The organism is Haladaptatus litoreus, from assembly GCF_900156425.1.
In the GTDB taxonomy this organism is placed as follows: Archaea; Halobacteriota; Halobacteria; order Halobacteriales; family Haladaptataceae; genus Haladaptatus; species Haladaptatus litoreus.
Map to the genome: position 1 here is coordinate 173,015 of NZ_FTNO01000004.1, position 115,343 is coordinate 288,357.

Here is a 115,343-nt window from a genome sequence, read left to right on the forward strand (position 1 = left end):
CTTGCCGAGGATTGATCCACTTGAAATGCCCATCGTGCGTGAGGCTTCGACATAGGATTCCTTGCGTATTGTGAGCACCTGCGAGCGGAGTGCTCTCGCGAGACCTGGCCAATTATCGATAGCTAGGAGGATTCCGACGAGATACGGACTCTTCGGCGGGAAGATTGCTGCGATAACGATGATGAGGGGCAATCCTGGAAGGGTTAAGACGATGTCTGTGATGAACATTAAGAACGCATCAACCTTGCCGCCTTTGTACCCGGCTGTGACGCCGATGATCGTCGCAAGACCTATCGAGACGATAGCCCCCGCGAAAATCATCTTGATCATCGATGGTGTCGCGTGAATGAGCTGTTTTCCGATAGGTTGTCCGATATTACTCGTTCCCAAGGGATTGACGAAGTCGGCGGCACTCAGTCCGAGACCAGGGATGAATGATTCTCCCTCGAATGGTTTGAAGTTGGCAAACGGTGGCTGGTAGACAGGTGCATCGTTCGCATTCGGCTTATCGACGAGTTTTACACCGATGGTTCCGACGAAAAGGAACAGGATGATGATAGTGGATCCGATGCGTGCACGCCAGTCGTGCCACGCGACTCGTCCTGGAGCGAAAACATACCCGTCGAGTATTCGATGGAGTCGGTCACTCCGCGAGAGTGACTGTGACGTTACATCACCACTCAATTTGCCGAATAGCTCCTCGTCAGCGGATTGTCCACCGTCAGTTGCTGTGTCTTGATTAGAACGCTTCATCTTGATCACCAGTGCTTGCTCGTGGGTCAACGATTCCGTATGTGAAGTCTGCGATGAGGATGCCGATAATAGTGATAGTAGTGAAAAAGAGGAACGAACCCATCAGTAGGGGGTAATCCCTCGCTTTTAGAGCGCCGAAAGTAAACCATCCTACGCCAGGATATGTGAATATATACTCTAAAATCACGCTACTACTAAATATTGCTGAGATACCGATCATCAGGTTTGTGTACATCGGAAGAATTGCGTTGCGCGCAACGTATCGCGTCGCGATCCTAGTCGAACTGATCCCTCGAAGGCGTGCAACCCGAAGGTAATCCTCACCGAGGATCCGAACGCTATTCCCACGCATTGAGAGTGCTCGTCCGCCGAAACCAACGATGAAACCCGAGAGGATTGGCAATGCTGCATGTCGGAGGATGCTTATCATAAAAAACACGTTAAATCCTGGATCGAGATCGGTATTATATCGACCACCCGTTGGGAACCATTCCAGATCGTATGCAAAGATGGCCAATAGCACGATCGCTCCAACGTAGTACGGAATAGAGTTGAGGAAAATCGAACCAACGGTCGAGATCTGGTCAAATCGAGATCCTTCCTTGTAAGCCATTACAGCACCGAGCAATATATTCGCGGTATATCCCAGTGCGAGACCGTAAACACTGATGAACACCGACCATGGCATCGCCTCGAACAGAATATCGAACACGGGTTGGCTATACCGGATGGATTCACCGAAATCCTGGTAGAGGATAATGTCCCGAAGGTAGTTTATATATTGAATATAGATTGGTTGATCTGGCATGATACCAGTATATAATTCTACCATCTCATTGATTCGATCGATATTCACTGCTGTACCGGTTGCAGCAGCCTGGCGTATCAATCGATTCTTCATCGCCTGGATCGGCCCACCGGGCATTAGTCGGAAGAGCACAAAGGTGATGCTCACGACGATTATTAATGTCAGGATTGCCTGTGCTGTCCTTCGTAAATAGTATCCCATTGTGTACAATGTTATTTAGTCTCAATAACTCTTATAACTTTTGCCGAGAAGAATCCGAGTTGAATTTCTGTTAGCGCTTACTCAAAAGATTGACCGATACGAATGATATGAATGCAACTTAGTAATCGAAATACGTGACACTTACCGGCACTTGAACACAACAAACCCACTAAACAGGGACAAAACTGAAAGTCCAACGATATTGAATACCGTTACGATGTACGTAGCTGTCCCTGGTTCCAGTTTCAATAGCGAGAAAAGTGAGAACATCAAGACTGCGAAACTGAAGTAAAATACGGTTTTCAACTGTGCCTCATAGTCGCAGATATACTCAAAAAGACTCTTTGAAAATTGCTTGCTCATTATCGTATAATACTACTCAAACAAAATATAATTTTTGGTCAGATTAATCACAGAGTTGTTCTTTATTTAACTGGACTTTGTATTTTTGCATCACCAACCGCGATCTTCATTCGTATTCCTTTGAAATCCTTGGCGGAGCCACCTTCCTTATCAACTACTTTGTAGACCCCTTCGGAGAAAAATTGGTGATGGGTTAGTTGACCTGGCTCGATTTTAACTTCAAAATTCCAATTGGAAGAAGCACTCATTATCACGTGAGTTTTCTCACCACGATTTTCCCACGTTACTGATGATTTCATATCCACCTTAACATTTCTTGGACTGAAGCCATCCTCGGTAATCTTTATACTATTCGTTTCCTTTACTGGGCTACTCCCGAGACATCCAGAAAGACTCGTGATGAATCCTACAGCCGCACCTGTAACTGTGCGAACGAACTCTCGACGGTTTGCTGGCATTAGTATTACTCTCAAACTCACCACTAATGAATCTTCCTTCTAGTTAAAAAAACTCAATATTGGTTCGATTAAACAAAACCACGAGCAACAATATACGAGCTAGTTAAGAAAATACGGAGAATCACTCGGGGTATTCTGTGTCTTCGAGTGGTTCAGAATTCCAATATTCGTGCATCTCATCCTCCCGGAAGCAGGCCGACATGGAGTTAGTATCAGATTGCCTTAATTCCGGAGAGGAGTTCTTACAGGCTTCTCGGGCCTCTGGACACCGAGTATGGAATCGACATCCACTTGGAGGATTTAGCGGATCTGGGACGTCGATTTCACGGACTGGCGGCTCTTGCTTGGCTTCCTCCGCAGCAACGTCGGGGTCCATAGCCGGAGTCGCCCATTTGAGAACTTTCGTATACGGGTGGGATGGATTTCGAAGCACCTCATCAGCAGGTCCGATCTCTACGAGCTCCCCCAAGTACATGATGCCGATACGTCCATTTGACTTCTCTGCGAGATATCGTGCATTTGAGAAGTCATGGGAAATGAATAGATAAGATGTGTCGAAGACGTTTTGCAACTCAAGCATGAGATCCATCATTTCGACTCGAAGCGAGACGTCCAATGCACTTACCGCCTCGTCAGCCAAGATGAGGTCTGGACTCATCAGTAGTGCTCGCAACAACGCAACTCGTTGTTGTTCACCACCGCTGAGTTGGTGCGGGAATCGCGTTGCGTAGTCAGAAGCAGGTTTCATCCCGACTCGCTCGAGGAGATTGTAGATATGTGCTTCTCGTTCTTCGGCATTGATTTCTGGCTTCCACTTCTTCAGTGGCGCCGCAAGGCTCGCAAGTACAGTTCTAGTCGGATTCAACGAGCTGCCGGGATCTTGATGGATTATCTGCAGTGATCGGCGAATTTCTTCATACGAAATATCGACATCGTCACCCCCTTTTTTAGCGTCATTGATATCCTGTCCACGGAACAGTACGCTACCTTCGGTAGGTTGCTGCAGACCGATAGCAGTCTTCCCAAGCGTCGTCTTCCCGCAACCGCTTTCTCCGACTAATGCAACCACTTCGTTCTCTTGGATGTCGAGTGAGACACCGTTTACTGCTTGGACTGTGGTAACATCGTCTGAGAACAGTCGATCTAACAGCCCCGAATCGTCGAATTCGACGCTAACATCATTTAGGGAGGCAACCGTTTCCGACGAAGTGACTCCTGTATCGACCGCCGTTCGGTCCGGGAGCAAGCCATCGCCTTCTTGGGTTAGCGAGTAGGTAACAGCATTATCGGACTCTTCCCAATAGAAACAGGCGGACTGATGACCAGTATCGACAGTTCGATACTCCGGATCGACGTTCGTACATTGCGTGTCGGCAAGTGGACACCGGGGAGCGTACGAACATCCATCCAAATCACTTACCGGATCCGGACTTTCACCTTCGATGGCATGAAGTTCCTCTAATGGGGCATCGATGCTCGGAACGGATTTCAACAGCGCTCGGGTGTATGGATGACTCGCATTTCTGAGAATCTCTTCGCTGGGGCCGTATTCAACGAAATCGAATGCGTACATCACAGCGAGTCGGTTCGAAAGTCCGGCAACCAGCGGTAGGTCGTGAGTGATGAAAACGATGGTTAGATTATAGCGTTCTTGAAGTTTAGCGAGAAGGCGAATGATGGAACGTTGCATCAACAGATCGAGTGCTGCCGTCGGTTCGTCCATAACGAGAACCTCTGGTTCGAGGACGAGGCTCAGCGCGATGAGTACTCGTTGTTGCATTCCGCCACTTAGCTCGTGTGGATACGAGTCGAGTACCCGTTCGGCATCGAGATGCAGATCGGATAGAATCTGCTGTGCGTGTGCCATCCGCTCCTCAAAGTCCGCGTTGTGGGCTTTGATGGTTTCATCGAAGTGATCCTGTATCTTCATCGTTGGGTTGAACGAGCTCATCGCCCCTTGGAAGACCATCGCAACCTCCTCCCATCGGAATTTCTCAAGTTCACCCTCGTTCATCGACAGGATATCAACGGGTTCTCCATTCTCCGGGTAGTAGATGATTTCACCGGTCGTTTTCCCCGGTTCGACGACGGCGTTGAGTAGCGCGGAGGCAAACATCGATTTTCCACTCCCGCTTTCACCGATGACGCCCAGGGTCTCGTCGCGGTAAATCTCCATACTGACTCCGTTGAGAACCTGTGACGTACCACGATCCATATCGAACGACACTTTGACATTACGGAGGTCAAAAACCACATCATTGGATACTGTCCGTTTCTGACTGAATTCGGATTCACTAATCGTCATTGATACTCACTTTAATTCCCGGAGCGTCTCTATTTCGAAACGTGTCCTGGTAGCTCCCAAGAGTCGTTTTGCTCTTGCCATGATTTACTAGACTGAACAAATAGTAATAATCTTTGTCCTTGCTATGAAATTTCAGACATAGTCCCCATTCATCGGTAATTCGAACAAAAAGTGACCATTATAGCGAATCAAGGATTGTGGTCAAAATTTATAAGGTTTGGCGATAAATAGAGCTGTATTCATGGCAGCTATCAAAGAGCCGATATCCCAGAATATGCCACCGAGCGTCGTAACGCTACTCAAAACACTCCGAGGCTCATTCTTACTTTTCGTGGCCGCAATCGGCATCTGCTGCATCCTTTTTGGACTCTTCCTCGAATTCGTACTTGGAGAAGGGGTTCTCGCTGGCATGTTCGGAGTGTGGGGCTTTTCCGCAATGTTAGCTGCCGGGGCTGCTTACGCCGTCCTCTTATATTTGCAATAGCCGATTTGTCCACGGGTAGTTCGACAGGCTGAGCGATATCCAATGAGAAAATTCTACCCAAATCGGTGGAAGAGCGGAGTACTGCGATTGCTCGTCGCTATAGCTGGTGCATAGCGACGAGTAATTGAAAGATTCTCACGCAAGTTTTCTTCGTTCAAACCCGAATAACGCAACCTTCTGGACCGACATTGGGCTTTGTCCAGTGTAAAGGCAAAGCTTGGTGAGACACGTATCCAATTCGAATGGTTATTTTTTCTTCTTGGCTTTGATATTACCACGTTTGACGTTGAAATAGCAAGCACGATACGCTTTCCAATCCTTCGAACCCGTATTCTCGAATTTGAAGTTCTTCGTGTCGCCCCAACTTCCGCTCGCACTCTGATAGAGATCAATCTGTGGAAGGTGGAAATTCCAATACCAAGATAGTTTCTTTGCAATTCGTTGATTCTCCTCGTCGGTTTGAACGCTTTTCCAATTCTGGAACAGTTTGAAGAGGTTAATCCTCTCAGTGGCACCCGAGAGATCTTCCGCACCGACTTTCTTCGGAACCTCTGGCTTCAGCTTCCGACCGATGAACTCCGATCGAGCCTTCCCCTGTTCGAGCCATCGCTTGACTGCACCGGTTTCGCCAAGCTCGTTGCCAAACTGATGGTCGGTTCGGAAGTAATAGTACGGATGGCCTTGTAACGCTCCATGACTGTCGATCGTCATATCGTAGGTTGGTGTCTCGTTATATTTCGACGAGAAGTTGTTCGATGACAAGGTCATGAAGTTGACATTGAATCCAAATTGCTGTAATTGATCCTTCAGAGTCTTCCCGTGCGTTGCATAGCGTGTCTCAACGGCGAATTCGATAGTAGCCTTATCACCATCAGAATCCGTCCAAGTGCCGCTATTTTTGCTATAACCAGCATCACGCATTAGCTTGGAAGCACGACTTTGGTCGTCTTTCGCGGGATACTTGATGTACTTGTTTAGCTGATCTTCACCAACCCATTTCTTTGCCACAGCGGGCGTCAACCCACTCTGCGTGTCGAGAGTGTAGTTTTTCCCTCCGATATTTGTGACGAGATTTTCAGTGTTTATTGCACACGCAATTGCTTGACGAACACGTCGCTTTCGCACGTGCTTTGCGCCGTCTCCTATCAACCCGAAGTTGATCTTTTTCATGAACGTGTCTCGGAACACACCCACGTTCTTGATGTGTTCCGGCCCGATCCCCTTTTCAACCCATTCTGATCTCAGACCGAATCCTAAGTCGAGCTTATCGTCTTTGATTCGCTGAGCGAGCGACTGCTCTTTGGCAACGTTGAGTTGTAGTTTCGAGATGTTGATCTCATCAGCATATGGGTGTTTGTCGAACTTTTCGAGAACCATTTTCTGGCTATCGGCCTTTGTCAATTCGAACGGACCGGTTCCCAGACCTTTTTCTATCACGTCCTTCGTGGGGATTTTGACATCCCTTGCGAGATCCTCTTTGAGTTTTTCCCGCTCGGACTGCTTGGAGACATCTTGGAACTTTTCGACCCACGGCTTGTACGTCTCACGGAACCCACGAACGTTAGTGCCAAGATACCCGCCGAGGTTATATTTCAGGATTTGAGGATTTTGTGGATCCTTATGATACCGTTTGAGCGTATACTCATCTGGCATCTCTAGTTTCTTCAAGTCGCTCCCTTCTGGATCCATGAGGCGGGCCAACTCCTCGAAGTAGTATTTGTCCGCTGCTTTCACCGGTTTTCCGTTCCACCAATGCCAGTTCTTCTGGAATTTGATCGTGGTTACCTGATTGTTGGCATCGTACGACCAGTCGTCAAGCATCGAAGTCTTCACACTACCATCGGCAAAGAAGCGAACGACCGGTTCACAGACAATCCAGGCCGTCGTCCAAGGGTAGTTCGTTGCCCATGGGTTCCAGGTCATTCGGGTTGGCAACCGTGAAATCCATGTGTCGATACCGGATTCCATGACCGCACCGCCGTCTTTATTGTCATTATCACTGCCAGAACAACCAGCCAGTCCACCTGCTGCAGCTGCTGAACTAACCGCCAACAGCTGTCGTCGCGACAGATTTTCGGCGATATTCGTAGCGCTATGTGGTTTGCTACTCTTTGCCATTACAGTTGTTCATTAATCTCTATGTCTTATATAATTTGCTACTAGAACACATTTCTTTGATGAGTAGAATCCATGGAACATATACAGTAGTAATATCCCTCGTTATGCTACTTCGATTCTCGAGTTAGTTGAGTCGCCAATTAGAGTCACGTAAAATGTGGTCCTTTCTATTCCAACAGTTTCTTGACTCCACACCTATCCATCTCCGCAGTCATTTCATTTACTGTTGGTAGTCATACCGGCGAACGCGACCGGTGGGCAGGGAAATAAGCGCCGGTGTGTATTGTACTACCTGTTCAGCCGTCTCTGTACAGCCAGTAGTTAAGTGGCATCGACTCAAGCTGATCGAGTCACTCGAGCATGGTTGTTATTTTCACTATTTATTACGACGTTTAAAATATACGACTAATTAACATGGTTTGCTACCCCAGTATTTATTAAAGCTTACGTCAAATTTCTCATATACGAAAATGATCGAATACTGCTTGAGCAACATCGACGAGGAAGTTCGGTGTCAGCTAAACCACGCAGATGTAGAGACGACCGAATACACTTGCTTAGAACACTGTGGAATCTGTTACGCACGTCCGTTTCTGCTGGCCGATGGGCGAATTAAGGAAGGTCAGAATCACGAGGAGATATTCAACAATCTCGAGAAAGTCGAGGTGGAATAGATGAACGTACTGTTCATCTCAATCGATAGCCTTCGACGTGATTTTCTTAATACATATCGTGAGACTCCTGCTGTCGTTGACTACGACATTAATACCGAAAATCTCGACCGATTTGCTCAAAAGGCGACCGTATTCGATACCCACTACGCCGGTAGCTTACCCTGTATGCCTGCTCGTCGAGAATGGCAGACAGGGATACAAGAGTTTCTTTGGCGACCCTGGGGGCCGATCGAACCGTTCGATACGCCGCTCCCCCAGGCTCTCAGGGAGAACGGAACGCTAACTCAATTGATCACCGACCACTATCACTATTTTCAGCATGGGAGCAACGGCTACTACGAGGATTACAATGGATTCTCATTCATCCGTGGTCACGAAATCGATGCATGGCAGACAGCACCACGTGAGCCAGATGAGCAGTTGAGTGAACAGCTCTCTGATGCGGGAACCGACCATCCTGATTCGCTTCGATTCATCAATCGTATTCAGTACGCACGGAACGTAGCTTCGTTTGACTCCGAAGCGGACTTCTTTGCTCCAAAGGTGTTCTCGAAAGTTTCCAACTGGCTTGAACGTAACCGCGACTGGGATTCGTGGTATCTCAACGTCGATAGCTTCGATGTTCATGAGCCGTTCCACTGTCCAGAACCATACGCATCGATGTACACGGATGAAGATCCACAAGATAGTGACATACCGGTTTGGCCTCACTACGGCCGAGTTGACGAAGGCCAGAGCGCGCTCACAGACCGTGAGCTCGACTTTGTACGCTCTCAATTCGCCGGCAAGGTGACGATGGCTGACCGATGGTTTGGAAGAGTGCTCGACACACTTGATGAACAAAACCTGTGGGATGAGACGATGGTGGTTGTCACCTCTGATCACGGATTCCTCCTCGGCGATCATGGTTGGGTTGGGAAAAATGACTCGCCACTGTACGATGTGCTTGCAAGGACACCACTCATGATTTGGCACCCTGATAGTCCACGGATGGGTGACCGGATTTCAGCACTCACTTCAGCCGTCGATCTTTACGCGACAGTTCTCGACGCCTTTGACGTTGACATTCCGGTACAAACCCACAGTAGGAATCTACTGCCATTACTGATGGACGAAACGGATCACCATCGTGACTGGGCACTGTACGGATATTGGGGTGCGTCTGTAAACGTTACTGATGGCACGTATACCTATCACCATCCGTGTAATGCCGACATTCCCACGGACTGCTACTCAACATCGATGATGAACTCACGCTCATGGTTTACACCAGTCACACCGAAACGAGACGCAGATGTCGGCTCATACCTCCCATACACCGAGTCACCAGTATGGCGGTATGCCGGAAAATCGTACGAACAGCATACTCGACCGTTGCTATACAATGTACAGAACGATTCGCGGCAACAGACGAATCTCGCTGGTGATTCGATTCAAGTAGAAACTGAAATGCGTGAGTTGTTGCACAAGGCAATGGCTGAACTTGGGGCTCCAAAATCACAGTACCACCGGCTGGGAATCACGTCGGATTGATTGTATGGCGTATTTCTGAATGAGAGGAACTCACACTTGCTCAGTTTTCCAGATGAAGAACTCCAGAGGCATCACCGCTGCTAAAAACGGGTACCGATCTTTGAGTTCTCGCTGTCGATCGTGAAACCCAAACAGAAGTGCAACCATATCTTGGCGGGTTAGTTGGAGTTCGGGTTCATCGGTAACTGCGTTGGTCTCGACGTGGTTCTGCGAATATGAAATTCGAACAGCATCATCTGTATCCTGGATACCGAGTGTGAGCGTCCCGTCTCCTTCAACATCAAACGTTTTCCATCGACGCTCCATTTGCCCGCTAAAGCGGTCTAGCGTTGCCTCTAAATCACAGATTTTCACGTTCCGATGATTGTTTAGGCTCCACACACGGCTGTGCCGACGGAAGGTTGTATTCAGGGGATGTCGGGGTGGAGTAACTACTTTGAGGTTGTTGATGTCATAGGATCCAAAGATGTATGCCAGCAGGGTTTCGATACCCCGCTCGGAACCACCAAACTCGGAAATCGTCCGCGAACGACTTTCACGAGAGAGACTCACGTATGCAGCGTCGTCATCATGCATGTACAGGAGCGTTTCAAGACCACGTTGCCCGAACACGGTGCAACTTTCTTCGAGACTCCGCTTCACTCGATATATTTCTTCGCTGTGAAGTCCGCGAAGGAACGTGAGTTGTTCGTCGCTGCCGGTATAGGTCGCGATACGGTCAGGATCGAGGTCAGTCCCGGAAAAGGAGCGGTCGTGAATCTTGTATTGGAACTCCCGACCAGCCGCTTCCCAGCCGAAGTGACTGTATCGTTGTCTATTCCCACTCAACTCAGCAAGTGGAACTCCCTGTTCTTCCATTCTGTCGAACCAAAACTCGAGTAGCTGACTCATATATCCGTTCCCTCGATGTCGGCGATGGGTTGCGACACCTCCGAAACCCCAACATTCGATCTTCTCGTCTCCAATCACCAGCGTCTGTGGGAAAGCGCCTACATGGCTGATGATTTGCCCATCGACTCGGATAATTGCATGATTGTCTATCCGAGAGCAGTCATAGCTATACGGGAGCCGGGCAGCCATGCCGCCTTGTTCGTAACTGAAATATCGGTCGAGAAGTTCCATCATTTCAGGAAATTCTTCCGTAGTTGCGAATCGAGGGCCATCAATGTCAGTCATTGTTCGTTGGTCGTAAATAGTGATTTTAGTACAAAAGCTTTGTTAACAATGCTCTCGCACCGTCATTAAATACATTTGTCACGACAGTCATCGAAACGTCCTTTCGGCGACGGCGGTAAATTTAATTCGCCTCGTTACGAGGAACTACCACAATGGACGTTGCATGTATTGGTGCCGGAGTAATGGCATCACGTCTCCTCGAAGCAGTAGACGACATCGACGACTGTACCCTCGTTGCAGTCTGTGACATCGATGAAAACAAAGCAAAAGAAGAAGCAGAGCCCCGAAATGCATTGGTTTATACCGATCATGAGTCGATGTTCGCGGGACTGGAGTTGGATGCACTAATCATTGCGATACCATCATTCGCTCACACCGACCAAGCAATCAAAGCCGCACAACAAGACATCGATTTGTTCGTCGAAAAACCCGTTGCACGGAGAAAGGAGAAGGCCCAGGAGATACGAGACGCCATCGAAACGACCGGAGTCCTTTCTCAGACTGGATATCTCTTCAGATATGCGGATATCACAGAGCGTGCGAAAGAACTCATTGGTAACCGGACGATTGGACTGATGGAAGGACGATACTGGGGCACAATTCCTGGTCGTCCATGGGGACAGAAGAAGGAGAACTCCGGCGGGGGGAACGTCCAACTTTCGACGCATCTATTCGACATCATGCGCTATTTTGGTGGAGAGGTACGCTCCATAGCCACATACGGGAACCAGCGGGTACGAGACGAAATAGATTTTGAGGATGTGAACTCCTCCAGTATGGAACACGTGAATGGAACCATTAGCCATGTCTCGACCAGCTGCATTACACCCGTCCGAACTGACGTCAATCTGATTGGTGACGGGTTCAGGCTCCAACTCGACTACAGCGCGGGGATGCTGTCGGGAGAAGTTGACGGTGAGCCGATTCAGTACGATGGAGAGAATACGAATCATGCTATTACCAAAGAAGTTCGGACATTCGTGGACGCGGTCAAAGAAGATGATCCAAGCTACATTCGGACCGACTATGCAGACGGTACGAAAACGCTCGAACTTACACTCGCAGCGAATGAGTCTCTGGAGACCGGCAACCCCGTAGTTCTCCATGACCGTCTTCCCTGAAGATTTGACCGCAATTCTCCCCTGGGAGAAGCTGAAGGCAATAAACCCCCACCAGTGTTGTAAATCAGTAGTATGGTTCGTACTCCGCGAGAAATGCATCTCCATCCCGGCATATCTCGGTGAGTACATCGCTATCAGGAGTGACTTTTTGACCAGTTTCGATAGCTGCTTCGGTACCTAAGAGTAATGTCGCCGAATCGATGAGCCGCTGGGTGTCATCGCGTTCGCCCGTCACGACTGCGTGAAACGAGTCGATGAATGGGGCGTACATTTTTTCAAGCGAATCTTCGCTGCTCTCAATTTCGATGACACGTGTCTGTTTGCCAATATCCAACAGTCCAAACGTTGCGTCTGCTGGACATCCGTCGAATTGAAGAGTCGCATGCGTGGCGTTCTCAAAACCAATATCGACCAGTGTCCCACCTGAATCGGATGGCTGTATTTCAGTCCAGTTCGAGCTGGCAAAGAGGCGAACGGTGTCAATTAGATGAACTCGATAATAGAAATAGTCGTTGTAGCCCGCTCCAAAGAGTGTTCGACCCATCTCTCCGTGTGGAAGGGAAGCAATCGTCGGGTGAAACGGGACAGCAGAACCACCGAATAATGGGGCTTGCTGAGCCGCAGATTCGATTGCCGTAATATCCTCATACTGTCCAGCCAGTGGCTTGTCAATAAACGTTGGGATACCTGCTTCGAGAAATCGAGTTGCAAGTGGACGGTGAGTCTCCCAATTGACTGTGAGTACCATCGCTGCATCGATGTGTGGAACCATCTCATCCAGATTATGAAAATGGAGCGCATCGTATTTCGAAGCAAATGTTTCCGTGTATGCTCGATCGCGAACCGAATTGGTATCCCAGACCCCGTTTATCGTCATTTTGTGGCTTTCGTCAATGACTTGCGCAAATGCCTCTGCGTGGCTCGTGTCGAGCCCAATAATACCGATGTCTAGCATGTCTGTAGTCTTATCTCACAAGATGAGGATATAAAACTCACCTTTGACAAAATAATATGTCACACTAATTATAAGAAGATTGAAATATCTATACAAAAATCAATGAGTACCAATGACCCACACAAGGGTAGCATTTATCGGTACTGGCCCAGACCCTGAGAATCCGGATTGGGGAACAAGCGCGGCGATGGCATATCTCCATGCAGATGCCTATGACGCACTCGATAACTGTTCGCTCATCGCATGCGCGGATCTTGTTCGGAGTCACGCAGAAACGTTTGCTGATCGATTTGACATTCATGAGCAGCACGTCTATGAAGATTACATGGCCATGCTCCGCGACGTAGAACCGGACATTGTCAGCGTGTGCACACCAGTACCGACGCATGCGGATATCGTCGTCAACTGTGCCGAGAGTGAAACACTGCGTGCGATCCATTGTGAAAAACCGATGGCAGACACGTTCGGCGATTGCAGGCGAATGGTAGACGTATGTGAGGACCACGGTATCCAGTTGACATTTAATCACCAGCGACGATTTAGTGCCGCATATACCGAGGCAAAGCGACGCATAGAGGAAGGCGAAATCGGAACCGTCGAGCGGTTTGAAATCGGAGGGAAGAACCTCTTTGATTTCGGTAGTCATCTGATCGACGTTTGTACTGGCTTGAACAGCGAACAAAAACCAGAATGGGCACTGTGTCAAGTCGACTACAGCGTTGAAAACATCCGATACGGATCACATAACGAAAATCAGGCGCTCGCGATGTGGGAATACGATAATGGAGTTCACGCTCTTCTCTCAACGGGATCCGGAGCGGAGATGATCGATTGTTTCGTCCGCATCCACGGATCCGAAGGTACCCTCGAACTCTGGCCATCGGGTAAGCACGACATACGTATAAAACGGGATGGCGACGCAGAACCTGAGGAAATCGACTGCGAAGACGAAACGCGCCCGATTTTCGGTGCAATCGAAGATGTAATTTCGAGCCTTGACGTGGATACGCCACCAGACCTCCACGCTAAAAGCGTACTGATAGCGAACGAAATCATCTTCGCGTGCTGGGAATCCGTTCGGCGTCGTGGTCGAGTCGAATTTCCGCTCAATATCGAAGATAATCCACTCCATGCGATGGTCGAGTCCGGCGATCTTGATCCGAAGCCGGCCGAGGAATAAGTCCCTTCATGCATATCGCGGAAAGGTTCAAGGTAATTGATCAACCAATAATGATTGACTGGATAAAATGAAGACGACTATCTTCACCAAAGTATTCGGAGAACGGCGTTTAGACGACATCATTGATATCGCCGCAGACTGCAACTACGATGCAGTTGAGTTAATGGGTCGAGAGCCACATTTCGGCGTTGAGACCAGCGACGAACGAGCACGAGATCTCAAGACACAACTCGATGAAAACGACCTCGAGGTATCGTGCTTGGCAACCTATACGGGGAAGTATATCGGGAAAAGCGAGGAGGACTGTGAAAAAACGCTACGCAAACTGACCCGTTTCCTTGAATTGGCGGAGATCATGGGGTGCCCGCGGATACGCCACGGGCCGGGGGGACCGCCATCTCGCAAGGCTACCGACGAAGAGTATCAAGTCGGTGCAAAGTGGATGCGCCGTGCAGCAGATGTCGCTGCTGAGTACAATACAACGCTTCTTATCGAAATTCACTCGAATAGGATTGTCGAATCAGCAACGGATGCAGAACGGATGTTGTCGCTGATCGACCGTGATAACGTTGGAATCATCCACGATGCTGGGAACATGTATATCTCGGACGTTGAATATGGACGCAAGTCTGTTGCCCAGCTCGGAGACGCACTTCAGCACGTTCATGTCAAAGACGAGCTTCGTCGTGCTGATTCGATTTATCCGGGTTGTTTTGAGCTAGAAACAAAGCGCGGTGACGAACTGTTCGAGCCCCGCCTCCTCGGAACGGGCGAGGTTGACCATGGCCCCCTTTTTGAAGCGCTCGCTGAACGTGGCTACGATGGGTACGTTACAGCAGAGTGTCACCGACCGGCCGATGATGAGATGGACGCAGTAGCGATTGCACGACACGAGCGCGCCGAAATAGAACGGTTGTGGGAACAAGCACAAACCGGGTGATTTCTTTCACATCGGTATCACATTGCCAACTATTCCGTGAAACCTCGTACCCCATTCGATTGCACTCTTGATACTGTCTGCGTGTTCAATGGCACTCGTCTCGGTTTGAAACGTGATGAAGGCTTCACCGTCCCTCTACCGAATCCATACCTCTCTCCCAATATATTCGTTCTGAAGGATTTTATATAGAAATATTGGGGTAAAAAATCAGGTTCCTTCGTTCTCCGCTCCTATTGGGTGGGTCTAGATGGTGGGGCAATTACGCTGAATTCGTAATACTGCGCGAAAGCAAGTTTCGACAGGGGTTTCTCTCGTCTAGGGCAAGCCAACATTGAGATGTATAGTCACACAATGAAGTTGAGAGACTTAATTACGATGGGAGAAGCGAAGAATTTGGTAAAGGCAGTACAGACAGGACTGAAAATTATCGAAGCACTCCAGGAAAATCGGTGTATGGGCGTTACAGAACTTGCAGACCAACTGAACGTGACCAAAGGTACGATCAGCGGAGGTGAGAGAAGCGCTCATCGAAGCGCTGGAATTTACGAAACACACAGAACATACGATCTCTAATCGAGACCAACTGCGAGAGGAGCTCATACAAGTGCGAGACCAAGGGATGGCGTTTAACAGGGAGGAAACCACCGCTGGCCTTGCTGGGACTGGAGCACCTGTTCGTACACAAAAAGAATGTGTGTACGGTGCGGTCAGTATAATAGGCCCAACGAGCCAAATGACTGGCGACCGTCTTGATGAAGTTTCGGAGATGATCCATCACACCGTCAACGTGATCGAAATAAACGCGACCTCGATCTGAAGAACGGTCCTGTTTGGCAATACTAAACGGGCGTTCTCTCTTCAGGACATTTTTAGACATGTGAATCAGTCGTCCGGCTAAGAATTACAGATGAGGATGTGTAATGCTTAGTCATTATCGAAATGATTATCGTTTGAGTGTACCAAACAAATTCATGACCATCTTTGCCATGATAGAGGGCATCATTTACAAATTGCCGCGTTTCATCCGCACTCATGCCTTGAGAACCGACGAATTCTCCTTACCATCGAGTTGGTTGTCTGGCCGTCAAGTAGTCCAGCCGTTAACGAACTGTTTGCAATCGATAAACACCGTAGTGGTAACATAATGACTCGAAAATGCGTGTCAATTTCGATGGTAATCCATGTTTAGCAAGACTTTACAACCACCACCGACCTCGGGAAATATTAGCATCCTCTGGATGAATTTCCCGAATTAACCCTTTTCTTTCTCATTATTTCTAACTAGGATTCACGGGTTGCCGAAACCAAAACTTCGTTATGCTTCCCAACAAACGCTATGCTGGCTATGCGAACAGTACGATTTCGTGACGAGACGGGTATCGCCAGAACCGGAGAATTAGCCGATGAAACCATCAAATCGGGTACTAAAACATATGATTTCAAAGCCATCGATATCTTGCCCCCCTGTGAACCCACGAAGGTCATCTGCCAAGCCGGGGGCTACATGGACCACCGAGAAGAATCCGGATTTGAGGATCTGCCAGAACGTCCAGAGCTCTTTTTGAAGGGGCCAAACTCCGTTTCTGGCCATGGTGACGCTATCGAATTGCCACCCGGGAAAGATCTCGTCGAATTCGAAGCTGAATTTGGTATCATCATTGGTCGACAATGTCGTGAAGTTGCTGCGGATGAAGCGATGGACTACGTCGATGGATTCACTTGCGTGAACGATATCTCTAATCGAGATGACCAAGAACTAGAGCGGAATTGGGTTCGCGGCAAAGCCTTTGATGGCTCACTCCCAATGGGACCAGTCATTGCAACGCCGGATGAAGTTCCCTCAGATGCAACCTTGACACTTCGTCATAACGGCGAGGTGAAACAAGAGACATCCCGAGAGATGATGATATTCTCGGTTGCAGAGTTGGTTTCCGATGTATCGCGGCTCATTACTCTAGAGCCAGGTGATATAATTGCATCGGGAACACCATATGGCCCCGATGCTCTCGCCGCCGGAGATGTGGTCGAAGTCGAATTCGAAGGCGTTGGAACCCTTCGGAATCATGTGATAGAACGGTAGTAATACACCCCACGATAGTTATGTTTTGAAGAAGATATTAATAATATCAATAACAACAACGAGGTATGCCATCAACTGCATCGATTTCCGGACGATTGCGAGCGATTGGACCGGCACTCGTTCTCGCGGCGGTCGTGGTCGGACCTGGAAGTATCACCTTGAGTACAATCGCTGGCGGAACCTACGGGTATCAGTTACTGTGGATACCTATCGCTGCCACTGCATTCATGATTACGTATACGTGGATGGCCGCACGGATCGGCGTCGTTACAGGTGAAACTCTGTTTCAAGCGACACGAAACAAATACGGTGAGAGAACTGCCCAGATTGGCGGATTATTTGGGTTTCTCACAATTTTAGCGTTTCAGGCAGGGAACAATGCTGGGATTGGCTTTGCGTCAGCTGCACTATTTGGCGGTGAGCCTCAACTGTGGGCAGGGGTCTTTACGGTCGCCGCAGCAGGGTTTCTATGGCTCCCTGATCTATACGAAAAAATCGAAACACTCGTGAAAATCGTGGTTGGTGTTATGTTGGTCTCGTTTGTCGGGTCGCTCGCACTCGTCGGTGTCGATTTCGGCCAAGCAGTCAGCGGATTGGTGCCTGCCTTCCCAAATCGATCGGCTATTTTTCTCGGACTTGGTTTAGCCGCTACGAACTTCTCCATTGCGGCAGCCGTCTACCAGACCCATCTGATGGCAGAGAAAGACTGGGATGTCGACCAGTTGACCGAAGAAGGGTTTGATAGTATTATTGGAATAGCGATACTTGGGCTTATCGTGATGGTCATTCTACTCACGAGCGCGGCCGTCATTTACGGCACGTCCAAATCCGCGTTCTCGGCACAGGGGATGGCCACTCAACTCCGTCCAGTAGCTGGATCCGGTGCCTTCTATCTCTTCTTGACGGGATTTTTCTTTGCGAGTCTCTCTTCGTTAGTGGTCAATGCGCTCATCGGTGCGACACTGTTAGTTGACGGCTTCGGATATGGATCGTCAATGGAGTCACGTCCGGTCAAGCTTTGGACGATGGTCGCAATGGGGATCGGATTAGCCGTCGTCCTGATCGCTGGCGAATCACCCGTTGAACTACTCCGGGCGGCCCAAGCACTTGCAATCGTAGCGTTTCCCTTGCTTGGATTCCTCGTGCTCTCGATTGCCCGCGACGAAGCTCTGATGGGCGAGTATGCTAACAGCCTCACCGTCGATATAATCGGATTCCTTGGCTATCTGGCCATTATCGGCATTGTACTCAACTATCTCCGAGAGGTCGCGTCGTTTCTCTGATTGAACTCTTGCTCCGTATTCTCGTTGTGAACACAGCAATTTCGGTACGGATGGAAACGTAACGGCTTACAACAAGTGTTAGATTCCGACTGAGCGAAGATATTCGAGATCTTCTTTGATTGCTGTCGTGTATTCAGTATCCGATCGGACGAATTCGACATTCACATACCCATCGAACCCGGCTGCCTGAAATATCTCGAGACATCCTTCAATATCGAAGAACGCGTCTTCTAATGCACATCGAGTATTTCGTCCGGACGACGACACTGCTTGAGTATGGATATTGTTACTCATGGAAGCAAGCTCTCGTGCTTCCATGAGAATTGTATCAGCCTCCATTCCGAACAGTGGCTGCCAATTGAGGCCACAGTTCGGTTCATCGACTGTCTTAATCAGTCGTTGAGCACCTTCGGTGGCGTTCGTTAGCGTTCCTTCGTGTTTCTCGACAGTAACGCCGATATTTCGATCCGATGCAGCGGTCGCCAGTTCTTGAAGATCGGTGACCACCTGATTCCAATGCGCTGAATCGTGGTTGCCATATTCCTGATCACCTGCCCAGACACGGATAAGGTCGGCATTGAGGTCGGCAGCGATTGCCAGTTCGTTCGCATACGCATCGTCGAATTCTGATGTTCCTGGCCGTAAGTATGAGCCATAAACAGGGATTTCAAGGCCGAGTTTCTCAGTTTCTTGCCGAACTGTTTGTGGTGATTTGCCCGATCTATCAACGTGGCCGTTTCCCCAAATTTCGACCCCGTCGTAGCCAGCGGACGATGCCCGTGACAGGACGGTTTCGACACTCGTTTCTTTGTCGGATATCGTGCAAAGACCGATGTGCATACAGAGTGATTTCGAGTCAACTATAAAAATATTTGTTCAGAAATTATTCCGTCACGCTATTTAGACAAGCAGGGGATGATTTATTATTTTTTAGTCTAATTCTATTAGTATGGCAATCGCAATCACGGAGACTGAGCTGTACGTCCTCAATCTACGCCGTCGGATGACGTTTCACTTCGGTAACGTTCATGTGACCGAAGGACCACAAATTCTCGTCGCACTATCTGTCGATGTTGATGGGAGCGAAACACAGGGATTGAGCATGGGTGCCCTCGCCCCGATGTGGTTTCACAAAAATCCCGAGATGACGCTCGATGATGGTATTGAAGGAATGTTGGAAGTATTCGAAGCCACCTGCGAACAGGCAAACGGCATGGCTTCTCAGCCGACCGTATTCTCCCTCTGGAACGCACTGTTCGAACGAGTCGGCAGTTGGGCTGAGACTACCGATCATCCAGCATTACTTTGGAGTTATGGGGTTAGTCTTGTTGAACAGGCACTGATTGATGCATTTTGTCGGGCGAAAGGAACGACATTTCCTCATGTCGTTCATAAAAACACCCTTGGTATCGAGTTGGGGTCGATTTACGAGGAATTGGAGGGGTACGAACCGACCGACCTCCTGCCAGAAACGCCTCGGCAAAATATTGCAATCCGGCACACAGTCGGATTGAGTGACCCGCTAACAAGTGAGGATATTTCGGCTGAAAGTCGACTCGATGATGGTCTTCCGCAGTCGCTTTCCGAGTACGTGGAACAGCAGGGTGTGAATCATTTCAAAATCAAACTCGCTGCAACATCGAGTGACTCGGGCCGGTTGCAACGAATTCACACACTTCTTGAAGAAAGTTCACTTGATGAGTATGCCTTTTCACTCGACGCAAACGAACAATACGAGAGTGTCGCGGAGTTCCGTCAACAGTGGGAAAAAATGCAGGCAGACCCGAATCTCACAACGTTCTTGGAGAATCTATTGTATGTCGAACAACCACTGCCACGTGACCAGGCGTTCAGCGACGAAACTCGCTCTGCGTTCGACGCGTGGGCGGAGTGCCCGCCCGTCATCATCGACGAATCAGACGACCACCTTACGAGTCTGCTGACGGCGCTCGACTGTGGATACGCCGGAACGAGTCATAAAAATTGTAAGGGCGTGATCAAAGGCCTTGTAAACCGATGTCTCGTTGAACGTCGCCGTCAGACCACCGACGGTACGTATCTGATGAGTGGTGAAGACCTCACGACGCTCGGCCCCGTTGAATTACAGGAAGATCTCGCCGTGATGGCCACTTTCGGCATGGAACACGTGGAACGAAATGGTCACCACTACTATCGTGGTCTCGATATGTTCCCGGATGACGTTCAAAACCAGATTCTCATGAACCATGGTGATCTGTATCACCCCCATTCAAACGGATTCGCCGCACTTGATATTCAAAACGGACAGGTGCGCTTGGACTCGGTTCTCGAAGCACCGTTCGGGTATGATATCGATCTTGACCTCTCACAGTTTACGACCCTAGATGAGTGGGAAATTGACTCGATATACGAATAGTCGGTCGTCATACAAAACCATGTGAGAATTTTGTTTAATTGTTGAACTGTTCTATCACGGGCCCCAGTAGCATTGAGAGGATATCAATCTCTCTCGATGGTCACCCAGCCATCGGTCGACGCAGACTCGTACACTGCGTCCAATACGTACAGCACTTCAAGTGCATCGTCGAGAGTAGCAGGCATCGAAGCTTCTCCGCGCCTGGCTTGCAACATTTGATTGAAAAACTCGATCCCCCAACGACCGCCGTATCCGGCTGCAGACTGATATTCATGCGTGATTTGACGATGGGGACTACTTGCCCAATCCTCACAGGATGAACTGAGTTTCAACGTGGTTTCGTCATCGAAGCCAAACGTCTTGCCCATCGGATCCCAGTTACACTGTCCCTCTTCACCATACACCTGAATGCTCGTATCGTAACGACCCTCACGGAGATAGTAGCCACAAGTATGAGTGCCAATGGCACCTGATTTCGTCTCTAATTGGAGTGTCGCCCCGTCTTCGACGTCGATTTCCGAAGAACCGGTAGTTAGTTGCGCATTCACTCGGACAATCGGATCGTCTAGGATCCACGGAAGTAAATCAAGCCAATGCACACCGAGCCATTGGACGATTCCCCCCCGACTGGCTGCTTCATCGAAGAGGTAATGATCGGTGTTGCGAGTGTCCAGAGCGGAGGCAACAAAGCGAAGATCGAATCCTCGTACGTTTCCGAAAAAGCCAGAGCGTTGTAGTTCACGCAATTTTTTTGAGATAGGATGACCACGCCATGTATAGGAAACGCCGACTGTGACATCAGCTTCACGGGCGGCCGCCGCGATCGGTTCTAAGTCAGCCGCCGTCCGTGCAGCTGGTTTCTCGGTAAATACATCAATACCTCGTTCAATGGCTGCCTCAATGACTGCCGGCTTCTTTCGATTTGAGAGTGTGATCCAGACAAGGTCAACGTCAGCCTCGTCCAGTAAGCGCTCGGGCGTTTCGTAGTGTGGTGCGTCAGTCAGCGTATCAATACCAAGTGCCTCTGGCGTGTAATGCTCATCAGCGGTTGCCATCACCCTGATATCAAGTTGCTCTATACTCTCGAGATACGGCCGACAATGATGATGATTGAGACCGATATATCCAACCTTTGTCGTCATTTGAATGCAGGAATAACTTCTTTACCGAATCGTTCGAGACACTCAACAGCCGAATCCTGCGGTTGCCCAGGAAACTGACATCGGATGAGAACATGGTCGACACCGAGATCTTCATAAATTTGCAATTGCTCGATACATTCCTCAGGCGTCCCGATGACGAATTTTTCATCGAGTTCATCATAATCGATTTCGACTTCGTGTTCGTCCATGTACGTCTGTCCCCAGCGAGCATACAGCTGATAGAGATTGAGGAGATACGGTTCGATTTCCTCGCGTGCCTCTGTAACGGAATCCGCGACATAGCAGTCACGCATCAGGATGACATCGTTTTCGTCGCGGTTCATTCCGAACTCGTCAAGGGCGTCTTCGTAAACGCTGATTTGCTCTTCGAGATCCTCCGTCGTCGACGAAGCACTTGCAATCCAGGCATCGCCGCGGTACGCGGCCCGCTTGATTGCAATGTCGGCATGTCCACCAATCCAAACCGGAATCTCATCCGGTCTTGGGCTCACGAATACGTCCTCGAACGACCAGTGGTCGCCATCGTGAGTGACGTTTTCTTCGGACCAAAGTCGCTTGAGGATCGAAATCGATTCGAGGAATTTCCCAACCCGTTCGTCCATATCCACACCGAATGGTGCGAGTTCACGTTCTCGATAACCAAGGGCTGCCCCAAATGCTGCTCGTCCACCTGAAATCTCGTCAATCATCGCAATCTGCTCGGCAAGATGAAGTGGATTATAAAGGGCAGGTAGCATGGCTGCCGTACCGAGTTCGAGCCGTTTGGTTCGAGCTGCAATCGCTGCGAGAGCCGTTACTGGTTCGACGAATCCTTCCTCATGGATATGGCGTTCACCGAGAGTTGCGGAATCAAATCCGACCTCTTCCATCACCTCAGCTTGTTCGTAAATATCCTGAACCTCGAACGCTCCCTCTTCCGTATAATATTGGTTAAGGAACACTCCGAATTTCATGCGAAGACTCTCTCATGATTTGGATTCCATCTTGTTGGATTTTCAAATTCAACTCTGTGCATGGTATTGATATATATGTCTGGTCTAATATAGTTTATGTTTATCAGAGCTGGTTATCGGTAACGGAGCTAAAGTCAACAATCCCGCCACATATGGCGGGCTTCTTGCCCCACTCTGCCTATAGAACTCGATGTCTTTTACCAATATGAAACAGTCATTGAGGTCGTAAAGATGATAAATATCATCAACACTAATACTAACCGTCTATCCGCTGGTGGTTTATTGATATTTGCCCGCCATAAATGACAAAAATGAGTAACTAAAAATTCGTAATCTGTTTGGCTATTCCAAACGTTTATGTGGTTGTTCACTATGACATCTATAACGATGAAAAAAGCACGAAACCCGGTAAAAGCAACCCAAACGGCGCTCGATATCGTTAACGCACTCCGAGAACACGAGAATCTAGGTGTGACCAAACTTGCAGAAACTCTTGATATCTCAAAGAGTGCCGCCCACTGCCACCTATCGACACTTCGTGAGTACGGCTACGTTGTGAAAGAAGCCGACAAATATCGCCTTGGGCTCCAGTTTATCGACGTTGCCCACCACGTTCGCAACAAATTCGAAATTTACGACCTCGTGCGTGACGAGATCGACAAGTTAGCAGAAGAAAGTAGAGAACTTGTTTTGTTTACTGTTGAAGAACAGAACCAAGGAATTTGTCTCCACAAAGCCGAGGGAGAACACGCCGTTCAAACTGAGCTATACGTTGGATACAGGAATGACCTCTACCATACTGCGGTTGGCAAAGCAATTCTCGCAAATAAAACAGAAGAAAAATTGCTTGAGTACCTTGACGAGGTGGAATTAGAAGCACGAACCAAGTTCACTATTACCAGCGAAGAACAACTTCGTGAGGAGTTGGCAGAAATCCGTGAAAGTGGTTTTGCATACAATCGAGAAGAAACGATACATGGATTAAAAGGTGTTGGCGTACCCATTAAAAGACAGAATGGTGGTGTTTACGGAGCTATTAGTGTGATTGGGCCTACCAGCCGGATGGACGAAGAACGACTCGAACAACTCTCGCAGATGGTGTATCGAACTGTAAATGTTATCGAAATTAATGCGACATCACTGTAGCCCTTTTATCACTTACACTCTGGTATAAAATATATAGCTATTATTTGAAATTTATTTGACTCCGATCACCCAATCTCACGATCAATATGCAACTCGATATAAGAATTCTGCCATGTGTCGTCGAGGTTACTCACATCAGAATTAACCAACGTAACTCACCCCCGGTTGGACAACGGAAGAATCTTGGACTCAAAAGGTATAGGTAAATAATTATAGATTGTGAAAGTCAGCACAATGCTCATTGAGAACCAGTACATTTAAATGCATTACAAAACTACTGCTGTAATAGACGCCGCACAACAAAAGAGGCTGAATATACTATGTCAGGCAATAATTCGCAGAAGAAGACCAGCAAAGTCGAGCGAGTGATTCGAGAGTATGAATTAGGCGATATGGGGGAGACACTCGAAGTCTATTGGACTGGTGAGAGTGAAGAGCAATACAGTCTTCGTGATCTCGCTGATATTTTCAATCAAGCAGTGCTAAGGGCCGAGTTAGATCGAAACAATGCCTCCCAACTGGAAGGGGAAGTTGAAAATACCTATCGACTACTCACTGATACGTCAGTTAGTAGTGGGATCCAGACGGAGACTGAAAATGCGCTTGCTCGTGATGGAATTGACGTAGAGCAACTCAAGAAGGATTTCGTGTCTCACCAGGCGATCTATACCTACCTCACTAAGTATCGGGAAGTATCCCACAAATCAAAAGTGGGTGATACCAAGACACAGATCGAAAAAGGAGCAGATACTATCCGACGTCTCCAAAACCGGATGGTTGCAGTTTCTGAAACAACGCTCACGAATCTTCGTAATACGGATCGAATCGAACTGGCGGACTTTGAGGTGATCAACGACGTTCGAGTCGTCTGTAACGAATGTGGTCGGTCCTATCCAATAGTTGAGCTTCTCGATATGGGGGGCTGTAATTGCATGATGTGACACCATGCGTGAAACTATAAAAATTATATATCAAGGAACTCATACTGATCGACCATTTGATTCTGATGGGAGTATCTCTCGTTTATTGTAATACTCGAAATACGATTGGATACAGTATAGAAATTTATAATCTCGCAATCACGCGAAATGAAATGGACTCAACGCAACGGAATCGAACTCCTAGCGACTTTTGATATAGTTACATCTGATTTACAGCTACTTGATCCACTCTATGACAACTACGACCCTTCTCTCGGTGTTTTACGCTGGAAGAGGTGGTTTACCATGCGGGATCTGGTGAAGGACAGAACACGAATTAGACATTACAGCCATAGCTGTGTAATGATATCTCTCGATAAGGGCATTCTCTACCTATTGGCGTTTACAACTCAATTTCCCGACGAACTGACCACAATTTGTTCTCTATGATAGAATACGATCTCGAGTGGAAATGGAAGACGAGTGTTCGGTCAAAAGGGAGTACGCATAGAAAGAGGCGGTCCTCGTCGCCAAACCGAATGAAAATCGATTCGTGGAATTTTGAGAGAATCCGTCTCGTTGCTTGGAAGCAGAAGGCCTTCATTACTGTGATGCTCGGTACTCCACGGATATTCAAACGTCGTGAATTTCCGCGACAAATACGTTGGTGATTCTCTATACAAGAACGTGATTCTCCTCGCTATAAGTAACAACTGCAAAGGAGCGCCCACTGGCTACGTTTTGTAGATCCGAGCAATGTCGAGAATGGACTCTAATAGGACTTTCGCGCCACAAGACAGACTCGGCACCTCGAGGACTATTCATCCGGACAACCCCCGATTACGGTCACCGTCGTTCCAGACGGCCCATCGTCTTCTCCTATCTTCGTTCTCTAAAATAGAATCCCCTGCAAAATTTGGCGTCGGGTGTTTATGATGACGTCGAGAGCGACGTCTCGCTACGCGACTGATTAGTAGCTGTCGTAGACCGTCTTTTCAATCGTATAGAAGTCTAGCCCCGAATCACCTTGCTCGCGCCACGTCTCACTGGAAGAGCGCTTGAACCCGCCGAACGGGACGTGAAGCTCCAGACCAGTCGTTTTGTCGTTGACCTTCACAACCCCGGCTTCCACCTCGTCAATAAACCGATTCGCTTCCGTATGATCGTTGGTAACGATGCTCGCTGACAGGCCATATGGTACGTCGTTCGCAACCGCGACACTCTCATCGAAATCGCTGACCTCGATGACCGCAATGACGGGGCCGAAAACCTCCTCTTGTGCGATACGCATGTCGGAGTCGATATCGGTGAACACGGTTGGTTCGACGAAGTAGCCCGACTCGACTTCTGAACCTTCGGGAACGCCCCCACCTGCCGCGAGCGTTGCACCCTCTTCTTCGGCGATCTCGATGTACTCAAGCGTCGATTCGAGTTCGTCAGCACTAACCTGGGGTCCCATCTCATGCTCCGAACCGGGACCGATGTCGATCGATTCTGCCCGGTCAACGAGTTCCGCGACGAACTCATCATAAACATCCTTGTGAACGATCGCACGGGAGCAAGCCGTACACGACTGACCGGTCGTTCCGAACCCACCATTCGCAACGATATCAGCTGCCTCTGCTACGTTCGCCGAGTTCGAGACGACCGTTGGATTCTTTCCACCGAGTTCCGTCTGAACACGCTTTCCGCTATCCGTCGCCTGATCGTATACCATCCGACCGACTTCGCTACTGCCGGTGAACGAGACGGCATCTACCGCATCGTGTCCGATGAATTCACTGCCGACAGTGCTTCCCGACCCCGTAACAACGTTCAGTGCTCCATCCGGGAGGCCGGCTTCGTCGAGTGCTCGTGCGAGTTCGATCGCGACACCGGGTGCAGCCGACGCCGGTTTGAGAACGACCGCGTTACCTGCGGCGAGTGCCGGTGCGAGTTTCCACGCCGGAATGGCGATCGGGTAATTCCACGGCGTAATGAGGGAAGCGACGCCGACAGGTTCTTGGACGGTGTAGAGGTTCTGATCGGTTGCGCTTGGACCTTTCACCGTTCCGCCGAGGTCGGCAGCTTTACCGGAGAAGTAATGGAAAATGTCGATTGCACGCTGTACCTCGCCGTTTGCTTCGGCGTACGCTTTGCCCTCCTCCGCGACGAGGAGATCAGTCAGCTCTTCTTTCCGTTCGGCAAGCAGAGTGCCGGCTTCGCGGAGAATTCGACCGCGCTCTGGACCCGGGGTCGCTGCCCAGTCATCTGCCACAGCAGCGGCGGCTTCGACGGCAGCGGTTGCATCCTCCGTACTGGAACGCTGGTACTTTGCGACGACTTCATCAGGATTTGCAGGGTTTTCGACTTCGATGACCTCGTCGGTCGCCGATTGAACCCAGTCACCATTCACGTAGTTCTGGTTTATTTCCGACATCGTACGTTCGTTCTCAGTTCACCCATACGACTCTTACGGTACGTGGAGAGATTGATATTTCTCAGATGGTCGTGAACAGTCTCCGGCCCGCGTCCCGAAGCACGTGCTCCGTCTCTCGGTAGAGACGAACCTTGATAGGGGACGGACCTGGTTTTTCTTGGTCCTACGTGATTTTGCTGCGAGACCACGGTCGCTGGAACACGAATTCACTGGAGTCAACGAACGTAGAGCCGGTGTGAATTGGTTGAACTATAAAACCCGTAACGTTTACTATAGCACATCCGAATCGTGTGGACGCAATGGTTGATTATGCGAAGCTCCGCGACCCGAACGCGGAGTATACGATGCGCGACCTCTCGGCCGAAACGATGGGCGTCTCCAACCGCCGTGGCGGTGTGCGCGATGCGGAAATCACCGACGTTCAGACGACGATGGTCGACGGAAACTACCCGTGGATACTCGTTCGCGTGTACACCGATGCCGGTGTCGTAGGAACTGGTGAAGCGTATTGGGGCGGCGGCGACACAGCAATCATCGAACGGATGAAACCCTTCTTAGTCGGTGAAAATCCACTCGACATTGACCGACTGTACGAACATCTCGTCCAGAAGATGTCCGGTGAGGGCTCTATTTCCGGAAAAACCATATCTGCAATCTCCGGCATCGAAATCGCACTTCACGACGTTGCCGGCAAGCTCCTCGAAATCCCGGCCTATCAGCTCGTCGGTGGGAAATATCGTGACGAGGTTCGTATCTACTGTGACTGTCATGCTGGCGATGAATCCGAACCCGAATCAAATGCGGCGGAAGCCGAGCGCGTGGTCTCCGAACTCGGCTACGACGCCATCAAGTTCGACCTTGACGTTCCGTCGGGACACGAAAAGGATCGCGCGAACCGCTACCTCCGAGGTCCCGAAATCGATCACAAGGTCGAAATCGTCAAACAAGTTTGTGAGACGGTCGGTGACCGCGCGGACGTGGCCTTCGATTGTCACTGGTCGTTCACTGGCGGCAGTGCAAAGCGTCTCGCGGCCGCGCTCGAAGAATATGACGTGTGGTGGCTTGAAGACCCAGTTCCCCCCGAGAATCACGATGTTCAGGAAGAGATCACTAAATCCACGACGACACCGATCGGTGTCGGCGAGAACGTGTACCGAAAGTACGGTCAGCGAACGTTGCTCGAACCACAAGCAGTAGACATTATCGCGCCGGACCTACCTCGTGTCGGTGGTATGCGAGAAACGCGAAAAGTTGCCGATCTCGCGGATCTGTACTATATTCCGGTCGCGATGCACAACGTTTCCTCGCCGATCGGCACGATGGCTTCTGCTCAGGTCGCAGCTGCGATACCGAACAGCCTGGCCGTCGAGTTCCACTCCTATCAACTCGGCTGGTGGGAGGACCTCGTTGAAGAGGATGATCTCATTCAGGAGGGTCGGATGGAAATCCCGGAGAAACCTGGTCTCGGCCTCACACTCGATCTCGACGCTGTCGAGCAGCACATGGTCGAAGGTGAGACGCTCTTTGACTAGTAAATTATTGTATATTCTATCGAAATTTTACTAATTTATCGTGGCGATACATTTTTAACGACATCCACGAACTATTGTGTCATGCGCTATTACCGACTCCCCGGTGGAGAGCGTTCAGCGACGGATACCCTCGTTGTCGAAGACGAGGACGGAACAGCATACGATCTGACTTCTGCATCACCTGACTTAGGATCGTTCAAAGCACTTGCTCGAGCGGCAAATGCAAATGACGAGTCGATCGATACCGTTGCACGCAAACGTCTCGACGACGCTGATCGGTTCGATCTCGATACGGCTACTGGAGACCTTCTTCAACCGGTCGTCGCCGACGAAGTCTGGGCGGCCGGTGTTACGTATCAAATCAGCGAAGAAGCACGCAAAGCGGAGAGTGGAAAGCCCGAAGTGTACATCGACGTTTATGATAACGAACGTCCCGAAATATTCCTCAAGGCGACACCGTCGCGGACGGTCGGTCCATCGGAGGATATCGGTGTGCGTGGTGATTCGGATTGGGATGTCCCGGAGCCGGAACTCGGAATTGTTCTTCATCGAGGCAAAACCGTCGGTTACACCATCGGTAACGATGTATCCAGTAGGGATATCGAAGGTGAAAATCCGCTGTATCTCCCACAGGCAAAAGTGTACGACCGCTGTTGTTCGATCGGTCCATGTGTCGTCTCGGAGGAGACGATCGAGGATCCACACGACCTTGAAATGTCGTTGACCATCGAACGTGATGGTAAGATCGTGTACGAGGAATCAACGTCGACGAACGAGATGGTGACCACGTGTGACGAACTCGTATCCTATCTAGATCGACATAACGTCCTTCCCGAAACGCTCGTCCTCCTCACCGGAACGGCTCTGGTACCCCCAGAGTCGTTTACCCTCACCGAGGGCGACCAAGTGACGATCGACATCGGCGATATCGGTCGGCTCGTGAACGGTACTGTCACCGTATAAACCGACGACACGTTCTTGACATCCTCTCCGCCGTAAACGGCGAGGATTCCCCCCGAGTTGGGATATTACGGTTCGCGGTTAACGACTTGTTCTCGCGGGGCGAACCGACCCTCGCTACAATCGAACAAGCGCACCGCTGGCTGTGCCAACCAGCCGTTATCCCTATCCTCATTTGGTGGATTCGGGAGTACTTTTCGTCTGATGTTCTCCGCACCATTACTGTCCGCGTTCGCAACCAACCCACACTCACACACGTACAAGCCTCGCTGGACACGCTGACGGTCGTCTGACTGACCGCACGCTGAACACGTTTTCGACGTATTGCGCTCGGACTTCGTGACAACAGAGATGCCACGTTCTTCCGCCTTGTACGCAAGCATCGAAGTGAAGCGGTCGAACGCCCACCCGTGCAAGTCGAGATTGCCGTGCTTACCCCAATTGCGGGCGTCACCGTTCTCGTCCTCGCGGATGCCGCCGAGGTCACCAACAACAATCGTTCCGACACCCCTTTTAGAACATTCGGATACGATGTCCTTCGAGAGCGTGTGCAAGAAGTGTGTCCGGCGGTCGGTACGCTTTGTGTCGAGACGACGGGCTTCGTGTGACGCCGAATCGTCCGTCTCGGCGCGCTTCTTGGCGAAGTAGTATTCGTCTTCTTTAAGCGCCCCACCGGGGTACAACACTGATTCGTCGCCGTACGAGACGGTAGCGAGGTTGCAGATGCCAAGGTCGATGCCTGCCACGCCGTCACCGGGTGATTCCGCTTCGTTAATCGTGACGCGACAGACGAAATGCAACCGCCAGATGTCGTGTTCGTACACTGCACGAACCTGCTGAACGTTCTCGATAGTCCTTTCGGACGGGCCGATGGCATCGTACTCGCACAGAACGAAGTCCGACCAATTCTCTTTGAGGTTCTTGCCTTTCGAGAGACGAACTCGGTTGTTGTGCGTGTCATGCTTGAAGCCAGCCGCCTTGAACGTGATTGTTGAACGCGGGTGGTTGTCGTTGTGTTTGCGGTAGCCGGGCGGATTCGCGTTCGTGTCCCCGTTTCGGCGTTTGCCGTACCAACTGGTGAACGCCTCTTCGAGTTCTTGGAGAACTCATTGACTCGACTGAGAATGGAGGTCGGCGTAGCGTTCGTGGTTCTTGAGGTACGCCATAAGCGCGTTAGCGCCGGGGATGTGGCCGCAAGCATCCCAGACTCGTTGGACCGTCCATCGGCCAACGTTCCAGAGCTTGCTGGCAGCGAATCCGAGCGAATCGAGGTCGTTGCGCACCTGCGAGTAGTTGCAGATACGGGCGCGGTAGGTTCGCGTAACGACCTGTTTCGCCATACGTAACCTATGTCACCACAAATACTTATACCTGCGTAGAGCGGGGTGAAAGTGAAACAATCCGTGGAATATCCGGCCCTGGTACCGGCGGTGGTTGCCGAATACTTTGTCGGATTCATCCCCGCCCTAAAGGACGGGGCTTTCTCCTCGTATCTACGTAAATACTAGCGAACCGTTGCGTGGTCAAGCCTCGAAGTACATAGGTAGCTTCGTCTATATTATTTGTAATAATCTTATTAGAAATATTTATGAGACTCGGATGATATTTGTGAATATGTCCGAAAAATCGTTTCGGGATAGGCTGCTCGATGGCGAAACGGCCGTCGGTACGTTTCAATTACTAGACTCAGCAATGGTTTCGGAGATGATCGGCGTTGCGGGAATGGATTTTGTAATCTATGATCAAGAACACGGTCCGTTGACCGCTGAAACAACGCTTAACCTGACTTCTTCCGCACAGAATAAGGACCTCGCACCGATCGTTCGTGTTCGCGAGAACCGGGAAGCTGAAATCCAACGTGCGCTCGACTTAGGCGCGGCAGGCGTACAGGTTCCACAGATTGAAACGCGATCGGACGCCGAGGCAGCTGTCAAAGCGGCCCGTTTCGATCCGCTCGGAAGTCGGGGACTCTCGCAGTACGTTCGTGCCGGCGAGTATACCGGAAGCGAGACCTACACGGAAGAACAAAACGAAGAGCGGCTTCTAGTAATACAGGTCGAAGGAGAGCGTGGAGTCGAAAACATTGAAGAGATCCTCGATGTCGAAGGCATCGACGTCGTATTTCTTGGCCCGTATGACCTTTCCCAGTCTCTCGGAATCCCTGGAGAGGTTACCCACGAACGTGTCGAAGAACTCATGCAGCGTGTCTGTGAGAGTGCTGCCGAAACGGAGACGGTCGTGGGTGCGTTCGCGGACAATACCCAAATCGCGAACAGATGGATTGATGCTGGTGTCCAGTATCTGACGATCGGTGTCGAGGCTGCTCTGTTCACCGAACACCTCGAAAGTCTCGTCGACGATATCGATATCCCTCCAACTATTAGGTGAGCACCCGACGCGACCTACTCGACAGCGCTAAAGTTCGCATCGGTAGCCGTCACTTCGAGCCGAGAAATCACAGCCACCGTGTTTCAAAAAAGGTGCGTCGATGAAAATCGCTCAGTCGACCAATGAACGGGTTTCCCAGTCTTTCTCGAAGAGGTTTATCGTGTGTACCTCGTCCTTGCCATCGGAGTACGCGTGTTCTTCGACGACGCCCATGTCGAGTTCGACTCCGAGACCGGGACGCTGTGGGATTTCAATATACCCGTCTTCGACCACAATCGGGTCCACCAGCAGGTCATTGACCCATTCTACGTCGTACGTCTGGAAAACCTCCTGAATCATGAAGTTCGGCACCGCAGCGTCCACGTGGGCTGAAATCGCTGTCGCAACCGGGCCCTGAGGGTTATGTGGAGCGAAACTGACGTGTTCGGCTTCGGCTTGTGCGGCAATTTTCTTTGCTTCGGTTATCCCACCGGTGTTCATGATGTCGGGTTGGATGATGTCGACGTCCGTGTTCGCCAGAAGGTCGCGGAACTCGTACTTCGAAACCAGTCGCTCACCGGTTGCGATGGGAATCGGCGATTTGTCCGCGACTTTTCCGAGACTGTTAATCGAGTCCGGCGGGCAGGGCTCCTCGAACCACGTCGGATGGAACTCGGAGAACGCATTCGCGACTTCGAGGGCTTGACCGGCGGTAAATCGACCATGTCCCTCGATGAGAAGATCGACATCGGGACCCACAGCTTCTCGCACTGCACGAACGATATCGACCGAGTGATTGAATTTCTCGCGATCCATTCGTTGCCACGATTTCCCGAACGGATCGAACTTCATCGCGTCGTAACCATCGTTGACGACCTGCTTTGCCGCTTTCTGCCACGTTGCGGGATCGTCGGTCGTTTCCGTGTACCATCCGTTGGCATACGCGCGTATCGTGTCGTCATGGACGTTCCCTCCGATCAGTTCATACACCGGTCGGTCGAGCATCTTTCCCTTGATGTCCCAACACGCCATGTCGATGGCTGAGATGACCGTCGTGTTGACGACGTTCTTCGAGAACCACTCGTCGCGGTACATTTCTAACCATAGACGCTCGGTTGCGAATGGATCTTCCCCGATGAAGAAATCACTCATCTCCTCGATGGCGGCTGCAACGGTCTCCGGTTTGCTATGCGTCGTCGCCTCGGCGAGTCCGTGAATACCCTTGTTCGTGTCCAAGCGGACGAACACCCAGGGTTTCCATGGATTGGCGACGATATACGTCTCTACGTCGGTAATGCGCAAGTCCGACATAATCATTCATTTCGTTACAGATGTAATAATACTTTTTATCGGGTCAAATGGTGTTTCGAACACTGTTCAGCGTATATCAGGCGCCACATTGGTGCCGTTTACGTAGATTCGAGGAGAAAGCCTCGCCCTTTAGAGCGGGGATGAATCCGACAAAGTACCCAGCAACTGCCGCCGATAGCAAGGCCAGATATTCCACGAACGGTACTATTAAGCGTTCTCTTGTCCCACCTATACTACCGATATTCCCTCGTTGACGAACACGGTCTTTGACCGTACCGATGCTTTGCATCGACTCGTCGCGTGGTAAGAAAGTCGATGCCCACTCCACCACGTCCGGGCCAACTGGTCGTCTGACGCTGATGGTGGTACCCAGCAGGCTGAATACCCTGTCGCGGAGGGATGGACGGTATTCCGTCCCGGTGAAACGCCCATTGCAGATGGGTGGAAAGGCCGCTTTGATACGGCTATACGCACTGCAACGCACACCCTCGGTCATAATTGGGTGGCAACCGGTGAGGGAAGACGCGAAAGCGTCCTTCGTTCCCAAGGAAACGTGCAACCGTAATATCCTCTTCGAGGAATCCCCGCCGTTTATGATGGGGAGATGTCAAGACGACGCCCATATCGGCGAGGGTTTGGAGTGGAAGGTGATTATATCCCGCTGCGACGCCCGCAAACAATTGGAGGTTTTCTGCGTACTCTAACAAATTTTCGTCGATACGCACGCTGGATACGATTTTTGCATCGCTTATGAATTCGCGCTCTTGCGATGGTGTTTGTGCGCATCGAACGCATAGGTTTGGGAGCTGGTTGTCGAGAATGGCGGCATACTCGGCCGCCGGCAGTCCATGTGTATCGCTGCGTAGGACGAGGACATCAGTTCTATCGTCGTTCATTTTTCATCCCGCCACTGGGTGAGAGTGTACTCATCCCGTGACTACATTTATGAATTCGAGAAAACCATATTAGTTTTCCCAATTTATTAGCGTATTGAAATGTGCACCATGGGAGAAAGGACGGTGAAATACTAACTGTGTTCATCGGTGGGATAGAATCCGGTGATGATATTTGCTCCAAATTTCTGAATTCAGTCGAACCGAACCACCGAATTAATCAAGTACATGGAGAGAGGTTTGAGCATATGGTTTACAGGGCAGGAATTATCGGAACCGGTGGAATTGCTGGGCTGGGAATTCTCGGAATGCACGACGAAGCGGATATTGGTCAAAAAAAGTTCAAAGCCAGTCACGCGGGTGGCTACGAGGAGACCGAGGGAATCGAACTCGTCGCCATTGCGGATGTAGACGAATCAAAACTCGAGCGATTCGGTGACGCGTGGGAGATTCCAGAGGATCGACGTTACGTGGGCCACGAGGCGATGCTTGAATCGGAAAATTTAGACGTCGTCTCGGTTTGCACCCCATCGTATCTCCATCGTGAGCACGTCGTATCGACTGCGCGTTCGGCGTCCGACCCCGCTGTCATTTGGTGTGAGAAACCGATCGCAGCGAGCGTCGGAGAGGCCGAAGAGATGAGCAACGTTTGTGCCGACACGGATACTGAACTCGTCGTCAATCACTCGTTCCGGTTCACCGAGAAAGTAGAACAGCTTCGGCGTGCAGTTGCCGACGGTATCATCGGGGAGCCGAAATCGATCTCTGCTGATTTCCGGCGGGAGTTGATGCGTAACTCGACACATCTGCTCGACCTTCTGGTGTACTTACTCGACGCCAACGCCACGCGGGTTAGTGGCTATATCAACGAGGAGAACGACGCCGTCGATGCACTCGGCGGAACACGGGAAGTAACTGATTCCGGTGGTGGTGGGCATGTTCTCCTCAACGATGGCACATTCGCTACTATCGACTGCACCGTCGCTCGTGATATCTCTTCCATGTGTCTCCAATTCATCGGCACTGATGGAAAATTGTATCTCAACAATGACGACGGCGAATGGCGATACTGGACGCTCGAAGACGGTGTCCACATCGAAGAACCAGTTCCAGGTGTGTCGGGTGCCTGGTCATGGGATGTCGATTATCGCCAGGCGTTTCCGAACGCTGCGAGCCATATCGTCAACCTGTTGAACGGTGTCGCGGAAAACCGTTCTCCAGGGATTGAGGCGACCCGGTCGCTCGAAATCATCGTCAGCTTCTATATCTCTCATTATACCGGTAGCCACGTCGACCTGCCACTCGAAACGCCACTCAAGGATGTCCGGATAACCTCGTGGTGACGACAAAACGTCTAGCTCTCCCATTCTGACCGCCGGTATTCGCGAATTATAGTGCGCAACCCTGCCGCTACGGCAACAGTTTTTAGCACCGCTCAGAATACTGGTTACATGTCACACGTACGATTTCGTGATCCGGCAGGCTATACTCGCGACGGTCTGTGGACAGACGACGGCATCGCCTTTGCCGACGACACTTACGATCCTACCGAGGTAGACATTCTCCCGCCAACGGATCCAACGAAGATCGTCTGCGTCGGACTCAATTATGCAGACCACGCGGAAGAATCAGGGATGGAAATCCCGGATCGCCCATTGTTGTTTCTGAAACCGCCCAACTCGGTGGCCGGACACGGTGATACGATTACGCTCCCTGCTGGCAAAGAACGAGTCGAGTACGAAGCTGAACTCGGCGTTGTTATCGGACAACAGTGTCGAAACGTGGCTGCTGAGAACGCCGAAGCAGTCATCGACGGGTATACCTGTGTCAACGATATCTCGAACCGCGACGACCAGATGGTCGAACAGAACTGGATTCGAGGGAAAGCGTTCGACGGGTCCGCGCCCATCGGACCGGTCGTTGCCCCACCCGAGGCGGTACCGGACGATGCGACGGTCGAACTCCGACTAAATGGAGAAATCAAGCAGCGATCGTCCCGTTCGGAATTCATATTCTCTGTTCCGGAGATCATCGAGGAGATCACGGCATACCTCACGCTCGAACCGGGTGACGTTATTATCACGGGAACGCCCGCAGGTGTCGGTCCACTCTCCGACGGAGATCAGGTCGAAGTCGAGATCGAAGGCATCGGAACCCTCAAACACGACGTCACTACGGAATAGACCCCTCGACATCGGTGTGCGTTCGATCTACGCATCCGATACGACCAGCTCCCATGATACTGCGAAGTACACTATCTCCGGACGCTATCAGCGTTCCCGAGTTCTATTCGGACAATTCAGTATGGTCCGTCGAAAGAGTGGTCGCCCCGTCCGCTCGCGGCGAGAGTTAGTGGCCCCAGAGAGTATCGTCCTCACGATATCGAACGTCCATGATTCGATTCCACTGTTCTTCGGATAAATCGACGTCGCACGCACTGACGTTCTCGTCCAACTGCTCAGTAGTTCGCGCACCGATGATCGGAACGCACGTGAAGTCGTCGTGATCCATCAGCCATCGGAGCGACACTTGAGCGGGTGTCGCATCCACCTCGTCGGCCACGTCGCGTATCGCATCGAGGACCTTCCACCCTCGCTCCGATGCTTGACATCCTCCCGCCCTAAAGGGCGAGGATTCCTCGAAGAGGATATTGAGGTTGCGCGTTTCCTCGGTTCTCAAGTACGCTTTCGCGTGGAACGTCAACGGTAGCCACCGAATTATGACCGACGGTGTGCGTTACAGCGCGTGGAGCCGTGTCAAAGCGGCCTTCCTCCCCATCAACTATGGGCGTCAAAGACGGCTGGCTGTTCAACCAGCAAGGGAGCACGGTTCGCCTCACCCGAAGTGTTAGGCCGTGCATGGTTCCCCCTCTCGTTTACCGATGTTCGCCGCCGCGTTCAAATCCACATGGCGTTCGTAGCCACACGACGAACAGCTGAAATGGTCGTGGTTCCGTGAGCCGCGTTCACCACACGAAGAACAGTTCTGGCTGGTGTAGGCCGGGTCAACCGTTTCTACGCGGATACCTGCCTGTTCAGCCTTGTAGGTGATGAACGTCTGAAGCTGGTGGAAGTGCCATGAATGGACACCCGACCATCCGGTACGGTCGCGGATACCTTCGAGCGTTTCAATTCGAATCACAGGATTCTCGAATTGGTCGGCAAAGTCGATGAGCCGACGTGAGAGGGTGTGATTGAGGTCGCGGATACGGCGGTGTTCTTTGTTACCTAAATTGAGGCGCTAAGGCCCCTTCCTCAACGAACGAGCGAAGCGAGTGAGTAGGGAGGGGATACAGCGCCGCATGGTTCTCAAACACGTTCGACGCTCGGCCCACAGCCCCACCGCCACCTTCATGTTGAAACGATATGTAAACACAATTGATGGATAGACACGAAATCGAAGGCCACGAAGTCCTCGACGGGACGGCCAAAGCCACCGGCAACGGCGCTCACGTTCTCGTCCCGAAACGGTGGCGTGGAGCGGACGTGAAAGTCGTCCGAACCACCGAACCCAACGAATAGCACCATCCGATGAACTACAACTACAGGTATCGACTCCGACCGTCCGACGCTCTCGAAGAACAATTAGTGTGGACTGTCGATACCTGTAGACAGGTCTACAACCACTTCCTCCACCGGCTCAATCGGAACGACGATACGTCGGCGTACTCCGAGCAGAAACTCCTACCGAGTCTCAAGAAGTGGTGGTCTGACCTGAAAGACGTTCACTCGAAAGTGCTTCAGAAAGTCGTTCAGCGGTTGTACGACAACCTCTCGACGCTTCGCGGACGGAAAGAGAACGGCTACCACGTCGGGACGCTCAAGTGGAAGGCACCGGACGAGTACCGCAGTTTCACCTATAGTCAATCCGGCTTCAAGCTCAAGAACACGAGTGGCCGAGCGCGACTGTGGCTCTCGAAACTCGGAGAAATCCCCATCACCTTCCACCGCGACCTCCCCAACGACGCCGACATCAAGACCGTCTCGATTAAGCAAGAACCAACCGGGAAGTGGTACGCCATCCTCGGTGTCGAAACGCCCGACGACCCACCGGAGAAATCGGAGAATCCCGAGCGGTGCGTCGGAATCGACGTAGGGATTCTCAAGTATGCCCACGACACCGATGGAGCGGCGGTCGAATCGCTCGACCTGTCCGACGAACGCAACCGGTTGGAACGCGCACAGCGTGACCTCTCGCGGAAGGAACACGGCTCTGCGAATTGGGAGAAACAGCGCCGTGTCGTTGCCGAACGCCACGCCGAATTGAAGAACAAGCGCCGGGACTTCCTTCACAAGCTCTCGAACTACTACGCCCGAGAATACGACTTCTTGGCGGTGGAGGACTTGGACACGAAAGGGTTAGTCGAGCTACCGGGCAGCTCGCGCAACCGGGCGGGTGCGGCGTGGGGGACGTTCCTCCGGATGCTCGAATACAAATGCGAACGGGAGGGAACGCACTTTGTCGCCGTGAATCCGCGCGGAACGACCAAAGAGTGTGCATCCTGTGGCGTTTCGACCAATAAACCGCTGTGGGTGCGTGAACACTCGTGTCCGTCGTGCGGGTTCGAAGCGGATAGAGATGCGAACGCGGTGTGGAACATTCTTTCTCGCGGTATCAAGCGGTGAGGAGCGGGACGCTCCGAATCAACGCCTGTGGAGACTGCACTCCCTGTGGATACGTCCGTATCTGCAAAGCGCGTCGTAGAAACAGGAAGCCCCACCCTCAAGCGCGAGCCGTTAGGCGAGCGGTAGGGTGGGGTAGTTCACGAATGCGGTCGACCGAATCGTTCAGTCAGCGAGAAACGCCGACATCTCCGTCGGAACGCTCGCAATCAGCGAATCAGACCGAAAAACTCGACTAAATTGGGGTATCGACTTTCTGGTTGCGGGGGTCGATTCGATTCATCTGTTGAACGATTCAAAGGAGGCACTACGACATTGCCGTCGAGTATCAAGGCCCGAGGAGTGATCGATTCGTTCAGCCTGTGATCACGCTTTTCACACCGTCTCAGGGGAATCAGTTCGAATATTTCATTTGTTCGATCAAAACACTAATTTGGTGTTCGGTGTGTGTATGTGTGTATGTCTCATGCAAAATCGGATGGACGTAATTCTGAACTGCTCTGGGGATCGCTCGCTGTCGGCTCATTCTCGATCACCATCCTCGTGTATCTTCGGCTTGGTTTCGTCGAGAGTTTCCTGCCACTACTCGTCGGTATTTTCTTCATGCGGCGTTCTATGGCACAGCGCGTGGCTGGTGGACGGAAAAATCAGCAGCCAAGGGATCGATTGGTGGAAAAGTATGGCATACCAGACGATCGAGCAATCACACGGAGAGAGCGAATAGAGATCCTTAGCGAAATTCGCTCTTCGTTTCGGAAAAAACGAGCCCTCTGGGGCGTGCTCGGTATCGTTTCGGTTGTCCTCGCATGTGTGTTCATACCGATTACGGTCCTCGTGACGCTCACGAGTATGGTTGTCGCGATGTACTGTTTCTCCAGATTCTATCGGACACACGAAACACTTCGGTATATCGATCGAGCGATCTCCAAGCTGTCCACATAACGGTTCACAAAAACGGACGTAGGTTGCTTAGAACGACGCGAGGCCGAGATATTCGACGATGGAAATAATGCCTGCACCGGTCAGGAACGCCCCAGCAATAATGAGTCCGACGGTGAGCATCCAACCACTACGGAGTTCTTCAGGGAGTGCCGTTCGTTCGGCCCAGAGCATCGCCCAACACCAGAGCCCGCATCCAAACACACCACCCAGTATGGATGCCGGGGTGACGATCGCGACGGCTGATAGATCGGACCACATCAGCACGAGTCCGAGTCCACCAGCATATACAATAGTTATCAAACGCGCCGTTCCCATTCGTTGGCGTTCCAGGCTACGCGCAGCTTTCGAGAAGGGTTTGACCGTTTCCAGCCACGTCCACGTGTATCCTTCCCACGTCGCGTAGAGCGTTCCGAATAGCGCAAAGAACACCCCGATCTTCCAAAGGATCGTTAGCCCTGGGTGAATGGCGGCGAACCACTGCGCCTGAAACGTGTAGAGGTCGAGGTCGGAGGGGATCAGCTGTGCCTCATGAAGGCTCTGAGCGCCCAGCACCATCGCGGCGGCCGTAAAGAAGGTGATCGCCGTGAACGAAATCAGTACGTCAATCTGTGGAGCTTTCAACCACGATTTTGCTCGTTGCAGGTTGCTTTCGCTCACGTCAAGTGGCACTTCCTTTCCTGGGGCAAGCTCGCGGACGACGTCGGAGACTTCTTCGGAATCGGAGCGCCGAAGGATGCCCCAGCGACGTTTTTTCGAATAGCCGACGTAGCCGATGTAGTCGTATATACCGCCGCCAACCGCACCCATATACGTGACAACTTCAATCCAGACGGATCGCTCCGCTACAGTTGGATATTTGTTATAAACGAACGGGGCGTAATCGGAAGGCATGGATGGAACCAAGCCCCCGAGGACACCGAACAGAGATGGCTGAGCGGCGATGGCGAGAACGGCGATGGTCGCCGAGAGGAAGGCGACAATGACGATTTGTGCGCGTTCGACGTATTCGTAGCCACCCACGAAGACCAATCCAGCGGTTGTGACCATCAGGATGGTTCCGACCGACGCAAACATGGTATCGTTCATCGGGAGTCCAAGAGCCCAAGCCGTGATCTGGCCAAGCATCTTGGCCAGCCCGCCAACCCACGATGGGAAGGCGACGATGGCAATCCCACCCATTAAGAGGGTGAACCATCCTCGAGGTCCCGGTAACTTCGCCCAGCGGGACATCACGTGCTCACCTGTAAGGGTATAATATCGAACACCGGAATACGTCATTATTCCTTTCACGAGTCCCGCCCAGACTAGTGCCCAAATAATCGACAATCCGAAAATAGCACCTCCACGGGGAGCGAACAGCGTTTCACCTGATCCCAGCGTGACGGAGGCAACGATCGCACCAGGGCCGAAATATGCGAGTAATTTTTTCCAGTTCCGAGACCCTGATTTGAGTTCCGTCGGTGGCTCTGGAAATGAAATCCCGTCTTCGCTCGGTAAGACAGTTTCTTCGATCGTGCTGTGCTCTGTTTGTGGTGGTTCATGTTCTACCTTCGCACACATACTGTAACCTCTACTACCTTGTCAGATAAAGTCATACATGGTTAATAAACATTTCTATTGTATGCATGAAGTAAATATTTCTGTCAATGTGTTTTATAGCGTATATATTATTTAACTTCTAAACTTCTGTTATCTCCCCGTCGAAGCCGCTCCGAAACGATTGCGGCGATAATGGCGAGTATCGCGAGTAAACCGAAGAGCCACGAAAAGCTCGCTCGTGTAAGGACGTATCCAGCGATAGTCGCACCCAAAGCACCAACGCCAAAGACACCGGCGTACGTATATCCGTAACTCAATCCACGAGTGTCGGAAGACGAATAATCCGCGACGGTAGCTTGCATGAGCGGCTGCTCACCGAAGAGGAACACGCCAAGAAGAATACTCAGAGGAACAAGGTTCCACACACTCGGTTGCGTGATCGCTGCAAACATGGCGGAGACACCCGCCAATCCGATAAAAACGAAAACGAGTCCGCGGACAGGATTCACTCGATCGACGAGCCATCCACCAACGTACTGGCCGAAGACACCGACGAGCAGCAAACCACTGTATAGGTACTGAGACGTCCCACGAAACAAGTCCGCTGTGATGGCGGACTCTGACGTGATTACCGTGTCGAAGACGTCAGGGAGGAAGGTCAGAATACCTCGGTAGAACAACCCTTCTAAAACCACCAACAGGAATATCACGGCGAACCCACGAGCGAAGAGTCGTTTCGATGATGCACCGAACTCGGCCATCGAGAACCCGCCCTGTGGATCGACAGCCATTCCTCCATTGCTTACGCGAGCAGGTTTCTCGATAGGAACAAGAAGCGTAACAATACCGACGAGGAGAGCCGGGGCGACGAGCAGCGAAGCCACGTATCGCCACGACAACTCCAGGAGTAGCACTGAAACGAGGAGTGGGCCAACTGCAGTACCCACGTTACCTGCCACGCCATGGAACGCTAGTCCGCGCCCACGTTCCGAGACGGTGCGGCTGATCAGTGAGAGCCCGGTAGGATGATACATACTCGCGGACCCACCCCAGACTATCAAGCCGATGGTAAGGATGAAAATGCTCGGTGCGAGACTTATGATGACGAATCCGACACCCATTCCCAGCACACTGATCGCGATGAGTTTGCGTGTATCATAGCTATCGGCAAGAATACCGCTCGGAAGCGCTCCGAGGCCGAACAGGACGTATCCGACGGTGACGACGAATCCGATCATCGCTGTATCGACGGTGTACGTCGTCATCCAGATCGGAATGAGGAGCGGAATGGTGAGTTCATACGTATGTACCAGCCCATGTGCGAACGATGCGACAGCGACTGTTCGTCGATCGTTACTATTCATTGCAGACACCGCTGGTGATAGCCCCACGGGTACGACGCATTGAGCCTTGATTCGGGACCGTCATCGAGGATTGAGGGTACACAAATAACATATAATCACATCGATGGTCCGACACGTGTGATCGCGAATTCCGTCAGGCCGTGTTTGTCTGCCGCACAGGGATTCCCGTTGCCAACATTTCGAATCCGCGTCAGTAGGTCGTTTTTGGTGGCCGCTGTTGCGTCGATATCGATGTCTTCGGCAAGCGCCGTAACTGTGGAACGTTCTCCGGAGACCTTGATAACGGGGGCTATCGGATGACCGGCGGGTATCCCGTCCGCCGTGAGATGGACGAGAAGGTTCGCGCCCGCTGCGATCAGTCCAGTTGCTGCTTCTTCGAACCGTGATGGTGAATCGACAATTCCAACGCCGGAATCGTGAGATGCAGCGGACCCATACTCCAGCACTTCTTCAATGTCACCCGACCCCCATTCGCGAGTTATTTCGTCGAAATTACCCGCTGCAGCACGCATTCCGACATGCGTCGCCCGGGGTGGCTTGTCTCGGTGCCGGGAAAGCAACGCCTCGAGATCGGATTGAGCGTCTGGAACGGTAAGTGTGCGCGCGGCTTCCGGATGTACGACCAGGGGTTCGTTTCCTGCAGCGACGATTCGAATATCCATCTCGGTTAGTTCACTGATTACGTCGCCGACGAGGGGTGCTGCGACCTCACGCGTGCTCTCGCGGAGATCACTTGCGATAACACCGACGGTCAACCTCCGCAGTGAGACGGATTTCTTGCGGATGTCCGCTTGCGTCCATAGCTCTTGAGCAAGTTCGACACCTTGCTCGACGCACGCTTCAGTGCTTCCAACATTCTGAATCGAGACCTCTCTAACGGGTACACCTCGTTCGGAGAGTGAGCTAGCCACTTCTGTACTCTGTACTTCCTCACAACCGAGTCCGACTACAACGACACCTGCGACGTTCGGGTTGGTTCCGATGCCGACGAGTGTTCGCGCCGTTTGTTCATTATCCGCGCCGAGCTGAGCGCACCCGTGATCGTGTGGGGTCGCTCGAGCGTATGGAAGTCGTGCCGCGATTCGGTCGGCAACGTGATGGGAACAGATCACCGATGGAACGATGAGAACGTGGTTGCGTATCCCGACTTCCCCGTTCGAACGTTCGTATCCCTGGAGTGACTGTTTCATTATTTGGTTTCCTCCTGGTCACCTCGACCACGAGTGCTCTCACAATTGTGTGTATGTACCCAAGTTCCTGAGGGGACGTCTGCCGTTGCACGGCCGATAACGGCACCGTATTTGTAAATATCTTCCCCGCGCTCTATCGGGCCAAGTGCAAATTTATGCCCGAATGGAACCCGGTCGGCGAGTACGATTTTCCCGCTGTCAAAATTCAATACGCGTCCGGACTCGAGGTCTTCGAGTGCGGTCGCAACTGAGTCCTGTTGGTCCATGAGCAGTGCTGCATCTTCGATCACATCGCCTTTCATACTGCGCTCTCCAATTCTCGTGGTTGAATCTCGTTGATCGCGAACTCCTGAAGCTGTCGGCGTTCAGCCTCGGTTCGTTGTCCATCTGCGACCGCTTTGATGGTCTCGTAGACTCGTTCACCGACTGCCTCGATATCCTCTCCGTTGACAATCGTCGACACGTTTACGTCCATATTATTTCGCATCTTTTTCCAGGTACTCGGATTACCTGTGACCTTGATGACTGGCGCTATCGGGTTTCCTGTCGTCGACCCTCGACCTGTTGTAAACGCGATTATCTGTGCGCCGCCGGCGACCTTTGCGACGACGCTCTCGACATCGTACCCGGGTGTATCCATAAGGACGAGCCCATTGCCGGACGGTAATTTTTCCCCGTAATCGACGATGCCACGTATCGGGGTCGTTCCACCCTTCGCGATCGCTCCGAGGCTCTTTTCTTCGATTGTCGTCAACCCTCCTTCCTGATTGCCGGGTGTAGGTTGTGCTCCGCGGAGGTCGACTCCCATCAGTTTCGCCTGTCCCTCGCGCGCTTCGACGCGTTCGAGAAGTCGCTCACGAGTTTTCTCGTCAGCACATCGTTCGGCGAGGATGTGTTCTGCACCGATGAATTCTGGCGTCTCGCTGAAACAAGCCGTCCCACCCGCAGCAATAAGTCGGTCTGCTGCATTCCCCACTGCGGGATTGGCCGCGATACCGCTCGTTGCGTCACTTCCTCCACATTCCGCGCCAAAAATCAGTTCCGACATATCTGCCTCTTCGCGTCGTGCATTCGATACACTCTCGTACAAGCTTTCGATGAGCTTTTGCCCCGCATCGAGTGTTCGTTTTGTCCCTCCACAGTCTTGGATCGAGAGCGTCTCAACCGGCTTGCCACTCGTCGCAATTCGATCCGCGAGCGATTCGGCATCGATGTCTTCGGTACCGAGTTCGAGTACGACGGCGGTACCAACGTTCGGATTTCGACCGACGCCAGCCAAGACGCGTTCTGTTTGCCTCCGCGCCGGTGTGGGTTGTGCCGTCCCCATTTGATGAGGTGTGGCACGTGCCCATGTGCCGGATTCGGTCGCGATTTGCCGGGCAACCGGACTGGCCGCCACCGACGTCGGAATGATGGCGACGTGATTTCGGACGCCGATCTGGCCATCGCTTCGGCGATACCCGCGAAATGTTGCACACATACGCCTTCTTCATTCTCAGGGCTGTGCTATAGGTTTTACTTCGTGAGAAGAGAAAGTACCGACAACACTCCCAACCGTTTGAGCATTATCGCCAGTCCAATGTTCGATTCAATGTTATTGCCCTTCTCCGATAGTTCACCCCCACCTCAAATGAGAAATACTGTGAAAAGGCGTCAGCGCTCGTCGGGTACAAGTAATTCGATCGGATGTTTCACATCGCTAGCCAGGAGATCAGCGAGTTGCTCGGTACACGAGGTTCCGGAGGCGACGATCGTCCGGTCAGTTTTATCGGCGAACTGTTCGCCAAGGGTCGAACCCAGGTCCATACTCAGTTCGTAATACTCCGATTTGTACCCAAAGCTGCCGGCCATGCCACAACATTCGACGTCGGAGGTGATGACATCGTACCCGAGCCGATCGAAGACCGCTTCGGTATATGCATCGAGTCCTAACGTCCGTTGCTGGCAATGACTGTGGTAGGCGAGTCTCGAGTGCTGACTCGAGAGTGAGTCTGCATCAGCACCATTTTCCAATAGACCAAAGACGTACTCGAGAACCTCGTAGCTGTTTTCCGAGAGCATCTCGAACGCGCTAGCAGGGAGTAGCTTTTCGTAATCACGACGGAACATGGCTATATCGCTCGGTTCGATGACGACGATGTCAGCTCCCGCGTCGATATCGCTTCGAAGCCGGTCAGAGACTTGTCTGGCCTTCGATTCGGCGGTGTCGATCATCCCCTGTGAGAGCGGTGCTCGCCCACTTCCGGGGATGTCCGGAATACGAACCTCGACTCCCAGTGATTCGAGAACGTTGACGGCAGCTTTCCCGCGCTCTACGAGGACATAGTTCGTGTAAACATCCGGGTAGAGCACGGCAGTTCGGTCGGCATTACGAACCTTGCTTCCACCCCGAGCCTCGAACCAGTCGACGAGTGATTCGCGCCTGAACGATGGGAGTTCGCGTCGCTGGTCGATTCCCATGAATCGGTCCATAATATTCCTGACGGGAGACGAAGCGAGCACCCAGTTCGATACAGGAGCCGTTTTACTCCCCACCTTTGCCATCGTTTCGAAGGTACCAAACGCTCGTTTCTGGAGGTCCAGCCTCGCTGGTTCCTCGTCGGGAGTCAATCCTTCGACGAGAAAATCGAACTTGGAACGGTCATGGTCGTGATTAAGCCGGTCGCGAACGACCGTGTTGATCCACGGAATATCGATTTTCACCGGACAAGCGGTCACACAGCGCGAACACCCTGTACATAGATCGTTGAACTCGGCCGCGCTTTCGATGCCGTGGACCCCCGTCTCCCAACCGGTGGCGATACCGCCGGTGTATGTTTCTCCGCCGAAGGCATGGCCGCCAACGTGCTGGAAGTTTGCGCAGGAGTTTGCGCAGGCACCACACCGAATGCAGTACAACGTCTCCCGCAGCTCCTCGTCCTCCCTCATCGCCAATCGACCGTTATCAATTAGGACGAGGTGGAACGAACGGTCCTCATCCGTTCCAAACGCCGACGATTCGGGGTTCTCGAAATCCAACGTGGGAGAAGCGGTTGGGGGGCTGAACAGTGATACGTACTGCGAAATGTCCTGTCCAGTGGCCGACCGTGCGATGAGTTCGATAAACGGTCCAAGGTCCGAAAGTGACGGGAGTATCTTCTCGACACCGGTGACTGCAATATGAGTATCAGGGGTTACAGCACACTTTCGTGCATTCCCTTCGTTGGTAACGAGCGTAATCGTTCCCGAGTCCGCGAGTACGAAGTTTGCGCCAGTCATCCCGACATCGGCAGCTCGAATCCGATCCCCGAGATAATCTCGCGCAAACTCGGTAAGCTGTTCCGCCGTCTCGAACGGCTCGTCGGGGTCGAAATATCGGTTGAAGAGGTCGGCGACATCGTCGGTCGTCCGATGTAGGGATGGCCCGACGAGATGGGAGGGGGCTTCGTCTGCAACCTGCAGAACGAACTCGCCGAGATCCGTCTCCCAGACATCGACATCGTCCGCTTCCAATGCCTCGTTCACTTCGATTTCCTCCGTTGTCATCGACTTACTCTTCACGACGGTGTCTCCACTGGCTTCACCGACGACCTCTCGGATATAGGCGTTGGCATCCGCGGCGTCGTCAGCGATGTAGAGATCACCACCGTTTTCTTCGATGGAATCACGGAGCCTTTCTACGAGTTCGGGAAGCCGCTCGATGGCATTCTCCTTGATGGAACGAGCCTCGGCACGAACCGCTTCGTAGTCGTCGAACCCTTCGACGGCATCGTATCGCTCTTCGTTGAAGTGAGTCGTGTTCTCTCGAACGCTCTCGCCCTCAGTCTCCAGCAGATGGCGGATTTTTGCAGCCTTCCGACGTCGGGTATCGCTGCTCATCTATCGATCCTCCACGATGATAACACAGACGTCTGCTGGCCCGTGAACCCCCTCGACGAGCGCACCCATATCACCGGTTGCGCTGACGCCAGTCGCAAAGACGGCGGATCGCCGACCGTCGGTGAACTCGCCATCCAACCATTCGAGCGCGTCGCGAACATCCGGAACAATGTCGTCTTCACGAACCACAGCGACGTGACGAGGTGGATAGAGGCTGATCGGTTCAGTACCATTGGGGGAGGATTGTAACAGCAGACTCCCGTGTGCTGCAACACCAAGCGCGGCGGGAGTAATGCCGGTTTTCGCCTCTACGAGTTGCCGCGATGACGGGGAAAGATTCGCATCCGTTTCTTCGAGCGAGATGCCGTCGATGTCTAACGGAACGCCCACGGCAGGCAGTTCTATCTGCGCAGCGAGTGCTTCGGTAAACCCATCCGGGGTCGTACTTATACACGGAATATCGAGGGTCCCTAACGACGACTCGAATGCCGCGACCACGTTTGTTGCCATAGTTTCACACACTGAACGGACCGTGATAATCATTTCTCGTTGTGTCGAGAGATGTTCACATCTTTTATATCATCAAATTTACCGTTTGTGAAGGAAATGGACACGGGTTCTTGGACTACGCGTAAGTCGTCGCGAGTACGGGTGGCTTCGACGAGCGGCTCGGAGACCAAGAGATAGCGAAGGTGGCTCGTGTCTTCCGCTCGAATCACACGCGCTTGCTCAGGAGGGGTGACACCGATCGTCGAGAGGCAGGCGAGTAGCCCCGCGGCGTCGTTTTCGACGGTCGGGGGAATCCGCATCGAGCGTGGAGAGGTCGCGGTGAGAACGTTGACAAACGTTTTTCGGGAATCAATGGCTGCCAAGAGATCGGCGTGGATGAAATCGGCGGATCCGACACCGACAGCGTTACCGTGTGAAGCTTCGGTCAACTCACGAACAAAAATCCGCTTAATTTCCGGCGTTTCCGGCTCCGGTTCGTTAAGACCGTACACGAGCCGGCCAATGACGTTCGTATCCATTCCTGCCCCCGAGATGTCCTTGCCCATGCGATCCAAAATTAATACGTCGAGATCGTCGAACGGCAACGTCGGCAATAGCTCGTACGAACGCTCCAGTAACCGAGCTTCGCGCTGGAGAAAACCACCTTGGGATATCCCTTCGATTATCGCAGTATCATCGTTCTGATCTTCGACGAGGGCGATGCCACCGACAATCGGTAATGCCTCGATCAAGAGCGTCGCCATTTCGGGAATCATCCGGCGGAAACTCCAGTTAGCCGCCCATTCGTGGGCCGTCTTTGCTCCGCGTTGTTTTCCCATACCAACGACGAGCATCTTCGAGAGGCCGCTTTCGATGCGACCGCTGAAATCCGTATGCGGTTTGATACGGTTGATTGGAACGATCGCATCCGCATCGACTGCGTTCGCGTCCGCGTGAACCGGAACTTCCCTGTCGTCAGTCTCACCGACGATAACGGTCTCCATCGTCGAGCGGATCTCACAGCCAACGGACGTCTCGGTGACACCGAGAGCAGCGAGCGTTTCCCGTTGACCATCTGGTGTTGCACCACCGTGACTGCCCATCGCCGGGAAAACGAACGGTTCGTAGCTACGGTTACGTAACCCTGCAATCACCCCCGCAACGATCGTTTGGAGGTTTGATATACCGCGGCTCCCGACACCGACAGCAACAGTTCCACCCCGAGGCACTGAGGACAGGTCGAGCGAATCCACCGCAGCAACCGCGCGATCCCGAATGTCTGCATTGGGGATCGGAGACGTTTCCCAGCACTGCTCGATGACTCCCATTTTGGGAAGTGACTGGTCAGTGCATGCATCACGAACCGTCGTTTCGGAGATAATCCTGCCATCCATGGATTCGCGGACCATACCATATCCATTCCGATCGATTACTAAAATGTAGGGGACGAACTCCGATTCAAACCACGACAGCGGGACAAAGTACATCGACAGTCTGTTCCGAAAATCCAGCGGCGTATCGCTGTATGTCGGATGAAGATTCTACGGGATATTACTCGTAGATGTGGACGCTTCCAGTGGTGTTCGATTCGATATAGTCCCAATCGTACTCCACACCGAGACCGGGTTCATCCGGAACCGGAACCGTCCCGTCACTGTCGATTGCGTCGATCATATCCGAGTAGCCTCCGACATAGACGGGGGGTTGCGTGTTTTGGCACTTCGGATGAACCAGTGCGAGTTCATAGTAGTTCGAATTCCGTGTCGCCGCGATACAATGCCGCTGGGCGGGACCGGGTGCGTGGAATTCGACGTCGAGTCCGAACCCTTCTGCTACCCTGGCACGTTTCATCGCGCCCGTAATTCCGCCGTCGTACTCGGGATCTGCACGCACGAAATCGGTAGCCTCGTTCGCGACGAAGTCGGTAGCCATCTCGAGACCGCGAACGTGTTCAGTTTGTAAGATCGGGGTGTCAAGCGATTGGCGAAGCTTCCGATGTGCGTGTTGGGAAATCCCGCCGTCGCGGAACGGGTCTTCATACCAGAAAAAGCCTTCTTCGTCGAGCGCACGTCCTAATTTGAGCGCATCGCCGAAGGTTTCTAGCTCACAGGCCGGATCGTGCATCAGATCCATCTCGTCCCCGACACGTTCTCCGACCGCGTGCACGGCCGCGATTTCGCGGTCGAGATCTCGGGCGGTATCGTCACCTCCCCACCCATGAATCTTGTATCCGGGGAACCCGCGCTCACGGCACTCTTCGGCGAAATCAGCGAACGCTGTCGGCGAATCGAGCCCTTCATTCTCGTCACCGTGATAGGTGGATGCGTAGGATGGTATCCGCTCTCGGTACGTTCCAAGCAGTTCGTGGATCGGTGCGCCGTGATGTTTTCCTGCAAAATCCCACAGTGCAATGTCGAGCGGACCGATCCCCATTCGATCGTACTTTCTGAGCGCACGCTTGACCTCGCTCCAGTGTTTCTCGCGTTTTAGCGGATTCTTACCGACGAGATAGTCGGCGACGGTATTGTATTGGGCCGCTCCTGGAGAGTTGCCTCCTACATACTCCCCAGTGATACCGGTATCGGTGTGAACCTTTATCGCGAACAATTTTCGTTCGGTCGTTGCTCCCGGCTCGTAAACGAGGTTGAAACCGTGCGTATCGGTGCCAACGTCTTCTAACGGATACCTGAATTCCGTGCTCTCGATCTTCGTTATTTCTGGTGCCACAGTAATGAATTCCGATGGTATGGTATAAATTTTTCCGGACGTGATTACTCTTGATTATGATTATACCATGATCAACGTGGGATTTTTATACAGCAGCTTCATTGAACGCTGACCACGATAATAGAGAGGGTAAAAAATGACATCTCTGACAGCGGTGCTTTCTACAGTTAAATGACGTCCATAGTTTGCTAACTAACTTGTTCTCTATATCAGAATAAAACTTTTATACCCGCAATCAGTGATCGAATCATGGAAAAGACAGCGAAACACCCAGTCCAAACGACGGAAAAAACGCTCCGGCTCGTCGAGGCGCTCAAAAACAGCGGGAGTTGTGGAATTACTGAATTGGCGGACCGGTTGAATATGGGTAAAAGTGCAGTTCACAATCACTTGGCTACGCTCGAACAACACGGATACGTGGTCAGCGAGGCTGGAAAGTATCGATTGGGGCTGAAGTTCTTGGATATAGGTGGCTATACCCGTAGTCAGATGGACCTGTATAAGACTGCAGAATCGGAAGTAAAACAGTTGGCAATGGAAACGGGCGAGCGGGCAAATTTACTGACCGAAGAACATGGTATGGGAATCTACCTATATCGTGCGAATGGAAACCGGGCCGTTGATTTGGACACTTACACCGGTGTTCGTACCTACCTTCATACCAGTGCGCTCGGAAAGGCCATCCTTGCAACTATGTCAGAAGAGCGTACCGAGGCTATTCTCGACCGGCACGGGCTACCGGCGACGACACCGGGGTGTGTAACCGACCGCGACGAGTTATACGACGAATTAGAAACGATTCGTGAGGACGGATTCGCGGTCGATGACGAAGAACGGATGGAGGGTCTCCGCTGTATTGCGATGCCCATCACCTCTACGGAAGGGAACTCGTTGGGGGCTATCAGCATCTCAGCACCGTCCAGCCGCATGAAAGGGACTCGGTTTCAAGAAACGATCCCGGAATTGTTGAGCGGTGCTGTGAATATGATCGAACTCAATCTCAACTACTCGTAGGCGAGTGTTCTCTATCCCATCCGGATCGAATCGATGGTGTTGGAAATCGAACGCCCTTTTTTGGGTGAATCATAGCTTACTCGATATCGAATCTCGTTCTCTATTTCACGATCCATTGTGATTCACCTTCAGCAACCTGATCCAGCAGATCCACGTGAAATCGGACCAAATACATGAAGAAACTGTACACTTGCTACTCCGCATGCTAGTTCTATTCCAGAAGGATCACCTCCGTTTTAAATCAATTACAGACCTATGACTGTAATGGATACCGGCCAACCGGCATATAAATACGGTCTGGGCAAACAAATATTAATATAATTCGAGGATGATTTTCGAAAGAGGACTAGCAAAGTCGAGCGAGTGATCCGGAAATGTGAGCTAGACGACATGGGTGAGACGCTCGAAAAGCACTGGACCGGAGAGATCGAAGAGCAGTACAGTCTTCGTAACCTCGCTGATTTTTTCAACCAGGAGATGTTGGCTGTCGAATTTGACCGACATAATGCTGCCCCACTCGAGGGGTAAGTCGAAAACACCTACAGCCTCCTCACGGACGAAACGGTTAGTAGCAGGGTCAAAACGGAAACCGAAAATTCACTCGCTCGTAATGGAATCGATGTAGAAAAGCTCAGGAAGGATTTCGTATCTCACCAAGTATCGAAATGTATCTCACGAGTTGAAGAAGGACGACTCCCAAACACAGATCCAAAGGGAGCAGATACAGTTCGACATCTTCAGAACCGGATGGTTGCAGTTTCTGAAACAACGCTCACGAATCATCGTAGTACGGATCGAGTCGAACTGGCGGACTTCGAGGTGATCAACGACGTTCGAGTCATCTGTGACGAATGTGGTCAGTCCTATCCAATAATTGAACTTCTCGATATGGAGGGCCGTGATTGCATGATGAATCATCATAACTGAAATTTCGAGGATATATATTAAGAAGCTCATACTGATTGACTATTTGATCTCTGATGGGAGTATCTCTCGTTTATTGTAATACTCGAAATACGATTGGACATAGTATGGAAATTCATTTATAACCTCACAATCAAACGAAGTGATATGGAATCAACGCAACGGAATCGAACTCCAGTTGAGCTTTCAGCTACTAATATCGGTGGCATTGACCACACCAGCGTTACGTTTTCTCCGGGAGTCACCGTTCTCACCGGGCGAAACGCAACTAACCGAACCTCATTCCTTCAGGCGATCATGGCGGCACTCGGTAGCGAACGAGCGTCGCTCAAGGGTGATGCCGACGAGGGGTCAGTCGAACTCACCATCGGCGACGAAACCTACACTCGCACGCTCACACGGCAGAACGGAACTGTTGTGACGAGCGGTGAGCCATATCTCGACGATCCTGAGATCGCGGATCTCTTTGCGTTCTTGCTTGAATCGAATGAGGCCCGGCGTGCAGTTGCCCGAGGGGATGATCTACGAGATCTGATCATGCGTCCCGTCGATACCGAAGCGATCCAAGCTGACATCGAGCAACTTACCACAGAAAAACGCCAAATAGATGATGAATTAGAGGAACTTAAGTCCCTCAAACATAAACTTCCCTCTCTTGAAGAAAAGCGAACCCGTTTAAAAGAGGAAATAGAGGAGAAACGAGCAGCGCTCGAAACAAAGGAAACAGAACTCGAAGAGGCTGATTCTGACGTCAGTGAAACCCGGAAAGAACAAAACGAGCTCGAAGAAAAGTTGGATGAATTGCGAGAAACACGATCGACCCTCGAGGATGTCAGATTCAAGATCGGCACTGAAGAGGATAGTATCGAAGCCTTGCAGGATGAACTTGAGGATCTCGAGAGCGAGCAGGCAGAGCTTCCAGATGGTTCAACTGACCCAGCGACGGACTTCGAGGAGGAGCTTCAAACGTTGCGCGAACGAAAGCGCCAGCTCGATTCGACGGTGAACGAACTGCAAACGATCGTTCAGTTCAACGAAGAAATGCTTGAGGGCACCAGCCCCAATATTCGCACTGCACTCCAATCAACAACAGAATCAGATTCGGATGGGTCACTTACAGATCAACTTGTTGCCGATACAGAGACTGTTGTCTGCTGGACATGTGGAAGCGAAGTCGAAAAACAGAAAATTGAGTCGACGCTCGATCAGTTACGATCCCTTCGGCAGGAAAAACTCGATGAACGAAGTGAGCTAAATGCCGAGATGGGGGAGCTCGAAGAAGAGAAATCTGAACTTAAGGCCCAACAACAAGAACGTCAGCAGATCGAACAGCGTCTTCAGCAGCTCGAAACTGAACTTGATGATCGAACCGCCAAACTCGATGACCTGCGTGATGAGCGCGGTACAATAACCGAAGAGATCGATACTCTCGAACAAGAAGTGGAGGAACTCGAGCAAGAAGACTACAGCGAAGTACTGGACCTGCATCGCGAAGCAAATCAACTCGAGTTCGAACTGGAGCGACTCGAAACCGATCTCGACGACGTTGAAGCCGAAATTTCGGACATCGAAAACCAATTGATCGAACAAGAGCAACTCGAAGACCAGCGGGCGCAGATCCAAGACGAATTAACCGACCTCCGGACACGGATTGATGACATCGAGGCCAACGCCGTCGAACAGTTCAACGAGCACATGGCGAGCATGCTGGAGCTGCTTGACTATGCAAATCTCGATCGAATCTGGATCGAACGCACGGACCAGGAGGTTCGCGAGGGTCGTCGGAAAGTCACGAAAAGCGTGTTCAATTTGCATGTGATTCGCACGACCGACTCGGCGTCAACCTATGAAGACACGATCGACCATCTGAGTGAAAGTGAGCGGGAGGTCACCGGACTTGTGTTCGCATTGGCAGGCTATCTTGTTCACGATGTCTATGACCGCGTGCCGTTTATTCTCTTAGATTCACTCGAAGCGATCGACTCGGATCGGATTGCAACATTGGTTGAGTACTTTAGCGAGTATGCGGGCTACCTTGTTGCAGCACTGCTGCCGGAGGATGCCGCGGCTCTCGACGATGCGTATGAGCGTGTAACCGAAATCTAACTATTCCTCTTTTAGGATCGTAGATCTCAATTCTGGCTCAAATGTTGATACAAAGTATTCCGTTTTTATTAGATACAATATTAGCACGACAATCGTCATCCTGCTTCTTTGCTACTTAGAAATGGGACTACTTGAATAAATTAACCAACGGTACTATTGTACACAGATTTGTTGGTTAATAGTTGACTTTGTTCCTTTAATAGCGTGGCAATATCCAGAATCGCTATTGTGGACTCACAGGGGCGATATATTCTGATTTAATGCGGTCGCCCTCCCGCCATTGAAAGTAGTAATACTGATTGTCACTGATTGTCTTCGTTACGATCGATGCTTTCGCGGGGACACCTTTTTCCACGATGGCGTTCCAATCCGCACTATCGTCCGAAATCCCCTTCGATTGTGCTCTAGCAACGAGTTCATTGGCTGTCGCCTGTTCGCTGTGATGGGTGCCAACGGCAGTTTCACGGTCGGTTTCTGCCTGTGCGGCACGATACACACGAAGCTCTTGTGCATAATCCGCAACCGCTCGTAATGTCTCGCTGTCTTGTTTTTGCAAACCTTCGACGATGTATTTAGGCAGTAGATCAGAGGGTTGAGGTTTCGGTGGTTTCGGCATTTGCGCTTATTCCCTTAACCAACATCATGGCCGCCAAAACATAAACTTGTTGGTTAGATTCTTAGACAGCCATGTACTCTCTCAGGGCAATAAAAATCGAGACGACAAACATCATATCATTCACATGCAGTTTTCTGGAAAATTTTGTGCCTAAGCGAAGGGTTAAATTTGTTAGTAAAGATTAGAAACTGTGGCAAACGGAGCCACCGGCATGCTCGGTCGATACTGTCATCCAACACAATCTGTTGCGTCGCTGCACCCGACGTAGTTCATGGACAGACCGAGCGTGTCAGCACCCATTGACGGGGTACTTATATATGAATATGAGATTATCTATTAAAATATTTAAATAGATGAGCAATTTAGGAATCTGCCATCGAAATTATACGCGAACGGTACTCAAACGAAAAACCAGCCATCAGTACCGCTTCTTCTGCGGCACAGAATCGTTAATTGATCCCACGAACTTATATCTACATTACTATTTCCAGAAAGCTTATTCCAGACCTATCGAAGTGAGGTGGTATGGTGAAAACACTTGATTTGGCTATGAAAACGGTGCTGGCAGGTGTTGGCTTGCTCTTCTTATTGGCGGTCCTGTTTGGCGGTGACATAGACGAGGATATCGGTGTGTGACAGATTCCAGAATAGTAGGCTGGTACACAACTCGAAACGAGCGCGTACCAATACGAACAGGAACTGAGTTCGGAACGAGAGGGAAACAGCGGATTCACCATGGTCAATCGCGAAAGAGGAAGAAAACAAGAGATACAGCTTCAGCGGAGCGGTGGAGAGTTCGATAAGATAGTCGTCAGCAGCGAGAGACTGATCGGCGAGATCGGATGTTTCGAGAACCATAGTTCCCTCTTGAGTTCGAACGGTCAACGGTGCAAGCTTGGGGATCGAAATGGGTTCTGGTTCAATTTGTACTACCGTGTTAACTGGAAAATAGAAGTTGCGAGAAGAAACAGAGAAGAGATCGGCTGGTGCTGATGAAAACAGAGCAAAGCGAACATCCTCGATAGGGTCGTAAATATCAAGTCCTGGTTCGTCAGGATGTCACTGAAAATCCATACTATGAGCTTACGAATCTATTTGCAGAAAGATCGCGCCTATGACAACTCAACCCACTTCGTCGTCGGTAGATCTGGAGCGTGCCAGCGATGCTCGGCAGACATGTTGTCACGCTTTCGAAGTTCAACCCGTGCATCGAAAATCCCTGTCTCCCACAAGTTCTGAACGTGGGGGTCAGAATCTGGAAGCGCGACGTGATAATGGGCAAGCCCTCGAGCATCGAGAATCTGCATTCGCAGCGAGCGCAGCATTTGTAGGAGCTCGACGTCGTCAAGAGCGGAGGGAAGGCAATCAAGTGAATCCATACCGAAACGAAGCTGAGCTGGCTTAAGGCCGCCGAATTCTGATTCGTACGTTTTGATGGTCCGGGTGAGGTTCAATTGAACGGCTTGGAGATCATCAGTAGAAATGTATGCATCGGTAAGTGACCGAGTTTCCGAATTCCGTTCAGCATCGAGATCGATATCAATGATTGTCGTCGCAGGAGTATCGAAAGAGACGCTGTCAGCGAAATAATCACGGGCCTGCGCGGCATCGGAAGCAGCGAGTGCGAGGATACGTTTTCGGTGACGTTGAGAGTCATTACTGAACATTGTCCGAGAACAGGTTGCACGAACGCCAGCAGTTACGTCACCAGTGACGAGAAGATTACTGCCCGACGCTTTGAGCTCCGAGAGAAACACTTGGAATTCGCCAGCTGGCCCGCGTGTGAAATCGGTGGCCATTGGGTCAATTGTTTGGATTGTTCAATTGTAAATAAGTATTTCGAAACACTATAGAAGATAAATATATTATAATATTTCTAGACATATATTTTCTATAGCGAGACGAAACATTTCCTTACAGGCAGTTAATGATATCCATATGACATTATAATTGGCACTGTCTATATAAGGACGAGCAGGTCGAAGAGCTAGTTGTTCATGCTACTCTCAAACCTGCTCAGAGGGAGTTTAGACACGGCTACGCTTGAATGTTGGGAGCGTGGAGCCGGACGGATGTTCGCTCAGGGAAACAAAAGCGATTCTTGCGCTCCTCGGCGTAAAACGGTCGCATCAAGCGATCTTTCAATAGGTTCATCGGGTATCTGACAGCGTCTCCGTCCCGCCGTCGGTATCGCCGACGCGGGTCGCGGTGGACGAAACCGCTGTCAAAATCAACGGCGAGTGGTCTTGGGTGTACGCTGCAATAGACACAGAAACAAAGTTACTGCTCGATGTCAAAGTGTTTGATCGGCATGGCACTGATCAAGCGGCTGCGTTTCTAGCTGATTTGGCCGAGAAACACGATCTCTCGAACGCTATGTTTCTCGTTGATGGCTACGGGTATCGGACTACCCTCTTTCGAGTTGGATTGCGCGGTCGGCTCGACTACACAGAGCGAAACCTGATCGAAAAGTGGTTTCACACGCTCAAACAGCGGATCGACCGCTTTCATACGTCGTGGGTGGGCAGTCGGCCAAGCGTCCAGCGCTGGCTTGAACAGTTTGTGCATTACTATAATCATCAACGACCGCATCAATCGCTCAACAACCGAACGCCTGTCGAGGAGGAGCTTAACTAGACAGTGCCGTACGAGGTAAGTTGTCTTGAATTAGATATGGTTATTAATTGGGTAGATGAAACAGAAGGCCTCATCGGAGCTCGGATGACAGGAGGTGGCTTTGGTGGATCCGTTATCGGACTCACAACATCTGATGATCTAAATTCATTTAAAATTAATCGAAAAATCGCATTTAGCAGAAATTGGTATCGAACCACAAATCTATACCAGTCAGCCGTCAGATGGTGTTACATATATAAAATGTGAGAATACATCGCGAAATCATACGATGTAACATCATCCTCCATTATCAATCCAAATATCTCATGATGGATTTTTATTCATGAAATAATTCTAAGAACCCAAGTCATGAGGGAAGGGATACTAGTTGCCAGCATTACTATTCATAGTTCAGATATTTGTGTAAGCTACTAAGCAAAGAGCACTATATATGCTTCAATAGTTACGGGATATGTATCGTTACTATACACTACTTTGTTAATAACAACCATGATCAGAATATCTAAATGTGCAGAAAAGAATGGGAATAATAATGAATCGGCGAACACTGCTCAAAACGGCCCTCCCCACAAGTCTCTTATTGGCTGGTTGCGCTACTCAGTCAGATGAATCCGATACTCCAACCTCAACCCAGATATCAACAATAAAAACGACACGCTTGCAGCCCCAAACCACCCAACGAACGGAATCCACAACAGAACCCAAGACAAACAGCACAACACAATCTACGACAGAGCAGGAAACACCTAGTACAACCCAGTCAACGACTAGTACGACTGAATCCACAACTGAACCAGAAACACCTAGCACGACCGAATCCACAACCCCACAAACAACTCGTACATCTCAATCGACAACTGAGACAGAACCACCCAGTACAACTCGGTCAACGACTAGTACGACCGAATCCACAACCGAACCAGAGACATCTAGCACAACCCCATCGACGACAGAACCAGAACCACCCAGCACAACCCAATCTACAACGTCGCAAACGACAACCAGCACCAAACAACCAACTACAACGGTTTCTCACACGGCACCGAACCACCCATCGACGAAGGGAGTATTCAATGAACCAACGCGTGGGCCAACACCATTCAGTACGGATGCAACCCTTATTGCATTCGAGGATCCGTCTTGCCCCACGTGTATAGATTTTGAGAAGAAAACATATCCAAAGCTCAAACGCAACCATATCGATTCAGGAGAACTGTCTTTCGTCTTGCGAATGATACCCATCGTCGATGAGTGGGGAGCCCGCGCAATCTATGCACTTGAAGCAGCTTACGCTCGGGATGAGCAAGCGTTCTGGGATCTGAAAACATACTACTTCAGTAAACAGAATCAATTCAACAAAAGAAATGTATTCTCAAAAACGAAATCGTTTATCAATTATAATACACAGTTAAGCGGACGGGCTATCGTTCGGGACGCAAAATCAAAAGTACATAGAAAACAGGTACAAGAGGATACTTCTGTCGCAAAGGCCGCAGACGTTCCTGGGACGCCAACATTTTTTGCCTTCAGATCTGATGAGTATGTCACAAAAATCGTCGGGAAACAAAGTTATAGTATCTTTAAAAATGTACTTGGACTCTAGAAGTTAGCATATCGGTTTGCAAAACTAATGTAAGCAGTACGGCACTCGATTGCAAGTGACATTCTCCCCATCGTTTACGACGGGGCTTCCCCTCCTGAAAGAGTGGGGTTTTACCCGGCTGCATTTATAACTAATGTACAGTATATTCAATTATGAATATATTGAGTAAAAGGGTCGCTATTTGCCAACCAAGGTATGCTTTAGCCATCCAGACACAGATTGGATGAGTGAGCGGACGGTAGATACTGACCGAGTATTTGAAGTTGTTGTGTTGTCGGATTTCTCGGACAATCTTTGATAGGCTTGGTTTTTCTCATCGATTATGGATTCATACTTATCAATGGATTTTTGATGCCTAATCTTATTAGCCTGAATAGTACTTTCAAGCGATGCGATCTCCTCTTCGAGATTCTCAACATCTGCTTTGAGATTGACGATTTGGTCGTTCAGTGTCTCACGCTCTGATTCAAGGAGGTTAACCTCTGCTTGGAGTGTGGCGATCCGAACGTGATTTCTGAGATGTTGGGAAGAACTGTATCGATTCAGACATTGTGAGTGTATGTCCTCATGATCATCAATTAGGGGTGCTGTAGAGCCATTCGATGCCAGTTCATTAGTGTTGCTGCTATTTCCTGTATCGGAGTGGCCGGACTGAGAATGCATCAGTTAGTATAATATATGAATACAGGTATCATATATAAAAAAGTCAGTCAGTCAGTAGTCGGACAATAGTTAAAAAATCGACAGCAGAGAAAACGACTACTTCCAATGCACATCGTGCAGCTATAAACACCATACAAACTTAAATGCCGCTGCGAAAGTCGGGAAACGAGAGAGGGAACCTTGCACGACCTAACACGTCGGATAAAGTGAATCGTGCTCCTCGCTGGTTGAGCACTTGCTGGCATTGACGCCCGTTGTATACGGGGAGGAAGGCCGCTGTGACACGACTGTTTGTGCTAGAAAGCACACCCTCGGCCATAGTTGGGCGGTGACCTTCGACGGGCCACGCGAAAGCATTTTTGAGTCCTGAGAAAACGCGAAACCCCAATATCCCCTTTGGGAATCTTCGCCTTTGAAGACGGAACGAACGTCACTCTCTCCACTGAATGAGTTGGTCCGCTCCGGATTCGGAGTATGTCAACTGTACTGCCACATCAACGGAAGAAGCTGCCTCCTTCGGCACTTCGAACGCAATGGTTGTGGATGCTGACCCACCGGGTTCCACCGACGATGAGACGAACTGTTGCCAATTCTTGGCAGCTGGTTCTGCTACATCGTACTGTTCATCGTCCGCCCGTATTGATGCCGTCGTCCCTTCGGGAAGCGACTGCGACGACTCTGCTGAGTTGTTCAGCTTAAATGTTACAAGACCGAACATCTTCCCATCAGCCGATTTTGATGTCGTTCCATCGTGTTTGTAAGAGCTGGACACATCACCCCCTGTGGCTGCAATTTTGAGATCATTACCGACACTTGTGTACTCTCCGAATGCGACAGTGCGTATTTCACCGCTCGTCGTGGTTGAGTCCGACGTTGTCGCCTCACTCGTTGTTTCGGATGTCGTTTCACTTTCCGTTGTTCTTGTTGTGGTGGTTTGATCCGTCGAGATTGTTGTTGAACCGGTATCATCTCCATCGGAGGAACAGCCCGCAAGAAGAACTACGCTCGTCATACTTGTCATAAACGTGCGACGTTTCATGGCAGATGATTGTTTTTAGTCAAAGCGTATTTTACTATCGGCCATTTCGATAACTGATTAGCGAATCTCGCCCGAAAATAATAGCAGAAAGCTGAGTTTGCTGGAATCAAGAAAAAGTTTGAAACCCGTACAGACGACAGCGATACGGATCACTCAGTGGGCTGTGATTGGCTTAGTGCGTTCTCTGTTAGCCCTATGTGCAATCGGGCAACGCAACCTCCCCCAAGGAATGGTGCGAATCACGTGCATCTGCACTTTTTCCGAAAATTTTTGTTGAATATAATGTGTAATTGACTTAGACAGATTCGAGTCAACAGCGAAGATTATCGAAGTAGTCGAAACGTAAAATACGGAGCTACAAAACCAGCGAATACAAGCGCCAATTGAGCCTGCTACAAGAGCATCGTCGCTATTCAGGGCTGTAATCAGTCAGCCGTAGCTTTCCTTCGACTTCATAGATGTGGCCACGCATGTAGAGCTGTTCGATGATATCCTCGGCCGCAGGCTGCTCGAGCTCCTCGCTATTCTTGAGGATCGTATATGCTTGCTCGTACGTGAGCTCACCTTTGTTTGGGAGTGCACATGCGAGTGCGTCGAGCGACTCTTGCGCAAGTGGTGTGAGTGGTGATCGCCGATTCGAAATCATCGATGTAATCTCATATACGGGCACTAACAATGTAAATCCTCGGGATACAGCGCCCACCCATTTGTTGTTGGTCTGTTAAAACAAGGGGGGGGGTATATCGGCGTGAAAAGATACGAATGCCACAGGAGTCACAATACGGACTGAACTAGACAATAGCAGGTTCCTTTTCGAAGGTGATGATTTTAGTAGAGACCCGCGTCTTCAGGCGCGGGTCGGACAATAGCCAAAACGATCGAATGCTACTATTTTCTTGACTGCCCAGTGTTTGCTCACATTTTGGCTAATAATATTAATACTTGTTAATAATAAATATTTGCTTCTCGGTTAGCTAGCACGGGTTTGTTTACCGTTAAGGAAATATAAGTTCATGTAACATCTCGCGTGAGGAAGAAATTCACACGCAGATTAGTGACTATGAGTAACGATCGACAACACGAGCAGACTGAATCACACAACGAAACAAATCGATACACCGCTGAAAATGCAGCAAAACTCGAACAGAGTGCATTCGATGGCAGCTCAATCGGCCGACGCACATTCTTAAGCGTCGCAGCTGCAACCGGTGCCGCGCTTGCCTTGCCTAGTACGGTATCAGCTGAGGTCTCTGATGAGGCGATGACCGACCTCGCGGAGTTTGCCGTCAACGCCGCACCAGATGACCACCAAGTAACACTGGTCATCGAATTCGAGGATACGGATGCGCTCAACGTGTTTTACGATGAGTATGGCGAACCAGACTGGGACATCGAAGAAGATGATTTACCCCCAAAAGCCATACCCCGTGAGAAGCCAACCCCTGCAGCCCACGCCTATCTCACTGCTGACGAGCTCGCAAACGCTCTCGATCGCGGTGGTATCGAGTTCGTCGACTTCTCACCAGGTGCAAATCCGTTTTGGAAGCTTGGCGATGCCTATGCCGATCGTGTTTTCCCCAAGGTTGAGAATGCACGTGACTTTGTTTCCCACAGCGAGCTAAACCAGGGTCTCCATTACCTGGCAGAAGAATATACAGATCGCCTCCGCGTACGCGCGATCGGCCAGAGTCCGGGCTGGGAAAATCTATATACAGGCGATGACCCCGATCCTAAGGATATCTATGTTGCAGAAGTCACAGAGAATATCCAAGATGAATCATCATTTGCAGAGAAAGACAAAGTTGTTTTCTCACTTAGCATCCATGGTGACGAACCAGCGGGTCGCGTGGCTGGCACTCGGATCATCGAAGAGGCCGCAAAAGGCATAGCCGACGATTTCGAGGACGTTCTCTCCGACATCGTCATCGTATTTGTCTTTATTAATCCGGATGGCTGGGTCGTGCGAAAGCCGCAGTATGAATTTGAGACATGGTGGGGCAGTACGGAACGATTCCGATATGACCGTGGAAACGCAGCCATTGGAGATACGAATCGACAGTACCCGACGATGGGATGGGTCTCTCCCGAGTACTGGCCCGCCGAGCCTGAAGATACACCTGAAGTACGTCCTGATGACCCAGAAGGTCGGGGATACGAAGAGATGGTTCCAGACGCACTGGCGGTTGTCGAACACCTACGTGGATACGACAACGTCGAGTATCTCTGCGACTATCACATGATGGACCTCTCGGAATCGATGGTATTGAATCTCGAATCCAATGCACCCTACAATCATATTGGGACACACAACCTCGACGAGGTCAATATTCGTATTGACAACGGAATGCAAGCTCACTGGGGCAGCCCTGAAACAATTGCCGATGATACGTCTCGCGCCAGCAAGGCTATTCACGGCGTCGAAGGATACGTTCCGGAACGACTGCTAGATTATGGGACGATTTACGACTCACTAAGTTATCAAATCACTGGTGGGTTGCTTGGCTGGGCGGGGCAACCCGAAGAATTCGGCGGTCTTGGTGCGGTTACGGTCGCCCCAGAGCTAGTGCTTCGAGACGGCTATGATTGGAAGCCATTTATCGAGCGTCGTCTAGAGATGGCATACCGCATCTCGATGCGCGAGTACGCTGAAATGACGGCCGCAAAGACAAACGCAACTGTCGCTACCGGTGGACAGGATACCGCCTACGTCAGCTCCAATATCTTGACGCGTCGATCGGCGGATCTCCCGTATACTGACGAAAAGCCGGGTAACGGAAAGGGCAAGGGTCGGGGGCGCACAACACGGGTTCAACGCCGTCATGAGACCGTCCAGCCGGGTCCCAGCGGGAGGGCGCGTGCATCGTCGGGAAGCACCACACATTCACTAGCTGTCCAGTTCACCGCCCACGGTATTGACGAGGGTGTCGTCAAGCTCGTCAATCCTGGTGGCCAAACCGTCCGTGAGATTGATCTTGCTGACCCGCTATCAGAAGATCAGGGTCACTTCTACGTCCCGAATCCGGACAATGGCGACTGGTCAATCGAATACAACGGTGAGGCCGAAATTAATGTCGAAATGGTTCTCCTCGAGACCGAGGATGAATACCCGGACCCTAAAGAAGTTCTCGGCTACTCCCAGCGCGAATACGTCGTTAACCCAATGCAGTTTTTCGAGGATCTCGAGCCGTTCCTCGAGGAAGGGTCGATCGATGGCTTACGCGTCCACGACGTGCGTATCGGTCGGCTGATGCGGGGCAATTCCGGTAAACGACGGTATGACAATCTTGTTGTCTCGCACGACGATGGTGTCGACGATCGACAATACGTTTCGGCTATCGAGGAGTTCGTTGAGGCGGGTGGTGATCTCGTACTTACCGACGCAGGAATCAACCTTCTTGGATCGCTCAACGTCGGTCAAGCTGCAGCTATTGAGGCTGATGATATCGAACATGGGACGACGGACTTTCCGAATCTTAGGAATCGAGACCTCGATCATCCGCTGCTGATGGATATCAGACCAATCCAGCAGGAGATCTGGAAAATATCTCAGCTCGGCTATACAACAGGCGATGATTCACCAATTTGGACCGTCAGCTCAGATGCCTTTACGGACGCTGGCGGCACTGTCGCCGGTAGCCTCGGCAGAGATGGAGACGTCGGTGCCGGAATGCTGTCAGCCGACGGTGCAGAAATCAGCGTAATCGGCTCTGTCCTGCCGCCAGCAAATCAGCGAGAGCTCCATCCCTTTGGCATGGCAGACTATACACTGTCGTTTATGGGACACACGCTTATCTGCAATGCGCTTGGCTTCGAGCAGCACCGGTACGTGAATGGCGAACTCGTTGGGACGTGGGGTGAACTTCGGTAGGGGAAATCGAGAAGCACCGTTCTCCTTGTTTTTGAATCGTCTTCGAATCTGATTCGTGTTATGGGTGATTTGCTTTCAGCACGTGTTCTGAGCGTCGCAATTGTTCTTATTAGCAAAATCGTGTGTTGTGTCGACACCAAGCAAACTATTAACTTTCTAGACGAGCGTATGTCTGTTGGAGGCGATATCAATGGCGCCGATTCCACACTTTCCGTCGGATGAACCAAGTGATGAGGACGCGCCCGACCTTAACGACTTAGTCGATCAAATATTAAACGGCGGAGATGACCCAACGCCAACGGTTACTGATTGCAGGTGAAAAAGCCGCGCCCTTCAGGGCGGAAAGGATTTCAGGCTGGTGGTTGGATTTCCGTACCGTTGGTAACTGCGAGGGTGAGAGCACCCTTTAACACAACCTGTGACCCCTGTTCACTCAGATTGATTTCTGGGGGCTCGACGAGAACAGCCTCATCAAGCCGAGATTTGATGGGTTCTATCACGTGTTCTGGATTGTTAAGCGCAACAGCACCACCAATACTGATGGCAGCGGGGTCATATGCATGGACGATGTTCGCTACGCCAACAGTGTTAAAGTGTGCAAGCCGATCGATAACGTGATCTGCAAATGCATCCGTTCCACTGTGTTCGAACAGGTGTTTCGCGGAGAACTCAGGACGATCAATGGGAAGGGCAGTTTCGACCGGATTCTCCTGATGAAGAGCACGAACGAACTGGGGAATATTGTTTCCTGAACAGTATGCCTCCCAATGTCCGTCCTGTCCACACCCGCACTCCATGAAGCCGTGGACATCGATAGTCATGTGACCCATCTCACCGGCATTCCCGTCCCGTCCTGAAATCACGTCTCCGTCGGCAATTATCCCCACGCCGATACCAGAAGAAATCGTAATATAGACAAGATTCTCAGCACTCGGATACGTGTAAAATCGCTCGCCGATAACACCTGCGACGGTATCATTGCGAAGATGGACATTATCGGTATCTAAGATCGTCGAGAGTGGATCGACAAGCGGAATTGATCCGATTTCAGTGGACACATTCGCTGGTACTGTGATAACGCGAGCGGTTGCGTCCATTGTCCCCATGGATGCGATCCCAGCCCCATCGATGTCCGTCGGTTGTACTCCCGCATGATCGCACGCCTCCCGAACAACGCGGAGAACCGTATCCGTAACCGCTTTCCCTGTTGGCCCGTGCGGGGTCTCGTCTTGTGCCCTGCCGAGGATCTTGGCTGTCTCATCGCTGACGACCGTACGGATGTTAGTTGCGCCGAGGTCAACGCCCACAAAGTACATTATTTCGATTTAGCCATCCACAGTACTTAATAATGGCTATAGGAGTCTTTATCATCTCCTCTTCTGAAATCAATCCTTATGGATCAGATTTCTTTCGGCACTGGGGGTTGGCGGACAACACTAGACAACTTTACCGATGATCGAATCCAGATGGTCGGGCAAGCTGTTGCGACGTATCTTCGTGAAACGCAGGGGCAAACGGATAGATCAGTTGCGATCGGTTATGATGCTCGTAAACGATCGAACGCAGCCGCAAAGAGCCTTGCAGACGTGCTCTCTGCAAACGGGTTCGATGTGCTTCTCACTGCTCGGGATGTGCCGACTCCAACGGTAGCATACGCGGTTGCCGATCGAAATCTCGCAGGTGCCCTTATTGTCACCGCATCGCACAACCCACCCGAATATAACGGCGTGAAGTTCGTACCCGAAGATACTGCATCGCCGTTGCCCAGCGTCACCGAAACCATCGAATCTTACCTTGAACCTCCGACTTCCCTCCCAGAGGCAAAACATGGTTCGATCGAACGGTTCGATCCAGTACCGGCGCATCTGTCCAGAGCCATCAATCTCACTAATCTGTATTTTGAGGCTGACCTCTCCGGGTTGACAATCGTCTACGATGCAATGCATGGAAGTGGTCGTGGGATTACTGACTCCCTGTTGGAGTCAGCTGGTGCAGAGGTCATTCGCCGCCGCTGTGAACGCGATCCAACGTTTGGCGATGTAGCCCCTGAGCCGAATCGGGACACTCTCCAGGGTCTCGCCACCGCAGTCGAGGCAAACAATGCAGATCTGGGAATCGCGAACGACGGAGATGGTGACCGAATTACAGTATGTACTCCTCAGAGAGGGGTCCTCTCTGGTCATCTACTATTTGCAGGGTTGTATGAGGCCTTGCTCTCAAACAGTGAGATGAGTGGACCGGCGGTACGAACCGTCTCAACAACCTTTCTTATCGATAGAATTGCCGACGCGTACGAGACAACCGTATACGAGGTTCCAGTGGGGTTCAAATGGGTTGCTCGGGGACGTGATGAACACAATGCACTCCTCGCTGGTGAGGAATCCGGTGGGTTCACTATCAAAAACCATATTGGAGAAAAAGACGGGGTTTTCGTAGCGCTTCTTGCCGCTGCAGCAACAGCACTCGAACCGTTTGATGATCGACTTGACCGTCTCTTTGAGACCTATGGCCGAATCTATGCTGATAAAATCAATATTGACTGTCCAGAGGAGAAGAAAACAAGTGTCTTAGTAGCACTCGAGGAGTCGATCCCCGAGACAATTGTTGGACAGCCGATTGTCGAAACAATCACCCTGGATGGATTCAAACTGCTATTGGCAGATGGTTCGTGGATTCTTATTCGACCAAGTGGAACTGAACCAAAACTCCGAGTATATGCTGAAACGACCAACGCCGAACGACTCACGTCGCTCCTCACTGCAGGTCGTGAACTTATCGAGTCCGTTATTGACCGAGATCCAAAGCGCTGATTTGCCCGACAGACGATCTCAAATGACTCGTTTTGCCGTTACGGCTGCAAGGACACTTCCACCGATCATCGTCGGCAGCCAATAGACAAGACCACGAAAAATCAGCACTGCTGCAACCACAATCGCAGACTCAACACTAGTGACGGAAACAAGCAAAGCAATAAGCACTGATTCGATGCCTCCAGCACCACCCGGAAGAGGAGTAACGCCGGCAATGGCACTGATTGGAATTGCAAATAGCACAACTGAAAACGGGATTGTTGTGCCAATCGCATAAAATGCTAGCCATAGTGCGCTTGCTTGGAACAACCAGCCGGCACCCGAATAACCGAGTGCAAACACCAGCTGTAACGGACTCGTCGCAATTTGTTCAATTGTTTGAATGAAGTGACGAATCCGATCTTGAATTGTCTCTCGATTTGGGGCAGAGATTCGCGGCACGATACTAGCGATTCGATGGGAAACCATGGCAAGAGCAGCAGAAAGATGGTGTTCGACGGCTCTACGAGAGACCCAGAGATAATAGCCACCACCAAAAATGAGTATTCCAAGACCACAAAGGAGAATCGCAGCAGATTTCATATGAGAGGTAAGAGTGAGTACGGTTGCGTAGTACCCAATGCCGATCACCGCGAATACGAACGAAGGCACAAAATTGAGCGTATCAACGCTTGCAATTGCCGCTAATCCAGTTTCATATTTTGTTTTTGAGGCTTGTGAGATAAGATAGGCAGTAATCGGCTCGCCACCAGCTTGACCAAACGGTGTTACGTTATTCGAGAAGGTGGCACCTGAAAAGAGAAAGAACGATCGCGGGATAGACAGTGAAACATCTAACACGCGAAGAACCGTTCTGAGCGACAAACTCCACGCAAGCAACCATCCAAGCACTGCAACCACTGCGAATCCGAGGATTGTCTTTTCTGCCTGCTGTAAGGCAGTAAGAACAGGTTTGATGTCGATAAACAGGAATAAAACTCCGAAGACAGGAATCGTCAAGAGCAATCCAAAGAACGATTTTTGGATAAGAGAGCGATCCATACTGGCGGTAGCGTAAACGATGGATATGTCTTTTTTGGATTCTGTCCCATCTCGTATTTTGCGTTACAGGAAGGAATAGGTAGCAGGTTGGAATGACTCACCGCTCGCTATTGGCTAGACCAAATGTGCAGGGTCTTCTTACTAATTATATGATACTATTATTTCATTGTCAAACACACAGAGATAACCTCAGGTACACCATATATTAGTGACAATGAAATTGCCATAAACGAAGAGAACGATCCCCTTATTCGATATCTGTCACAGACTCACGGTAGCGTCCCGTACGAGCGTGATTTGGTGAGGTTAATCTTCTAGATATTATTCAATGTGTACTACCTCATGAAAATAAAAACTAGCTTGAAAATCGAAACAGTCAGCGGCCATTATCAAGAGCGGGAGCCAGCGGTGGAGTGCAATGAAATGGAAACAACTCGCGGTTTGCATACTCGTTGGCGCAGTGCTTATGATGCCTGCAACGATGAGTGCAACAGCCACCAGTGATGACCCAGCAACAAGCGTAAGCAACGATGGGGATGGAAAACACCACGTCGAAATAAGCGATGGAACGATTCAAATTCAAGATACACACCTTTCAGGACCAGGATTACCAACCACATCAATTGACCATCAAACATTCACGATTGATTCATCGACAATCACGATTGACGGAATAACGTTCACTATTGACGGTCATACGCAGACGGTCGGTCAGGTATCCATCACGATAAGCGATGTTGGCATTGTTCTTGAAAATGTGTCGATGAGTTCCACCTGATACAGACCGATCGCGCAGATCTCCGTCTTTAGGCGATCTCAAGCGGGGCATAGTCTGCCCAGTCCTTATTTCTGGAGAGGGGTCGAATAACAAACCTCTTTGTTTGTAGAAGGTTTATTAACTAGCTATGGCAGCGACCCGTGACCGACTCTCACAACAGGGCTGGACTTCCTCCCGAATCGGCATTCACCTGTGTCTCAGTAGGGCACCTACATTTGAGTGATGGCATCTTCCACAACCATCCTCAATTCCTCGGTCTTACTTGTCGGAGCAAGTAACTGGATCAAGGAATTTGCGGATATACTCAACATTCGTACCGAAGCGGCGATACAAACCGTTGAAACAGGAACAGCGGCACTCAATGTATTCCAAAATGGGACACTCGATTGTATTATTACAGAATATACACTCGATGGAATGACAGGCTTAGAGCTCCTCAAGGAGATTCGAACAGAGACCACTACCCTCCCTGTGATACTGGGGACCGCTTCCGGGAGCGAAGCAATTGCCAGTGAGGCTATCAAGGCCGGCGTTACCGATTATGTCACGCTCACCGAAGCAACTGATCAGATTCAAGAGGAGCTGCTCGATCGAACGGAATACGCTATTCGATCTGCACAGCGATCGGCTACCCAACGAGAACGCGCTCGACAGTTTGATGCGATCTTTAATGATTCACGGACGGCAACGTGGGTACTCGATCCAGATGGTTTGCTCACCCGCACAAACCAGACAGCACGTGAAATGATCGATGCTGATGTCGAAGCTGTTATCGGCGAACCATTCTGGGCGCTCCCGTGGTGGTCACAATCGCCGGGAACGAAATCGGATGTCAAACAGATAGTAGCGAAAGCGCTCAATGGGTCGTTTGGTAACGCGGTTGTTGTACAGCCATCACACGTCGAGAATTCACGCGTTATCGATCTCTCTGTTCGCCCTGTTGAAAACGAACGTGGCGACCTCGTCTCGATTGTCGTTGAAGGCGTTAACATTACCGACCGAGTTGATCTTGAGCAAAGTCTCCGTCAATCTGAGAAACTCCATCGTGTCACACTCAACAATATGACAGACACCGTCCTTATTACGGATGAAGCTGGCGAGTATACCTATGTCTGTCCCAATGTGCACTTTATTTTCGGCTATACGGCCGAGGAGATCCGAGAACTAGGGACGATTACGAACCTTCTGGGAGAAGATCTCTTCGACCGTGATGAACTCGCGAAAAACGGTGTTCTCAAGAATATCGAGTGTACAGCAACCGACAAAGCCGGTCGAGAGCATACGCTTTTGATTAACGTTCGTGAAGTCTCGATTCAGGATGGAACACTTCTCTATAGCTGCCGTGATATCACAAAACGCAAACAACGCGAAGATGCGCTTGCCACATTGCAAGGGACCGCCCGTGATTTCCTCTATGCCGAAACCCATCAGGAGATTGCCCAACACATCGTCAACGATACACCTGGAGTTCTCAATCTAGATGCAAGTGCGGTGTATCTCTTTGACGCTGATTCTAACAGTCTTCGACCCGCAGCCCACTCGTCGACGATGAAAGCGATGAACGGGCCGCTTCCAACTGTTCACGCCGATGGAGAAACCCTTCCGAGTTATAGTTTTGTCGAGGACAATGCACTGTTTTTCGATGATGTCCATCAGGCAGAGAAGCTCGAAAACCGGGCGACTGACCTCCGGAGTACGACCTACATCCCACTTGGAAACCATGGCGTGTTTATCGCTGGAACAGACCATGTTGGTGCGTTTGACAGTGTTACCCGAGAACTCGCTGACTTGCTTGCCGCAACTGCAGAGGCAGCGCTAGACCGCGTCACACGGGAGTCACGACTCCGCGAACAGGATCGAACCCTTCAACAACAAAATGAGCAGCTTACTTCCCTCAATCGTATCAACGAGACGATTCGAGAGATCGATCAAGCACTCGTCCAGGCAGAAACCCGCGAAGAGATCGATCACACCGTTTGTGATCTATTGACCGATGACGATCGGTTTAAGTTCGCCTGGATCGGGGCGGTCGACCCAACAACGGATACCGTCGATCCACGAGCGTGGGCAGGAAGTGACCAGGGGTATCTAGACAGCCAGTCGTTCACCGTTGGAAAATCAGGTGTAGAACCAGTAGGACAAACGGCAGCGACTAATGAAGTAACGATGGTGACGAACGTCGCCGCTGGCCTCCGCGATGAACTGTGGCGAAAGGACGCTCTTGCTCGGGACTTTCTCTCCGTGTTGAGTATTCCGCTCGTGTACAACGACCTTACTCACGGAGTTCTGACGGTCTATGCAACGACCCAAGATGCGTTCGACGAGACGGCGAACGCGGTTTTGGCAGAGCTCGGTGAAACCATCGCGTCCGCGCTGAGTGCGATCGAACGGAAGAACGCACTGCTCACGACATCTGTAACCCGTCTTGAATTCGTGATCGATGACCCAACGTTCGTCCTCTCACAACTTGCTCAGGCCGCGGCATGTACACTCTCATATCAAGGCGGTGTCCAGCAATCCACAGAGGGGAGTTATGTATTCGTCACCGTCGAGGATGCATCTGTGAAGGACGTTGCAGAAGCTGCTTCAGAGCTAGTCGCAATCGATGACGTGCACCAGATTAGCGCAGATGGTGAAAGCGGGGTCTTACGATTACGACTTACACAGCCGTTTCTCGCGCTAGAATTAGCCGACCATGGCGCGGTCTTCCGGGAGGCAACTGCTAATCCGACCGCCACAACGCTCGTTATTGAAATTCCGGACAGTATCGATGTCCGAATGATTACACAGCTTATCCGTGAGATGTTCTCCACCGTCGAACTGCGCGGTAAGCAGACGCTCGACCAAGCGATGGAACACGACCTTTACTCAAAGTTCCTCGAAAAGCTCACGGAGCGACAATTGGAGGTAATCCAGACAGCGTACTATAGTGGCTTCTTCGAGTCACCACGTGAGAGTACGGGAGAGGATGTTGCGGAAACATTGGGGATCTCTCCACCTGCATTCTATAAACATGCTCGGACTGTCCAGCGGAAGCTGTTTGCAACGCTCTTTGATGAACACAGCCCCTCAATAGCTCCTTCTCCTGATGGGGTTAAATAACAAACCGCCCGTTCAAAGAGTGGTTTAGTAATTAACTACCAAATATTCCCTAATACACCCATTATGCATTTGTAGAGTGTCCAGACTTGCTGGCACTCACAACTCAACAATGAGAGACGCTGAAATTGATCCTAACGGCGAACGTCCGTACGAATGCTTTGCGTGTGGAAATATTATTATAACCGATACCAATCCAGTCACGTGTCCGGATTGCAGCAACCCAATGCGAAATCGGCAGACGCCGCTTGAATGACAATGGCATCGACATCCAATAGCAACCTCGATACGTCCACAGACGAGAAAGTAGCGTCATCTGAATCGGAATCAGCGCTCGAAACGGCCCGACGACAGCTGTATCATGCTGCTGCCCATCTCGACATCGATTCGAACATCGTCGAACGGCTCAAGTATCCCAAGAAAGTCCATGAGGTGACAGTTCCAATTAAGCGAGACGATGGAACGGTTGAGGTTTTCACGGGCTACCGAGCGCAACATGACAGTGTCAGAGGGCCACACAAAGGCGGACTTCGCTATCATCCTGAAGTGACCAGAGATGAATGTGTCGGGCTTGGAATGTGGATGACCTGGAAATGCGCCGTCATGGATCTCCCGTTCGGGGGTGCCAAGGGAGGTGTTGCTGTCAACCCAAAGGAACTGAGCTCAGCAGAAAAAGAGCGGCTTACTCGCCGATTCGCACAGGAACTCCGCGACGTTATTGGCCCCAATCATGATATTCCCGCTCCTGACATGGGCACTGATCCACAGACGATGGCGTGGCTGATGGATGCCTATTCGATGCAGGAAGGCGAAACAACACCGGGCGTCGTCACTGGCAAGCCACCGGTCATTGGTGGCAGTGAAGGCCGTGAAGAGGCTCCCGGGCGAAGTGTTGCGATCATCACACAGCTTGTCTGTGAGTACTATGATCGCCCGCTCGATGAAACAACAGTCGCGATCCAGGGCTACGGAAGTGTCGGTGCGAATGCCGCTCGACTCCTCGATGACTGGGGAGCAACAATCGTCGCAATCAGCGACGTGAACGGCGCAATGTATGATCCAGAGGGGATCGATACGGCGTCTGTTCCCTCGCATGATGAAGAGCCAGAAGCCGTCACGAAGTATGCGGACAACGTGATCTCGAACGACGAACTGCTCACGCTCGATGTCGACGTACTCATCCCTGCTGCCCTTGGAAACGTACTCACTAAAGAGAATGCAGAGGCGGTCGCTGCAGATCTGGTGGTCGAAGGCGCCAACGGGCCGACGACCTCTACAGCAGATTCAATCCTCGCAGAGCGAGATGTTGCCGTGATTCCCGATATACTTGCCAATGCTGGCGGTGTCACGGTGAGCTACTTTGAGTGGCTTCAAGATATCAATCGCCGCGCATGGTCGCTTGAACGGGTGAACGACGAACTGGAAACAGAAATGCAAGCTGCCTGGCGTGCTATCAAAACGGAATTCGAACAGCGTGACGTTACGTGGCGTGATGCAGCCTATATCGTTGCACTCTCACGGATCGCAGAAGCCCATGAAGCACGTGGACTATGGCCATAATCCAATTTGAGTATGACCTCTAAACTCTCAATGAACCACCTCAGGATCCAGCCCCGAGGCTTCCCGTGGGTTAGTCGGACATTCCCATCCGGCCATCAGCCTAATAGCCTCGGGCAGTCGAGTGGGTTACGGTTGGGGCGTCCACAACCCCCAATGCCTGCCGTCGCACCTTCCGAATAACGGGAAGGCTGTTGAAAGCAGGCACATTCCAATTCTGATTCTTTTCGATGTCTTTCACGACGATGTTGACGCTTGCACCACGGTCGCTGTGGTCCTGATGCCCACAGTCCCGACACTTGAACCGCTTCTTGTTCTGGTTTGCTCACTCGGTGTGTTCGCACATCGGACACCGCTGACTTCGGAGCCTCGAAAGCAGAGGATAGAACACTCCGAAGCAGCACCTGTGGAGACTGCGCTTTCTATAAACACAATTATGTCTGTAAAGCGCGGTGTGGAAGCAGGGAGACTACCTTCAAGGAGCGAACGGCGTCAGCCATGAGTGAGTAGGGTGAAGTAGTTCAGCACCACATTTCATAAGAAGCAAGTACACAGAGATTAATAGAAGACGACTCATGGTCAACAAAGCCACCATTTATGATGAGTTGGGTGTTTCTCGTGTAATTAACGCGGCAGGCACGAAAACACGCATTGGAGGAAGTCTTATTCGTCCAGAAGCTGTCGAAGCAATGAGTCGGGCAGCAGAGTCATTCGTCCGACTCTCGGATTTGCAGGTTCGTGCGAGCGAACTTATCTCGGAGGTGACTGGCGCGGAGGCGGGCTATGTTGGCAGTGGAGCAGCCGCTTGCATGACGCTCGCCGCAGCCGCCGCCATCGCTGGCAACGATCTTGGGGCGATGTCACGGCTGCCAAACACCGAGGGGATTCCGGACGAAATCGTGATGCCGAGAACCCACCGCAACGGTTACGATCACGCATTTCGGGCAGCGGGTGCGCGCATCGTTGACGTCGGAAACAACGACAACTACCTCGGCACTGGAGCCAACAGCACCGAACTGTGGGAAATTGCCAATGCTATCACTGAGGACACTGTCGCTGTCGGGTATATGCAGAAAGTATACAGCACGCCACTACTGGAGGAAGTTGTCGAAATTGCCCACGAGCACGACGTTCCGGTCATCGTTGATGCAGCTGCAGAAGTGCCACCACGGGAAAACCTCTCGACATTTATCGACGCAGGTGCAGACATGGTTGTCTTTAGTGGTGGAAAAGCCATCCGAGGCCCTCAAACGACAGGAATCCTCGCAGGCAAACACGAGTACATCCGTTCGGCCGCGCTTCAGCATCTGGACATGCACGTCGCCGAGTCAGTTTGGGAACCTCCGACCGAATTATTCGACAAAGCAGACCTCGATGGAGTTCCCCGACAAGGTATTGGCCGATCACTAAAGGTGGGAAAAGAAGAAATTGTTGGTCTCATTGCGGCATTGCAATCGTTTATCGAGGAGGATCAAGACACGCTAAACAAAGAGTGGGAATCCCGGCTTGATATCATTGACAATGAACTCGCGAACCTCGTTGGCGTGACGACGAGGAGAGAACCAGGCGGAAAGCTAATGGTAGCTCCTGAGACATATGTTGAAATTGACCCCGAGACGGCCACGCTCGACACTATCGAACTCGTTGGTTCTCTCCGAAAGGAGAATCCCCGAATTTTCGTTGGCTCTGACGATCTCCTTGAAGGCGGGTTCACCATCAACCCAATGTGTCTTACCGACGAGGAAACCGAGTACGTCACCAAGCGGATTCGAAGCTACCTCGAGTGACATCCTCCCATGCCGAAAGACACGGGCCTCTCACACCCATCAATGGGCGGTTCGTTGGGATATTTACGGTTCACACCCCGACGAGGTGCTGCGTCTGTTTGTATTTCTTCCATACGTCATTCATGACGAACACAGCAGTACTCTTAGACTTTAATATTATCAAACTAATTATATCGCACATAAAGTGGTGTGGAACACGCCATCTAAACGATACCAGAATGGTCTCTTCGTTGACGCGATCTCGTCTGATGAATCAGTCGACATAGCCGTGTTGTCCAGTAAGCCTAACCCGCCCGGATACGAATCAACTTTCGAAACCGAATCATGAATCTCATGCGCCTCCTCGACGAGTTGCGTATCCTCAGTCAGAACGGATTAGAGTACGCCGATAATCCGTACGACAAAGAACGCTATGAACGGATACTTACGCTAACGAGTCAGTACTATGGAAAGGCACTCTCGCTTCCCCCCGCCGAAGTTCGCAACCGGTTTGCCGCCGAATTCGGACATATCACACCAAAGGTGGGTGCAGAAGCTGCGATATTCAACTCCGCGGGAGATATCCTGTTGATGCAACGCGTCGACGATGGCACGTGGTGTCTGCCCTGTGGATGGGTCGACCCAAACGAGTCGCCTGCCGACACTGCAGTCCGAGAGACGAAAGAAGAGACGGGGCTCAACATCGAAGTGGCCAAATTGATTGATGTATACTATCACGCTCCGAGTGACGAATTCGGTCCACACGGCCGCATTGACGTACTGTATCACTGCTCAGTTGTCGGTGGAACACTCGAATTATCGGACGAAGGTGAGGCACTCGAATACTGGAATATAGACGATGTTCCTGACTGGCACAAACAACACAAGACGTATGCGGGGGACGCCGAGCATATGCGGAGCAAGAATGCATAACGTATATTTTGCATTTTGATGGCGGAACGGCTATATTAATGCCTCACATCTTTTCGGTGAAATGGTTCGACCGGCGATTCAACTGTACACGATCCGTGATCTCGAAGAACCGTTAACTGAAACGCTCCACCGCGTCGCCGATACAGGATACGAAGGCGTTGAGTTCGCTGGATTCGGCGACGAGTCGCCCGAAGCTATCGCTGACGCGCTTGATGACGCTGATCTCAAACCCGTCGGTGCCCACGTTGGCCTCGACATGCTTCAGACCGACTACGAAAAGACAGTTGAGTCATACCGGATCCTGGGTTGTGAGCGTATCGTTATTCCCTCCTACGGCGAGGATGGCTTTACTTCCAAATCTGCAGTTTCGGAGGCTGCAAATCGACTCTTGACGCTTGCAGACAGCCTCGTCGACGACGGCTTCGAAGTACACTACCACAATCATACCTACGAGTTTGCGGAGTTAGCGGGCAATTTTGACACCGCATACGACGCGTTTGCCGCACAGACGGACGATCGACTCGGTCTTGAGTTCGACGTTGGACTTGCACGTCACGGTGATATCGATCCTGTACTGTACCTTGAGCGTTATTCCGATCGAATCTCGCTGATTCACCTAACCGATACGATCCCGGGCGATGACGACTCGCTCCATGTTGATCTCGGTGAAGGTGTTATTGACCTCAATGCGTGTGTTCGTACAGCCGTCAACGCCGACGCAGAGTGGCTCATCTACGAGAACGGGCTGACAACTAACCCAATGGAGACGCTCACCTCAAGCACGGCTCGTATTCAAAAACTGCTTGATACTGCTTGATTTTCTGCGATCCACCCAATCGTGACAATAACATGTGAACGACCGAACCTGCATCTGGTACGAGTTCACAATACTTATCCGAGGTGCTATGGGACGTATCCCTATGTCTCGCATCGTCACGGTTGGAAGGAGGGCGGCGGTGCAAGCGCATGCTGACCGTTATAAACAGTTCGACAAAGCAACTGTCTGTGGCGCCGTTGGATCCGCGGATGAGTCATTTGATGATCTCGACGCACCAGTCTACGATTCAATAGCCCACGCCCTTCGCGATGATGACGTAGATGGAGTGGACATCTGTGGGCCGGGCGCAGCCTACGACGACACTCTCAATACGGCTCTTGATGCCGGAATACCAATTCGCTGTGATCCGCCATTCGCGCTTGATGAGGCGCAGTTCGATCGACGTGTCTCAGGAGCATCGAATGAGAACGGGTGGTTAATGGCGCACTCCCCGCACCGCTTCTCACGGCTGTACAGCCGACTCCGATCGGACGTTGAAACAGGTGCTATCGGAACAATTGGCGTCGCCAGAATCAAGCGAACCGTACCATTTAGCGGGCCCGGATGGAATACCTCGTATGACGGCATCACAGCCGCTACCGGCCATGTAGAGGCGCTTTGTTCAGTCCTTGCGCACGATATCGATATTCTTGACTGGACATTCGGTGCTGTTGGACGTGTCTTCGCTCGAGCTCGCTCTAGCGAGCGATACGACCACGCACATGCTGTACTCACGTTCCAAGACGGTGGACGAGCGACCATCGAAACGACATGGAGCAAGAAATGTACTCCTTCACCATGCGTCAATGTCGAGTATAGCGGCAATCACGGACGTCTCAATTTCAATGAACGCGATGCATCAACTGCACTCCAAGAAAAGTCAGTGCCGCTGAACGGAGATCCACCGGAAGACGACTGTCGGGGTCGATTGCTGCAGGAGTTCGTTACTCATATTCATGACAATGAAAAGCCCTCGTCAAATATCACACCAATCAATCCCTCGCGAGTCACAATCGCTGTGCGTCGGTCTGTTGATGAGGGACTACCGATTACGATTGCGGAGGAGTCGTTATGACCGTTCCGATTGGTATTTGTTCGACTGCCCACGTCAACGCCGGGGTGTACGCAGCCCTTCTATCGAAATTTTCAGAAGTCGATCTTATTGGAATCTCGGAGCAAACAACTGACCAAGCGCGCAAACGGGCGAACGCCATCGGTACGTCGGCGATGTCACATCGCGAACTAATGCAGGTAGCCGAGGGGGTTGTGATCTGTTCGACAACTGCTGCTCACGACGAGCTGATCGACCTTGCACTCCAGCATAACGTTACTATTCTTTTGGAGAAACCGATCGCAACGTCACTTGCAAAAGCAAAGTCAATACAGAACCGGTGCGACGAAAGCGACGTAGTCACGGGAATGGCAATGCCGCTTCGTTATAGTCACCCAATGCGGCAACTCAAAGAGCGATACGAAGCAGGATCGATCGGCGAACTCGTCGCTGTTTCGGGAGTCAACCGCGGTCGGATGCCGGGAGGATGGTTTGTTAACCCTGAATTGGCCGGTGGGGGAGCCATTGCCGACCACACAGATCATATCATCGATATCGTACGTTGGATTACTGGTGAGGAGGTTCAAGAGGTATACGCCGAAACGGACACCCGATTCTATGATATTCCAGTTGAAGACGTGAATTTGTTGTCGATGACGCTCTCGAACGGTGCATCGTTCTTTCTCGATGGGTCGTGGAGCACGCCGCAGAAGAACTCGTTTTGGGGTGACGCTAGGGTCGAACTCGTAGGGACAAAATCAACGCTTTCGGCGGACTGCTTTGGCTACCAATACACACACGTCAAAGACACCGCTCATGGAAAACACAATGAATCCATTTACTGGGGTGCTGACCCGAACAACGCTCTGTTGCGCGATTTCATCATGTCTATCCGGGGTGAGTCTGCCCCTGCGACGACCCTCGAAGATGCCGTACGGACTGCTGCAGTTATTGATGCTGCATATGAGTCAGTCGAACAGGGTGAACCGGTCGGAGTTGAATATTAGATAATAATTATATTTATTATAAATTTAACTTGTTGGGGTGGTAGTTTTGGCTGTTTCGACGACAACAGACTTGGTTCGTTCCGCAGACTCATAAGCTGCTTCGACGACCGCGACGTCGTTGACGGCGTCTGCACCCGTTTTCAGTGGCGGTCGATTCTCGGCAACGGCGTCAACAAAGTCAGCGACAAGTCCCTCGTCAGGATTTGACCCCCAGTACACTGACTGAATCCCAGGGTCGCCAGTGTCACGTGTCTGCTTTATTTTTTGGTCGAAGCAGTCAATAGAGACGACTCCTTCTGTGCCAACAAGTCGAAGCGTCGCGTCCCCCCAGAAGTCCCATTCGTCGGGTTTGCTCCACGACCCATCGAGGACGAACTCCGTTCCGTCGGTGAGCGTCATCGAGAGGAGGTTCACATCCTCAACGGAAATGTCGTGGAACCGGGTATCTGTTTCGGCGTACACTTCCTGAACCTCTTCACCGGTAATCCAGCGCGCAATATCGAGGATGTGTACTGAGTGATCCATCACTGCACCACCGCCGGACGCTTCGCTGTCGACAAACCACCCACCGGGCATTTGTCCACGGTTCGTTCCGCTAAGGAATTTCAGCTCTCCAAGTACGCCATTTTCCATTGCAGCTTTCGCGTTCTGAACCGGTTGGCTGAAGCGAAGCGGCATCGCGACACCTAGGTTGATGTCCGCTTCGCGACAGATATTGACCATTTTCTGCGCTTCAGTAACAGTTGGTGCAAGGGGTTTCTCGCAAAGGATATCGACGCCAGCGTCGGCAGCGCGATCAACCCACGAAACGTGATCAGTGTTCGTCGAACAAACGATGACGCCGTCGGCTTCGGTGAGCAATTTGTCAGGTTCAAGGTAATTGACGCCGTACTCATCAGCTTTCGCACGTGTGTCGTCAACATGATTACCAACATCGGTAACACCGACAAACTCGACGTTCGACCGATCAGTTAGCGAAGCAGCATAGGAGTCAGCATGAAGATGCGCAGTCGAACAAATACCGATTCGTACAGTCATGCATCCACCTCCATAGGCGAAACGGGTTCACCACGTTCGCTTGACTCGATAGCTGCAAGCGCGATTCTGACCGCTTGACGTGCATCATCCGGGGAGATATCTGGATCACATCCGTTTTCGGCACAGTCGATAAAGTGTTCAAGTTCTTTCGTGTATGGACTCTTCGCCAGCGGACTAACAGGGGCATTTGTTCCCGCTGCGCCACCTGAGATCCGGATGGAATTCTCGTCTCGCGCGTCGAACTCTAACAGACCTTCATCGCCGGCAAGTTCATAGCTGGTAATAAAGGGTGACCCCTCTGGGTAGCCCCAAGATGCCTCCACCTGACCGGCCGTTCCATCTTCGAAGCGAAGCAGTACCGACGAGTGCTGATTTAGGTGACCGTCATCCCATTCGGTTGTGCGGGCAAACACACGATCAACATCACCAACAACCCAGCGAAGATAATCGAAGTCATGAATTGCCATATCGAGTAATACGCCCCCACTCTGCTCTTTGTCACCGAACCAGGAGTTAGTACCATATCGCGGTGGTGACGAAAAGCGCTCGGTATGAAATGTACCTAGCGTGCCGACTTCACCCGCGTCGATACGGCGTTTCGCCTCGACGTACTCAGGAAAGTATCGAAGGACATGTCCCGTCATAAAAGTGATGCTGGTGTTGCTCACTGTGTCGACGATCGCGTCTGCATCTTCAACAGTGCGAGCAAGTGGTTTCTCACAGAACACATTGAGTCCGTGGTCGACAGCCACCTCAACGAATGGTCGGTGCGTCGGCGTCGGTGTACAAATATCGACGGCTGTGATGTCAGCTTCGGCTATCATCTGCTCGGCATCGTTGTAGACATCAGCGTCTGGTGTGTTTTCGGCCGCGAAGGTCTCCCGGTCGTCGTCAAGCGATGCGACCGCAACCACCTCGGCATCGGTTATCTCTTGGTAACTGGTAGCGTGAGTCATGGCCATGAAGCCACTACCCACTAACCCGATTCGTTGCATCAGCTCTAATGTGCGGAACTATCCATATTAAAACTTCCCCAGCAACGAATCGACTTTAGATATTTGACCAAGTAGTCGTCGTCCCGGATGAAATGCCAATCCGGGCGAACCGGTCGCTTTTCTCAAACGCGGAACGGATGACCGACGGATCTTCAAGGAGATGATGCCGGAGATAGCTCCCACGAGCTCGTCCACCACCTGTCCGAGTGATTTCGAGCACTTCGAGGAATTCCCATTCTCGCAAGAGGTCGTGAATGCGCCGCTTCGAGAGTGTCTCCAAGCCCGACTCAGCGCAGATATCTTCATAGGCAGCGTACACCTCTGGTGTCTTAAACGTCCGTGTCTTCTCGACGAGTGCTAACGAGACAACTGCGAGTAGCGTCGCTTTCTGCTGGACCGTTGAACCAGCGAGAATCGCATTGACTCGATCACGCTCGGCTAGGTTATTAGCTCTGTGCACGTGCTGGACAGTGATTTTGTCTGCTTCGTTAATCGTGGCGAGTTCACCAGCGTGGCGAAGCAGGTTTATCGCCTTTCGTGCATCCCCGTGCTCATCTGCAGCGAGAGCTGCACACTCTGATACCACGTTGTCGGAGAGCACGCCACTGTTGAAGGCATTTGATCGACTTCGAATTATCGCACGAAGAGCGTCGCGATCATACGGTGTGAAGATGATTTCGCGCTCTTGTAGGCTGCTTTTGACACGCTCTCCGAGCCGATTTCGGTATTTGATCTTATTACTGATGCCGATAATGCCGACCGAACAGCGCTCTAGTTTGTTCGCTTCAGTCGCACGCGATAGCTGCATAAGGAAGTTTGTTCCCTTTAGCCGATCAAGTTCGTCGAGTACGATGAGCACGGCGTCGAAGCGTGCATCAAGAGCTTCCCAGAGAAGGCTGTAATACCGCGAATGTCCAAACCCAGTTTCGGGAACAACGAATCCACTCACCTCAGGATCGTTCAGTTCCTGTACTGTTGCCCTGATCGCACGGGTCTCGGTGTTCTCTTGTGAACAGTCGACGACAACGCGGCCAACCGAGACATCGTTCGCCGCCGCCTCGACGATTCGACGCGTCGTATATCGGGCACACAGTGACTTCCCGGTGCCTGTTTTTCCATATAGGAATACATTGTTTGGTGCTTCTCCTCCGATAGATGGATTGAGGGCGCTTGCCAGACGGCGAATCTCTTCGTTGCGAGCAACGATGTGATCAGATTCAGGGACGTACCCGACATTGAGGAGCTGTTTCTGTGAGAAGATGTGATCCTGCACACTAAATGCATCTCCAAGCGCGCTTGCGTTCTCGACTGGTTCGTCCCCCGTCATACTTTGACAATACAGACACATCCATGATAAATTTTGACAAAACATACATATCCGTGATAAATCCGAGGAAATTTCGGTCGTACAGGTTCGCTCCAGTCGTTTCTAGGATGTACCCCCTCCCCTCATTTCACCTGTAATAAATTACAACCCTATGATTGTAACAGAATGTGGAACCAGTACTGCCATATCCGTCATGAATAGTATAAAAACTAGTCAAGTAGATCACTGACTACATAAAATACGCTGTCGCGAAAAAGAACTAATTACACAGAGCCAAGAAACTCAGTGGCGGTCTTGTGGAGCGGAACGAAGCCTTCGGCGAATTCGACTCCCCGAGTCCGACCAAGTACTCGGGCTTCGGCGCGTACATCCTCAATGAGTCCATCGAACTCTGCATCGATGCCACCGTGCTCTTTGAGCCATTCGACCTGGGATTCGTGTTTGATAATCGCCTCTTCCTTCGTCGACTGGTAGTCACTGATATCAATGTACGTCTCGGGCGTGAACGAAGAGGTCGGCTTGCCAAAGTAATAGACGTTCTGTGGTTCCCACGGTTTTGACTCCGTCTCTAGTAGTGGGAGTGAACACATGTAGTACGCATCACTCACCAGCCGAGAAGTTGTTCGGTGATCAGGATGCATGTCGTCGCGGAAGTGGGTGAGCACGATGGACGGTCGATATTCGCGGAGTACGTCCACTAATTGAAGCCGATTCTCCATCGAATACGTGATTCGACCGTCCTCAAAATCAAGAAATACTGTTTCAGCGCCGAGCGTTTCAGCGGCGGCTTCAGCTTCATCTTCGCGTGTGGCTGCCAGTTGTGCTTCGGTTGTGTCGAAGCCGCCATACTCGCCACGCGTCATGTAGATTATCGTCACGTCGTCGCCACGGTCAGCGTGCTTAGCGAGCGTCCCGCCACAGAAGATATCGGCGTCATCAGGATGTGCAACTATTGCTGTGAGATGCATACGCAAGGAAATTCAAGCCAAGCCGATAATAAGTATTGTGCCGCCACTAGTCGCTGACACAATATTTGATATCATCATGATTCACACATAGACGAGAAGCAAGGGTCGACACCGTGCTACTCGCGCTACGAAAACAGATGATTAAGATCGGAACAGACGCGCGGTAGCATTCGTTCGGGTGCCGTTCGGTACGGTGGCACTTCGGCGGTCACCCATCCGTCATAGCCAATGGCTGTCAGCGCCTCATTGACAGCTATCCAGTCGACGTCGCCTTCCAATGGGTAAGTGAAGGCGTCTATCGTATCAACGTCGGTTCGGTAATCCTTTACGTGAATACGCTTGATTCGTTCGCTCAGGATTCGAATCCATTGCTCAGGGTGGCCAAACCGCTTGACATTTCCCACGTCAAAGTACGCCCCGACCGGTCCGGATTTCGATGCGTGGTCGATGAATTCGGCAAACTCTAACGGCGAGAGCAGAAAGTCGTTCCAGACGTTTTCTATGCAGATGGTTACCTCATATTTAGACCCAACCACAGCGAGACGCTGAACTGAGTCTAGCGCACGATCGTATGCCTTGTCGTACGGTGTCTCTTCATCGACGACAGCTGGAACGATAAGCACGGCTCCAGCATCGAGCGTATCTGCAACTTCAATCATCCGTTTGCCTGCTTCGATGCCAGCCTTACGTGTCTCTTTATCTGCACTCGATAACTGTTGCTCCCAGTGAAGCGTTGTCGAGATGGCAGGAACATCGAGCTCTAGTTCATCAATTCGGTCGGCCAATTCATCGACTGCCTCGTCATCCCACAGCGGTCCGTCGACGGTCAGGTTCGGTTCAATTCCGTCATACCCAGCGTCTGCGAGGAGTTCCGCATTCGTGTGGAGACTATTCTCTGGGAACCCCATTTGATTGAGTGCAAACTTCATGCACACCAACATCCCCTCTATGCTGATTTATAGATTTGCGTGACAACTACTTTCTCCGTGCAAAAACGGATATTTATAACATCTCCTAAACGAGATATGAGAGAACGTGACACTCTCAATGGGATTCATCGGCGCCGGAGGTATCGCCTCGGTTCACTTAGAAACGCTTGACAATGCGATAGACGAGGGATTGAAAACCCACAATGGAAACAGTATCGATGTAGAGCTGGCAGCCATCGCCGACGTAGATGAAAGCCGAGCACGGGAGGCAGCTGCCTCTCGCAATGCCGCGACCTATACTGATGGAGTGGAACTTCTCCAGTCCGAATCGATTGATGCGGTCGTGGTGGCTGTTCCGCCGTTTGCCCATGGCGAATATGAACGGACGGCGGCGAAGTACGGCGTTGACCTCTTCATTGAGAAGCCAGTTGATCTCTCTATCGACACAGCACGCGAGACGGCGCGACGAATTGAGGAATCGAATATCCTCGCACAGGTTGGCTACGTCTGCCGCTATGGACGGATAACAGATCGAGCATTGGAGCTGCTTGACGGCCGTCAGATTGGTCACATCGATAGTACGTATTGGGCTCCTATCCCCGAAACCTCGTGGTGGCGAGAGCAGGCATGTTCAGGCGGACAAATCGTCGAACAGTCGACACACGTGTACGATCTACACCGATACCTTGCAGGTGAAGTAACGGATGCAACTGGAAGCGGAACCGACCAGTTGCTCGTCGACGAAATCGACTTTCAGGACGCGACATCAGTGACGCTTGACCATGAATCAGGTACCGTTTCACATATTTCCTCGACCTGCACCTCTCCGACCTTCCGTTTCGAGGTGCGCATCAGCGCCGAAGATGCATATCTCGAACTTGACTACTCTGATCACTCGCTCTCGGGAACCGTCGACGGCGACGTAGTTCAGTTCGAGACCGATGACGATTGGTATTCTCGAGAGTTCGAGGCATTCATTCGTGCGGTAGCTGAGCGTGGCAGAGCTCGGTCAGGGACGTCGAAAGGCATCGACGTGCGTTCGGATTTCGAAGATGCAGTAAAAACACTTGATCTCACCCTTACCGCACGCGAAGTTTCTGAATCGTGCAAGTGACATCATGTGGATAGTCTATGGCGACAATCATCCTCAACTCATGAAGTTACCTGTAAATTTATTATGGTTGATCGCAATTCGCCATGTAGTGACTTCGCATGGGTAAGTTAGACATCCGCAACTTACGGAAAGAGTTCGCGGACGAGAATCAGTCGATCATTGCAGTTGACGACCTAAATATCGACGTTGAAGATGGAGAGTTCCTCATCTTTGTCGGTCCGTCAGGGTGCGGGAAGTCGACAACGCTTCGTTGTATTGCGGGGCTGGAATCAGTCACCAGTGGGGAAATCTTCCTCAACGGAGACTCTATCACGAATCAACCGCCTACCGAGCGCGACATTGCAATGGTATTCCAGAATTACGCGCTGTACCCGCATATGTCCGCCCGAAAAAACATCGGATTTGGGCTGAAGATGTCGACCGATATGTCGCAAGACGAGATCGGTCAACGCGTAGAGCAAGTAGCGGAGATGATGGGTATCAACGACTTACTTGACAAGAAGCCTGGAGAACTCTCTGGAGGCCAACAGCAACGTGTCGCGCTTGGACGCGCCATTGTCCGAGAACCAGAAGTATTCCTGATGGACGAACCGTTATCGAACCTTGATGCGAAACTTCGAACGACGATGCGTACAGAGCTTCAGAACCTCCAACAGGATCTCGGGATCACCACGATCTACGTTACGCACGATCAGACTGAGGCGATGACAATGGGTGACCGAATCGCAATCCTTGACGGTGGTGAGCTCCAGCAACTCGGGACGCCGCTGGAGTGTTATTACGAGCCGAACAACCGATTCGTCGCCGGCTTCATTGGATCTCCGTCGATGAACTTCTTCGACGTCGAGTACATTAACGGAACACTGGTTCACGACGGCTTCCAGCAGGAACTGTCACAGGAAACCCGTGAAGAGCTTGTCGGGCACGAAGGTCCATTGACGCTCGGTGTTCGTCCCGAAAGCCTCGAAATCGCTACAGGCAACGAACACGGCTCGATTTCGGCTCCGGTTTCTGTGACGGAACCGATGGGAGAGATCACCTACGTTTACGTGGACATCGGCAACAAACGGTGCACTGTGACACTCAGCGGAGAGCAGGTGGTCGAGACCGGAACGACGCTCAACCTGCTCATCCCCGAGGAAAAGATGCATCTCTTCGATGCCGACACCGGCGAGACGATCAAATCGCGAAACGTTTCCGCAGCTACCAACGTCGACATCAACGCTCGCGCCTGAGTCCGATATTCGCACATATGACGCTTATGTGTGCTTTATCCAAACTGGCAAGGCTCTGCCTAGATATGTTATAGCGTACCTAAGGTTTATTATACATCACCTGTATGTTCTCTCAAGGGTAGCATGAGCAATAGAGATCTTACTCGACGACAGATCATCACTATGACCGGTGCAGCCGGTGCGGCAAGTTTGGCTGGCTGTTCGGGCAGTGGTAATGGTAACGGCAACGGAAATGGCTCCGGTAACGGAGGCGGAAACGGTGACTCATCGGCGATGCTGTGGGCGTGGAACGATCCTGGTCTTTCACCAATTCGTGAAGAACAGGCAAAGAATCTTGCACAAAAGAGCGACAAAATATCCGACATCACCTGGGAATACTATCCATTCGAGAACTACTTAGCGAAGGCAACAACGGCCATCCCTGCCGGGAACGCCCCAGATAGTCTGGCGCTCTCGGTTCTCTGGGTTCCACGGTTTGCAGACAAAGGCGTTGCACTTAACCTCGAAGAAAACGGTTTCAATTCGGACGATTATGTTTCGGCTGCAAGGAGTAACGCCAGCTACAATGGAACGCTGTGGGCAGTGCCATGGTATGCAGACTGTCGCTTAGTTGCAATAAACAAGAAGATGTTCAAGGATGCAGGGCTGGAAGTACCCGACCCAACGCACCGTCCCAGTTGGGAAGAGTTCGGCTCCTGGGTCGACGAGCTAGCTAAAGCGCATGGTACCGCCTACTCAATGTCGGCAGGCGAGGGTTTTGACTGCTTCGTACTTTCGAATGGGAGCGGCTATCTCAATGAAGACGGGACCAAAGCGACGATTAACAACGATGCCGCACTTGAGGCGGCGAACTTCCTGCAATCTAAAATCGTTGATGATGAATCAATTATTGCGCGCAACCCAGGCGGAACGATGGCTATTGAGGATCTCCTCGCTGGGGAGTCGGCAATGTGTTTCGCCGGATCCTGGCACTATCCGCGTCTGCGCGACAGTGGACTTGACTGGCAATACATTCCATACCCAAGCGGCCCAAAAGTAGACAAAAGCCACACATGGAGTGCAGGCGTGTTCTATAGTATTCCGAGTCGTGGCGGTGCGAATCAGGATATTGGACTCGAGTGGCTGAACTACGTTAACTCCATGGAAGTGCAGAAAACGGTGACAAAATCCATGGGTGGCTTCCCCGGTCGTAAGGACGCATATGAAACAGACACTTTCAAGCAATTCATCAAGGACAATCCAAAGCTGAAGCCGGTTGCCCAAGAAATGGAGAATACGGTTTCGTTCCCAAGCCACCCGGAAGTGTCGAAAATGTGGGATAGTGTTCATACAGAGGCACAGGCAATGTGGCAGGGAAAAGATCCAAAACAGGCGCTTGACAAGGCAGCCCAAGACATCAACGCGTTGCTCTAATCATGGCACAATCAGAAGGATTACAGCGAATTCGACGCCGCTTTGATGGCTATCTATCCAACAATACTGCCAGTATAACTGACACTGATTTATCCTGGTACGCCATCGTCCTACCGAAAGTGGTTCTCTTCGCGGCGATCCTCCTTGTGCCGTTTCTTGGGGCGTTTTACATCAGCCTCCATGAGTGGGCGCCGCTAGCACAGTCGCATCCCTTCGTCGGTCTCGACAATTATGTACGACTGTTCAACGACCCGATCTTTTGGAACGCGATTATCAACACTGCAGGATACAGCTTCGCGCTACTCGTCATTGACGTGCCCATCGCATTGGGGTTAGCATTATTATTGAACATGAACCTCCGTGGGACGAAGTTCTACTCTGGTGCGATTTTCCTTCCTGTCGTAACGTCATGGGTCGTCGTTTCACTCATCTGGTCGTGGCTCTACAATCCTGAGTACGGTTTGTTAAACACTGCCTTAGGAGCGATCGGATTACCACAATTATCATGGCTTCAGAGTTCGGACACAGCGTTGGCATCGATCGCACTCATGAGCATCTGGAAACACATTGGCTTCAACATGGTCATTTTCCTTGCTGGGCTGAAAGGTATTCCAGACGATTTCTATGAAGCAGCGATTGTCGACGGGGCGAATCGCTGGGAGCGCTTCCGTTACATCACACTGCCACTTTTGAAGCCAACGACATTCTTTGTGGTCGTCGTGACACTCATCTTCTCGTTCCGCGTCTATACACAAGTATACGTGATGACGCAGGGCGGGCCGGTGCGATCAACCTACACCATCGTCTATTATTTCTGGCAGACAGGGTTCCAGCAGTTCGAAATGGGGTATGCAAGTGCGATCGCAGTTGTGCTGTTCCTCATCGTCTTCGGGTTGAGTACTCTGCAACAGCGAACCTGGGGTGATAACGTTGAGTACTGACGGACTTGAGTTCGACGACAATCGACCAAGCGTTGAACAAGAGAAGTCGTGGTATGATCTGTTAGCAAAGGGTGTCGCCCATCTGATCCTAATCGCGACAAGCGCGATCATGACGATCCCGTTCATCTGGGCGTTTCTCACCTCTCTTAAGCCCGAAAACGAGATATTCACCACTATCAAGCAAATAATCCCAGCGAATCCGACGTTTGCCAACTACATCAATGTCTGGATGCAGAACCCACTAGACCGTTGGATACTCAATAGTCTCATATTGGCAGTTGGTGTTGTGTTCTTTACACTAATTCTAGACACACTCGCTGGATATGCCCTTGCGAAGGGTGATTTCAAGGGCAAATCACTTGTTTACACTCTTGTTATCGGAACGCTTGTCATTCCACCTCAAGTGGTGCTCGTCCCCCTGTATTTGGAGATGAATGCGCTAAATTGGTCGAACACATATTGGGCGATTATGGTATTGTATATCGCCAACCCGTTTGGAACGTTCATGATGCGTCAGTTCTTCCTTGGCGTTCCAGACTCACTTCTTGAGGCAGCACGGATGGACGGCTGTAGCACAATTCAAATCTACACGCGTATTATGCTGCCATTGGCGAAGCCGGCGCTCTCGTCGTTGGGTGTATTCACCTTCATCTTTGTCTGGGGAGCGTTTCTTTGGCCCTTAGTCATTCTCAACGACTCGGCGATGTATCCTCTACAGGTCGGTATCGGACTGCTCACCGGACGGTACAGCTCTCAGTGGGGACAGCTACTTGCGGCGGTCATCCTAGCTGCATTACCTGTCATGGCCGCGTATTTGCTCGCGCAGCGAACCTTTATGGAAGGTATCGCACTCACGGGAGGGAAAGGGTAGATGCTTCCTGACATTCCCTCCATCGTGTTGCGTCTCGGCTATTCTGGAAAGAACGAACCAGTCGTCGGTGGTGCGCTTGTCTTTCTTGTCGCCGCAATCGGCGTACTGTATATGTCGTTTGTCCGTGATGAGATGGACGCCGGACCGCTGATGAAAATTGGGGGTATTCTCCTCCTCGGGATGGCGCTCTTAGCGTACTTCTGGCCGATGCGTCCGTGGCCGCACTAAAGGACGCGGATGCCGCTTTGGCAAACAGGGAATAGCTTAGATCGCTATGCACTGTCTAGTTAAGCGATTCTGTTGTAGAGTAGCGTCTAACGGGCTCTACCGGGCGCGTCTAACAAATCCATTTCAGCCATTGTTACGACATTATTGGTAATGCTCTCGAATTTTAGCGTCCCACAGCGCAACCGATCTTATCCTCTAAAGTATTTCATTAATGGTCGGTGCATAAAATCTTGACAACCGTACCGCTGACGCTCGGTTTCCCTTATCTAGACAGTGCCCGATAGCCGGACGAACATCCATCGCAATCCTGAATTCGTTCGACGACTCGGAATTGACCCCACGACGCGGGATATAGTCGTCCTAAAGAGTGGGTATCTGAGCCCGGCCTGGAAAGACACTGCTGCAAAACGACTCTTCGCGTTGACACCTGATGAGACCAATCAGCGACTTACTGTACTGCCGTATGAGCGTATTCCACGTCCTCTCTATCCACTAGACGATGACACGACATGGTCGCCATGAAGTGAGCGTCTATTCCAAGTGACAAGCTCGCGAAGAATCAGACGATCCGTTGGCGCAAATGACTCACTGTGTGTCAAATTCGACAACAGTTTTGATAATGTCGTCACCTGTCTTAAACGCTGCTTCAGCCTCTCTGGGTGCGTATACACCAGTGACAAACTCATCGAAGAACCAGTTAGGAAATTCCGCGAGTCGCGTTTTCGCAGCTTCAAACTGCCTGACATTGGAGTTAACGCTGCCGAATAGTGCTTTGTTTTTTAATACAATTTCGCGGTGCAGTCGCCCGCCATCGACCTCAAATTCCCAATTACTCGGGATCCCAAGTAGTGCACCAACACCGTTCGGCATGAGCGCATCTACTGTCTCAAAAGCGTGCTTTGCATATCCTGTCGCTTCATAGACGAGGTCAACTGCCTCATGAGCGTCAGGCATCATATTCACTGATGTTTCGCGGGAGTCGACATACGTGCTGCCGAGACGCTCGATGATTTCGATGGTTGGGTCGGGACGGTCGCGTCGGCCGAGACAGTAGTTTCGCTCAAATGGTGACGACGGTGTCTCTAACATAGCAAGCGTAAGAAGACCGAGCGGCCCGTTGCCAAGTACGAGTGCCGACTCTGGGTCCCACTCGAATGCCGAGCGGGAGGCGAAGGCATGTTCGAACGCCTTCTCAGAGTTTGATATCGGCTCGACCAGAAAGCCATATTCCGCAAATGAATCAGGGACGGAAACAAGAAACTCCGGCGAACTCGTGAAAAACTCGGACATGTATCCGTGCGCGCCAACAATGCCCCGCTCAACATAGTGTCCGTCGGATGCCATGTCTGGTTCACCCTGCTTGAAGTAGTCGTTTGTCCCGTCCGGTGGTCGACGGACGGTCGGTACGACGAGTTCGCCTTCTTCGAGGTCAGTACCGTTGGGATCTTCGACGATGGCAACGGCTTCGTGACCGAGAATTTGGTAGTCATCTCCCTCTGGATACCCACCATGATTTCCTTGTATTACTTCATGGTCTGTACCATCGATGCCAACCCGCAGTGTTCGGAGGAGGGCCTCGCCTGCTTCGGGTATTGGATCAGGTACTTCGGCGAGTTCCGGATGAGAGTTACCACGTCTCACAATGATTGCTATCATTTGATGGCTCCTCCGACCGACGCTATGAGACCGCATCGGTTTGTTAGACAGTTGTCCGTACTGCCATTAGATAACATATATTGTTCATTCATTTGGTAAATAATAAACACTTCGACGATGTGAAGTGGATTTGCACAAAATATTTTCAAACTCAGCCAAAAGTGGGGAGGTTATTTCCGATCAATTTGAGTTACCGCTCTTGAAAGTGGTAACAAGGAAAAGCAACTTAGCAAATCACTAAACAAGAACAGTTAATCACTATCTTCTATTCCCCAATTGAAAAGCACAGAGCTTGTTATCAATCGAATTTTCCAAAAATGGCCAGTTTCTCTAGTGGGCATCGCGGCAGATGTAGCTAGGTATATACAAAGTAGCAACTCATTAGGCAAATCGATTCAATCGTCGTAATGAATTAGGCAAATCGATTCAATCGTCGTAATGAATCGGCGTTATGTAGAGTTCTAATAGACCTAATTAGTGACTTTGATTTTTAGGTAGTTGATTCAAACAGATGTTCTGGAGAGGGCTAGAGAACCATACAGACCGATATACTCACCCATGCTGCTTACTTTAATGATTGGCTCTTGGACATATACATATGAATCCAAATACTTGTATAGCGGGTTCAGTATCGATTCTTGGTTATTTAGTACGACGCTCCCACTAAGCGTCACTAAGCCAGGATTGTACGCATTAATTAAATTACCCATGCCAGCAGCATTATATCTTCCAATGCGATCGAGATAATCTCTTGCAACATTGTCTCCTTGTGCTGCTTCGTAAAAGAGATCTTTCGCACTCAGATCAGTATATGAATAAAGTGAAGAATCTCTAGCTTCTTCTGCTAATTTCTGTATCACGAACGAAGGTATTCCACGGCCAGAACAATACGCTTCCCACGCACCTCTCACTCCACAGCTTCTATGCTCACTTGAATAGTCAACAGTAAAGAGACCAATTTCAGAACTTTGTCCATTTTCCCCTGTTAGTAGGTTACCGTTTTGAATAACGCCACCACCAATTCCTGTAGAAATTGAAACATGTGCAACTGTATTATATCCATTTCTTTCTCCAAAAACCCATTCTCCTAACACAGCACTATTACAATCATTCTCCAAGAGCGTTCGAATATTATATTTACTCTCAATTTCATCTACTATTCGAATATTAGTATATTCTGAGGCATCTGATGAGTCAAAGCTAGTTATTACACCCTCTTCTTTATCGATGAGACCCGTACTAGAAATACTGACATATCTAATGTCGAATTTGTCGAACGATTGGGCCCATTGAACAATTTCATCAATTTGATCGAGAAGTCTATCCGCTTTTGTAGATTGACAGTTGACCTCTGTGATAAATTCGCCGTCCTGTGTACCAATAACAGCCTGTAATCGTGTACTTCCAATATCTATCGCAAGAACTTTTTCTTGTAACCCCATTCGCGACTCAGTCATTGTCATTAATCAATGAGCCTACCCTCGATAAATAGCTTCATAAGCTAATTCCTATTTATCTGGCTTTAATCTACAGGTCCTCGTAGTTTTCATTGATGATGAGAACTACCTCGGCGACACTGTGTGCTAATAGTGTAGCTTTTGATTCGAGTGATTTATTATTAGGTAGTGGAACTTTTTGAGATGGAAGCAGACGAGCTTCATCCACAGGCAAAGAACGCCCTCAAACGCCACCAACGATTTTCACTCCCTCATAGTGAGCGTGGTCTTCATTTCTTCCGACTGTTCAGCCGCGCCGCCAGCTGGATTCTAAACCGAAATCCTCCAGCAGTCGGAGCAACCGTCGAACGAACGATTCCCGGTCCAGATGGATCACTCTCGACGAAATTGTATCTGCCACAAGAATCTGGATCGTTCCCAACGATCGTGTTCTTCCACGGCGGTGGGTTTGTCCTTGGGAATTTAACGACACATGATGTGCTTTGCCGGCAATTGACCCGCCAAAGCAGGTGTGCTGTACTGTCGGTTGCATACCGTCTCGCTCCGGAACATCCATTTCCAGCCGCTGTCGAAGACGCATACACAGCCGTACAGTGGGCAGCAGCGAACCCATCAGCGATCAATTCGACAGGACAACTCGCAGTGGCTGGCGATAGTGCGGGTGGAAACCTAGCGGCTGTGAGTTCACTCATGGCAGCCGAACGTAACGGGCCCGATATTGCATATCAAGCATTATTGTATCCGGCTATCGGAGCGAAAGCCGATCAGCAATCGATTGAAAAGCATTCTGGAATTGTGTTAGACAAAAAAGACTTGCAGTGGTTTCGAGATTGTTATTATGGTAATGAAATTCATGAGCGAAACCCATACGCAGACCCAATTAATGCAGGCGATCTTTCATCTGTGGCGCCAGCGACGATTATCACTGCTGGATTTGATCCACTTCGAGACGGTGGCAAAGCGTATGCATCGCAACTGGTTAATGATGGAGTCTCGGTTCAGTATCGTAACTACGAGGACATGATCCACGGATTTATGCTGAATAGAAATATTGACCGAGCTCATGAAGCAACTGCAGTTGTCGGAAGCGATCTCGCGGACGCGCTTTTGTCTTGTTAATATCCATACCTACCGTCGGTTGATCAATTGGACATCAGAAGTTAGTCGACATGGCGGTGCATATCTACGTTCCGCCGCTATCCGTATCGCTTTATGATTTCGGGTACGTCACTAAATATGAATGTATTTATCATCGGTGGGACTGGACTGATCAGTTCTGCTATTGTCGATCAGCTTGTGGATAGGGATGAATCTGTGACCGTATTTACGCGGGGAATTCACGATACTTCCCTACCTACGAGCGTCACACACATACGGGGTGACAGACACGACACAGATGCCCTCAAAACGGCTGTCGCGGACACCAACCCCGATGTACTAATCGATATGGTCTGTTTCTCACCTGAGACCGCACAAGCGACGGTTGATGCTGTTGCATCCTTCGTCGACCAGTACGTCTTCTATAGTACCGTTGACGTTTACCATCGACCACCCGAACACAATCCTATCACGGAGAACGCTGCTAGATACCCGAATATTAGCGAGTATGGACGAAAGAAAGCTGCCGCCGAAGACGTGTTCATGGATGCTTCTAAGCAGGGGCTGTTTGAGACAACCGTCCTCCGACCGTGGAGTACGTACGGTGAGGGCGGGAATGTCCTCCATACGTTCGGGGACGACACATACTATCTCGACCGGTTACGTGCAGGGAAGCCAATTATCGTCCACGGCGACGGGACCTCGCTCTGGGGGCCCTGTCACCGTGATGACGTTGCCCGTGCGTTCGTGAACGCCCTCGGGAACGAAACTGCGTTTGGCGAAATGTATCACGTTACGAGCGAGGAATTCATCACATGGAATCAGTATCACTGCCGTGTCGCCCGTGCTATGGATGCACCTGAACCGGAGTTAGTACATATCCCGACCACCGTTCTCCGTACAGTCGCTCCTGAGCGAACCAAGATGCTTCGTGACCATTTCCAGTTCTCAACAACATTTGACAACAGCAAAGCCAGGCATGATCTAGACTATGAATACACAATAAATTTCGAGACTGGTATCGCTCGGACGATTGAGTGGCTCGACGAACGCGACCAAATCAAAAACTGGAACACAGAGCCGTTCGATGATACGCTCGTCGAGGAATGGCAGGCGGCCAGGAATCACATGGCGACGGATCGGTGAAACCTCCGTTTTTGGCAAGAGGGTGGTGTGTTGCGTCGAAATCTGATGGGTGATGACTGATGCGTGACATCCTCCCCCGTCGTTGACGACGAGGTTTCCTCTCGAAGAGAAATACCAGACTGCTGGGACGGTTTTTCGACTCATACGTGCCAAGCGTCATCTGCGTAGGTGCGCTCCGCTTAGGTGGTCTTACTCCATGGGGCATTCAGTTGGCTGTAGCTATGGTTTGTGAAATTGGAGCTTACGCGATTCACGTCCGCCATTTACGGCGGAATTTTTTCGCTGTTGAAAGATAACGTGAACTACCCCGCCCTACGCGCTTCGCGCTGCTCGCTCTTTTTGGGAGGGGCTTAGCGTCTATATTCAGCTAAAAAACACGATTAGACGTTATTCATTCGCTGTCGGGTTTCAGTTTCGCACTGTGTACATTCTGTGATTCGGTACGGTTCCCGCGAGTACGCAACAGTCTCCTCTTTGTCACTTTCTGTGACAAGGTCAACTGTTACAGTGTGGGGAGTTTTCGCCGCACAATTTTCGCATTGTTCAACTATTTTGGTGGAGTCTAACTGTGGTGTAGACATTGCAGTTCATTCTGGAGGACTTGGCAGCTTCACTATACCCTAGCCGGTGTTGAACCTGCTTTTCGCTCGTTATATTAGGTAGTAGTCTCCGGCGATCAGTCGGTCTATTCGTTGCAAATGCAAGGCTCTCATCCATGACCTTTATTTGCGTAAAAGATTACCCGACGTTCACTGATACCGAAACGGGACTATGAAACGTCGAATGCCACAGTTTCAGTCGATCCACAGCTCGGGCACGGCTGTTCGGTGGTGTCGAGTGATGTCCCACACTGGCGACACTCGCGAATAACACTTTCATCCACAGAGAGCCACCGCCGCACGATGACTGGGAGCACCATATCATCTGTTCTCTCTGGCCCGACGCAATAAAAATTCGGTCTCTTTTCAATTTTTTATTAAATTTTTATATGCATTAATAAGCATCGAGGATCATGTTGTGACCACTACTTAGTCAAATAGAGCTCGCGCGGAACTAAGGGTTGGAAAAGACGCAGTAGGATGCGCGTCTTTGGAATCTAGTGATTCCATTAAATAGTAAATTACCTATCGGACAAAAGGTTTCCGTTACTGAATGGCTATATAACTGAAAATAAACAATGTGTTTGTGCTATTCTCGTAATCTTTGAAGTGGTATGTTAGGGTAATACAGCAGGCACTACTCACAACGGAGATCTGTGTGTCTGAATTCACTCTTCTCATGGTCGCTTCCCATCCGTTTTGAGTAGAAATACTAATATTTCGAAGCCTGAAAACTCGATAGGTGCCAATCAGCGTTCCAGTATTAAATATTAATACTAAAATCCCCCTGGGACTGCAATATAGTTATGTCCTATCACTCACAGATAATTCCGGTTTCGGCAACCGAATGTGAACAAATTCAGCACTTCGATGATAAGGGCTTCTCTCCGGCTGAAATCGCTGACAAGGTTGGCCGCTCAACAAGCGCAGTGTGGTACCATGCTCGTGGGCGATGTAAGCACGGTGAAAAAACTACGACCGTGTGTCCGTTCTGTGATACTGATGTCGATTCACTTGGCAATCATCTCCCATGCTCGGATCTAATTGATGAGCGTCGGATTCCACAAAATAGCCATTGAGTAGACCCACGAGGGACGACCAAAGAATATGCGGCATGCGGTGTCTCGTTTGATAACCGTTGTGAGTCTGTGAACGTTCGTGTCCGTCGTGTGGATTCACAGCGGACAGGGCTGGAACGTGGCGTACAACATCCTCGTTCGTGGGTTGAAGAAAGCGGATATAGGAGCGGGATGCTCCGAATCAACGCCACCAGAAATTTTCGATTTCTGGTTGGCGAACGAATCGCAGAGCGATTCGTCAACACCTATGGAGACTGCACTCCCTACCGAAACCTCTTCGGTTCCTGCAAAGTGCGTCATCGAAGTCGGAAGCCCCGCCCTACGCGCGGTGAAGAACGGGGTAGTTCACAAACCCAACCTCGCGCCGTCATATGTGTATACAGTATGCCAGTGAACACGATAGTTTCAATAAGTACAACCACTCACCAAGCAAACACAAGGGGAAAGAAGGGGGGATTGGGTAGGGGTGTGCGTCGCAGGTTAGTACAGCATACTAACTGCGCTAATAGGGGCAAACGCCCCTTGACTCCGAGCGTGCGGTTCAAGCAGAACCGCACATGGATTGAAGGAGGATCACCGTATAGGCTTTGTGCCTATGGCTGACGCACGTCTGACTGATTGCGGTGTGTCTGCGTGATCCTCGTCTGTGTCCACATGCTCGGAGCTGTGTCTTTAATCAGCGAGAGAATCCCGCCGTTTACGGCGGGCGTGAATCGCGTAAGCTCAATTGACGTACTGCCGTTAATCAGCTAAGCCGGATTCCATTCGGTTGTCGATACATTCACGCACGAGACTTGAGAGATTGATGTGGTTCTCTCGTATCCATTCGTCCTGTTCTTCTCGGATTGTGACGTTTCTACGCTCCATACACGCCCTTACAGCACCGATACAAATAAGTGTGCATGGTGTGTAGCATGTGGTATGGTAGAGACGGTGACGAAGACACTCCAAGCCACTTTCGCCCCACCAACACAGGGCAAAGCGGTGCGTCTTCGTCGCCTTCTCACCACCTACCGCGAAGCGTTGGACGAAGCGTTTGATTCGGGAGCCGATACGATGGGTGGCGTCAGCGACGTTGTGACGCCCTACGACCTCCCGTATCAGGCGAAAGCCGCGATGTGTAGTTACGTTCCGAAGCTCCGAAAAACGTACAATGCTCGTGAGATTGACGACGAGCATCCGCTTCGACTCACGAACCAAGCCGCGAAATTTGACCGTGACGAGTCACGTCACTACGAGATTTGTTGGAATGTCCCGCAACCCGGTAGGGGAACGAACTTCTGGATACCGCTTCGGTTGAACCCGGAGCAGGAGTCCCTTTGGAACTGCCTTCTCGAAGGTGACGCCAAAGCAGGACAGATACAACTCCAACAGAACCGGCGGAGTTGGGTGTTCCACATCGCCGCCGAATACGAGGTAGACGAACCTGATACGGACGGTGACGAAACGCACATCGGTTTTGATATCGGTGAATCTGCGTTGATTACGGGCTGTGCCCTCAAGCGCAACACACCGACGAAGCCGATGCTCGAAAGTGGCAGTCGTGCCCGACACCTCCGCAAAGAAATGTACACGACCCTGAAACGCCTGCAACAACGAGACGCGTCCGAGTGGCGGATTGATGAACGATTCGACCACTACCAGAACGCTCTCACCGACATCGTGGAGAAGGCGTCTCGGAACGCGGTTGAATACGCCCGACAGTTCGAGAATCCGGTTATCGTCCTTGAAGACTTGTCGTTCATCCGCGAGCGGTTGGATTACGGCAAGTACATGAACCGACGCTTGCATGCGTGGGCGTTTGCACGGTTGCAGGGTCGTATTGAAGACAAAGCAACCGAGTTGGGTATTCCCGTTCGGTTTGTGAATCCAGCGTACACAAGCCAAACGTGCCACGCCTGCGGCCACATCGGGCGACGGGGTTCACAAGCGGAGTTCCGCTGTACAAACGACGGCTGCCACGTGTCGACATTCCAAGCAGATATTAACGCGGCGGCGAATATCGCTGGTCGCGTAGACCCGTGGGGTGAGAGCGTTCCTTGGAAACCGGAGCGCGATGACACGCCACAGGACGGGAGCGGTTGTGACACCGCCACAGTCCACCGAAAGACGAGTGCGAAACCCGCACAGATGACGCTTTCGGCGTATTCGGACTGAAACCTACGGCCTTGCCGGAATCCCACTGTTGTGGGAAGCCCCGTCGTTTACGACGGGGAGGATGTCACTGTATGATAATGCTCTCCACTTCCGCTTATAATGGGACACCCGTGAAGACACCTAACGTGATGATTGGCGCTATTGCACGGTTGGTCGGTGGGACTGTCGTGACGCGAGATAATGACTTCGACTACATCCGGAATCGGCCCGTAGAGAACTACTGGTCGCTATAATTTTAGGTAGAAGGTACATACTACACCGCTTTGCGAGTGAAAACACTGCGGAAACTCGCTCACAAACATGGAAAAAGCACACGCGTTCGCACAACATGTGACGTGGACAAGACACGGGTCGTGCGAATAACCGAGGCCGAGTTCTGGTCAAAGTCGAGGGGTGTGCTCTTCACCGGATGCGTTCCCTCTCATGATGACTGTTCTTCCTTTGAATCGTACGCAGTGAATGCATTCCAACGGAGGTCGACCCCCCTGTTAATCACTCCTTACTAAGCGGTAGGCACCGTTAGTTGCGATTCAGGCCCCTCATAACAAATTGATATACCCTCTTTTTCGAGATTGCATTCCAAGAGAAAATAACGGTAACGATAGCAGTATCAAACGAAGAGATTACCTGAAAGGAATCACCGTAGGCGGCGCAACACTTGCGGGGTTCGGCGGCTTTTCCATGTCCTCGCTCGCGCAGAACGGAGACCCTATCGAGGCATCGTCCTGTGGTGAAGCGAGTACACCACCCGAGAATCCACCAGGTGGACAAGCGGGTCAGTGTATCAGCTGCGCACGCGAGGCCTGTGGTACTGAACCGATCGCCGTCGGACTGGTTACTGGCCTTGACGGAACCTGCTATACGACATCGGCGGAAGAGATTCCCGACAATGCGGACTACATAACGTTCAAAGCAGGGCAGAACTGTTTCGTGGCAGCGGTTCCGGAAAATCCGGAGGGCGACGTTACGTGGTGTCTACCGGAAGGGTCACAGGACATCAGCAACGCGACGTACTACACGTGCGGCGGCGAAAATCCCCCAACAGTCGACGACGTAGACGTTACCTGTGATCAAATAGTCATCACCACCTCGAACATTCCCGATGGTGAAACGTTGGATGTGACGGTGGAGTTCTCGGACGGATCCACGGAGAACTATACCCCGACGGTTACCGATAACCAGGCGACTGTTACGTTGCCCGGTGACGTTGACCCGGTCAACCTACGGATTGAGTACGACGGGCTAATTCTGTTCGACGCGGGTGTGACGGCATCGGATGCCCCATGTGGAGATAACCCAGCGGTTACTGATGTCGAGGTCACGTGTGCACAAATCACTATTCAGACCGAAAACATCGACGAAGGTGAGACGCTAGATGTGACAGTGACCTTTACGGACGAATCCACGGAAACGTACATGCCCGAGGTCGACGCCAACGGCGTTGCAGTGGTCGAACTCCCTGGGGATCGGGATCCAGAACAGCTTTTGGTCGAGTACGATGGAATGGTGCTGTTTGATCAGTTTGTGGCAGCGTCCGATGCGCCGTGCCAGGAACAGCCGGAATGTCCACCTGACCTCAACATCGCGTTCAAATATAAGTACGGAACATGGTGGCCCGACACCTACGATGACATCGGCGATGAGGTCGACCCCGATGTGTTCTCGATCGAGGGTGATCAGCAAGAAGTGACCATCTGTGCACCCTTCCCGTTCGCCGTCAGTTACGCGACGCGGAAAAAGAAGCGTGACGGTCGAGACGGCCACGATGACGGAAAGAAGTGCAAGAAGCATAAGAAAAAGCACCACGACAACGGAAAGAAGTGCAAGAAGGACGAGAAGCATCATAAACACCACGACGGCAAATCGTGTGGTTGCTTCAAGGACTGCAAGGAACAGGAACCGGTTGTTGCCGAACCGGTTGACAGTCAATTCTGCGCCACTATCTCGAGCGATTCGGACGGCAAGTGTAAGAAGAAAGCGGAGATCTGCTGGTTCCGCGTCTTCTGCCCCGAGAACAACAATAACAATTCGTAACGAGAACGAACGCTCGAGTCCGTCATAAGCCTCGAACCGGGGTGGTGATACCACACCCCCGTTTCATTCGTGCAGCCGCTCAGAGCCGTACCCTTGCCCATGGGCTAGGTCAATATGAATCCTTAAGCCGTTACCCGCAAGGCGCTAAACTCTTAGGTCGATCTCCACCGCTAGTATGAGCACTCGAACCATGTCCGTCGAACCACTTGGTGTCTCTCCTCGGCTGCGATCCACAAGATAGTCAAGTTGCGTTACTGCCAATTACACACCACTTACCGTAGTAAGTAATGAAAAATTAGAGTCAATATGGAAGAATTCTGCGGAGAATAATCCACATATTTTATAAAATTGTCCTAAACTGTTCTCTGGATTGAATACGGGATAGGTAGTCACGCGTTCGTAACGGCGCTGATTATCAGCAAATCAGTCGTCGGGAGAAGGAACAAACATGACACGAACGAATCAATCAGAGAATGACTCAGATATTGAACCGGAGAAACCTCAACAGCAGTCTTTAAAGAGAAGAACCATTCTCTCGGGACTCATAGCCACAGTAGGTGTATCCAGTTTCGCCAGTGCACAACAAACAACAACCCAAGAACAAGGAACAACAACGACCCAGGATGGTGGGGGTGGAAACCAACAATCGTTAGTCCAAGCAGCAGAGCAAGGCGCTCAACAAGGTGTAGATAGCGTTGAGGATTCGTTATCAGAGGACGAGCAGCAAGCAATTGTTGAGGGTGCTACTCAAGGTGCGGTCCAAGGGGCTGTTAATCAGAACGTCAATGTCAATGTCGTCCAGAATGCTGCGTTCGGCGCGGCACAAGGAGCGGCTCAAGGGACAGTCAACCAGAATGCCAATGTCAACGTTCTCCAGAACGCCGCATTTGGCGCAGCTCAAGGCGCAATCAATCAGAACGCCAATGTCAATGTTGTCCAGAATGCTGCATCCGGCGGTGCTCAAGGGGCAGTACAAGGGGCTATAGCGAATCAAAATGCAAATGTCAACGTCGTACAGAATGCCGCGCTTGGTGCTGCACAAGGATGTGCTCAAGCAGGAGTAACAAATCAGAACGTCAACGTCAACGTCCTTCAGAATGCGGCATTAGGTGCAGCTCAGGGCGCAGTCAACCAAAATGCCAATGTCAATATTGTACAAAACGCAGCATCGAGTGCAGCCCAAGGCGCGGTACAGGGTGCTGCAACGAACCAGAATGTCAATATCAACGTCATTCAAAATGCTGCGTTTGGTGCGGCCCAAGGTGGCGTCCAGGCAGGTGCAGCGAATCAAAACGTCAATATCAACGTTCTCCAAAATGCCGTAAGCGGCGCAGCGCAGGGTGCGTTGCAAATAAATCAGAACGTCAATATTAATGTTATCCAGAATGCTGCACTCGGTGCGGCACAGGGTGCGATTCAGGGCGCTGTGAATCAGAATGTCAATATCAACGTCATTCTCAATGCAGCAGTTGGTGCGGCCCAGGGCGCAGTGCAGGCTGGCGCTGTGAACCAGAATGTCAATATCAACGTCATCCTCAATGCCGCGCTTGGTGCCGCCCAGGGTGCTGTGAACCAGAACGTGAACATCAATGTCATTCTCAATGCCGCGTCTGGTGCCGCCCAGGGTGCAATCGTAGGCGCTGTAAACCAGAATGTGAACATCAACGTCGTTCTTAACGCCGCCCAAGGTGCCGCACTAGGCGCCTTACGAGCTGGTGCCATCAACCAGAACGTGAATATCAACGTCATCCTCAACGCTGCACTTGGTGCAGCCCAAGGATGTGTGCAATCTGGTGCCGTCAACCAGAACGTGAACATCAACGTCATCCTTAATGCAGCACTTGGTGCAGCGGAGGGGGCAATCAACGCAGCGGCGGGTGCTCCAGACGTATCGCCACAAGAAGTCCAAGCTGCAGCATTGGGTGGGGCAACAGGGGCTGTCGAATTCGCCTCGGTGAATCAGAACGTCAATATCAATGTCATTCAGAACGCCGCAGCAGACGGTGCTCAACAAGGGGTACAAGCAGCAACAACAGGCGCCTCTCTTGAAGAGATTCAACAAGCGGCCGAGCAAGAGAGTCAAGTCAACGGTACCCAACAACCCGACGAAGAAACTCAAGAACCAACGGCAGAACCTGAACCGACCCCAGAACCGACCCCAGAACCAACACCAGAACCGACACCAGAACCGGAACCAACAGCAGCGCCAGAACCAACTGCAGAACCTGAACCAACCGCAGCGCCAGAACCAACCCCAGCACCGGACAATTCAAGCGCATAAGTCAACTACCCCGGTGTTAACGCCGGGGCCTGTGGGTGAACTCCCGTTCAAGCCGAAACTTCGGCGGACGTAAACCCGTCGCTCACGTTCAACGTTCCCGACTTCAGGGCCAGTTGACGGTTGACCCGTCCACGCGAAGACTTTTGCCCAGCGTGGACATGCTTGATTCCGATGTTCTTCGCCGCGTTGTAGTCTGCGTGAACCTCGTAGCCGCACTTTCGACAACAGAATCGCTCCTGTTTCGGGCGGTTCCCACATTCGGTGTGACCGCACTTCGAACAACGTTGGGACGTATACGCTGGGTCTACTTGTTTGGTTGGGATACCGAACTCTGTAGCTTTGTACTCGACGTACTCGTAGAGCCGTCTGAATGCCCATGCGTGGAACGCTTTCGCGCCTGGCATACGGTCCCGAATATCGGTTAGGTCCTCGCCTTGCTACCACGAGATAGCTGGTTGGGATATCTTTTTGGTTTTGTGCGCACAATGTACACGTATGAGTTCCAGCAAACGCGTCCATTTTCGCGCCCCCGAACGGCTAATTGAACAAGCCGACGTCCTGGCTGTCGCGGAGGATAAAAACCGAACCGATGTTCTTGTCGATGCCCTCCGTGACTATCTCGCAGACGCAAGTGATGAAGAGCGTGTTCAGCAAGCAATTGCAAATGCCTACTACGAAGACCGACTCACCTTCGAGCAAGTAAAGGCAATCGTGGGTACCGAGGCAGCTCAGAATTTTCGCGTACTCAAGCACCAGCTCACTGACGACAGTATTAGCGACGACCTTGCTGGCGCCCTCGACGAATGAAACTAGTCGCAGACACATCCGCTCTCGTAAGTCTCGCTGCCACATCCGACGCGCGTCGCCTCGCTCTTCCATACTTTCTGGAGGGCTATGATGTCGCTGTCCCGTACCATGTTATAGACGAACTGGAGGCTGTTGCTCAATATACTGACCCTCATGCGAAGGCTGCGCAAGCAGTCCTCGACAAACAAGATCAGTTTGAAACTCACAAAATCGAATTGGACCCAGAGTTCCCTCTTGACGATGGTGAAAACGCAGCGATCCAGCTCACAAAGGAAATCGGCGCGGCGTTTTTTTATTGTGACGAGTACAACCAGCTCGCGCTCATCCATGCCTCGCTTGTGGAGCCACAACTAGTGACAACTCCACGGGTGCTCAAAGCACTTGTCGTGCATAGTAATATCACAAACACAGAGGCGAAAGAGCTCCTCAAACAGATTAGTCAGGCACGAAGTTGGGAGACAAATGCCTACGTGCAACAGGCTGAACACTTATTCGAGTGAGCAGGGTGCATAACCCACGATTATTCACTGCTCTCGGCCCAATGATCCAAAGTATCGAATAATTCGGTGAAGGCTCCTGGGTTGCTCGGCTCACTGAGATATCTATTCTGTGACACAGACCTGGAACACTTGTGTGAGGGACCGGAGTGATATTCTGGAGGTACACCACGTCACTCATCGCGGCACCGTCTATGACCACCGCTTTTGATATGCTCCCGCGCTTCAAGACGTGGGAATCCACGAAGGAGATAGTACGCTTGCGCGTTTCCTCGGGAGCGAAGTACGCTTTCGCGTCCCCCCTCACCGGTAGCTGTCCAATTGTGACCACGGACGTGCAGTACAACGCGTGGAGCCGTATCAAAGCGGTCTTCCCACCGATATGCAACCGGCGTTTCAACCGGACATACCGCATTCCCGTCACAGCAGGGTATTCAGCCTGCTGTGTACCACCATCAGCGTCAGACGACCTAGCTTTAATCCGCGCGGATTAAAGCGGTATACGCCCAGATTGCGATTTTTTATTGAACTCTGATAGACAAGTAGAGGATCACAATTCCTGATGCTAGTGTGACCACTGCGAGGCTGAAGTAGACGATGAAAATACTGTTTCAAACACTTTCTGTTCAGCCTTACGAAGATGTTGGGAGAATGTCGGTGGGGCAATTCCGAGTGAGTTGGCGAGATCCTCGCCGGATGCGCCTCGTGGCCACTCAAAGTATCCTCGATGATACGCGGTTTCGAGTGCTGCCTGCTGACGGTCGGTGAGGTTATCGCAGAGTGACTGCCGGCTCTGAGTTTCCGGGCTTCCCGGACGTGGAATCTGGCGTTTGGCAAGCAATTGGGCGGTCGGGTACAAATCGTTGATCGTCTCGATCATTGCGTTGACGTCGGCGCTTGGTGAGAAATAAAGCCGCAGATGAGCGTCGCCGTCTTCAAGCAGCACTTCTTCGACGGAGCCGCCCCGCGAGGCCACTTCGGATGAAAGCGGCATGTCGGTGATTCGCGCCTCAAACCGGATGATATCATCCTCCTCGGCGATCACTGTCACCGAATCCCAGTAGGCGCTCTGGCTGGTCAGAGCGTCAAGTGTCTTACGAGCGTCGGGAGTCACGGTACCGTACACGAGGTATGCTCCGTCACTGGTCGCAACGACGTTGTCTAAGGTGAGCTGTCCAGTACTCGTCTGGTCAATACCGATGGATTCGAGGATATCTGGGATGCGTAATTCAAGTTCAAGAATCTCGTCGCTCATCAACGCCTGCTTTCGTTCAGTGGCGGCAATCGCGTGGCCGATAACCTCGCCAAATTGCCCCAAGATCCGTTGTTCCTGCTCGTCGAAGGCGTTCGACCGCTCGGAAGTGATACTTAAAAGCCCATATTTGGTCTCTTCATAGATGATTGGAATATCCACCGACGATCGAATCCTGTCCGTGTCGGAATGGTCCTGCCGACGTTCATTTATTGGATCTGTATAGACATCCTCTGTCGTCTGAACTTTGCCTGACCGGAGGGCTCTGTCTGGCAAATTCTCATTATATGCCTCATCCAAGTCCATTAGAGCAGTAATTTCGTCTAAGTTGTTTTTGACATCGGCTCCGGCTCGGAGAGTCTCAGTCCAAGTCAGAGCTTCGGTATCGCTGATCCACGCGAATAAATACCGGTCCGTAGACGCGAGGTGCTCACAGACGGTCGTATCAATCTCTTCACGGGAAGATTGGTCGATGAGTGCGTCGGTAGTCGAACGAACGATGTCGTTAACACTGTTGAGCGTCGCTAATTGCTCTTGACGGCGCCCCAGTTCTCGCTCGGCTTCAACACGGTCGGTGATGTCACGACCTTCCATGATGAAGTACGTGTTCTCACCGTGATCGTCAGTGACTGGCCGGAGAGAAAAGTCGGTAATAGCGGTACGATCAACACCCTGTACTTCGAGTTCGTTGCGGACGAACTCGTCATCACGGGCTCGTTCGACTGCTTTGCGGACACGTTCAGCTGCCTTGCCGTACTGGAACCAGTCTGTATTCCAGACCTTTTTTCCAATCACATTCTCTCGGTCAATCCCGCCAAACTCGAGGGCAGAATCGTTGACTTCGAGAAAAGTACCATCAAGATCGATGAGGCCCGTAAACTGGTAGGTCCCATTGAAAACGGCATCATATCGACGTTGGCGATCCTCGCGCTCCGTGACGTCGCGGAGAACAGAGAGATGGCGGCCGGGGAGAATATTCGGAGTCGCTGCAAACTCAACGATGCGTTGCTTCCCATCAGCACAGAGAAGAGGAAAATGACCGCGATCCTGGTCCGATGCTTGGAACTTTTGCCAGGCTTGCTCAAAGTCGTAGTCTTCAGCAGCAAACTCGCTAATCGATTGCCCGCGGAGTTCGTCTTTTGAGAGACCGAATAATTCAGTGGCAGCCGGATTGACGTCGATGTACTCTGCATCGTCGTCAGCGATCAGCATCGCGTCGAATGCTTCCTCAAATACGGCGCGGAATTTTTTCTCACTCCGATTCTGTTCATTCAAGGTGAGAGACTGATCAGCCATCTCTGTCGTCATCGGCTGCCACCAGACGCGTCCGTTCGCCCCAACCTTCTTAGTTTCAAGCTGGTCGTGATCAACGAGCCGTTCCAATCGTTCGTAGGTGCTCCGGCGACCAAGATCGAGAGCGTTCGCCACCTCGGTTGTCGTTTGGGGAGCCCCAGAGTCGTCAAAGAGCGAGAGTGTTTCTCGAAGTGCTTTGGTCAATGGGGGTGACGTCATCAGATAATACTGGTGCTACTCTTATATGCCTCCATCGTTGGAGGGGCGTATTGTAATAGAACTGAATTGACTTGTAAAATGTTTCAAAATAAAGATAGTAAAGTGTGCATTGACAGCTGTGCGTTCCCAAAGCACCCTACCCAATTTTACTAACTTCTTATCCGGAACGGGTTCTGAGTGAACATCACACCAGCTGATGGTTGGTAACTAGAGGATCCACTACTATGACGCAACCAACACAAGACGGGACGAGACCATACTTAGGAAAAGAGCACCTGACCGAGAGCGAATATCACGGGGTACTCGCGGCAGAACGACGTAGAATAACGCTTAGAATCCTAGCGGAATTGACTGAAACAGTCGAGCTCAATGATCTGGCCACAATAGTTTCCAAACGAGAAGACAAGGGAGTCGATCCGGAGCATATTGCGTTAACACTCCATCACACTCATCTCCCGAAGATGAGTGATATCGGCGTCATCAACTACGACCCAGATACCACCCGTGTCGAACTGCATCCGTAGTCTGAAACCACGAACGCTGCATGGATTGAACCAGGGATATCGTGCAGCGGAAATACAGTGCCGCTATCGAAACAAGACCCTCTCTTTAGGGTGGAAGATATTACCTATAGAGACAAGGATCCTTATCGATGAAAATCGATTCTTTGTCCGGAATCTTCTCGATACACTGTTGTCTCGGCAGGGTTTGTTTCGGCAATTGGTCGACCATCCTTGAGGACAAGTCTTCGCGGTGCGCGCGTCCGAAGCACATTGAACGGATCGTGACTGTCGAAGACGACAAGCGAGCCCTCATTGCCTTCTGTAAGGCCATATTCAGACACACCAAACACCTCGGCGTTCGCTTCTGTGAGCATCTCCCAGAGTGCTGGGACATCATCACGGCCGCTCATCTGGGCGTAATGGAGTAAGATAAACGCCGCATCTAGTTGATCGCCGACGCCGTAGTGATACCACGGATCCATCACGGAGTCATGACCGATGCCAACAGGTACGCCTGCATCTCGAAGCTGATCAATTCGAGTATGACCACGCCGTCGTGGATAGTCATCGTATCGACCCTGAAGGACGGCGTTGTCCGGCGGGTTCGTCACAACAGTGACACCGCTCTCTGCAAGCAGGGTAATCAGCTTGTTCGCATAGGCATTCGAATATGAATGCATTGCCGTTGCATGACTTGCCGTCGTTTGACTTCCCATGTCTCGCTTGAGTGCCTCGCTTGCGAGCACCTCCGTGAATCGTGACTGTGGGTCATCGGTCTCATCGATGTGGAGATCAAGTCGGAGATCATGACGTTCAGCAATGTCAACTGCAGTCTGCACATCGTTGACTCCGTCTTCACGGGTATGCTCGTTATGGGGTATGCCCCCAATCACGTCCACGCCCATCTCGACTGCTTCGTGGAGTAACTCAAGATGGGTCTCGTCCGTGAAAAGACCGTCCTGTGGGAACGCAACGATCTGAAGCTCAACAAGATCAGCTACGTCTTCACGAAGTTCGAGCAACGCTTCGACACCGGTAAGCGTCTGTTCCGTGGTGTCAGCATGCGTTCGAACGCGCGTAATGCCATGGGCAGCAAACCACTCAATCGTCTGTGTTGCGCGTTCTTTCAGCTCCGCTTTCTCAAGCGTGGTTTTTCTGTCGGCCCAAATTTTGATCCCTTCAGCAAGCGTGCCTGATTGATTCCATCGTGGATCGCCAGCCGTTCCAGTTGCATCCAGGTGAATATGTGGTTCGATGAGTGGTGGCGTTACAAGCCGACCCGCAGCATCGTATTGTTGGTCATCATCAAATGCCGCTGTGTCGCCTTCACCCGCGTCGATAATGCGGTCGATTTTGCTGTCTTGTATTTCGATATCAACACGCTCTCCGTCGAGCGTCACCCCGTTTGTCACGAGAAAATCATTCATACTACTGATCTACTGCCAGTCGCTAAAGTTGTGCTGCCTCCTTCTCTCAACAGTAAGAAATCCACCGATTATAGCGAGCGTGACTCGCGTGCTACACAACCCATTCTGAAGCGTACAGTGTAATTGGATCCGGATATCTTCAGTCACTAAAAACCAGCACAACGATCCAATCTATACAAACAGGTTTTGCCATCCAATCCATCAAAATTGGTTTGGATAGATTGGGTAGAGAAGCAAACCGGATTAAATGGTTTTTCCATCAAAACCGCTGTCCGATCATCCTGTTTGGATGATTATTTAGCATATATTACAAAATATTTATATTGTTTGCACCCAGCCCTCATATTGCGGGAAAGGGACTAGGTCGATAGATAAAATCTATCCAAATTGTCACCTTTCCTGTCATGATTTCAGCTGATTATTAAGTAGAATATTCTCGGATAGTCTAGTGTATCTTTGACTATCCACCTTCGTATTCTATTCATACGTATAGCGATACAATTTTGAATCACATAGGAGCGTGGACAGCGAGAAGTCAGTCACTTTGCGCTGCGATTGTGCGTTCACCGTCCGGCACCGAGTTAGACGATTCCAAAACAAAGAAATTGGAATACTGCAAATAATGATAATCGAATACTGAGCCAGCAGGATAGGTCGTAGCGTATATTTTCCCATCTCCGACAGCGGGTGTTCCAGCGGCTAGCAATCCTTCAGAAGATGTTTCAAGATCGCTCTCGTCTAATAACTGTGACCATTTTCGCTCACCAGTCGTTATATCGAGAGCGTGGATAGCTGCTCGGACCGTGCCTGGATTTGCTGGATCCATGTATCGACCACCAAGATAGACGGTTTTGTTAGCGATTGTGAGATTGCTGAAATAGTCACCAACCAGCTCTTTTGTCCAGACATGTGCTCCCGTCTTGGCATTCAATGCCGTTATCGTATTATCGCTTCCTGGCTCATAGAAGAGAACATATCCGTTCGCAACGGCAAATCGTCGCTCCATAACGTTACTCGTACCAATATCATATGCCCAATCAATCCGTCCGCTATTCACTGATCGAGCTTCAACTCTAATGACGTCATCATCATCTTCGATGTATTTTGTTCGAAGATAGTATACTCGACCATTAGCTACGACATGGTTTCCAAATGCAGAATCAGCGTCTGTCACGCGCCACTGTACTCTTCCTCGTGCTGCGTCGAGTGCTGTTCCATCACTAAAGAAAACAGTTCCATTCGCATAACTCAGTGCCCCATCACTCCCATCTGTTAGCATCCCGATGTCGTCTGTTTTCCAAATTGTCTCACCAGTCATGCTATCGAGTGCATACGCACCGTCGACATTTGACGTATAAATTCGCTGGTCAATAGCGATTGGTGACGTCCATTTCAATGAGTCCGTACGACTCCATACGATATCACCACTTTCACTGTCGATTGCATAGAGGCCGCCCCGGTTTTCTTCATTCGTCTCTGAAACCTGTGTAGAAAAATATAGCATTTGCTCGCCTATCGTCGGTGTTTTTGGTGTAGGAAGATCAGATTGCTTCCACTGTTGCTCACCCGTTTCGGTATCATACGCACCAATATATCCGTCACTGTCAGCCGAGCCATTATTGGTCGTAACCGCAAGATACACAGTTCCATCTTTCACGACGGGCTCTTTTGAATGCATACTACCGTCAAGATCCATTTTCCAGTTCGTTGCTGTATAGGGAGTTGGACCGGTTCCAGAAACTGCACCAGTTCGTCGAGGATTTGACCGAGCTGTAATCCAATTAGTGGCTTTATCTGTACTACTATCATCATCTTTTGCAGCAACGGTTGTGGTTTCTAAACCTGCGGCTCCCACTGTGATGCCAACTGTTTTAAGAAATGTCCGTCGGCTATTTTGGTGACCATCTGGTTGGTTATCTTCTTGCATCTGTTGGTCTGGTAAAGAGAGTACTGTGGTATTTATCTACTGGTTCATGACTATATCCATATAGTAAAACATAAATACTGATTGTATAATTCATTACTAAGGAAATATGGGACTTAGAAAATTGATAGTGAGTCGAAGGCATAAAATGAACAGTTATTGCAAAGCAAAATTACTAGCTACACAATATTCCCTCAGGATCAAGAGGGAAAATATTCGTCTAATGGGGTGTATAAATGCCGACGTATAATATTGTAGACGAAGGGGCGGACAATAGCGGAAATTCGGCAATTGATCCTACTCTTTATAACCTTATTGAAGATGATACAACCATCATCTTCCCACCAGGGACATATCTGCTCAATGAACTTGTTGTGTATTCTGGCATTGATAATCTTCATTTAATCGCGCCAAATGGCGCTCGTCTCATTCCAGGCCAGTCAGGTGATAGCATCCGGTGGTTCGATGTGTACTCTAACGGGTTCGTATTGGACGGATTTGAACTTGACATGCGAGAGACGGAGATTCCGCCGTTCGTGCGGATGAATAATGAAGCTGGGAATTGGGAGCTCAAACGGTTAGTCACTCGTGGGAAGGTTCGAGCAGCCACCGATTCCAATATTGGCTCGGGTAACTCAAGCGATGCACGAACGTATTTCCGGTTGTCAGCAGCAGATGGAACTCGAGGGCTATTACAGGATTGTTACTTCCACGAAGGAGCCTGTGAACCAACTGAAGCAAGTAATCGACGGGCAATCCTTGTCGAATCAGGAAAGGGGGAACTCGTCTTCAATCGGTGTTGGTTTGAGCTGTGGGGAGAAAACACAATTTATGCAAAAAAGCCAGAAGGCCCGCTAAAGATCTATAATTGCTTTTGGCGCAACACACAAGTCGGCGTTCGTATTGGAGGGAGGACCGAAGTTCGTAATTGTGTTTCAATCAAGGACGATATCCATCCAGTTCAATCGTGGTCTGGTGGATCACTGCAGCGCGGTGTGAGCGTCGAGGGCGTTGTTCCTGCAGATCCTGAAAACGGGATCAACAGCTATGAGGGGACAGCGACGATCGCAGATAGTGATTTTTATCATCGTTATCCTGATTCGAGCTGTGGTGGCCCAATTACAGCATCAGCTCCATGTGAAGAGATCAATATCAACAATGTCCGCATTAGTTATAATTCTGAGAAATATCATGATGCGATCTATACGTTAAATGGACGGATGAACAATGGTGACGACGCTAATCTCGAATATCTTAAAATCAAAAACACTGAAGTTCATAACGATCACGATTATCAGTATGCCGTCTCAATTGGCCAAGAGCCAAACGAATGGGGTGATGTCGCCGGTGTGTTAGGTGGCAGTGGCCCACAGACGGACTCCTCGTATATCCAAAACCAGATGACGACCAACGGTGATCCGACCCCACCAGATACACGACCACCACTCCCATCTGCTCCACCACTTGGAGAAGTACCACTGCAATCGGCCCAACTTGTTCGCATCGATAACACAGGGAATGACTCCGTAGCGTCCTACCAGATTACTGGTGGTACGTACGTGCTTCCGGCAGGTGATAACGGGGCAACGGTAGCGATGGACTGGGGACCAAATGGCTCACCAGTACGCCCACCAGATTCAGAACAAGCCAGTGGGTCAGTTCCACCAGGAGAGGTGTATGCCTTCTACGTAACTGGCGGTATCGTCTCAACCGGTGCAAGTGGATCTGCAACATGGACAATTGATGGCACACCGTTTTCGCCAGGGAACGTACTTTCCACGGATACCCTGTCAGCTGACCAGGCATCCCAAGAGCAGTGGCACCAAGTCGAGGCAAGCGACCAATCGACGGGCGTTGTTGTAGCAAACCCACCCTCATACAATGGGGCACAACCACTACATGTTCGTCTGCGAAACACTATCGCTGGCGGCTTTGATTACAAACTTGAAGAATGGGATTATCTGGATGGGGCACACACCACTGAAACGTTCAACACGCTTGCTGTGCCACCAGCTGAATATAACTTGCAGCTGGACAATGATCTTCCCTATCGAGTGAAAGCAGGGACAGCGTCGACTGATCACAACCGCACAACGGTCTCACTTGGGGATTTCTTCGGAGGAATACGACCGGTCATTCTGGCACAATCACAGAGTTTCAATGGCCGTGATCCGATTGTCACCCGCGTTTCTAGTGTTTCCAGTGACTCATTTGAAGTACAGGTTCAAGAGGAAGGGAATGGTACTCACCGAGTGGAGACGGTTGGCTATATTGCACTTCAGCCAGAAATTGGTTTCCTTGATG

At 51.0% G+C, this 115,343-nt stretch carries 90 protein-coding genes and 7 pseudogenes (2 of these 97 running past the window's edge); 53 read left to right on the forward strand and 44 right to left on the reverse strand.

The window, feature by feature from the left end; all coding sequences use genetic code 11:
- From BW974_RS17115 to BW974_RS17135, 4 genes are all read right to left on the reverse strand, one after another.
- On the reverse strand, positions 1-753 hold the 5' portion of the coding sequence (locus BW974_RS17115; protein WP_076431456.1) for an ABC transporter permease. It extends 336 nt beyond the left edge of the window; the window shows 753 of its 1,089 coding nt (coding positions 1-753); the start codon lies at positions 751-753; its stop codon lies beyond the left edge, outside the window.
- Entirely contained in the window at positions 740-1,762 is a 1,023-nt protein-coding gene (locus tag BW974_RS17120) for an ABC transporter permease (RefSeq protein WP_076431457.1), read from the reverse strand. The genes BW974_RS17115 and BW974_RS17120 overlap by 14 nt, the downstream gene beginning before the upstream one ends.
- A 425-nt stretch (positions 1,763-2,187) precedes the next feature.
- Positions 2,188-2,583, reverse strand: a complete 396-nt coding sequence (locus tag BW974_RS17130) for a cupredoxin domain-containing protein (protein ID WP_076431459.1) — start codon at positions 2,581-2,583, stop codon at positions 2,188-2,190.
- A gap of 121 nt (positions 2,584-2,704) precedes the next feature.
- Positions 2,705-4,888 (reverse strand): ABC transporter ATP-binding protein, encoded by a 2,184-nt coding sequence (locus BW974_RS17135; protein WP_076431460.1) that lies wholly within the window; start codon positions 4,886-4,888, stop codon positions 2,705-2,707.
- A 241-nt stretch (positions 4,889-5,129) separates the two neighbouring features.
- On the opposite strand from BW974_RS17135, the gene BW974_RS17140 reads away from it, so the two are divergent.
- Positions 5,130-5,372 carry a hypothetical protein gene (locus tag BW974_RS17140; protein WP_076431461.1) on the forward strand — a complete coding sequence of 81 codons (243 nt, stop codon included), beginning with the start codon at positions 5,130-5,132 and terminating at the stop codon, positions 5,370-5,372.
- Positions 5,373-5,618: 246 nt separating this feature from the next.
- Here BW974_RS17140 and BW974_RS17145 read toward each other — a convergent pair whose 3' ends face one another.
- Positions 5,619-7,490: an ABC transporter substrate-binding protein gene (locus tag BW974_RS17145; RefSeq protein ID WP_076431462.1), complete on the reverse strand. Its 1,872-nt coding sequence runs from the start codon at positions 7,488-7,490 to the stop codon at positions 5,619-5,621.
- 470 nt (positions 7,491-7,960) lie between these two features.
- Here BW974_RS17145 and BW974_RS17150 point away from each other — a divergent pair, with 470 nt between their 5' ends.
- Complete coding sequence (locus BW974_RS17150) at positions 7,961-8,164, forward strand: DUF1450 domain-containing protein (protein ID WP_076431463.1); 204 nt, start codon at positions 7,961-7,963, stop codon at positions 8,162-8,164.
- Positions 8,165-9,697 (forward strand): sulfatase family protein, encoded by a 1,533-nt coding sequence (locus tag BW974_RS17155; protein WP_076431464.1) that lies wholly within the window; start codon positions 8,165-8,167, stop codon positions 9,695-9,697.
- A gap of 30 nt (positions 9,698-9,727) precedes the next feature.
- Here BW974_RS17155 and BW974_RS17160 read toward each other — a convergent pair whose 3' ends face one another.
- A complete protein-coding gene (locus tag BW974_RS17160) occupies positions 9,728-10,873 on the reverse strand; it encodes a GNAT family N-acetyltransferase (RefSeq protein ID WP_076431465.1) in 1,146 nt (381 codons plus the stop codon).
- 152 nt (positions 10,874-11,025) lie between these two features.
- Here BW974_RS17160 and BW974_RS17165 point away from each other — a divergent pair, with 152 nt between their 5' ends.
- Positions 11,026-11,994, forward strand: coding sequence for a Gfo/Idh/MocA family protein (locus BW974_RS17165; RefSeq protein ID WP_076431466.1), 969 nt, complete (start codon positions 11,026-11,028; stop codon positions 11,992-11,994).
- A 64-nt stretch (positions 11,995-12,058) separates the two neighbouring features.
- Here the strand turns inward: BW974_RS17165 and BW974_RS17170 are convergent, their stop codons facing one another.
- Positions 12,059-12,949: a Gfo/Idh/MocA family protein gene (locus BW974_RS17170; protein WP_076431467.1), complete on the reverse strand. Its 891-nt coding sequence runs from the start codon at positions 12,947-12,949 to the stop codon at positions 12,059-12,061.
- A 112-nt stretch (positions 12,950-13,061) separates the two neighbouring features.
- Here BW974_RS17170 and BW974_RS17175 point away from each other — a divergent pair, with 112 nt between their 5' ends.
- From BW974_RS17175 to BW974_RS17195, 6 genes are all read left to right on the forward strand, one after another.
- The gene (locus BW974_RS17175; RefSeq protein WP_076431468.1) at positions 13,062-14,129 is read left to right on the forward strand and encodes a Gfo/Idh/MocA family protein; all 1,068 of its coding nucleotides are present in this window, start codon (positions 13,062-13,064) and stop codon (positions 14,127-14,129) included.
- 67 nt (positions 14,130-14,196) lie between these two features.
- Positions 14,197-15,069: a sugar phosphate isomerase/epimerase family protein gene (locus tag BW974_RS17180; RefSeq protein WP_076431469.1), complete on the forward strand. Its 873-nt coding sequence runs from the start codon at positions 14,197-14,199 to the stop codon at positions 15,067-15,069.
- Between the two features lie 375 nt (positions 15,070-15,444).
- Complete coding sequence (locus BW974_RS27245) at positions 15,445-15,642, forward strand: winged helix-turn-helix transcriptional regulator (RefSeq protein WP_175609730.1); 198 nt, start codon at positions 15,445-15,447, stop codon at positions 15,640-15,642.
- Positions 15,581-15,886 (forward strand): IclR family transcriptional regulator domain-containing protein, encoded by a 306-nt coding sequence (locus BW974_RS27250; protein WP_076431470.1) that lies wholly within the window; start codon positions 15,581-15,583, stop codon positions 15,884-15,886. Before BW974_RS27245 ends, BW974_RS27250 begins: the two co-directional genes overlap by 62 nt.
- A gap of 528 nt (positions 15,887-16,414) precedes the next feature.
- Positions 16,415-17,149 carry a fumarylacetoacetate hydrolase family protein gene (locus tag BW974_RS17190; protein ID WP_076431626.1) on the forward strand — a complete coding sequence of 245 codons (735 nt, stop codon included), beginning with the start codon at positions 16,415-16,417 and terminating at the stop codon, positions 17,147-17,149.
- Positions 17,150-17,214: 65 nt separating this feature from the next.
- Positions 17,215-18,432: an Nramp family divalent metal transporter gene (locus BW974_RS17195; RefSeq protein WP_076431471.1), complete on the forward strand. Its 1,218-nt coding sequence runs from the start codon at positions 17,215-17,217 to the stop codon at positions 18,430-18,432.
- Positions 18,433-18,510: 78 nt separating this feature from the next.
- On the opposite strand, the gene BW974_RS17200 is transcribed toward BW974_RS17195, so the two are convergent.
- The gene (locus BW974_RS17200; protein WP_076431472.1) at positions 18,511-19,272 is read right to left on the reverse strand and encodes a sugar phosphate isomerase/epimerase family protein; all 762 of its coding nucleotides are present in this window, start codon (positions 19,270-19,272) and stop codon (positions 18,511-18,513) included.
- A gap of 109 nt (positions 19,273-19,381) precedes the next feature.
- Here BW974_RS17200 and BW974_RS17205 point away from each other — a divergent pair, with 109 nt between their 5' ends.
- Positions 19,382-20,827, forward strand: a complete 1,446-nt coding sequence (locus BW974_RS17205) for an enolase-like domain-containing protein (RefSeq protein WP_076431473.1) — start codon at positions 19,382-19,384, stop codon at positions 20,825-20,827.
- Positions 20,828-20,910: 83 nt separating this feature from the next.
- Here BW974_RS17205 and BW974_RS17210 read toward each other — a convergent pair whose 3' ends face one another.
- Both BW974_RS17210 and BW974_RS17215 read right to left on the reverse strand, forming a co-directional pair.
- The gene (locus BW974_RS17210; protein WP_076431474.1) at positions 20,911-21,969 is read right to left on the reverse strand and encodes a Gfo/Idh/MocA family protein; all 1,059 of its coding nucleotides are present in this window, start codon (positions 21,967-21,969) and stop codon (positions 20,911-20,913) included.
- On the reverse strand, positions 21,966-22,943 hold the full coding sequence (locus BW974_RS17215) for an LLM class flavin-dependent oxidoreductase (RefSeq protein ID WP_076431475.1): 978 nt from the start codon (positions 22,941-22,943) through the stop codon (positions 21,966-21,968). Before BW974_RS17215 ends, BW974_RS17210 begins: the two co-directional genes overlap by 4 nt.
- Positions 22,944-23,330: 387 nt before the next feature.
- Here BW974_RS17215 and BW974_RS17220 point away from each other — a divergent pair, with 387 nt between their 5' ends.
- Together BW974_RS17220 and rdfA (BW974_RS17225) are read left to right on the forward strand one after the other, a co-directional pair.
- Positions 23,331-24,089, forward strand: a complete 759-nt coding sequence (locus BW974_RS17220) for an IclR family transcriptional regulator (protein WP_076431476.1) — start codon at positions 23,331-23,333, stop codon at positions 24,087-24,089.
- Between the two features lie 320 nt (positions 24,090-24,409).
- Positions 24,410-25,030, forward strand: coding sequence for a rod-determining factor RdfA (gene rdfA / locus BW974_RS17225; protein ID WP_076431477.1), 621 nt, complete (start codon positions 24,410-24,412; stop codon positions 25,028-25,030).
- A 949-nt stretch (positions 25,031-25,979) separates the two neighbouring features.
- On the opposite strand, the gene xacF is transcribed toward rdfA (BW974_RS17225), so the two are convergent.
- Positions 25,980-27,428, reverse strand: coding sequence for a 2,5-dioxovalerate dehydrogenase (gene xacF, locus BW974_RS17235; protein WP_076431479.1), 1,449 nt, complete (start codon positions 27,426-27,428; stop codon positions 25,980-25,982).
- Positions 27,429-27,727: 299 nt separating this feature from the next.
- On the opposite strand from xacF, the gene BW974_RS17240 reads away from it, so the two are divergent.
- Together BW974_RS17240 and BW974_RS17245 are read left to right on the forward strand one after the other, a co-directional pair.
- Positions 27,728-28,960, forward strand: a complete 1,233-nt coding sequence (locus tag BW974_RS17240; protein ID WP_076431480.1) for a mandelate racemase/muconate lactonizing enzyme family protein — start codon at positions 27,728-27,730, stop codon at positions 28,958-28,960.
- An 81-nt stretch (positions 28,961-29,041) separates the two neighbouring features.
- On the forward strand, positions 29,042-29,923 hold the full coding sequence (locus BW974_RS17245; protein ID WP_076431481.1) for a fumarylacetoacetate hydrolase family protein: 882 nt from the start codon (positions 29,042-29,044) through the stop codon (positions 29,921-29,923).
- Between the two features lie 65 nt (positions 29,924-29,988).
- On the opposite strand, the pseudogene BW974_RS17250 reads toward BW974_RS17245, so the two are convergent.
- Positions 29,989-31,260: pseudogene (locus tag BW974_RS17250) on the reverse strand (RNA-guided endonuclease InsQ/TnpB family protein).
- Positions 31,261-31,435: 175 nt separating this feature from the next.
- Here BW974_RS17250 and BW974_RS17255 point away from each other — a divergent pair.
- The gene (locus tag BW974_RS17255; protein WP_245800170.1) at positions 31,436-32,308 is read left to right on the forward strand and encodes an HpcH/HpaI aldolase family protein; all 873 of its coding nucleotides are present in this window, start codon (positions 31,436-31,438) and stop codon (positions 32,306-32,308) included.
- A 111-nt stretch (positions 32,309-32,419) separates the two neighbouring features.
- On the opposite strand, the gene dgoD is transcribed toward BW974_RS17255, so the two are convergent.
- Positions 32,420-33,598 carry a galactonate dehydratase gene (gene dgoD, locus BW974_RS17260; protein ID WP_076431483.1) on the reverse strand — a complete coding sequence of 393 codons (1,179 nt, stop codon included), beginning with the start codon at positions 33,596-33,598 and terminating at the stop codon, positions 32,420-32,422.
- 1,141 nt (positions 33,599-34,739) lie between these two features.
- Here dgoD and BW974_RS17270 point away from each other — a divergent pair.
- Positions 34,740-35,834 (forward strand): Gfo/Idh/MocA family protein, encoded by a 1,095-nt coding sequence (locus tag BW974_RS17270; RefSeq protein ID WP_076431485.1) that lies wholly within the window; start codon positions 34,740-34,742, stop codon positions 35,832-35,834.
- Between the two features lie 108 nt (positions 35,835-35,942).
- Positions 35,943-36,674 (forward strand): fumarylacetoacetate hydrolase family protein, encoded by a 732-nt coding sequence (locus BW974_RS17275; protein ID WP_076431486.1) that lies wholly within the window; start codon positions 35,943-35,945, stop codon positions 36,672-36,674.
- A 166-nt stretch (positions 36,675-36,840) separates the two neighbouring features.
- Here BW974_RS17275 and BW974_RS17280 read toward each other — a convergent pair whose 3' ends face one another.
- Both BW974_RS17280 and BW974_RS17285 read right to left on the reverse strand, forming a co-directional pair.
- Complete coding sequence (locus BW974_RS17280; protein WP_368275057.1) at positions 36,841-37,194, reverse strand: aldo/keto reductase; 354 nt, start codon at positions 37,192-37,194, stop codon at positions 36,841-36,843.
- Positions 37,195-37,338: 144 nt separating this feature from the next.
- Positions 37,339-37,731, reverse strand: a pseudogene (locus tag BW974_RS17285) (RNA-guided endonuclease TnpB family protein); the annotation flags it as partial.
- A 140-nt stretch (positions 37,732-37,871) separates the two neighbouring features.
- On the opposite strand from BW974_RS17285, the gene BW974_RS24855 reads away from it, so the two are divergent.
- A complete protein-coding gene (locus BW974_RS24855; protein WP_139328919.1) occupies positions 37,872-38,012 on the forward strand; it encodes a DUF2080 family transposase-associated protein in 141 nt (46 codons plus the stop codon).
- 9 nt (positions 38,013-38,021) lie between these two features.
- Positions 38,022-39,242, forward strand: a pseudogene (locus tag BW974_RS17290) (RNA-guided endonuclease InsQ/TnpB family protein).
- 840 nt (positions 39,243-40,082) lie between these two features.
- Here the strand turns inward: BW974_RS17290 and BW974_RS17300 are convergent.
- From BW974_RS17300 to BW974_RS17340, 9 genes are all read right to left on the reverse strand, one after another.
- Positions 40,083-41,615, reverse strand: coding sequence for an Nramp family divalent metal transporter (locus BW974_RS17300; RefSeq protein WP_076431489.1), 1,533 nt, complete (start codon positions 41,613-41,615; stop codon positions 40,083-40,085).
- Between the two features lie 107 nt (positions 41,616-41,722).
- Positions 41,723-42,958, reverse strand: a complete 1,236-nt coding sequence (locus tag BW974_RS17305; RefSeq protein ID WP_076431490.1) for an MFS transporter — start codon at positions 42,956-42,958, stop codon at positions 41,723-41,725.
- A 95-nt stretch (positions 42,959-43,053) separates the two neighbouring features.
- A complete protein-coding gene (locus BW974_RS17310; RefSeq protein WP_076431491.1) occupies positions 43,054-44,148 on the reverse strand; it encodes a UxaA family hydrolase in 1,095 nt (364 codons plus the stop codon).
- A complete protein-coding gene (locus BW974_RS17315) occupies positions 44,148-44,450 on the reverse strand; it encodes a UxaA family hydrolase (RefSeq protein WP_076431492.1) in 303 nt (100 codons plus the stop codon). Before BW974_RS17315 ends, BW974_RS17310 begins: the two co-directional genes overlap by 1 nt.
- Positions 44,447-45,628 (reverse strand): UxaA family hydrolase, encoded by a 1,182-nt coding sequence (locus BW974_RS17320; RefSeq protein WP_076431493.1) that lies wholly within the window; start codon positions 45,626-45,628, stop codon positions 44,447-44,449. The genes BW974_RS17315 and BW974_RS17320 overlap by 4 nt, the downstream gene beginning before the upstream one ends.
- Positions 45,629-45,801: 173 nt before the next feature.
- Entirely contained in the window at positions 45,802-48,006 is a 2,205-nt protein-coding gene (locus tag BW974_RS17325; RefSeq protein ID WP_076431494.1) for an LUD domain-containing protein, read from the reverse strand.
- On the reverse strand, positions 48,007-48,516 hold the full coding sequence (locus tag BW974_RS17330) for an LUD domain-containing protein (protein ID WP_076431495.1): 510 nt from the start codon (positions 48,514-48,516) through the stop codon (positions 48,007-48,009).
- A gap of 29 nt (positions 48,517-48,545) precedes the next feature.
- Positions 48,546-49,904: a nickel pincer cofactor-dependent isomerase, group 22 gene (locus tag BW974_RS17335; RefSeq protein WP_076431627.1), complete on the reverse strand. Its 1,359-nt coding sequence runs from the start codon at positions 49,902-49,904 to the stop codon at positions 48,546-48,548.
- 142 nt (positions 49,905-50,046) lie between these two features.
- A complete protein-coding gene (locus BW974_RS17340) occupies positions 50,047-51,222 on the reverse strand; it encodes a mandelate racemase family protein (RefSeq protein ID WP_076431496.1) in 1,176 nt (391 codons plus the stop codon).
- Positions 51,223-51,471: 249 nt separating this feature from the next.
- On the opposite strand from BW974_RS17340, the gene BW974_RS17345 reads away from it, so the two are divergent.
- The 3 genes and pseudogenes from BW974_RS17345 (at position 51,472) to BW974_RS17355 (ending at position 55,266) form a co-directional block, all read left to right on the forward strand.
- Positions 51,472-52,236: an IclR family transcriptional regulator gene (locus BW974_RS17345; RefSeq protein WP_076431497.1), complete on the forward strand. Its 765-nt coding sequence runs from the start codon at positions 51,472-51,474 to the stop codon at positions 52,234-52,236.
- A 360-nt stretch (positions 52,237-52,596) separates the two neighbouring features.
- Positions 52,597-53,163, forward strand: a pseudogene (rdfA, locus tag BW974_RS27255) (rod-determining factor RdfA); the annotation flags it as partial.
- Positions 53,164-53,307: 144 nt separating this feature from the next.
- On the forward strand, positions 53,308-55,266 hold the full coding sequence (locus BW974_RS17355; RefSeq protein ID WP_076431498.1) for an archaea-specific SMC-related protein: 1,959 nt from the start codon (positions 53,308-53,310) through the stop codon (positions 55,264-55,266).
- Between the two features lie 223 nt (positions 55,267-55,489).
- On the opposite strand, the gene BW974_RS17360 is transcribed toward BW974_RS17355, so the two are convergent.
- Positions 55,490-55,882, reverse strand: a complete 393-nt coding sequence (locus BW974_RS17360; protein WP_076431499.1) for a DUF6788 family protein — start codon at positions 55,880-55,882, stop codon at positions 55,490-55,492.
- A gap of 1,112 nt (positions 55,883-56,994) precedes the next feature.
- On the reverse strand, positions 56,995-57,681 hold the full coding sequence (locus tag BW974_RS17370; RefSeq protein ID WP_076431501.1) for a DUF7504 family protein: 687 nt from the start codon (positions 57,679-57,681) through the stop codon (positions 56,995-56,997).
- Between the two features lie 198 nt (positions 57,682-57,879).
- On the opposite strand from BW974_RS17370, the pseudogene BW974_RS17375 reads away from it, so the two are divergent.
- The 3 genes and pseudogenes from BW974_RS17375 to BW974_RS17385 all read left to right on the forward strand — a co-directional run bounded on the left by BW974_RS17375 (position 57,880) and on the right by BW974_RS17385 (position 60,122).
- Positions 57,880-58,519: pseudogene (locus tag BW974_RS17375) on the forward strand (IS6 family transposase).
- 3 nt (positions 58,520-58,522) lie between these two features.
- The gene (locus BW974_RS27260) at positions 58,523-58,765 is read left to right on the forward strand and encodes a hypothetical protein (protein ID WP_217694358.1); all 243 of its coding nucleotides are present in this window, start codon (positions 58,523-58,525) and stop codon (positions 58,763-58,765) included.
- Between the two features lie 286 nt (positions 58,766-59,051).
- Positions 59,052-60,122, forward strand: coding sequence for a DsbA family protein (locus tag BW974_RS17385; RefSeq protein WP_076431503.1), 1,071 nt, complete (start codon positions 59,052-59,054; stop codon positions 60,120-60,122).
- A gap of 1,093 nt (positions 60,123-61,215) precedes the next feature.
- Here the strand turns inward: BW974_RS17385 and BW974_RS17390 are convergent.
- Together BW974_RS17390 and BW974_RS17395 are read right to left on the reverse strand one after the other, a co-directional pair.
- Complete coding sequence (locus tag BW974_RS17390) at positions 61,216-61,797, reverse strand: DUF4352 domain-containing protein (RefSeq protein ID WP_076431504.1); 582 nt, start codon at positions 61,795-61,797, stop codon at positions 61,216-61,218.
- A 436-nt stretch (positions 61,798-62,233) separates the two neighbouring features.
- The gene (locus BW974_RS17395) at positions 62,234-62,470 is read right to left on the reverse strand and encodes a hypothetical protein (RefSeq protein WP_076431505.1); all 237 of its coding nucleotides are present in this window, start codon (positions 62,468-62,470) and stop codon (positions 62,234-62,236) included.
- Positions 62,471-62,884: 414 nt separating this feature from the next.
- On the opposite strand from BW974_RS17395, the gene BW974_RS17400 reads away from it, so the two are divergent.
- The gene (locus BW974_RS17400) at positions 62,885-65,692 is read left to right on the forward strand and encodes a M14 family zinc carboxypeptidase (RefSeq protein WP_076431506.1); all 2,808 of its coding nucleotides are present in this window, start codon (positions 62,885-62,887) and stop codon (positions 65,690-65,692) included.
- A 350-nt stretch (positions 65,693-66,042) separates the two neighbouring features.
- On the opposite strand, the gene BW974_RS17405 is transcribed toward BW974_RS17400, so the two are convergent.
- A complete protein-coding gene (locus BW974_RS17405) occupies positions 66,043-67,008 on the reverse strand; it encodes an ROK family protein (RefSeq protein ID WP_076431507.1) in 966 nt (321 codons plus the stop codon).
- 78 nt (positions 67,009-67,086) lie between these two features.
- Between BW974_RS17405 and BW974_RS17410 the strand changes: the two genes are divergently transcribed.
- On the forward strand, positions 67,087-68,502 hold the full coding sequence (locus tag BW974_RS17410; RefSeq protein WP_076431508.1) for a phosphohexomutase domain-containing protein: 1,416 nt from the start codon (positions 67,087-67,089) through the stop codon (positions 68,500-68,502).
- An 18-nt stretch (positions 68,503-68,520) separates the two neighbouring features.
- On the opposite strand, the gene BW974_RS17415 is transcribed toward BW974_RS17410, so the two are convergent.
- Positions 68,521-69,543, reverse strand: coding sequence for a lysylphosphatidylglycerol synthase transmembrane domain-containing protein (locus BW974_RS17415; protein ID WP_076431509.1), 1,023 nt, complete (start codon positions 69,541-69,543; stop codon positions 68,521-68,523).
- Between the two features lie 418 nt (positions 69,544-69,961).
- Between BW974_RS17415 and BW974_RS17420 the strand changes: the two genes are divergently transcribed.
- From BW974_RS17420 to gdhB, 4 genes are all read left to right on the forward strand, one after another.
- Complete coding sequence (locus tag BW974_RS17420) at positions 69,962-70,321, forward strand: hypothetical protein (protein ID WP_076431510.1); 360 nt, start codon at positions 69,962-69,964, stop codon at positions 70,319-70,321.
- Between the two features lie 222 nt (positions 70,322-70,543).
- The gene (locus tag BW974_RS17425) at positions 70,544-73,423 is read left to right on the forward strand and encodes a bacterio-opsin activator domain-containing protein (protein ID WP_076431511.1); all 2,880 of its coding nucleotides are present in this window, start codon (positions 70,544-70,546) and stop codon (positions 73,421-73,423) included.
- Positions 73,424-73,532: 109 nt separating this feature from the next.
- Positions 73,533-73,676 (forward strand): rubrerythrin-like domain-containing protein, encoded by a 144-nt coding sequence (locus BW974_RS24860; RefSeq protein ID WP_139328921.1) that lies wholly within the window; start codon positions 73,533-73,535, stop codon positions 73,674-73,676.
- A 2-nt stretch (positions 73,677-73,678) separates the two neighbouring features.
- Complete coding sequence (gene gdhB / locus BW974_RS17430; RefSeq protein WP_076431512.1) at positions 73,679-74,980, forward strand: glutamate dehydrogenase GdhB; 1,302 nt, start codon at positions 73,679-73,681, stop codon at positions 74,978-74,980.
- Between the two features lie 100 nt (positions 74,981-75,080).
- Here gdhB and BW974_RS26630 read toward each other — a convergent pair.
- Positions 75,081-75,338, reverse strand: a pseudogene (locus BW974_RS26630) (zinc ribbon domain-containing protein); the annotation flags it as partial.
- Between the two features lie 214 nt (positions 75,339-75,552).
- Here BW974_RS26630 and BW974_RS17440 point away from each other — a divergent pair.
- The 5 genes from BW974_RS17440 (at position 75,553) to BW974_RS17460 (ending at position 80,551) form a co-directional block, all read left to right on the forward strand.
- Positions 75,553-76,764 carry an aminotransferase class V-fold PLP-dependent enzyme gene (locus BW974_RS17440; protein WP_076431513.1) on the forward strand — a complete coding sequence of 404 codons (1,212 nt, stop codon included), beginning with the start codon at positions 75,553-75,555 and terminating at the stop codon, positions 76,762-76,764.
- Between the two features lie 324 nt (positions 76,765-77,088).
- Positions 77,089-77,676, forward strand: coding sequence for an NUDIX hydrolase N-terminal domain-containing protein (locus BW974_RS17445; protein WP_076431514.1), 588 nt, complete (start codon positions 77,089-77,091; stop codon positions 77,674-77,676).
- A gap of 61 nt (positions 77,677-77,737) precedes the next feature.
- On the forward strand, positions 77,738-78,493 hold the full coding sequence (locus BW974_RS17450; RefSeq protein WP_076431515.1) for a sugar phosphate isomerase/epimerase family protein: 756 nt from the start codon (positions 77,738-77,740) through the stop codon (positions 78,491-78,493).
- A 103-nt stretch (positions 78,494-78,596) separates the two neighbouring features.
- Complete coding sequence (locus BW974_RS17455) at positions 78,597-79,568, forward strand: Gfo/Idh/MocA family protein (RefSeq protein WP_076431516.1); 972 nt, start codon at positions 78,597-78,599, stop codon at positions 79,566-79,568.
- The gene (locus BW974_RS17460; RefSeq protein ID WP_076431517.1) at positions 79,565-80,551 is read left to right on the forward strand and encodes a Gfo/Idh/MocA family protein; all 987 of its coding nucleotides are present in this window, start codon (positions 79,565-79,567) and stop codon (positions 80,549-80,551) included. Before BW974_RS17455 ends, BW974_RS17460 begins: the two co-directional genes overlap by 4 nt.
- 24 nt (positions 80,552-80,575) lie before the next feature.
- Here the strand turns inward: BW974_RS17460 and BW974_RS17465 are convergent, their stop codons facing one another.
- The 5 genes from BW974_RS17465 to BW974_RS17485 form a co-directional block, all read right to left on the reverse strand.
- The gene (locus BW974_RS17465; protein WP_076431518.1) at positions 80,576-81,589 is read right to left on the reverse strand and encodes a Gfo/Idh/MocA family protein; all 1,014 of its coding nucleotides are present in this window, start codon (positions 81,587-81,589) and stop codon (positions 80,576-80,578) included.
- Positions 81,586-82,584: a Gfo/Idh/MocA family protein gene (locus tag BW974_RS17470; protein ID WP_076431519.1), complete on the reverse strand. Its 999-nt coding sequence runs from the start codon at positions 82,582-82,584 to the stop codon at positions 81,586-81,588. Before BW974_RS17470 ends, BW974_RS17465 begins: the two co-directional genes overlap by 4 nt.
- 55 nt (positions 82,585-82,639) lie before the next feature.
- Positions 82,640-83,911 carry an orc1/cdc6 family replication initiation protein gene (locus BW974_RS17475; RefSeq protein ID WP_076431520.1) on the reverse strand — a complete coding sequence of 424 codons (1,272 nt, stop codon included), beginning with the start codon at positions 83,909-83,911 and terminating at the stop codon, positions 82,640-82,642.
- Between the two features lie 263 nt (positions 83,912-84,174).
- Positions 84,175-84,879 carry a PIG-L deacetylase family protein gene (locus BW974_RS17480; protein WP_076431521.1) on the reverse strand — a complete coding sequence of 235 codons (705 nt, stop codon included), beginning with the start codon at positions 84,877-84,879 and terminating at the stop codon, positions 84,175-84,177.
- Positions 84,880-85,004: 125 nt separating this feature from the next.
- The gene (locus tag BW974_RS17485) at positions 85,005-85,808 is read right to left on the reverse strand and encodes a sugar phosphate isomerase/epimerase family protein (protein WP_076431522.1); all 804 of its coding nucleotides are present in this window, start codon (positions 85,806-85,808) and stop codon (positions 85,005-85,007) included.
- A gap of 106 nt (positions 85,809-85,914) precedes the next feature.
- Between BW974_RS17485 and BW974_RS17490 the strand changes: the two genes are divergently transcribed.
- From BW974_RS17490 to BW974_RS27265, 7 genes are all read left to right on the forward strand, one after another.
- Positions 85,915-86,922 (forward strand): Gfo/Idh/MocA family protein, encoded by a 1,008-nt coding sequence (locus BW974_RS17490; protein WP_076431523.1) that lies wholly within the window; start codon positions 85,915-85,917, stop codon positions 86,920-86,922.
- A 98-nt stretch (positions 86,923-87,020) separates the two neighbouring features.
- The gene (locus BW974_RS17495; RefSeq protein WP_076431524.1) at positions 87,021-88,157 is read left to right on the forward strand and encodes an ABC transporter ATP-binding protein; all 1,137 of its coding nucleotides are present in this window, start codon (positions 87,021-87,023) and stop codon (positions 88,155-88,157) included.
- 162 nt (positions 88,158-88,319) lie between these two features.
- Positions 88,320-89,570 (forward strand): extracellular solute-binding protein, encoded by a 1,251-nt coding sequence (locus tag BW974_RS17500; RefSeq protein WP_217694359.1) that lies wholly within the window; start codon positions 88,320-88,322, stop codon positions 89,568-89,570.
- Positions 89,571-89,572: 2 nt separating this feature from the next.
- Positions 89,573-90,511, forward strand: coding sequence for a carbohydrate ABC transporter permease (locus tag BW974_RS17505; RefSeq protein ID WP_076431526.1), 939 nt, complete (start codon positions 89,573-89,575; stop codon positions 90,509-90,511).
- Positions 90,492-91,382, forward strand: a complete 891-nt coding sequence (locus BW974_RS17510; RefSeq protein WP_084186358.1) for a carbohydrate ABC transporter permease — start codon at positions 90,492-90,494, stop codon at positions 91,380-91,382. Before BW974_RS17505 ends, BW974_RS17510 begins: the two co-directional genes overlap by 20 nt.
- A complete protein-coding gene (locus BW974_RS17515; RefSeq protein ID WP_076431527.1) occupies positions 91,383-91,610 on the forward strand; it encodes a hypothetical protein in 228 nt (75 codons plus the stop codon). It begins immediately after the preceding gene.
- 273 nt (positions 91,611-91,883) lie between these two features.
- Entirely contained in the window at positions 91,884-92,132 is a 249-nt protein-coding gene (locus tag BW974_RS27265) for an MlrC C-terminal domain-containing protein (RefSeq protein ID WP_076431528.1), read from the forward strand.
- 63 nt (positions 92,133-92,195) lie between these two features.
- On the opposite strand, the gene BW974_RS17525 is transcribed toward BW974_RS27265, so the two are convergent.
- Positions 92,196-93,266, reverse strand: coding sequence for a glucose 1-dehydrogenase (locus BW974_RS17525; RefSeq protein ID WP_076431529.1), 1,071 nt, complete (start codon positions 93,264-93,266; stop codon positions 92,196-92,198).
- A gap of 503 nt (positions 93,267-93,769) precedes the next feature.
- On the reverse strand, positions 93,770-94,723 hold the full coding sequence (locus tag BW974_RS17530; RefSeq protein ID WP_175609731.1) for an ROK family protein: 954 nt from the start codon (positions 94,721-94,723) through the stop codon (positions 93,770-93,772).
- Between the two features lie 183 nt (positions 94,724-94,906).
- Between BW974_RS17530 and BW974_RS17535 the strand changes: the two genes are divergently transcribed.
- Entirely contained in the window at positions 94,907-95,842 is a 936-nt protein-coding gene (locus tag BW974_RS17535) for an alpha/beta hydrolase (RefSeq protein WP_076431530.1), read from the forward strand.
- 117 nt (positions 95,843-95,959) lie between these two features.
- Positions 95,960-96,967, forward strand: a complete 1,008-nt coding sequence (locus BW974_RS17540) for an NAD-dependent epimerase/dehydratase family protein (protein WP_076431630.1) — start codon at positions 95,960-95,962, stop codon at positions 96,965-96,967.
- 380 nt (positions 96,968-97,347) lie between these two features.
- Here the strand turns inward: BW974_RS17540 and BW974_RS27540 are convergent, their stop codons facing one another.
- On the reverse strand, positions 97,348-97,548 hold the full coding sequence (locus BW974_RS27540) for a DUF7835 family putative zinc beta-ribbon protein (protein ID WP_076431531.1): 201 nt from the start codon (positions 97,546-97,548) through the stop codon (positions 97,348-97,350).
- A 1,838-nt stretch (positions 97,549-99,386) separates the two neighbouring features.
- Positions 99,387-99,512 (reverse strand): hypothetical protein, encoded by a 126-nt coding sequence (locus BW974_RS27035; RefSeq protein ID WP_281247713.1) that lies wholly within the window; start codon positions 99,510-99,512, stop codon positions 99,387-99,389.
- Positions 99,513-99,566: 54 nt separating this feature from the next.
- On the opposite strand from BW974_RS27035, the gene BW974_RS17550 reads away from it, so the two are divergent.
- The 3 genes from BW974_RS17550 to BW974_RS25825 all read left to right on the forward strand — a co-directional run bounded on the left by BW974_RS17550 (position 99,567) and on the right by BW974_RS25825 (position 105,117).
- Positions 99,567-100,802, forward strand: a complete 1,236-nt coding sequence (locus BW974_RS17550) for an RNA-guided endonuclease TnpB family protein (RefSeq protein WP_076431532.1) — start codon at positions 99,567-99,569, stop codon at positions 100,800-100,802.
- A 681-nt stretch (positions 100,803-101,483) separates the two neighbouring features.
- The gene (locus tag BW974_RS17555; protein WP_076431533.1) at positions 101,484-102,836 is read left to right on the forward strand and encodes a hypothetical protein; all 1,353 of its coding nucleotides are present in this window, start codon (positions 101,484-101,486) and stop codon (positions 102,834-102,836) included.
- Between the two features lie 448 nt (positions 102,837-103,284).
- Positions 103,285-105,117 (forward strand): hypothetical protein, encoded by a 1,833-nt coding sequence (locus BW974_RS25825; RefSeq protein WP_175609732.1) that lies wholly within the window; start codon positions 103,285-103,287, stop codon positions 105,115-105,117.
- Between the two features lie 47 nt (positions 105,118-105,164).
- Here the strand turns inward: BW974_RS25825 and BW974_RS17570 are convergent.
- Positions 105,165-105,548: pseudogene (locus tag BW974_RS17570) on the reverse strand (RNA-guided endonuclease TnpB family protein); the annotation flags it as partial.
- Between the two features lie 64 nt (positions 105,549-105,612).
- Between BW974_RS17570 and BW974_RS17575 the strand changes: the two are divergent.
- Together BW974_RS17575 and BW974_RS17580 are read left to right on the forward strand one after the other, a co-directional pair.
- Positions 105,613-105,924 carry a hypothetical protein gene (locus BW974_RS17575; RefSeq protein WP_076431537.1) on the forward strand — a complete coding sequence of 104 codons (312 nt, stop codon included), beginning with the start codon at positions 105,613-105,615 and terminating at the stop codon, positions 105,922-105,924.
- On the forward strand, positions 105,921-106,424 hold the full coding sequence (locus BW974_RS17580) for a PIN domain-containing protein (protein ID WP_076431538.1): 504 nt from the start codon (positions 105,921-105,923) through the stop codon (positions 106,422-106,424). Before BW974_RS17575 ends, BW974_RS17580 begins: the two co-directional genes overlap by 4 nt.
- A gap of 562 nt (positions 106,425-106,986) precedes the next feature.
- On the opposite strand, the gene BW974_RS17585 is transcribed toward BW974_RS17580, so the two are convergent.
- Positions 106,987-109,185: a PAS domain S-box protein gene (locus BW974_RS17585; RefSeq protein ID WP_076431539.1), complete on the reverse strand. Its 2,199-nt coding sequence runs from the start codon at positions 109,183-109,185 to the stop codon at positions 106,987-106,989.
- Between the two features lie 224 nt (positions 109,186-109,409).
- On the opposite strand from BW974_RS17585, the gene BW974_RS17590 reads away from it, so the two are divergent.
- On the forward strand, positions 109,410-109,709 hold the full coding sequence (locus tag BW974_RS17590; protein WP_076431540.1) for a DUF7344 domain-containing protein: 300 nt from the start codon (positions 109,410-109,412) through the stop codon (positions 109,707-109,709).
- A gap of 122 nt (positions 109,710-109,831) precedes the next feature.
- Here BW974_RS17590 and BW974_RS17595 read toward each other — a convergent pair whose 3' ends face one another.
- Both BW974_RS17595 and BW974_RS17600 read right to left on the reverse strand, forming a co-directional pair.
- Complete coding sequence (locus BW974_RS17595; RefSeq protein ID WP_076431541.1) at positions 109,832-111,115, reverse strand: cytosine deaminase; 1,284 nt, start codon at positions 111,113-111,115, stop codon at positions 109,832-109,834.
- A gap of 535 nt (positions 111,116-111,650) precedes the next feature.
- The gene (locus tag BW974_RS17600; RefSeq protein WP_084186360.1) at positions 111,651-113,042 is read right to left on the reverse strand and encodes an outer membrane protein assembly factor BamB family protein; all 1,392 of its coding nucleotides are present in this window, start codon (positions 113,040-113,042) and stop codon (positions 111,651-111,653) included.
- A 233-nt stretch (positions 113,043-113,275) separates the two neighbouring features.
- Between BW974_RS17600 and BW974_RS24335 the strand changes: the two genes are divergently transcribed.
- Positions 113,276-115,343, forward strand: the 5' portion of a protein-coding gene (locus BW974_RS24335) for a hypothetical protein (RefSeq protein WP_245800171.1). 1,052 nt of this gene lie beyond the right edge of the window; the window shows 2,068 of its 3,120 coding nt (coding positions 1-2,068); its start codon is at positions 113,276-113,278; its stop codon lies beyond the right edge, outside the window.

Excerpts from the sequence above, each read along its gene's own strand:
- xacF (WP_076431479.1), bottom strand. The coding sequence starts at position 27,428 with ATGTCGGAAATAAACCAGAACTACGTGAATGGTGACTGGGTTCAATCG.
- BW974_RS17360 (WP_076431499.1), bottom strand. The coding sequence starts at position 55,882 with ATGCCGAAACCACCGAAACCTCAACCCTCTGATCTACTGCCTAAATAC.
- BW974_RS17160 (WP_076431465.1), bottom strand. The coding sequence starts at position 10,873 with ATGACTGACATTGATGGCCCTCGATTCGCAACTACGGAAGAATTTCCT.
- BW974_RS17535 (WP_076431530.1), top strand. The coding sequence starts at position 94,907 with ATGGAAGCAGACGAGCTTCATCCACAGGCAAAGAACGCCCTCAAACGC.
- BW974_RS17450 (WP_076431515.1), top strand. The coding sequence starts at position 77,738 with ATGGTTCGACCGGCGATTCAACTGTACACGATCCGTGATCTCGAAGAA.
- BW974_RS17330 (WP_076431495.1), bottom strand. The coding sequence starts at position 48,516 with ATGGCAACAAACGTGGTCGCGGCATTCGAGTCGTCGTTAGGGACCCTC.
- BW974_RS17410 (WP_076431508.1), top strand. The coding sequence starts at position 67,087 with ATGGATCAGATTTCTTTCGGCACTGGGGGTTGGCGGACAACACTAGAC.
- BW974_RS17595 (WP_076431541.1), bottom strand. The coding sequence starts at position 111,115 with ATGAATGATTTTCTCGTGACAAACGGGGTGACGCTCGACGGAGAGCGT.
- BW974_RS24860 (WP_139328921.1), top strand. The coding sequence starts at position 73,533 with ATGAGAGACGCTGAAATTGATCCTAACGGCGAACGTCCGTACGAATGC.
- BW974_RS17355 (WP_076431498.1), top strand. The coding sequence starts at position 53,308 with ATGGAATCAACGCAACGGAATCGAACTCCAGTTGAGCTTTCAGCTACT.
- BW974_RS17580 (WP_076431538.1), top strand. The coding sequence starts at position 105,921 with ATGAAACTAGTCGCAGACACATCCGCTCTCGTAAGTCTCGCTGCCACA.
- BW974_RS17390 (WP_076431504.1), bottom strand. The coding sequence starts at position 61,797 with ATGACGAGCGTAGTTCTTCTTGCGGGCTGTTCCTCCGATGGAGATGAT.
- BW974_RS17465 (WP_076431518.1), bottom strand. The coding sequence starts at position 81,589 with ATGACTGTACGAATCGGTATTTGTTCGACTGCGCATCTTCATGCTGAC.
- BW974_RS17470 (WP_076431519.1), bottom strand. The coding sequence starts at position 82,584 with ATGCAACGAATCGGGTTAGTGGGTAGTGGCTTCATGGCCATGACTCAC.
- BW974_RS17395 (WP_076431505.1), bottom strand. The coding sequence starts at position 62,470 with ATGATTTCGAATCGGCGATCACCACTCACACCACTTGCGCAAGAGTCG.
- BW974_RS17205 (WP_076431473.1), top strand. The coding sequence starts at position 19,382 with ATGGCAATCGCAATCACGGAGACTGAGCTGTACGTCCTCAATCTACGC.
- BW974_RS17445 (WP_076431514.1), top strand. The coding sequence starts at position 77,089 with ATGAATCTCATGCGCCTCCTCGACGAGTTGCGTATCCTCAGTCAGAAC.
- BW974_RS17310 (WP_076431491.1), bottom strand. The coding sequence starts at position 44,148 with ATGAAACAGTCACTCCAGGGATACGAACGTTCGAACGGGGAAGTCGGG.
- BW974_RS17405 (WP_076431507.1), bottom strand. The coding sequence starts at position 67,008 with ATGTACTTTGTGGGCGTTGACCTCGGCGCAACTAACATCCGTACGGTC.
- BW974_RS17370 (WP_076431501.1), bottom strand. The coding sequence starts at position 57,681 with ATGGCCACCGATTTCACACGCGGGCCAGCTGGCGAATTCCAAGTGTTT.
- BW974_RS17180 (WP_076431469.1), top strand. The coding sequence starts at position 14,197 with ATGAAGACGACTATCTTCACCAAAGTATTCGGAGAACGGCGTTTAGAC.
- BW974_RS17240 (WP_076431480.1), top strand. The coding sequence starts at position 27,728 with ATGGTTGATTATGCGAAGCTCCGCGACCCGAACGCGGAGTATACGATG.
- BW974_RS17455 (WP_076431516.1), top strand. The coding sequence starts at position 78,597 with ATGTCTCGCATCGTCACGGTTGGAAGGAGGGCGGCGGTGCAAGCGCAT.
- BW974_RS17440 (WP_076431513.1), top strand. The coding sequence starts at position 75,553 with ATGGTCAACAAAGCCACCATTTATGATGAGTTGGGTGTTTCTCGTGTA.
- BW974_RS17270 (WP_076431485.1), top strand. The coding sequence starts at position 34,740 with ATGGTTTACAGGGCAGGAATTATCGGAACCGGTGGAATTGCTGGGCTG.
- BW974_RS17460 (WP_076431517.1), top strand. The coding sequence starts at position 79,565 with ATGACCGTTCCGATTGGTATTTGTTCGACTGCCCACGTCAACGCCGGG.
- BW974_RS17575 (WP_076431537.1), top strand. The coding sequence starts at position 105,613 with ATGAGTTCCAGCAAACGCGTCCATTTTCGCGCCCCCGAACGGCTAATT.
- BW974_RS17480 (WP_076431521.1), bottom strand. The coding sequence starts at position 84,879 with ATGCATCTCACAGCAATAGTTGCACATCCTGATGACGCCGATATCTTC.
- dgoD (WP_076431483.1), bottom strand. The coding sequence starts at position 33,598 with ATGTCGGACTTGCGCATTACCGACGTAGAGACGTATATCGTCGCCAAT.
- BW974_RS17210 (WP_076431474.1), bottom strand. The coding sequence starts at position 21,969 with ATGACGACAAAGGTTGGATATATCGGTCTCAATCATCATCATTGTCGG.
- gdhB (WP_076431512.1), top strand. The coding sequence starts at position 73,679 with ATGGCATCGACATCCAATAGCAACCTCGATACGTCCACAGACGAGAAA.
- BW974_RS17305 (WP_076431490.1), bottom strand. The coding sequence starts at position 42,958 with ATGAATAGTAACGATCGACGAACAGTCGCTGTCGCATCGTTCGCACAT.
- BW974_RS17555 (WP_076431533.1), top strand. The coding sequence starts at position 101,484 with ATGTCCTCGCTCGCGCAGAACGGAGACCCTATCGAGGCATCGTCCTGT.
- BW974_RS17190 (WP_076431626.1), top strand. The coding sequence starts at position 16,415 with ATGCGAACAGTACGATTTCGTGACGAGACGGGTATCGCCAGAACCGGA.
- BW974_RS17170 (WP_076431467.1), bottom strand. The coding sequence starts at position 12,949 with ATGCTAGACATCGGTATTATTGGGCTCGACACGAGCCACGCAGAGGCA.
- BW974_RS25825 (WP_175609732.1), top strand. The coding sequence starts at position 103,285 with ATGACACGAACGAATCAATCAGAGAATGACTCAGATATTGAACCGGAG.
- BW974_RS17400 (WP_076431506.1), top strand. The coding sequence starts at position 62,885 with ATGAGTAACGATCGACAACACGAGCAGACTGAATCACACAACGAAACA.
- BW974_RS17120 (WP_076431457.1), bottom strand. The coding sequence starts at position 1,762 with ATGGGATACTATTTACGAAGGACAGCACAGGCAATCCTGACATTAATA.
- BW974_RS17585 (WP_076431539.1), bottom strand. The coding sequence starts at position 109,185 with ATGACGTCACCCCCATTGACCAAAGCACTTCGAGAAACACTCTCGCTC.
- BW974_RS24855 (WP_139328919.1), top strand. The coding sequence starts at position 37,872 with ATGGATAGACACGAAATCGAAGGCCACGAAGTCCTCGACGGGACGGCC.
- rdfA (WP_076431477.1), top strand. The coding sequence starts at position 24,410 with ATGTCAGGCAATAATTCGCAGAAGAAGACCAGCAAAGTCGAGCGAGTG.
- BW974_RS17415 (WP_076431509.1), bottom strand. The coding sequence starts at position 69,543 with ATGGATCGCTCTCTTATCCAAAAATCGTTCTTTGGATTGCTCTTGACG.
- BW974_RS17165 (WP_076431466.1), top strand. The coding sequence starts at position 11,026 with ATGGACGTTGCATGTATTGGTGCCGGAGTAATGGCATCACGTCTCCTC.
- BW974_RS17220 (WP_076431476.1), top strand. The coding sequence starts at position 23,331 with ATGAAAAAAGCACGAAACCCGGTAAAAGCAACCCAAACGGCGCTCGAT.
- BW974_RS17530 (WP_175609731.1), bottom strand. The coding sequence starts at position 94,723 with ATGACTGAGTCGCGAATGGGGTTACAAGAAAAAGTTCTTGCGATAGAT.
- BW974_RS17275 (WP_076431486.1), top strand. The coding sequence starts at position 35,943 with ATGTCACACGTACGATTTCGTGATCCGGCAGGCTATACTCGCGACGGT.
- BW974_RS17420 (WP_076431510.1), top strand. The coding sequence starts at position 69,962 with ATGAAATGGAAACAACTCGCGGTTTGCATACTCGTTGGCGCAGTGCTT.
- BW974_RS17515 (WP_076431527.1), top strand. The coding sequence starts at position 91,383 with ATGCTTCCTGACATTCCCTCCATCGTGTTGCGTCTCGGCTATTCTGGA.
- BW974_RS17155 (WP_076431464.1), top strand. The coding sequence starts at position 8,165 with ATGAACGTACTGTTCATCTCAATCGATAGCCTTCGACGTGATTTTCTT.
- BW974_RS17485 (WP_076431522.1), bottom strand. The coding sequence starts at position 85,808 with ATGAAGTTTGCACTCAATCAAATGGGGTTCCCAGAGAATAGTCTCCAC.
- BW974_RS17200 (WP_076431472.1), bottom strand. The coding sequence starts at position 19,272 with ATGCACATCGGTCTTTGCACGATATCCGACAAAGAAACGAGTGTCGAA.
- BW974_RS17525 (WP_076431529.1), bottom strand. The coding sequence starts at position 93,266 with ATGATAGCAATCATTGTGAGACGTGGTAACTCTCATCCGGAACTCGCC.
- BW974_RS27035 (WP_281247713.1), bottom strand. The coding sequence starts at position 99,512 with ATGGAGCGTAGAAACGTCACAATCCGAGAAGAACAGGACGAATGGATA.
- BW974_RS27245 (WP_175609730.1), top strand. The coding sequence starts at position 15,445 with ATGGGAGAAGCGAAGAATTTGGTAAAGGCAGTACAGACAGGACTGAAA.
- BW974_RS17135 (WP_076431460.1), bottom strand. The coding sequence starts at position 4,888 with ATGACGATTAGTGAATCCGAATTCAGTCAGAAACGGACAGTATCCAAT.
- BW974_RS17315 (WP_076431492.1), bottom strand. The coding sequence starts at position 44,450 with ATGAAAGGCGATGTGATCGAAGATGCAGCACTGCTCATGGACCAACAG.
- BW974_RS17300 (WP_076431489.1), bottom strand. The coding sequence starts at position 41,615 with ATGTGTGCGAAGGTAGAACATGAACCACCACAAACAGAGCACAGCACG.
- BW974_RS17500 (WP_217694359.1), top strand. The coding sequence starts at position 88,320 with ATGACCGGTGCAGCCGGTGCGGCAAGTTTGGCTGGCTGTTCGGGCAGT.
- BW974_RS17540 (WP_076431630.1), top strand. The coding sequence starts at position 95,960 with ATGAATGTATTTATCATCGGTGGGACTGGACTGATCAGTTCTGCTATT.
- BW974_RS17320 (WP_076431493.1), bottom strand. The coding sequence starts at position 45,628 with ATGTGTGCAACATTTCGCGGGTATCGCCGAAGCGATGGCCAGATCGGC.
- BW974_RS17505 (WP_076431526.1), top strand. The coding sequence starts at position 89,573 with ATGGCACAATCAGAAGGATTACAGCGAATTCGACGCCGCTTTGATGGC.
- BW974_RS17245 (WP_076431481.1), top strand. The coding sequence starts at position 29,042 with ATGCGCTATTACCGACTCCCCGGTGGAGAGCGTTCAGCGACGGATACC.
- BW974_RS17345 (WP_076431497.1), top strand. The coding sequence starts at position 51,472 with ATGGAAAAGACAGCGAAACACCCAGTCCAAACGACGGAAAAAACGCTC.
- BW974_RS17325 (WP_076431494.1), bottom strand. The coding sequence starts at position 48,006 with ATGAGCAGCGATACCCGACGTCGGAAGGCTGCAAAAATCCGCCATCTG.
- BW974_RS17175 (WP_076431468.1), top strand. The coding sequence starts at position 13,062 with ATGACCCACACAAGGGTAGCATTTATCGGTACTGGCCCAGACCCTGAG.
- BW974_RS17150 (WP_076431463.1), top strand. The coding sequence starts at position 7,961 with ATGATCGAATACTGCTTGAGCAACATCGACGAGGAAGTTCGGTGTCAG.
- BW974_RS17130 (WP_076431459.1), bottom strand. The coding sequence starts at position 2,583 with ATGCCAGCAAACCGTCGAGAGTTCGTTCGCACAGTTACAGGTGCGGCT.
- BW974_RS17195 (WP_076431471.1), top strand. The coding sequence starts at position 17,215 with ATGCCATCAACTGCATCGATTTCCGGACGATTGCGAGCGATTGGACCG.
- BW974_RS17385 (WP_076431503.1), top strand. The coding sequence starts at position 59,052 with ATGAATCGGCGAACACTGCTCAAAACGGCCCTCCCCACAAGTCTCTTA.
- BW974_RS17600 (WP_084186360.1), bottom strand. The coding sequence starts at position 113,042 with ATGCAAGAAGATAACCAACCAGATGGTCACCAAAATAGCCGACGGACA.
- BW974_RS17145 (WP_076431462.1), bottom strand. The coding sequence starts at position 7,490 with ATGGCAAAGAGTAGCAAACCACATAGCGCTACGAATATCGCCGAAAAT.
- BW974_RS17550 (WP_076431532.1), top strand. The coding sequence starts at position 99,567 with ATGGTAGAGACGGTGACGAAGACACTCCAAGCCACTTTCGCCCCACCA.
- BW974_RS17495 (WP_076431524.1), top strand. The coding sequence starts at position 87,021 with ATGGGTAAGTTAGACATCCGCAACTTACGGAAAGAGTTCGCGGACGAG.
- BW974_RS17335 (WP_076431627.1), bottom strand. The coding sequence starts at position 49,904 with ATGGTCCGCGAATCCATGGATGGCAGGATTATCTCCGAAACGACGGTT.
- BW974_RS17425 (WP_076431511.1), top strand. The coding sequence starts at position 70,544 with ATGGCATCTTCCACAACCATCCTCAATTCCTCGGTCTTACTTGTCGGA.
- BW974_RS17140 (WP_076431461.1), top strand. The coding sequence starts at position 5,130 with ATGGCAGCTATCAAAGAGCCGATATCCCAGAATATGCCACCGAGCGTC.
- BW974_RS17215 (WP_076431475.1), bottom strand. The coding sequence starts at position 22,943 with ATGAAATTCGGAGTGTTCCTTAACCAATATTATACGGAAGAGGGAGCG.
- BW974_RS17475 (WP_076431520.1), bottom strand. The coding sequence starts at position 83,911 with ATGACGGGGGACGAACCAGTCGAGAACGCAAGCGCGCTTGGAGATGCA.
- BW974_RS17590 (WP_076431540.1), top strand. The coding sequence starts at position 109,410 with ATGACGCAACCAACACAAGACGGGACGAGACCATACTTAGGAAAAGAG.
- BW974_RS27540 (WP_076431531.1), bottom strand. The coding sequence starts at position 97,548 with ATGTCTACACCACAGTTAGACTCCACCAAAATAGTTGAACAATGCGAA.